The organism is Robiginitalea marina (assembly GCF_024006985.1).
Lineage (GTDB): Bacteria > Bacteroidota > Bacteroidia > Flavobacteriales > Flavobacteriaceae > Robiginitalea > Robiginitalea marina.
Map to the genome: position 1 here is coordinate 173015 of NZ_JAMXIB010000002.1, position 112856 is coordinate 285870.

Annotated in this window: 109 protein-coding genes, 1 tRNA gene and 1 other RNA gene (2 of these 111 running past the window's edge); 69 read left to right on the forward strand and 42 right to left on the reverse strand. The window is 56.0% G+C overall.

Features of this window, described 5'->3' with window-relative positions; translation table 11 throughout:
- The 10 genes from NG653_RS03580 to NG653_RS03625 form a co-directional block, all read left to right on the forward strand.
- Positions 1 to 993: the 3' portion of an efflux RND transporter periplasmic adaptor subunit gene (locus NG653_RS03580; RefSeq protein ID WP_252740296.1), read on the forward strand. 174 nt of this gene lie to the left of the window's left edge; 993 of the gene's 1167 nt are visible here — the last part of the coding sequence; the start codon falls outside the window, past its left edge; the stop codon is at positions 991 to 993.
- Positions 994 to 995: 2 nt separating this feature from the next.
- A complete protein-coding gene (locus NG653_RS03585; RefSeq protein WP_252740297.1) occupies positions 996 to 4190 on the forward strand; it encodes an efflux RND transporter permease subunit in 3195 nt (1064 codons plus the stop codon).
- Complete coding sequence (locus NG653_RS03590; protein ID WP_252740298.1) at positions 4187 to 5629, forward strand: efflux transporter outer membrane subunit; 1443 nt, start codon at positions 4187 to 4189, stop codon at positions 5627 to 5629. Before NG653_RS03585 ends, NG653_RS03590 begins: the two co-directional genes overlap by 4 nt.
- Before the next feature lie 68 nt (positions 5630 to 5697).
- Complete coding sequence (locus NG653_RS03595; RefSeq protein ID WP_252740299.1) at positions 5698 to 6348, forward strand: cation efflux transmembrane domain-containing protein; 651 nt, start codon at positions 5698 to 5700, stop codon at positions 6346 to 6348.
- 78 nt (positions 6349 to 6426) lie between these two features.
- Positions 6427 to 7533, forward strand: coding sequence for a Gfo/Idh/MocA family protein (locus tag NG653_RS03600; protein ID WP_252740300.1), 1107 nt, complete (start codon positions 6427 to 6429; stop codon positions 7531 to 7533).
- A 180-nt stretch (positions 7534 to 7713) separates the two neighbouring features.
- On the forward strand, positions 7714 to 9270 hold the full coding sequence (locus NG653_RS03605; RefSeq protein ID WP_252740301.1) for a serine hydrolase domain-containing protein: 1557 nt from the start codon (positions 7714 to 7716) through the stop codon (positions 9268 to 9270).
- Positions 9271 to 9273: 3 nt separating this feature from the next.
- Complete coding sequence (locus tag NG653_RS03610; protein WP_252740302.1) at positions 9274 to 10746, forward strand: flavin-containing monooxygenase; 1473 nt, start codon at positions 9274 to 9276, stop codon at positions 10744 to 10746.
- A gap of 96 nt (positions 10747 to 10842) precedes the next feature.
- Positions 10843 to 11469: a hypothetical protein gene (locus NG653_RS03615; protein ID WP_252740303.1), complete on the forward strand. Its 627-nt coding sequence runs from the start codon at positions 10843 to 10845 to the stop codon at positions 11467 to 11469.
- A 235-nt stretch (positions 11470 to 11704) separates the two neighbouring features.
- On the forward strand, positions 11705 to 12379 hold the full coding sequence (locus NG653_RS03620; protein ID WP_252740304.1) for a DUF6799 domain-containing protein: 675 nt from the start codon (positions 11705 to 11707) through the stop codon (positions 12377 to 12379).
- Positions 12380 to 12425: 46 nt separating this feature from the next.
- Positions 12426 to 13310: a hypothetical protein gene (locus NG653_RS03625; RefSeq protein WP_252740305.1), complete on the forward strand. Its 885-nt coding sequence runs from the start codon at positions 12426 to 12428 to the stop codon at positions 13308 to 13310.
- Positions 13311 to 13319: 9 nt separating this feature from the next.
- Here NG653_RS03625 and NG653_RS03630 read toward each other — a convergent pair whose 3' ends face one another.
- On the reverse strand, positions 13320 to 14246 hold the full coding sequence (locus NG653_RS03630; RefSeq protein WP_252740306.1) for a LysR family transcriptional regulator: 927 nt from the start codon (positions 14244 to 14246) through the stop codon (positions 13320 to 13322).
- Positions 14247 to 14333: 87 nt separating this feature from the next.
- Between NG653_RS03630 and NG653_RS03635 the strand changes: the two genes are divergently transcribed.
- From NG653_RS03635 to cls, 5 genes are all read left to right on the forward strand, one after another.
- Positions 14334 to 14612 (forward strand): hypothetical protein, encoded by a 279-nt coding sequence (locus tag NG653_RS03635; RefSeq protein WP_252740307.1) that lies wholly within the window; start codon positions 14334 to 14336, stop codon positions 14610 to 14612.
- Positions 14609 to 14926: a hypothetical protein gene (locus NG653_RS03640; RefSeq protein WP_252740308.1), complete on the forward strand. Its 318-nt coding sequence runs from the start codon at positions 14609 to 14611 to the stop codon at positions 14924 to 14926. Before NG653_RS03635 ends, NG653_RS03640 begins: the two co-directional genes overlap by 4 nt.
- 39 nt (positions 14927 to 14965) lie before the next feature.
- On the forward strand, positions 14966 to 15931 hold the full coding sequence (locus NG653_RS03645; RefSeq protein ID WP_252740309.1) for a sodium-dependent bicarbonate transport family permease: 966 nt from the start codon (positions 14966 to 14968) through the stop codon (positions 15929 to 15931).
- A gap of 104 nt (positions 15932 to 16035) precedes the next feature.
- A complete protein-coding gene (locus NG653_RS03650; RefSeq protein WP_252740310.1) occupies positions 16036 to 16758 on the forward strand; it encodes an energy transducer TonB in 723 nt (240 codons plus the stop codon).
- Between the two features lie 21 nt (positions 16759 to 16779).
- A complete protein-coding gene (gene cls, locus NG653_RS03655) occupies positions 16780 to 18183 on the forward strand; it encodes a cardiolipin synthase (RefSeq protein ID WP_252740311.1) in 1404 nt (467 codons plus the stop codon).
- Here cls and NG653_RS03660 read toward each other — a convergent pair.
- The 5 genes from NG653_RS03660 to NG653_RS03680 form a co-directional block, all read right to left on the reverse strand.
- Positions 18180 to 18845, reverse strand: coding sequence for a hypothetical protein (locus NG653_RS03660; protein ID WP_252740312.1), 666 nt, complete (start codon positions 18843 to 18845; stop codon positions 18180 to 18182). The genes cls and NG653_RS03660 overlap by 4 nt on opposite strands.
- An 11-nt stretch (positions 18846 to 18856) precedes the next feature.
- A complete protein-coding gene (locus NG653_RS03665; RefSeq protein WP_252740313.1) occupies positions 18857 to 19153 on the reverse strand; it encodes a hypothetical protein in 297 nt (98 codons plus the stop codon).
- 59 nt (positions 19154 to 19212) lie between these two features.
- Positions 19213 to 20592 carry an MBL fold metallo-hydrolase gene (locus tag NG653_RS03670; RefSeq protein ID WP_252740314.1) on the reverse strand — a complete coding sequence of 460 codons (1380 nt, stop codon included), beginning with the start codon at positions 20590 to 20592 and terminating at the stop codon, positions 19213 to 19215.
- The gene (locus tag NG653_RS03675) at positions 20589 to 21440 is read right to left on the reverse strand and encodes a PDDEXK family nuclease (RefSeq protein ID WP_252740315.1); all 852 of its coding nucleotides are present in this window, start codon (positions 21438 to 21440) and stop codon (positions 20589 to 20591) included. Before NG653_RS03675 ends, NG653_RS03670 begins: the two co-directional genes overlap by 4 nt.
- An 86-nt stretch (positions 21441 to 21526) precedes the next feature.
- Entirely contained in the window at positions 21527 to 22375 is an 849-nt protein-coding gene (locus NG653_RS03680; RefSeq protein ID WP_252740316.1) for a universal stress protein, read from the reverse strand.
- Positions 22376 to 22489: 114 nt separating this feature from the next.
- Here NG653_RS03680 and trxA point away from each other — a divergent pair, with 114 nt between their 5' ends.
- From trxA to NG653_RS03700, 4 genes are all read left to right on the forward strand, one after another.
- Complete coding sequence (trxA, locus tag NG653_RS03685) at positions 22490 to 22789, forward strand: thioredoxin (protein ID WP_252740317.1); 300 nt, start codon at positions 22490 to 22492, stop codon at positions 22787 to 22789.
- Between the two features lie 199 nt (positions 22790 to 22988).
- Complete coding sequence (locus tag NG653_RS03690; protein ID WP_252740318.1) at positions 22989 to 24089, forward strand: efflux RND transporter periplasmic adaptor subunit; 1101 nt, start codon at positions 22989 to 22991, stop codon at positions 24087 to 24089.
- Positions 24086 to 25348, forward strand: coding sequence for an ABC transporter permease (locus NG653_RS03695; RefSeq protein WP_252740319.1), 1263 nt, complete (start codon positions 24086 to 24088; stop codon positions 25346 to 25348). Before NG653_RS03690 ends, NG653_RS03695 begins: the two co-directional genes overlap by 4 nt.
- 9 nt (positions 25349 to 25357) lie before the next feature.
- Complete coding sequence (locus tag NG653_RS03700) at positions 25358 to 26038, forward strand: ABC transporter ATP-binding protein (RefSeq protein ID WP_252740320.1); 681 nt, start codon at positions 25358 to 25360, stop codon at positions 26036 to 26038.
- An 11-nt stretch (positions 26039 to 26049) separates the two neighbouring features.
- On the opposite strand, the gene NG653_RS03705 is transcribed toward NG653_RS03700, so the two are convergent.
- The gene (locus NG653_RS03705; protein ID WP_252740321.1) at positions 26050 to 26340 is read right to left on the reverse strand and encodes a chaperone modulator CbpM; all 291 of its coding nucleotides are present in this window, start codon (positions 26338 to 26340) and stop codon (positions 26050 to 26052) included.
- Positions 26341 to 26344: 4 nt separating this feature from the next.
- Entirely contained in the window at positions 26345 to 27235 is an 891-nt protein-coding gene (locus tag NG653_RS03710) for a DnaJ C-terminal domain-containing protein (RefSeq protein ID WP_252740322.1), read from the reverse strand.
- 325 nt (positions 27236 to 27560) lie between these two features.
- On the opposite strand from NG653_RS03710, the gene NG653_RS03715 reads away from it, so the two are divergent.
- The 8 genes from NG653_RS03715 (at position 27561) to NG653_RS03750 (ending at position 35300) form a co-directional block, all read left to right on the forward strand.
- Positions 27561 to 27643: transfer RNA gene (locus NG653_RS03715), tRNA-Leu, on the forward strand.
- 442 nt (positions 27644 to 28085) lie between these two features.
- Positions 28086 to 29336: an NAD(P)/FAD-dependent oxidoreductase gene (locus NG653_RS03720; RefSeq protein WP_252740323.1), complete on the forward strand. Its 1251-nt coding sequence runs from the start codon at positions 28086 to 28088 to the stop codon at positions 29334 to 29336.
- A gap of 148 nt (positions 29337 to 29484) precedes the next feature.
- A complete protein-coding gene (locus tag NG653_RS03725; RefSeq protein ID WP_252740324.1) occupies positions 29485 to 30384 on the forward strand; it encodes a MerR family transcriptional regulator in 900 nt (299 codons plus the stop codon).
- A gap of 20 nt (positions 30385 to 30404) precedes the next feature.
- The gene (gene crtID / locus NG653_RS03730) at positions 30405 to 31868 is read left to right on the forward strand and encodes a bifunctional phytoene desaturase/3,4-desaturase (protein ID WP_252740325.1); all 1464 of its coding nucleotides are present in this window, start codon (positions 30405 to 30407) and stop codon (positions 31866 to 31868) included.
- An 8-nt stretch (positions 31869 to 31876) separates the two neighbouring features.
- Positions 31877 to 32716, forward strand: a complete 840-nt coding sequence (locus NG653_RS03735) for a phytoene/squalene synthase family protein (protein WP_252740326.1) — start codon at positions 31877 to 31879, stop codon at positions 32714 to 32716.
- A gap of 3 nt (positions 32717 to 32719) precedes the next feature.
- Complete coding sequence (locus NG653_RS03740; RefSeq protein WP_252740327.1) at positions 32720 to 33169, forward strand: sterol desaturase family protein; 450 nt, start codon at positions 32720 to 32722, stop codon at positions 33167 to 33169.
- Between the two features lie 5 nt (positions 33170 to 33174).
- Complete coding sequence (gene crtD, locus NG653_RS03745) at positions 33175 to 34641, forward strand: 1-hydroxycarotenoid 3,4-desaturase CrtD (RefSeq protein ID WP_252740328.1); 1467 nt, start codon at positions 33175 to 33177, stop codon at positions 34639 to 34641.
- A gap of 20 nt (positions 34642 to 34661) precedes the next feature.
- Complete coding sequence (locus NG653_RS03750) at positions 34662 to 35300, forward strand: carotenoid biosynthesis protein (protein ID WP_252740329.1); 639 nt, start codon at positions 34662 to 34664, stop codon at positions 35298 to 35300.
- On the opposite strand, the gene NG653_RS03755 is transcribed toward NG653_RS03750, so the two are convergent.
- From NG653_RS03755 to NG653_RS03780, 6 genes are all read right to left on the reverse strand, one after another.
- Positions 35263 to 35997, reverse strand: a complete 735-nt coding sequence (locus NG653_RS03755; RefSeq protein ID WP_252740330.1) for a DUF3291 domain-containing protein — start codon at positions 35995 to 35997, stop codon at positions 35263 to 35265. The two genes, NG653_RS03750 and NG653_RS03755, sit on opposite strands and share 38 nt — an antisense overlap.
- A 7-nt stretch (positions 35998 to 36004) precedes the next feature.
- On the reverse strand, positions 36005 to 36568 hold the full coding sequence (locus NG653_RS03760) for a TlpA family protein disulfide reductase (RefSeq protein ID WP_252740331.1): 564 nt from the start codon (positions 36566 to 36568) through the stop codon (positions 36005 to 36007).
- Between the two features lie 61 nt (positions 36569 to 36629).
- Positions 36630 to 38900, reverse strand: a complete 2271-nt coding sequence (locus tag NG653_RS03765) for an aconitate hydratase (protein WP_252740332.1) — start codon at positions 38898 to 38900, stop codon at positions 36630 to 36632.
- A gap of 116 nt (positions 38901 to 39016) precedes the next feature.
- Entirely contained in the window at positions 39017 to 39970 is a 954-nt protein-coding gene (locus NG653_RS03770; RefSeq protein ID WP_252740333.1) for an AAA family ATPase, read from the reverse strand.
- Between the two features lies 1 nt (position 39971).
- Entirely contained in the window at positions 39972 to 41423 is a 1452-nt protein-coding gene (locus NG653_RS03775; RefSeq protein WP_252740334.1) for a peptidylprolyl isomerase, read from the reverse strand.
- Positions 41410 to 42270 carry a peptidyl-prolyl cis-trans isomerase gene (locus tag NG653_RS03780; protein ID WP_252740335.1) on the reverse strand — a complete coding sequence of 287 codons (861 nt, stop codon included), beginning with the start codon at positions 42268 to 42270 and terminating at the stop codon, positions 41410 to 41412. The genes NG653_RS03775 and NG653_RS03780 overlap by 14 nt, the downstream gene beginning before the upstream one ends.
- A 149-nt stretch (positions 42271 to 42419) precedes the next feature.
- Between NG653_RS03780 and NG653_RS03785 the strand changes: the two genes are divergently transcribed.
- Genes NG653_RS03785 through NG653_RS03795 form a run of 3 tightly spaced genes read left to right on the forward strand, consistent with a single transcriptional unit; the run spans position 42420 to position 44373 of the window.
- Positions 42420 to 42665, forward strand: a complete 246-nt coding sequence (locus NG653_RS03785) for a hypothetical protein (protein ID WP_252740336.1) — start codon at positions 42420 to 42422, stop codon at positions 42663 to 42665.
- Entirely contained in the window at positions 42665 to 43855 is a 1191-nt protein-coding gene (locus NG653_RS03790) for a serine hydrolase (protein ID WP_252740337.1), read from the forward strand. The genes NG653_RS03785 and NG653_RS03790 overlap by 1 nt, the downstream gene beginning before the upstream one ends.
- Before the next feature lie 2 nt (positions 43856 to 43857).
- Positions 43858 to 44373 (forward strand): SRPBCC family protein, encoded by a 516-nt coding sequence (locus tag NG653_RS03795; protein ID WP_252740338.1) that lies wholly within the window; start codon positions 43858 to 43860, stop codon positions 44371 to 44373.
- Positions 44374 to 44392: 19 nt separating this feature from the next.
- Here the strand turns inward: NG653_RS03795 and rny are convergent, their stop codons facing one another.
- The 4 genes from rny to NG653_RS03815 all read right to left on the reverse strand — a co-directional run bounded on the left by rny (position 44393) and on the right by NG653_RS03815 (position 46873).
- On the reverse strand, positions 44393 to 45964 hold the full coding sequence (gene rny, locus NG653_RS03800) for a ribonuclease Y (protein ID WP_252740339.1): 1572 nt from the start codon (positions 45962 to 45964) through the stop codon (positions 44393 to 44395).
- A gap of 147 nt (positions 45965 to 46111) precedes the next feature.
- A non-coding RNA gene (gene ssrS / locus NG653_RS03805) (6S RNA) lies at positions 46112 to 46218 on the reverse strand.
- Between the two features lie 54 nt (positions 46219 to 46272).
- On the reverse strand, positions 46273 to 46569 hold the full coding sequence (locus NG653_RS03810) for a cell division protein ZapA (RefSeq protein ID WP_252740340.1): 297 nt from the start codon (positions 46567 to 46569) through the stop codon (positions 46273 to 46275).
- Positions 46570 to 46582: 13 nt separating this feature from the next.
- Positions 46583 to 46873, reverse strand: a complete 291-nt coding sequence (locus NG653_RS03815; protein WP_252740341.1) for a coiled-coil domain-containing protein — start codon at positions 46871 to 46873, stop codon at positions 46583 to 46585.
- Positions 46874 to 47063: 190 nt separating this feature from the next.
- Between NG653_RS03815 and NG653_RS03820 the strand changes: the two genes are divergently transcribed.
- Both NG653_RS03820 and NG653_RS03825 read left to right on the forward strand, forming a co-directional pair.
- Complete coding sequence (locus NG653_RS03820) at positions 47064 to 48758, forward strand: M23 family metallopeptidase (RefSeq protein WP_252740342.1); 1695 nt, start codon at positions 47064 to 47066, stop codon at positions 48756 to 48758.
- A 120-nt stretch (positions 48759 to 48878) separates the two neighbouring features.
- Positions 48879 to 49526: a hypothetical protein gene (locus tag NG653_RS03825; protein ID WP_252740343.1), complete on the forward strand. Its 648-nt coding sequence runs from the start codon at positions 48879 to 48881 to the stop codon at positions 49524 to 49526.
- Positions 49527 to 49530: 4 nt separating this feature from the next.
- On the opposite strand, the gene NG653_RS03830 is transcribed toward NG653_RS03825, so the two are convergent.
- Positions 49531 to 50679: a cysteine desulfurase family protein gene (locus tag NG653_RS03830; protein WP_252740344.1), complete on the reverse strand. Its 1149-nt coding sequence runs from the start codon at positions 50677 to 50679 to the stop codon at positions 49531 to 49533.
- A 105-nt stretch (positions 50680 to 50784) separates the two neighbouring features.
- On the opposite strand from NG653_RS03830, the gene NG653_RS03835 reads away from it, so the two are divergent.
- Positions 50785 to 51291 carry a hypothetical protein gene (locus tag NG653_RS03835; RefSeq protein WP_252740345.1) on the forward strand — a complete coding sequence of 169 codons (507 nt, stop codon included), beginning with the start codon at positions 50785 to 50787 and terminating at the stop codon, positions 51289 to 51291.
- Here the strand turns inward: NG653_RS03835 and NG653_RS03840 are convergent.
- Entirely contained in the window at positions 51288 to 51836 is a 549-nt protein-coding gene (locus NG653_RS03840; protein ID WP_252740346.1) for a Smr/MutS family protein, read from the reverse strand. The two genes, NG653_RS03835 and NG653_RS03840, sit on opposite strands and share 4 nt — an antisense overlap.
- The gene (locus NG653_RS03845; protein ID WP_252740347.1) at positions 51823 to 52023 is read right to left on the reverse strand and encodes a hypothetical protein; all 201 of its coding nucleotides are present in this window, start codon (positions 52021 to 52023) and stop codon (positions 51823 to 51825) included. Before NG653_RS03845 ends, NG653_RS03840 begins: the two co-directional genes overlap by 14 nt.
- A gap of 92 nt (positions 52024 to 52115) precedes the next feature.
- On the opposite strand from NG653_RS03845, the gene NG653_RS03850 reads away from it, so the two are divergent.
- From NG653_RS03850 to NG653_RS03860, 3 genes are read left to right on the forward strand one after another with little or no spacing between them, the layout of a single operon-like run.
- Entirely contained in the window at positions 52116 to 52379 is a 264-nt protein-coding gene (locus tag NG653_RS03850) for a DUF2752 domain-containing protein (RefSeq protein ID WP_252740348.1), read from the forward strand.
- A gap of 12 nt (positions 52380 to 52391) precedes the next feature.
- Positions 52392 to 52724, forward strand: a complete 333-nt coding sequence (locus NG653_RS03855; protein ID WP_252740349.1) for a CCC motif membrane protein — start codon at positions 52392 to 52394, stop codon at positions 52722 to 52724.
- 58 nt (positions 52725 to 52782) lie between these two features.
- Positions 52783 to 53085: a CCC motif membrane protein gene (locus NG653_RS03860; protein WP_252740350.1), complete on the forward strand. Its 303-nt coding sequence runs from the start codon at positions 52783 to 52785 to the stop codon at positions 53083 to 53085.
- A 61-nt stretch (positions 53086 to 53146) separates the two neighbouring features.
- Here NG653_RS03860 and recQ read toward each other — a convergent pair whose 3' ends face one another.
- Positions 53147 to 55348, reverse strand: a complete 2202-nt coding sequence (recQ, locus tag NG653_RS03865; RefSeq protein ID WP_252740351.1) for a DNA helicase RecQ — start codon at positions 55346 to 55348, stop codon at positions 53147 to 53149.
- A gap of 235 nt (positions 55349 to 55583) precedes the next feature.
- Here recQ and NG653_RS03870 point away from each other — a divergent pair, with 235 nt between their 5' ends.
- The 4 genes from NG653_RS03870 to lptB are packed head-to-tail and all read left to right on the forward strand — an operon-like array spanning position 55584 to position 58517.
- Entirely contained in the window at positions 55584 to 56549 is a 966-nt protein-coding gene (locus NG653_RS03870) for a KpsF/GutQ family sugar-phosphate isomerase (RefSeq protein WP_252740352.1), read from the forward strand.
- Positions 56549 to 57391, forward strand: coding sequence for a twin-arginine translocase subunit TatC (gene tatC, locus NG653_RS03875; RefSeq protein ID WP_252740353.1), 843 nt, complete (start codon positions 56549 to 56551; stop codon positions 57389 to 57391). Before NG653_RS03870 ends, tatC begins: the two co-directional genes overlap by 1 nt.
- Positions 57372 to 57719 carry a carboxymuconolactone decarboxylase family protein gene (locus NG653_RS03880; protein ID WP_252740354.1) on the forward strand — a complete coding sequence of 116 codons (348 nt, stop codon included), beginning with the start codon at positions 57372 to 57374 and terminating at the stop codon, positions 57717 to 57719. The genes tatC and NG653_RS03880 overlap by 20 nt, the downstream gene beginning before the upstream one ends.
- Before the next feature lie 57 nt (positions 57720 to 57776).
- The gene (gene lptB, locus NG653_RS03885) at positions 57777 to 58517 is read left to right on the forward strand and encodes an LPS export ABC transporter ATP-binding protein (RefSeq protein WP_252740355.1); all 741 of its coding nucleotides are present in this window, start codon (positions 57777 to 57779) and stop codon (positions 58515 to 58517) included.
- Here lptB and NG653_RS03890 read toward each other — a convergent pair.
- Positions 58514 to 59272, reverse strand: a complete 759-nt coding sequence (locus tag NG653_RS03890; RefSeq protein ID WP_252740356.1) for a CDP-alcohol phosphatidyltransferase family protein — start codon at positions 59270 to 59272, stop codon at positions 58514 to 58516. The genes lptB and NG653_RS03890 overlap by 4 nt on opposite strands.
- Positions 59273 to 59419: 147 nt before the next feature.
- On the opposite strand from NG653_RS03890, the gene NG653_RS03895 reads away from it, so the two are divergent.
- The 11 genes from NG653_RS03895 to NG653_RS03945 all read left to right on the forward strand — a co-directional run bounded on the left by NG653_RS03895 (position 59420) and on the right by NG653_RS03945 (position 74591).
- A complete protein-coding gene (locus NG653_RS03895) occupies positions 59420 to 60598 on the forward strand; it encodes an Lnb N-terminal periplasmic domain-containing protein (RefSeq protein ID WP_252740357.1) in 1179 nt (392 codons plus the stop codon).
- The gene (locus tag NG653_RS03900) at positions 60595 to 62469 is read left to right on the forward strand and encodes an ABC-F family ATP-binding cassette domain-containing protein (protein ID WP_252740358.1); all 1875 of its coding nucleotides are present in this window, start codon (positions 60595 to 60597) and stop codon (positions 62467 to 62469) included. Before NG653_RS03895 ends, NG653_RS03900 begins: the two co-directional genes overlap by 4 nt.
- Positions 62470 to 62484: 15 nt before the next feature.
- Positions 62485 to 62985, forward strand: coding sequence for a hypothetical protein (locus NG653_RS03905; protein ID WP_252740359.1), 501 nt, complete (start codon positions 62485 to 62487; stop codon positions 62983 to 62985).
- Between the two features lie 20 nt (positions 62986 to 63005).
- Positions 63006 to 63161, forward strand: a complete 156-nt coding sequence (locus NG653_RS03910) for a hypothetical protein (protein WP_252740360.1) — start codon at positions 63006 to 63008, stop codon at positions 63159 to 63161.
- A 30-nt stretch (positions 63162 to 63191) separates the two neighbouring features.
- Positions 63192 to 63770 carry a cob(I)yrinic acid a,c-diamide adenosyltransferase gene (locus tag NG653_RS03915; protein WP_252740519.1) on the forward strand — a complete coding sequence of 193 codons (579 nt, stop codon included), beginning with the start codon at positions 63192 to 63194 and terminating at the stop codon, positions 63768 to 63770.
- Positions 63771 to 63902: 132 nt separating this feature from the next.
- Positions 63903 to 64127 (forward strand): DUF2795 domain-containing protein, encoded by a 225-nt coding sequence (locus NG653_RS03920; RefSeq protein WP_013551418.1) that lies wholly within the window; start codon positions 63903 to 63905, stop codon positions 64125 to 64127.
- A 202-nt stretch (positions 64128 to 64329) separates the two neighbouring features.
- Positions 64330 to 67692 carry a preprotein translocase subunit SecA gene (gene secA, locus NG653_RS03925; RefSeq protein WP_252740361.1) on the forward strand — a complete coding sequence of 1121 codons (3363 nt, stop codon included), beginning with the start codon at positions 64330 to 64332 and terminating at the stop codon, positions 67690 to 67692.
- 133 nt (positions 67693 to 67825) lie between these two features.
- Complete coding sequence (locus NG653_RS03930; protein ID WP_252740362.1) at positions 67826 to 69043, forward strand: sensor histidine kinase; 1218 nt, start codon at positions 67826 to 67828, stop codon at positions 69041 to 69043.
- Positions 69044 to 69140: 97 nt separating this feature from the next.
- A complete protein-coding gene (locus NG653_RS03935) occupies positions 69141 to 71657 on the forward strand; it encodes a M14 family zinc carboxypeptidase (RefSeq protein ID WP_252740363.1) in 2517 nt (838 codons plus the stop codon).
- A gap of 114 nt (positions 71658 to 71771) precedes the next feature.
- The gene (locus NG653_RS03940; protein WP_370281066.1) at positions 71772 to 73310 is read left to right on the forward strand and encodes an amidohydrolase family protein; all 1539 of its coding nucleotides are present in this window, start codon (positions 71772 to 71774) and stop codon (positions 73308 to 73310) included.
- A 345-nt stretch (positions 73311 to 73655) separates the two neighbouring features.
- Positions 73656 to 74591 carry a hypothetical protein gene (locus tag NG653_RS03945; RefSeq protein ID WP_252740365.1) on the forward strand — a complete coding sequence of 312 codons (936 nt, stop codon included), beginning with the start codon at positions 73656 to 73658 and terminating at the stop codon, positions 74589 to 74591.
- Between the two features lie 122 nt (positions 74592 to 74713).
- Here NG653_RS03945 and NG653_RS03950 read toward each other — a convergent pair whose 3' ends face one another.
- From NG653_RS03950 to NG653_RS03965, 4 genes are all read right to left on the reverse strand, one after another.
- The gene (locus NG653_RS03950; RefSeq protein ID WP_252740366.1) at positions 74714 to 77743 is read right to left on the reverse strand and encodes an exo-alpha-sialidase; all 3030 of its coding nucleotides are present in this window, start codon (positions 77741 to 77743) and stop codon (positions 74714 to 74716) included.
- 50 nt (positions 77744 to 77793) lie between these two features.
- Positions 77794 to 78564, reverse strand: a complete 771-nt coding sequence (locus NG653_RS03955; RefSeq protein WP_252740367.1) for an outer membrane lipoprotein-sorting protein — start codon at positions 78562 to 78564, stop codon at positions 77794 to 77796.
- Between the two features lie 99 nt (positions 78565 to 78663).
- Positions 78664 to 81222, reverse strand: coding sequence for an ABC transporter permease (locus NG653_RS03960; RefSeq protein ID WP_252740368.1), 2559 nt, complete (start codon positions 81220 to 81222; stop codon positions 78664 to 78666).
- The gene (locus NG653_RS03965) at positions 81219 to 81908 is read right to left on the reverse strand and encodes an ABC transporter ATP-binding protein (protein ID WP_252740369.1); all 690 of its coding nucleotides are present in this window, start codon (positions 81906 to 81908) and stop codon (positions 81219 to 81221) included. Before NG653_RS03965 ends, NG653_RS03960 begins: the two co-directional genes overlap by 4 nt.
- Before the next feature lie 67 nt (positions 81909 to 81975).
- On the opposite strand from NG653_RS03965, the gene NG653_RS03970 reads away from it, so the two are divergent.
- Positions 81976 to 82686, forward strand: coding sequence for an arylesterase (locus NG653_RS03970; RefSeq protein WP_252740370.1), 711 nt, complete (start codon positions 81976 to 81978; stop codon positions 82684 to 82686).
- Here the strand turns inward: NG653_RS03970 and NG653_RS03975 are convergent.
- Positions 82683 to 82922, reverse strand: coding sequence for a hypothetical protein (locus tag NG653_RS03975; protein WP_252740371.1), 240 nt, complete (start codon positions 82920 to 82922; stop codon positions 82683 to 82685). The two genes, NG653_RS03970 and NG653_RS03975, sit on opposite strands and share 4 nt — an antisense overlap.
- A 183-nt stretch (positions 82923 to 83105) precedes the next feature.
- Entirely contained in the window at positions 83106 to 83750 is a 645-nt protein-coding gene (locus tag NG653_RS03980; protein WP_252740372.1) for a peptidoglycan DD-metalloendopeptidase family protein, read from the reverse strand.
- Between the two features lie 183 nt (positions 83751 to 83933).
- On the opposite strand from NG653_RS03980, the gene msrA reads away from it, so the two are divergent.
- Complete coding sequence (gene msrA / locus NG653_RS03985) at positions 83934 to 84602, forward strand: peptide-methionine (S)-S-oxide reductase MsrA (protein ID WP_252740373.1); 669 nt, start codon at positions 83934 to 83936, stop codon at positions 84600 to 84602.
- 60 nt (positions 84603 to 84662) lie between these two features.
- Here the strand turns inward: msrA and NG653_RS03990 are convergent, their stop codons facing one another.
- From NG653_RS03990 to NG653_RS04000, 3 genes are read right to left on the reverse strand one after another with little or no spacing between them, the layout of a single operon-like run.
- Positions 84663 to 86072 carry a hypothetical protein gene (locus tag NG653_RS03990; protein WP_252740374.1) on the reverse strand — a complete coding sequence of 470 codons (1410 nt, stop codon included), beginning with the start codon at positions 86070 to 86072 and terminating at the stop codon, positions 84663 to 84665.
- On the reverse strand, positions 86044 to 86631 hold the full coding sequence (locus tag NG653_RS03995) for a hypothetical protein (RefSeq protein ID WP_252740375.1): 588 nt from the start codon (positions 86629 to 86631) through the stop codon (positions 86044 to 86046). The genes NG653_RS03990 and NG653_RS03995 overlap by 29 nt, the downstream gene beginning before the upstream one ends.
- Positions 86603 to 87160, reverse strand: coding sequence for an RNA polymerase sigma factor (locus NG653_RS04000; RefSeq protein ID WP_252740376.1), 558 nt, complete (start codon positions 87158 to 87160; stop codon positions 86603 to 86605). The genes NG653_RS03995 and NG653_RS04000 overlap by 29 nt, the downstream gene beginning before the upstream one ends.
- A 114-nt stretch (positions 87161 to 87274) precedes the next feature.
- Here NG653_RS04000 and NG653_RS04005 point away from each other — a divergent pair, with 114 nt between their 5' ends.
- The 4 genes from NG653_RS04005 to NG653_RS04020 all read left to right on the forward strand — a co-directional run bounded on the left by NG653_RS04005 (position 87275) and on the right by NG653_RS04020 (position 91237).
- Positions 87275 to 88186: an aldose epimerase family protein gene (locus NG653_RS04005; RefSeq protein ID WP_252740377.1), complete on the forward strand. Its 912-nt coding sequence runs from the start codon at positions 87275 to 87277 to the stop codon at positions 88184 to 88186.
- A gap of 129 nt (positions 88187 to 88315) precedes the next feature.
- Positions 88316 to 89356 (forward strand): methylmalonyl Co-A mutase-associated GTPase MeaB, encoded by a 1041-nt coding sequence (meaB, locus tag NG653_RS04010; protein WP_252740378.1) that lies wholly within the window; start codon positions 88316 to 88318, stop codon positions 89354 to 89356.
- 56 nt (positions 89357 to 89412) lie between these two features.
- On the forward strand, positions 89413 to 90372 hold the full coding sequence (locus NG653_RS04015) for a glycosyltransferase family 2 protein (RefSeq protein ID WP_252740379.1): 960 nt from the start codon (positions 89413 to 89415) through the stop codon (positions 90370 to 90372).
- Entirely contained in the window at positions 90356 to 91237 is an 882-nt protein-coding gene (locus tag NG653_RS04020; protein ID WP_252740380.1) for a lysylphosphatidylglycerol synthase transmembrane domain-containing protein, read from the forward strand. Before NG653_RS04015 ends, NG653_RS04020 begins: the two co-directional genes overlap by 17 nt.
- Position 91238: 1 nt before the next feature.
- Here NG653_RS04020 and NG653_RS04025 read toward each other — a convergent pair whose 3' ends face one another.
- From NG653_RS04025 to mazG, 5 genes are all read right to left on the reverse strand, one after another.
- On the reverse strand, positions 91239 to 92906 hold the full coding sequence (locus NG653_RS04025; protein WP_252740381.1) for an ArnT family glycosyltransferase: 1668 nt from the start codon (positions 92904 to 92906) through the stop codon (positions 91239 to 91241).
- Positions 92903 to 93472, reverse strand: a complete 570-nt coding sequence (locus tag NG653_RS04030) for a phosphatase PAP2 family protein (RefSeq protein ID WP_252740382.1) — start codon at positions 93470 to 93472, stop codon at positions 92903 to 92905. Before NG653_RS04030 ends, NG653_RS04025 begins: the two co-directional genes overlap by 4 nt.
- Before the next feature lies 1 nt (position 93473).
- Positions 93474 to 93701, reverse strand: coding sequence for a DUF8828 family protein (locus NG653_RS04035; protein ID WP_252740383.1), 228 nt, complete (start codon positions 93699 to 93701; stop codon positions 93474 to 93476).
- A gap of 52 nt (positions 93702 to 93753) precedes the next feature.
- The gene (locus tag NG653_RS04040) at positions 93754 to 95124 is read right to left on the reverse strand and encodes an MATE family efflux transporter (protein WP_252740384.1); all 1371 of its coding nucleotides are present in this window, start codon (positions 95122 to 95124) and stop codon (positions 93754 to 93756) included.
- Between the two features lie 77 nt (positions 95125 to 95201).
- Positions 95202 to 95978, reverse strand: a complete 777-nt coding sequence (gene mazG / locus NG653_RS04045) for a nucleoside triphosphate pyrophosphohydrolase (protein WP_252740385.1) — start codon at positions 95976 to 95978, stop codon at positions 95202 to 95204.
- 96 nt (positions 95979 to 96074) lie between these two features.
- Between mazG and NG653_RS04050 the strand changes: the two genes are divergently transcribed.
- The 3 genes from NG653_RS04050 (at position 96075) to NG653_RS04060 (ending at position 100549) form a co-directional block, all read left to right on the forward strand.
- Positions 96075 to 97715 carry an N-acyl-D-amino-acid deacylase family protein gene (locus tag NG653_RS04050; protein WP_252740386.1) on the forward strand — a complete coding sequence of 547 codons (1641 nt, stop codon included), beginning with the start codon at positions 96075 to 96077 and terminating at the stop codon, positions 97713 to 97715.
- Between the two features lie 573 nt (positions 97716 to 98288).
- Entirely contained in the window at positions 98289 to 98927 is a 639-nt protein-coding gene (locus NG653_RS04055) for an SGNH/GDSL hydrolase family protein (protein WP_252740387.1), read from the forward strand.
- On the forward strand, positions 98924 to 100549 hold the full coding sequence (locus NG653_RS04060) for a beta-N-acetylhexosaminidase (protein WP_252740388.1): 1626 nt from the start codon (positions 98924 to 98926) through the stop codon (positions 100547 to 100549). Before NG653_RS04055 ends, NG653_RS04060 begins: the two co-directional genes overlap by 4 nt.
- A gap of 87 nt (positions 100550 to 100636) precedes the next feature.
- Here NG653_RS04060 and NG653_RS04065 read toward each other — a convergent pair whose 3' ends face one another.
- The 3 genes from NG653_RS04065 to ruvX all read right to left on the reverse strand — a co-directional run bounded on the left by NG653_RS04065 (position 100637) and on the right by ruvX (position 102172).
- Entirely contained in the window at positions 100637 to 101065 is a 429-nt protein-coding gene (locus NG653_RS04065) for a DUF5606 family protein (RefSeq protein WP_252740389.1), read from the reverse strand.
- 103 nt (positions 101066 to 101168) lie between these two features.
- Positions 101169 to 101759, reverse strand: coding sequence for a peptide deformylase (gene def, locus NG653_RS04070; protein ID WP_252740390.1), 591 nt, complete (start codon positions 101757 to 101759; stop codon positions 101169 to 101171).
- Complete coding sequence (gene ruvX / locus NG653_RS04075; protein ID WP_252740391.1) at positions 101756 to 102172, reverse strand: Holliday junction resolvase RuvX; 417 nt, start codon at positions 102170 to 102172, stop codon at positions 101756 to 101758. Before ruvX ends, def begins: the two co-directional genes overlap by 4 nt.
- Positions 102173 to 102266: 94 nt before the next feature.
- On the opposite strand from ruvX, the gene NG653_RS04080 reads away from it, so the two are divergent.
- Positions 102267 to 103082, forward strand: a complete 816-nt coding sequence (locus tag NG653_RS04080; RefSeq protein ID WP_252740392.1) for a 2,3,4,5-tetrahydropyridine-2,6-dicarboxylate N-succinyltransferase — start codon at positions 102267 to 102269, stop codon at positions 103080 to 103082.
- A 138-nt stretch (positions 103083 to 103220) separates the two neighbouring features.
- Complete coding sequence (locus NG653_RS04085; RefSeq protein WP_252740393.1) at positions 103221 to 104018, forward strand: glycosyltransferase family 2 protein; 798 nt, start codon at positions 103221 to 103223, stop codon at positions 104016 to 104018.
- On the opposite strand, the gene NG653_RS04090 is transcribed toward NG653_RS04085, so the two are convergent.
- Complete coding sequence (locus NG653_RS04090; RefSeq protein WP_252740394.1) at positions 104000 to 104830, reverse strand: glycosyltransferase family 2 protein; 831 nt, start codon at positions 104828 to 104830, stop codon at positions 104000 to 104002. The two genes, NG653_RS04085 and NG653_RS04090, sit on opposite strands and share 19 nt — an antisense overlap.
- Positions 104831 to 104906: 76 nt before the next feature.
- Between NG653_RS04090 and NG653_RS04095 the strand changes: the two genes are divergently transcribed.
- The 6 genes from NG653_RS04095 (at position 104907) to NG653_RS04120 (ending at position 111256) form a co-directional block, all read left to right on the forward strand.
- On the forward strand, positions 104907 to 105779 hold the full coding sequence (locus tag NG653_RS04095) for an ATP-grasp fold amidoligase family protein (protein ID WP_252740395.1): 873 nt from the start codon (positions 104907 to 104909) through the stop codon (positions 105777 to 105779).
- Between the two features lie 244 nt (positions 105780 to 106023).
- On the forward strand, positions 106024 to 107475 hold the full coding sequence (locus tag NG653_RS04100) for a CCA tRNA nucleotidyltransferase (protein ID WP_252740396.1): 1452 nt from the start codon (positions 106024 to 106026) through the stop codon (positions 107473 to 107475).
- Entirely contained in the window at positions 107472 to 108518 is a 1047-nt protein-coding gene (locus NG653_RS04105; protein ID WP_252740397.1) for a COX15/CtaA family protein, read from the forward strand. Before NG653_RS04100 ends, NG653_RS04105 begins: the two co-directional genes overlap by 4 nt.
- Before the next feature lie 32 nt (positions 108519 to 108550).
- A complete protein-coding gene (locus tag NG653_RS04110) occupies positions 108551 to 109045 on the forward strand; it encodes an IS1096 element passenger TnpR family protein (RefSeq protein WP_252740398.1) in 495 nt (164 codons plus the stop codon).
- Between the two features lie 37 nt (positions 109046 to 109082).
- Complete coding sequence (locus NG653_RS04115; protein WP_252740399.1) at positions 109083 to 110141, forward strand: nucleoid-associated protein; 1059 nt, start codon at positions 109083 to 109085, stop codon at positions 110139 to 110141.
- 209 nt (positions 110142 to 110350) lie between these two features.
- On the forward strand, positions 110351 to 111256 hold the full coding sequence (locus NG653_RS04120) for an alpha/beta hydrolase (protein ID WP_252740400.1): 906 nt from the start codon (positions 110351 to 110353) through the stop codon (positions 111254 to 111256).
- Between the two features lie 240 nt (positions 111257 to 111496).
- Here the strand turns inward: NG653_RS04120 and NG653_RS04125 are convergent, their stop codons facing one another.
- Positions 111497 to 112579 (reverse strand): hypothetical protein, encoded by a 1083-nt coding sequence (locus NG653_RS04125; RefSeq protein ID WP_252740401.1) that lies wholly within the window; start codon positions 112577 to 112579, stop codon positions 111497 to 111499.
- Between the two features lie 75 nt (positions 112580 to 112654).
- Between NG653_RS04125 and NG653_RS04130 the strand changes: the two genes are divergently transcribed.
- Positions 112655 to 112856 carry the 5' end (the start) of an ABC transporter ATP-binding protein gene (locus tag NG653_RS04130; RefSeq protein ID WP_252740402.1) on the forward strand. It continues 704 nt past the right edge of the window, so 202 of the gene's 906 nt are visible here — the first part of the coding sequence; the start codon lies at positions 112655 to 112657; its stop codon lies beyond the right edge, outside the window.

The following is a 112856-nucleotide window of genomic DNA, read 5'->3' on the forward strand; positions in this document are numbered from 1 at the left end:
GATATCCCCATCCGGGCCAGAGTCGACGGCTTCCTGCAAAAGATTTCCTTCGAAGAGGGCTCCCGGGTGAAAAAAGGGCAACTCCTCTATTCCATTGACCCCGATCCCTTCCTGGCTGAAGTAGCGGCCATGGAAAGCCAGGTCACCGAAGCCAGGACCCTTATGGTCAATTCCAAAAATGAACTGGACCGGTATGTCCCCCTGGCCGCGATGAATGCCGTAAGCCAGAGCGACCTGGATGCCGCAAGGGCCACCTATGAAGCCGCGAGGGCGAATGTAGACGCCGCAAGGGCCAACCTGGAACAGGCGCGCATCCGCCTGGGGTACTGTTCCATCAAATCCCCTATTGACGGGCTCATTGGGGCCACCCAGGCCCGGGAGGGGGAATACGTCGGCCGGAGCCCGAACCCGGTCATCCTGAATACCGTCTCGCGCATCGATACGGCCCGGGTACAATTTTCCATTGCCGAGGCGAAATACCTCGAACTCTTCAGGGCCTATACAGCCAATCGCACTCCGGAAGAAACCCGAAGGGAAGTCCGGGAGGGAAAAATGGAACCCAATGTGCAATTGATCCTGGCGGACGGGTCCCTTTTCGAGGAAAAAGGCAGGGTGGACTTTGTGAACAGCCAGATCAACGCCTCCACAGGTTCCCTGCTGATCCAGGCGAGTTTCCCAAATCCCAACGGGATGTTGCGCCCCGGGCTCTATGCCCTGGTCCGCCTGCAACTTGGCCTTGCCGAAGACGCCATCCTGATCCCCCAGCGCTGCCTGGTCGAATTGCAGGGGCAGTATTCGGTACTGGTGGTGGACAGCACTAATACGGTCGTTTCCCGCCCGGTGGAAACAGGGCAAAAAATAGGCGACATGGTGATTGTTGAAAATGGCCTGTCAGCCGGCGATAAAGTGGTCATCGATGCCCTTCAGAAGGTCAGAAGCGGCATGCAGGTGCAGCCTGTTCCCTCGGAATTCCAAAGTAAAAACCCCCTTTAGGCATGTCGGTGGAAAAAGGAAATTTCTTTGTGCGCAGGCCCATAGTGGCCATGGTGATTGCCATCGTGATCCTGATTGCAGGGGGGGTGTCCGTCGTCGGGCTGGCCATTGAGCAGTACCCCAACCTCACCCCACCTGTGGTGGAAATCAGGGGTACCTACGTGGGAGCCAATGCCCTGAACGTGGAAGAATCCGTGGCGGCCCCCATTGAACAGGAGATGAACGGGGTAGACAACATGATCTACATGAAGTCGACCAACGCCAACGACGGCAGCATGACCATTCAGGTGTCCTTCGAGGTGGGTACGAACCCCGACATGAATACCGTTCTGGCGCAAAACCGGGTTTCAGCCGCTTCTTCGAAGCTCCCGGCAGCCGTTACCAAAAACGGGGTAACGACCAAGAAATCGCTGCCAAACTCTCTAATGCTGGTATCCCTGACCACGGACAACCCGTCGCACAACAACCAGGAATTCCTGGGCAACTATGCCCTGATCAACATCAAGGACCAACTCTCAAGGATCCCGGGTATCGGCCGGGTAGACGTGATGGGGGCCTCCAATTATTCCATGCGCATCTGGATCCGGCCCGACCGCCTTTCATTACTGGGCATAAGCGTGCCGGAAATCGCAAGTGCCATCAACGAGCAAAACGTCATCGTGCCTGGCGGAAAATTCGGGGCGGAACCGGCGCCTCCCGGAACGGAATTCACCTACACGGTGCGCCTCCCTGAGCGGTTCAATTCCCCGGAGGCCTTTGAGGAGATTGTGGTGCGTACCCTGCCTGACGGTTCCCAGGTGAGGATTAAAGACATTGCGCGGGTGGAACTCGGGGTGGAAACCTACAGCATGATCCCGCGGTTGGGGATCAACAGGGAAAACAGGGAACCCGACCCAAAAGCGGCTGCCATCGTCGCCATCTACCAGGCCCCGGGATCCAATGCCGTGGAACTGGCTGAGAATATCATTTCCGAAATGGAGGTGATAAAACCCTCCTTCCCGGAAGGGATGACGTACGACGTTTCCCTGGATGCCACCCAGCCCATCACCGCGGGCATACGGGATATTGTCATCACCCTGGTGGTCGCGCTCCTGCTCGTAATTTTGGTGGTCTTCCTTTTCATCCAGGACTGGCGCGCCACCCTCATCCCCACCCTTGCGATCCCCGTCTCCCTGATCGGGGCGTTTATCTTCTTCCCGGCCCTCGGGTTTACCATCAATGTACTTTCCCTTCTCGGGCTGGTCCTGGCCATCGGGATTGTGGTGGACGATGCCATCGTGGTCGTGGAAGCCGTGCAGGTCAACATCGAAAAAGGCATGACGGCCCGGGAGGCGACCAATGAGGCCATGAAAAAAGTTTCGGGCCCCATTGTGGCCACCACCCTTGTGCTGGTGGCGGTATTTATCCCTGTGGCAGCAATGGCCGGCATTACCGGCATCCTGTACCAGCAATTTGCCATTACTATTGTGGTTTCCGTCCTGGTTTCCTCCGTGAACGCCCTGACCCTGAGCCCGGCCCTTTGCGCCCTTTTACTTAAGGAACCTAAACCCTACAGGGGTTTACTCGGCAAGTTCTTCAGCGGTTTTAACCGGTGGATGGGAAAGACCACGGAAGGCTACATGTCCTATACCCGGGTCGTCACCGGGAAACTAAAGCGCGGTGTGGTCTTCCTGCTGGTACTGACCATTGGGGCAGGGGTTTTCGGAACCCTGGTCCCGGGTGGTTTTATCCCCGAGGAAGACATGGGGTACCTCTTTATCAACATGCAGTTGCCCAATGCGGCTTCCCTGCAGCGTACCGACGAGATTGGACGGCAAGTGGAAGAAATCGTGTTGCAGTACCCTGAAGTGGAATACCTTACCAATGCCACCGGGTTCAGCCTGCTTTCCGGGGCCATGGCCACCAACAACGGGTTTATGTTTGCCTCCCTGAAAAACTGGGGGGAGCGCGAAGCGACGGCAAAGGAAATGATCAATCGGTTAAACCGGGAATTTGCCATGAAAATCAAAGGCGCCCAGGTATTTGCCTTCGGGCCCCCGGCCCTCCCGGGCCTTGGAAGCGGTTCCGGGTTTAGCATCGTGCTGCAGGACCGGGGCGGCAACAGCCCGGAATACCTTGCACAGAACGCGGCAAAATTCATAGAGGCAGCGAACCGGAGACCGGAAATCGGCAGTGCCTTTACCACCTTCCAGAGCAATGTCCCGCAGCGCTACATGGATATCGACAAGGAAAAGGCCCTGAAACTCGGGCTTTCCCTCAATGACCTCTATACCACTATCGGTGCCTTTATGGGGGGGGCCTATGTGAATGATTTCACCCGTTTTGGCCGGCTGTACCGCACCTACATCCAGGCGGAAAACGAATACCGGGCAGATGAGTCCCAGATCGACAAATTCTTTATCCGAAACAAGGATGGGGAGATGGTTCCGCTCTCGACCGTGGCCCGGGTAGTGCCCATTTCCGGACCCGACTTTACAAACCGTTTTAACCTGTACCGTTCCGCGGAAGTGACGGGCGGGCCAGCCCCGGGCTATACCTCCGCCCAGGCGATGGCAGCCCTGGAGGAAGTCGCCGGCGAAGTGTTGCCCCCGGATATGGGGACGGCCTGGAACGGCATGTCTTACCAGGAAAATAAGGCCTCCGGTTCCCTAGGGATAATCCTTACCTTTTCTCTGGTCTTTGTCTTCCTCATCCTGGCGGCACAGTACGAGAGCTGGAGCCTCCCCTTTTCCATCCTGCTCGGCACCCCTTTTGCAATTTTCGGGGCCCTGTTCTTCCTCTGGGTCGCGCGGTTTTTCAGCCTCAGTTTCGAGAACAACATCTTCGCCCAGGTATCTTTTGTGATGCTGATCGGGATGGCGGCCAAGAACGCCATCCTGATCGTGGAATTTGCCAATGAGGAATTCAAAAAGGGGCTTTCCCTATTCGACGCTGCCATGGCGGCGGCTAAATCGCGCTTCCGCCCCATCCTGATGACGGCCTTTTCCTTCATTATCGGGGTCCTTCCCCTGGTGGTGGCGTCCGGTACCGGGGCAGAAGCCCGGAAGGTCATGGGGATGGCGCTTTTGGGAGGGATGAGCATTGCCACCCTGCTCGGCGTCTTTTTCTACCCCATGCTGTTCCTGCTGGTGGGAAAAATCGCAGGATATGAGAAAAAACGGGAGGCCTTAACCCCACAAACCGCACTGGAGGAATGAAACGAATACTGCTCATAGCACTGCTTGCCCTCCTTTCCCAAAGCTGCAAGATCGGGAAGAATTACCAGGGTACGGAATTTGTCCAACCGGGTTCCTATAGCCAGGAAGACCCGGCCCGGAGCGTGGGACTGGACAGCGTCAAGACCGATAGCCTGAAACTGACTACATCCGACCTGAAGTGGTGGGCCCTGTTTGACGATCCGGTACTGGACAGCCTCATTGGGCTGGCCATGGAAAACAATCGGGATGCCCTTATCGCCGCTGAAAATGTGCTGCAGGGGCGCCTTGCCCTGAAAAACCAGAATGCGGAACTCCTTCCGAAATTCGATGCCAGCGGAGAAGCCCAGAGGGGAAACTTCCTGCTCAACAACGTCGGGGATGCGCAGAACCAGGTCCTGGGGCTGGCATCCGCCAACTGGGAACTCGACCTGTGGGGAAGGCTCCGCCGGCGTTCCGAAGCTGCCAGGGCTTCCCTGGTCGCTTCTGAGTACGGATACCGGGGGGTGATGCTCTCCCTGATCAGCGAGGTAGCCACCACCTATTTTGCTTTGCTGCGGGCCAAGTCGCAATACGAGATATCCCGAAGCAATGCAACCTCGAGGGATAGCATGCTCAGGCTGATCCAGTTGCGGTACGACAAGGGCATCGTCCCCATAATCGATGTGGACCAGGCTACCATCCAGTATACCATCGCCGCCGGGGCAGTGCCCCAGTACGAAAGGCAGATAGTGCAATTGCAGAATACCCTGAGCATCCTGCTCGGGCAGAATCCCGGTCCCCTGGCTACCGGAAAACCACTCAAAGACCAGCGCTACGAGATCGACCTGCCCCTGGCACGGCCGGTGGACCTGCTTTCGCGCAGGCCCGATGTGATCGCAGCCGAATATCAGCTGATTGCCCAGAATGCCCGGGTAGGCGCCGCCCAGGGGGACCGGCTCCCCGGCCTGAGCGTCTCCGCCCTGGTCGGGATTTCGGCGAACAGCTTTGGGAACCTCAGTTTCGAAAACCCCCTCTGGACGCTGTCCGGACAATTGGCGGGCCCGCTTTTCTACTGGGGGCAGCTTAAACGACAGGTGGGGATAGAAGACAGCCGCCGCTTCCAGGCCCTTTACCAGTATCAGAATACGATATTCTTCGCCCTGAAGGAAGTGGAAGACGTCCTCGCTGAAATACGCACCACCCAAAATGAAATCGACATTGCGGAACGCCGGAAAGAGGCCGCCCTGCGGGCCCAGTTCCTTTCGCGGGAACGCTATAACATGGGGGTAACCAGTTACCTGGAATTCCTGGAGCAGCAGCGGCAGGCTTTCGATGCAGAACTGTTGCTGGAAAGCCTCAGGGCAAACCTGCTGTCGGCACACGTGAAGCTTTATAAAGCGCTTGGCGGAGGTTGGCTGACAAGGGAAGCGCAACAGGAAGAAGCCACTGGAAAACAATAGGGTTTTCCCCGGACACCTGCCGGACGTTTTCTTTTTAATTCCCTGGATTAGTCGTTACTTTAGCGGTAATGAAAACGTCCCCGATAGCGGATAAAAATCCCGTCAGCCTATATCAAACGGCCTTTGGCCTGGCCGTATTTACTATTGTTTACAACCTTCTCGAAGGCCTGGTCTCCACGTATTTCGGGGTACAGGATGAAAGCCTGGCCCTTTTCGGTTTCGGGGCCGACAGTTTTATAGAGGTGATCTCCGGCCTTGGTATTGCACACATGGTTCTTCGGATTAGGAGGAACCCCCAAAGCCCCCGGGATCCTTTCGAACGCACTGCCCTGAAAGTCACCGGCTTCGCCTTTTACGCCCTGGTAATCACCCTGGTGACCACAAGCCTTTATAATATCTGGACCGGCCACAGGCCCCTTACCACAGTGGTGGGCATTGTGATTTCCGTCATTTCCATAGCGGTTATGTGGGCCCTGGTGGCCTGGAAACGCCGGGTGGGCCGCAGGCTCGATTCAGAGCCGATCCTGGCAGACGCCAACTGTACCCTGGTCTGTATTTATATGTCTGTAATCCTGTTGGCGAGCAGCGGGATCTTCGAGCTCACGGGATTTGCCTACGCAGACAGTATCGGCAGCCTGGGCCTGGCGTATTTTGCCTTTCGGGAAGGCAGGGAGTGCTTTGAAAAAGCGAATAGCGAAAAATACTGCGGGTGTGACTGACCCCGCTCAACCCTCAGATAAACGAAGCCTCCCGGAACTGCCCGGAAAAAGAATGGAGCTAACCCACAGGTCACATCCATGAAACAATTTTTATACCTCCCGGTTTTGATGGCGATCACGCACCTGCCCCTGGCGGCCCAGGACGACCCCCTGAGGATTGCTGTAATCGGCCTGACCCACACCCATGTCCACTGGATCTTTGAAAGCGAAAAAAGGGGGGAAATACAGATCATCGGCATTGTGGAGCCCAACTGGGACCTGGCGGGTCGCTATGCGGCCCAACACGGGTTTTCCCCGGAGAAGGTTTACAACAGCGCGGAGGACCTCCTCGCAGCACAAAAGCCCGAGGCGGTGGCCGCCTTTGGGACGATATACGCCCACCTGGAGGTGGTGGAAACCTTTGCGCCCCTGGGCATCCACGTCATGGTGGAAAAACCCCTGGCCGTTAGCCTGGACCATGCCCGCCGCATGGCGGAACTGGCCCGGGAACACGGCATCCACCTGCTCACGAATTACGAGACTACCTGGTACCCGACAAACCACCGGGTTTTCCAAATGGCCAAAGAGGAAGATGCCATCGGCCCGCTGCGAAAGGTCGTGGTACGGGACGGGCATAAGGGGCCCAAACAGATAAGCGTAAACAGCGAATTCCTCGAATGGCTTACCGACCCGGACCTCAATGGGGGTGGTGCACTGATGGATTTTGGTTGTTACGGGGCGAACCTGGTGACCTGGCTTATGGAGGGTGAAAAGCCCAGGCGGGTGATGGCGCTCACCGCCCAGTTGCAACCGGAGAATAACCCGAAGGTAGAGGACGAAGCAGTCATTTTGCTGGAATACGACACGGCCGTGGCCGTGATCCACGGCTCCTGGAACTGGCCCATTGGCAGGAAGGACATAGAAGTATACGGTACGCGGGGCGCCCTTTTTGCCGACAACCGACATGCCCTTCGCCTCAGGGTGGCCACCGGGTACGACACCTTCCGGGAGGAAGCCCTGGTGTTGCCGGAACGTCCGGCGCCTCTGGATGATCCCTTTGCGTACTTCAGGGCGGTGGTACGCGGCGAGATCACCCCCGGACCATACGCCCTGTCCTCCCTGGAAAACAACCTGATGGTCATGGAATTGCTGGACGCTGCGCAGCGGAGCGCCTCCACGGGTAGGGCCATTGACCTCAGGGAATAGAAAATGGGGGGGCACCCATCAGCGGTTCACCTCCCCCGTCACCCTTTATGCCCCGGCGGTGACTTCCCTGAGAAAAAACGACGGCATCACCCTCCCCCCATTCGTTTGGGGACTTCCCCGAATTGGGTGCAAGGGTAAAAAGGCGTAACTTTCTAATCGCGAATCCCTAAAACCCTCCTCATGAAAATCATTGGTGCCCTGTCCATCTCCGCCCTCTTGCTTTTTGGGTGCAAAAACGACCCGGAAATGCCTCTTGTACCCACTGCTCCGATGGCAATTTCGGGCAATTTCGCAACCGATTCCTTTGACGGGGATGACCGGGCGGCACAAATCCGCTCCCTTGCCCCGAGGCTGCACGAATTATTTGAAACGTACGCCAGGGAAAAGAACATCCCGGGTATCGCCTATGGCATAGTGGTGGACGGCCAGCTGGTTGTCGATTCAGCCTTGGGGGTGATCGACCGCGAAGCAGGGATCGCCGCCACCACAACATCGGCTTTCCGCATCGCTTCCATGACCAAAAGCTTTACGGCCATGGGGATTATGAAACTGGTGGAGGACGGGAAACTCTCCCTGCACGACCCCGCGGCCGACCATATCCCTGAGATGGCCGGGATCCCCTACCCGACCAGCGATTCCCCGCCGATTACCGTGGAACATTTGCTCACCATGACTGCCGGCTTCCCGGAGGACAACCCCTGGGGCGACCGCCAACTGGACGAGTCGGTGGAAATGCTCAAAACCCTGATGCGGGAAGGGCCCAGTTTTTCCAACCCGCCGGCCCACACCTTCGAATACAGCAATACGGGGTATGCGCTCCTGGGGCTTATTATCTCAAATGTGTCCGGACGGCCCTACCAGGAATACATCACCCGGGAAATCCTCCAACCCCTTGGCATGCAGGAAACCTATTGGGAGTTCGAAGAAGTCCCCGAAGGCCGCCTTGCCCTCGGTTATGCCCCGGACAGCCTGACCCGGGCCCCCATACTCCACGACGGCAGCTTTGGCGCTATGGGAGGGCTGATCACCACTATTGAGGACTTCAGCAGGTACGTCAGCTTCCACCTCTCTGCATGGCCGCCCCGCAGCGACCCTGAATCGGGCCCGGTGAAGCGGAGTACCCTCAGGAAAATGCACCAACCCCAATATGCCGGACTCGCGGCCAACGCCAAAGACTGGAATAATGAACCGTGCCCCGTAGTCGGGGGGTATGGCTACGGGCTGGGGATCTCGGAAAATTGCCACGGGACCCGGCGGGTCTCCCACGGGGGGGCGCTGCCGGGGTTTGGCAGCAATTACGTTTTCTATCCGGACCTGGGCATTGGCCTGATGGCCTTCTGTAACGTTACCTATACCTCCCCCTGGCCCTACCGTGAAATCGAAAAACTCCTATTCGGGGAGCTGGACCTGCAACCCCGGCAAACCGGGGTTTCGGAAATCCTGGAAACAAGACAGGCCCAGGCCGTGGAATGGATTCTGGAGGGCGATGCCTCCCTTGCTAATGAAATCATGGCGGAGAATTTCTTCCCCGACGAAGACCGGGAGCGGCGGATGGAACGGATCCGTCCCCTGCTGGAAGCGGCCGGGCCCATCCTGGGGACGGGCCGGATGGAGCCCCGCAACCAGTTGCGTGGGGGCTTTGACCTGTATGGGGCCAGGGATACCCTTCGGGTGTTTATTACCCTCAGCCCTGAGCCGGATCCAAAAATACAATACCTTGAAGTGTCCAATGAATAGCAGATGAAGCAGACCGATAGCACCCTATACGATGTCATCATCATCGGAGCCGGCATCTCGGGCATTGGAACGGCCTACTGGTTACAACGAAAATGCCCGGGCAGGCAGTATGCCATCCTGGAGGCCCGGGAGCGGCTCGGGGGCACCTGGGACCTCTTCCGATACCCTGGGATCCGGTCCGATTCAGATATGTTTACTTTCGGGTATCGCTTCAGGCCCTGGGAAAACCCCAAATCCCTATCGGACGGGGAGTCCATCCGGAAGTACCTGAAGGAAACCGCAGCAGAAAACGGGATTGAAGCCCATATCCGGTTTGGGCATAAAGTTCTTGCGGCCAACTGGTCGTCGGAAGACCGGCAATGGACGCTGGAGGTGTCCCATCAGGAGCATACCACTACCCTGAAAACCAGGTTTCTGTATATGTGCGCCGGCTATTACAGCTATGAAGAAGGCTACCGGCCGGGCTTCCCAGGGGAGGAAACCTTTGGCGGAACCCTGGTACATCCGCAGTTCTGGCCACAGGACCTGGACTATACCGGAAAAAGGGTGGCCGTAATCGGGAGCGGGGCCACGGCGGTAACCCTGGTTCCTTCCATGGCGGAAAAAGCGGCCCATGTAACCATGGTACAGCGTTCGCCAACCTATATCATGAAACTCCCCAACCGAAGCGGCCTGTATACCGCCTTGAAAAAATGGCTTCCGGGGCACCTGGCCTACCGGTTGACCCGATGGCGGAACCTGGCGATGGCCATGGGGCTTTACGGGTTTTCAAGGGCATTTCCCGGCAAAATGAAAAGCCTCCTCATGAAGGGAGCTGCCAGGGAGCTTCCCAGGGGCTACCCGGTCGAGAAGCACTTCAACCCCACCTACAAACCCTGGGACCAGCGGCTTTGCGTAATCCCTGACGGGGACCTCTTTAAAGCCATCCGCAGCGGGAAAGCCGATATCGTCACCGCGGAAATCGCCCATTTCACCCCTGAAGGCCTTGCCCTGAAGTCGGGCGAGGTCCTGGATGCGGATATCATCGTGACCGCGACCGGCCTGAAGATGAAACTGCTTGGGGGTGCCCGGGTAACCCTGGACGGCAGGCCCCTGCACACCCATGAGGTCCTGGTCTACAAGGGCATGATGATGAGCGGGGTGCCGAACTTCGCCCTTGCCTTCGGCTATACCAACAATTCGTGGACCCTGAAAACGGACCTGACCGCCAACCTGGTTTGCAGGATCCTCAACTATATGGACCGGAAGGGCTATGAGGTGGTGGTCCCGCAGGTTCCGGAGGATATAGAGGAAGAAGAATTCCTGCCCCTGGATTCCGGGTATATGAAACGGGCAAAACACCTGCTCCCCAAGAATGGTTCCAGGCGACCCTGGCGGGTGTATCAGAACTATTTCATGGATATGCTCCTTACGCGGTTCGGGCGGGTAAAAGACCGACACCTTTCCTTTGACCCGGGGAGGGATCCCCACAGCTGAGCCCCTGGCCCTTTGCGGTTCACCCCCATTTCAGGCCCCCTGTCGAACCGCAAGGGCTTTGGCAATATTCTTGAGGTTTCTTAAAAAAATGTCGCCATGGAAAAAACCCTGACCCGGATGTTGCCGTTTGCCCTTATGCTGATGGTGCTTCCTTTAATGGCCCAGAAAAAAGGATACCTTCCCGGGTATGTCATTACCCTGGAGAGGGACACGGTTCCCGGATGGGTAAAAGACCGCTCCCCGGAACCCTTTGCTGCGCTCTTTACCCGCATTCGCTTCAGGCCTGAGGGTAAAACCCTGAGGCGGAAATACCGTCCAAAGGACATTCTGGGATATTGCACCGGGGACTTTGTGTTTGAATCGTTCCCGCTTCGGGAGGAAACGGATTTCTTTACCTTCCGTTATGCCCTCGATGACACAGCTGAGGCCATCTTCCTCCGGGTGGTAAGGCGCGAGGGGCGGTTGACCTGGTACGAAAGGGAATTCATCCATGATGACAATAGCTATGTGGATTCCTACCCCCTGTTCCACCGGGAGGGATCGCGCGAGATGGTCCGGGTCACCCAGGGCATCCTGGGGCTTAAAAAAAAGCGCCTGAGCGAATACTTCCGGGAATGCCCCGGCCTGTCGGAAGCCCTTGAAAAAAAAGAGCTGACCACCTTGGGGCAGGTATATACCTTCCTTTTGGATTCCTGTGCCTACCGCGACCAGACCGGACATTAGGAGGATTCCGTTATCCACAGGCAAATCGCATAAGGGAAGTCCCCAGCCGCCTGGTGCTTTAAGGTCGTGGAAGAGGCTGCCACTTCCCGGCGCAGCCTGGGGTAGCCCGGATGCGCCTATGTGACTAAAGTTACTTTAACATCCTGTTTTTAAAATACTTATAACTGATACAGGTCATTGCCTCCCGGTGTGATCAGGAATACCTTAGCGGCATAACTTCAAAAATCTTACCGTCATGAAAAAGAGAATTTTCGGGTTGGCTGCGTTGGTCCTGATGACCATGCCGCTGGCCGCACAGGAACGTGATCAGGACAGGATCCAGGACCAGGACCGCACCAAACTGGTGGCCGTAAAAGGGGAAATGCTGCAACTCAGGGAACGGGCCGAGCAACGCCTGCAGGAAAAACAGACCCTGGCCGACGGTACCGTACTGGCACCGGACGGCTCATATGTTACCCCGGACGGACAACGGTACAAACTGAAAAACGGGGAATCCCTCGATGGGGACGGGGCCCTCTACCGCAATGAATACCAGTATCGGCACAAACTGATGCAGGAGAACAAGGGCCTTACCCAGGATCAGGTTCGCGAGCGCAACCAAAACCGGTGGCAATATACCCTGGTGGAAGGGAATGTCTACCAGGTGCGCACCGAAGCCCAGATGCGCCTGAACGACCCAATGGAACTGGCCAATGGGGTAACCGCCTACCCTGACGGGACCTACCAGATGCAAAACCAGCAGCGCCTGCGCCTGAAAGATGGCGAATGCCTGGACGGCTCCGGGGAACTCTTCCGGAATATGTACCAGATGCGCAAGCGGATGATCCATCAAAAACAGGTGCCAGCCAAAAAAATGCTTAAAAAGGGTGCCCCCAAACCCAATGTAAACGCCGGCAAAAAAGGGAGTTGATCTGCCGCCGGGGTTTATGGCCCCGGTGTCTTAAAACCACACAGGGATGAATGCAATGCAACGTATCGGATACCTATTGCTATTCTCCATGGCCTTTACCGCCTGGTCCCAGGACCGAAAGGACCCGGGGGCCAGGCCGCAGGAGGCCTTTTCCTACCTGATGCCCGGCCTCGCCTACGTAAGCGATGCCGTTTTCATGGGTCGGCGTGATTCCGTGGCCGCCCCCTACCTGATGCCCTCCCTGGGCTATTATCACCGTTCGGGCCTGTACGGGGAGGCTTCCCTTTCATACCTTCTCGCCTCCGGAGAAGGCCGGGTAGACCTATATCTGCTCACCGGCGGGTACGCTTTTGAAAAGGGTAAGCTAAGCGGGAATTTCTCAGGAACCGCCTACTTTTTCAACGAATCCAGTTACAATGTGAAATCCCAAACCTCCGGAGATGTGACCGCACAGCTTGCGTATGATTTGGGGTGGTTTGAAACCAGCCTGGGACTTAGCAGTTATTTCAACCAGGAAGGCGGGCCGGACTTCTTCCTCGGAGGCTTCGTCCGACGCACCCTTTCGACCCTCGATGGCCGCCTGGTCCTGCAGCCCGGGGTATCGGCCTATGCCGGCACCCAGCGCTTTTACCAGGCCTATTACAGCAACAACCGCCTCGGTAACCGAAAGAGCGGTGGCCAGGGCGGCGGGGGCAACGCCCCATCAGACCCTGTGGAGGTCACCCTGCAGGAAGTGGAAGCGTTCCGGATGCTGAATGTGGAGCTCGACCTGCCCATCCATTTTTTCCAAGGACACTTCATTTTCTCGCTATACCCGTCATTGGCCCTACCCCAGAGCCCATCCACCATTACCACCGATACGGGGACCTTTGTGGAAGAGTTGGATCCTGCCTTTTACCTGATCGCCGGGATCAGCTTCTGGATCAATTAAGCCAGGGGGTTACCCATAACGCTCAAACCAGTCAAACCGTTCCCGGATGATGCGGTCCTTTTCCTCGAGGACATAATCGAGGAAGGCCTGGGCGGTGGGCGAAAGCTTCTTCGATTGCTGCCAGATCAGGTTCCAGTGGGTAATTATGGGCAGCCCCTTTAACGGAATAATTTCGAGATCCTCATTTTTAAGCTCGTTTTTCAGCCCGATCAGCGGCATAATGGAATACCCGAGGCCCGCTATAAGGGCCTGTTTGAGGGCTTCATTGCTCATCAGCTCCAGTTTCCTTGGGTTTTTGATACCCTTTCCCTCAAGGAACCCCTCCATGGCCTTCCGGGTGGCGGAACCCGATTCCCGGAAGATCAGGGGCTCTTCCCTCAGGATTCGGATGGCCGGGCGGCGACCGGGCAATTTCCGGGCAGTACCCCCGACCAGGAAGAGCTTGTTTTGCATGAGCTCAACCCGGTTGATTTTGAGGTGGTCGGGCAAGACGGAAACCAGGGCGAAATCGACTTCATTCTGTTCAAGGCTTTGGATTACCCGGGCCTTGTTGGTCACATCCATCACAAGGTCCACCCCGGGATTGGCGTCCATGAAATCGGTCATAAAATATGGCATTACGTACTTGGCTGTGGAAACCGTGCTCATCCGCAGCCTGCCGGCTATCTTCCCCTCATACGCATGGGTCTTGTAATTGATGGCCTGCACCTGATGGAGGATTTGCTCTGCGGCCTCCGCGATCTCCCGCCCAAAATCCGTGATGTAGAGTTTGCGGCCGACCACTTCGGTAAGGGGGATGGAGAATTGGTCCTGAAAATTTTTTAACTGGATAGATACCGCCGGTTGGGTTAGATGCAATTCTTCTGCCGCCTTTGTAATACTCTGGTTTTGAGCGATCTTGTAGAAGATATTTAGTTGGTTCAGGGTATAGTTCATAAAATATATTAATGTTTAATATCATAAATATAAATAAAAATATATAAAAAACATCCAGCACCTTTGTCCTAGAAATAGAACCACCTTATGGAGTATTCCTACGATTACAGACAGGCCGGGGATCTGGACAGGGGCCAGCACGCAAACCTCCGGGAAACCTCACGAATCCCCCGGGCAGCCGCATTGATCAGGCTGCAGGCGCTGGCGGGAGCCATTTTTTTTGGGGCCCTGCTGTTGCTGTCCTGGAACCTCAAGGGCCTTTTTATGACGGAAATTGCCGCCGTAACGTTTATATGCGGGCTGGTTTTCCTGATCCGATACCAGAATGCCGCATCTTCTAACGATACCCAGAAAATCAACCCATGAAAAAAGATCCAAACTTTTCGGAAGCACAAACCATTACCCACCAGGACGTACAACTGGTCAGGGGGACCTTTACCCCTTCTGAAGCCGCAGATGTGATCCTGTCGCTGCTCGACGAAAAAATCAATTTCCATAAATTGCAGCGCCTGCGCTGGTGTGAAGGGTATTTCAAGGCAGACACCTCTTACGCCGACCAGCGGATTGCCGAGCTGGAGGCCGAGAAGGTGCTGGCGCGGAATTTTATCCGGCAGGCCCGGGAGCAGGGAAAATGCCTGAATATCAAAGGTACCCTGGAAATCACCATGGAAAACGAGTAAGCGCATAGCAGCACCCGAAAGAGGCTTTCCTCCGCCCCTATGGATTTACACCTGCTCGTCGACAATCTGACGAATCCTGCCCTCCTGTTTTTTTTTCTGGGGATCCTGGCCGTCCAGCTTAAGAGCGATCTGGAAATTCCGGCCAATTCCTCCAAGTTTATTTCTCTTTATTTATTATTTTCTATTGGCTTCAAGGGAGGGCAGGAATTATCGCATAGTCCTTATGACATAGAAATTTTATGGTCCCTGTTACTGGGGATTTTCCTGGCGGTTTTCGTCCCCCTGTATTCCTACTTTATTCTCAGGAGGCGCTTCAACGTGGCCAACGCCGGTGCCATTGCGGCCTCGTACGGGTCGGTAAGCGCCGTGACCTTCGTTACGGCTATTTCTTTCCTGGAACTGGAACAGATTTCGTACGGGGGGCATATGGTGGCCGTTATGGCGCTCATGGAAGCCCCCTCCATCGTGGTCGGGGTGTTGCTGATTGCCATTTTTGACAAAAAGAACGGCAGCGCCATAAGCCTGCCGGGCGTATTGAGGCACTCCATGACCAACGGGAGCGTGTTGCTCATCCTCGGTAGCCTGGTGATCGGGTTTTTGGCCAGCGACCACCAGGCCCAGGGAATTGAACCCTTTACCACCGATATCTTCAAGGGGTTCCTGGCGGTATTCCTCCTCGACATGGGGATTACCAGCGGGGCCAAAATTTCTGCCCTGGTCAAAAAGGGTTGGTTCGCCCTGGTTTTTGCCCTGGTTGTTCCCCTCATCAATGGCTGCCTCACCGCTGTATTGACAGCCTCTTTCATATCCGAACCGGGCAACCGCTTCCTCTTTGCCATCCTGGCTGCCAGTGCTTCCTATATCGCAGTGCCCGCAGCCATGCGCCTTGCGGTGCCCCAGGCGAATCCGAGCCTGTACCTGCCCATGGCCCTGGCGATCACGTTCCCATTTAACATCACCCTAGGGATGCCCCTTTACCTTTATCTCATCCAGACCTTAGGCTGAGCATTCCTCAATAATTCAGCGTAAATATGATCAAAATCATATTTACACCCCGGGAATTGAGGTAACTTGTTAATAGTTTATTAACAGCCAAAAATGCAACAGCCATGCAAGTCAAGAAAAATCCCAACGCCGATTTAAACCGAAACAGCGGGCTTTATTTCGTAATAGGCCTGACTATCGTGCTCTTTGCTACCTGGAGGGCCCTGGAGTACAAATCCTACGACGAGGTCCAACATGAGATTGCCCTGCTCGTAAATGCAGACAACCTCGATGAAGAGGTACCCAAAACCGAGATCATCCGCACTACACCGCCCCCGCCGCCCCCGGCCGCCCCGGAAGTTATTGAGGTGATTGAGGACACGGAGGATGTGGAGGAAACCATTATCGAAAGTACCGAAATCAGCCAGGAAACCGTAATTGCTGACGTAGACCTGGATGCTTCAGACATCGATGTGGAAGAAGCCGAGGAAGACATCCATGTCCCCTTTGCGGTCATTGAAGAAGTTCCCGTATTCCCCGGGTGTGAGGGCCTTAGCGCCGCAGAGACCCGGGAATGCTTCAACCAGAAGATCCAGGAACACATCCAGAAGCACTTTTCCTATCCGAAAACTGCCGAAGAACTGGGGATCCAGGGCCGGGTTTTCGTACAATTCGTTATCGGCCGCGACGGCCATGTAAACCAGATCAAGACCCGGGGACCGGACCACCTCCTGGAACAGGAAGCCAGGCGCATCATCGCCTCCCTCCCGCCAATGACCCCCGGGAAACAGCGCAACCGCACCGTAAGCGTGCCCTATAGTATCCCGATCAATTTCAAATTGATGTAACTTTGGGGCAAAGCCTTTAACGTGGAATGGACGGGGATCCTGGTCGCGGTATACGTACTGATTGCCCTATCGATTATTGTAAGCCTCCTGCTGAATGGTGTTCGACCCTCGAAGACATTGGCTTGGCTGTTAGCCATTTTCACCATTCCGGTAGGAGGCATACTGTTATACCTGCTCCTGGGCCGCAACCGCCGAAAGCTAAAACTATACACCCGAAAAATCCGGAAACCCCTCCCCGAAACCCCGGGGGATGTTGAAGCCTGCCCACCGCTTACCCGAAGGATGGACCAGATGCGGACCCTTGTCGAGACCCAGGCGGGATTCCCCTTAAGTTGCGACAACGAGGTTGAACTGCTCAAAGACGGGGAAAAGACCTTTACCCACATCTTCAGGGCCCTGGAATCGGCCCGGGAAAGCATCCATGTACAATATTATATCTTCGAGGAAGGGGAACTGGCAGACCGCCTGCTGGAGCTCTTCGCCGCCAAAGAGGCATCGGGGGTGGAGGTACGCCTTATTTACGACAATATCGGCAGCCTGTCCCTGAGCAGGTCCTACCTCAGGCGCCTGCGGGATGCGGGGATCGAAGTGCATAACTTCCTGCCCTACCGGTTTGGGAAATTCCTGACCTCCCTAAACTACCGAAACCACCGGAAAATCATTGTGGTGGACGGAAAAATTGCCTTTACCGGTGGGATCAACATTTCGGACAAATACCTGAAAGGCGATAAAAACCTTGGCAAGTGGCACGACATGCACCTTATGGTCAGGGGAAGTGCGGCCCACCACCTCGATACCGTATTCCTGAACGACTGGGAAATGGTCAGTGGGCATCGACTCCCCTTCGATCCGCCCGCCTTCCCCTCCCGCCCCGGGATGAACCGGGTACAGATCCTCGCCACAGGGCCCGACGACGATTTCGCCCTGATGGAAAAACTCTATTTTTCCCTGATCAACGGGGCGCGTAAGCACGTGTACATCACGAACCCCTACATCATCCCCAGCCATGCCATCCTGACGGCCCTGCATACAGCCGCCCTTGGAGGGGTCGACGTGCGCCTGCTACTGTCAGCCAAGGCCGACAATGCGTTGGTCTCGTGGTGCGTTCAGTCTTATTTTCAGCGTTTCCTCAAGGCAGGGGTACGGATCTTCCTATATCCCGAAGGCTTTCTCCACAGCAAGATCATCACCATAGACGACGAGGTATCCACCATCGGAACCGCCAATGTGGACGACCGGAGCTTCCAGCACAACTATGAGGTCAATGCCGTGGTTTACGAACGGGGGCCGGCCCTGGAACTTAGGCGATATTTTGAGGAAGACAGCGCCAAAAGCATAGAACTCGATTACGAGACCTTCAGCCGGCGGCCCTGGCTCCATAAGCTGGCCGAAGGGGCGGCAAGGGTCCTGAGTCCGCTCCTTTAGCCGCCATGGGCTGGCAGGCCCAGGATGAGCTGCTCCCGTTTCAGGGTCGCAATTAGCCAGTCTACATAGCCGGCAATGGAACTGTCGGCCCTCCGCGGGTGGCGCAGGCGCACCCTGGAACGCCAAAGCAGGTCGCGCTCCTTCCCCACACAAATACAGTAAAGTGAGGTTTCCACGAAATATATTTTTTTCTCTTGTGGGGCCTCCTGATCGTAAAAAATACCCTGGTGGACCAGGTAATCGTCCCTAAACCGGTCATAGGTCTTCCCCAGTTCCTGTATGGTTCCCTTCAGCGAAGCGAATCCCTCCTCCTGAGGGATCAGTTTGGTCAGCAGGATGGCGTCGAAATCCCGGTCGAGCAATTGCCCTTCCACCCGATCCAGGTCGGCTTCAGACTGCTCCGCAGCGGAAAAAGAAAGGTCAAAAAGGTCGATGCTGCGGAAGGCATCCACACCTTTGGAATGGAGGGCATCCCTTAAGGCGGTTTCATATTGGATTCGGTAATCGGCCTGTTGTGTCATCCCCAGGACCAGGACCCTGTTGGCGTGAAAAAGGACTACGTCCGGGCTCCTGTAGGAGGCCTCAGGACGCACAGACGCACAACTTCCCAATAAGAACAATACCGGGAGGAACAACAGGGAAATGGGTCTTAAGGGGTTCATCGCACAGGTTCTTAACCGGGTTGCAGCTGACTTTGCAGATACTCAAAGACCTCGGACTTCCACCCCCAAAACCGGGACTGAAAGCGCGAAAGATCGGCTTCTCGTGTTGGGTCAAGCTGCTGCAATTCAGATTGCCATTCACCAGCCTGTCGGACATACTGCCGAAGGCGTTCGAAAAGATTGGGGCTTTTGCCCTGGTAAATCGGGGTCTCCAGCAGGAAACGGATAAACCTCAGGTCTGTTTCCATGGCCCGGAGGCTTCCTGTGCCCGGATCAGGGGGCGTGTTTTGGGCAGCTTGGGGTTCCATATCGATACTCATTTGATTTACAAGATACGCGTTTTATCACGTTCGGGGCATGATACCGGTCATCCCTGTTCGAGAGGGATGACCACCTGATCATATAGGCGGGGGAGGCGGGCATTCCACCCCCTTTGCTCTAGAAGCTTCACCCGGAAGGCGTCCCTGGCGGTGTCTTCCCCGTGGACCAGGAAGACATACCCGGGTTCCTTCTCCAGGAGGGCAAGCCAGTGCAGGAGTTCCCCCTGGTCGGCATGGGCAGAAAGGGTCTCGAGCAAATACACCCGGGCAGCCACGGGGACGAATTTGCCAAAGATCTTGAGCTCATGGGCCCCTTCCAGCAGGTTTCGCCCTCGGGTCCCCTCGGCCTGGAACCCCACCAAAAGGATGCGGGTGGTCTCCCGGTCGAGCAACTGGCTGAGGTAGGTCAGGACGCGCCCCCCGCTGAGCATGCCGCTTCCTGCCACCACTACCCGGGGTCGTGGGTCGTCAATGGCCTTCCAGGTATCGGCATATTCGGTAATTATGGTCATTTGGTTTCGCATGGCGCGGTATTCCTCCATCTCCAGGTGGTGCCAGTGCGGGAAGCGCTCAAAGAGGTCCAGGACGTTTTCACCCATGGGGCTGTCGATGTAAATCGGCATCGGTGGGATCCGGTTGGAACGGAGGAGCTTCCATATCAGGTACATAACGGTCTGCAAACGCTCCACTGCGAAACTTGGTATGATACAGGCCCCCCGATCGTGGATCGCCCCTTTGATGTGCTGTTCCAGCAAGACCTCCATATCCTCGCGGGGGTGGAGTTTGTTGCCATAGGTGCTCTCGAGCAATAGCACATCGGCCTTCCCGGGCCGTAACGGAGGGTCCAGGAGCTGGTCATCGGGCCTCCCGACATCCCCTGAGAAGACAAAACGCTTCCCTCCCGTTTCCAACTCCACGAAACAGGCGCCTAAAATATGCCCGTTGTAACGTAGGCGAAACCGGATGCCCGGAGCAGGGGTTTCCCATTCTTCGCGGGGAACCGGCTGGAACAGGGCGATGCAGGCCCTGGCATCATCGAGGGTGTACAGGGGCTCGGGGACCTCGTGTTTGCTATACCCTTCCTCCAGGGCTTTTTCAGCCTCCTCCATATGGATCCGGGCGCTGTCTTCCAATACGATGCGCGCCACTTCCAGGGAAGGGGCTGTTCCGTAGACAGGTCCCTTGAACCCGTCCCGCACCAGCCGTGGAAGGAGGCCCACATGGTCGAGGTGGCCATGGGTGATCACCACCAGGTCAATGGTTGAAGGGGGTACGGGCCATGGGTTTCGGTTCAGCTCCCGCTGGCGCTTCAGCCCCTGGAACATGCCGCAATCGACCAGCATCCGCGTCCCCGGGAGTTCCAGCAGGTATTTGGAACCGGTAACGCCTCCCGAGGCCCCCCAAAAATGTAGTGTTCCAGTCTTCATGGTTCGGAAAACACATTGCACAATTGCTCCACCTCCGATAGGATCCGCTTTTTCCGGCTATCCTTAATCCCTATATGATCCAGCAGATACGGGGCTTCCAACAATTGCCTGCACAGGACGATGCCCCGGTCGAGCAGGAATTCCCTTTCCCTGGAACTAAGCAGCATGCTCACGGTAATGGGATAAAGCCCCGAACGGTCGATCCTCCGTTTCAGGCTCTCCCCCGCCGGATAGTTCCAACTCAGCAGGTACAGCCCTGCACACGCCCCGTACTTCTGGGCATCTGCAGTGAAGCGGGTGTTGGTGACCACCCAGGCCGGGTTCAGCCGGAGGGCAGGGGTCTTTCCTGACTCGTTCCACCGTTGGATATCGCGAAACCGGGAATGGATATACAGGGGCACCTTTACATCGCATTTTTTTCCTTCATCGGAATGGAATTTGCATTCAATCAGGGTCACCCCTTCCCCGTTTTCCGCAACCACATCGATTTCGTGGGCCACGCAATACCCCTGAAACACCTCATTGGTCCGGGTCCTGTGCCCGGAATGGTCCAAAATGGCGCTGACGAATTTCTCAAAGGGAAAGCCTGTAGGGCCGAGTTCGTAGATGGCTTTTTTCAGTTTATAGCGCGAGGCGCAGGATTTCCGGTAATTTTTCAACAAGGCAAAGGCCCTGTTGTACACTTCCCGGGTAGTCATCCCCTCATAGTGCTCCCCGGAAACCTTTTCCACAATGGCCTCCACCACCCCGGGCGGTGCCCCGCTGCGCTCAAGGGAAAGGCCCAGCTTATCCGGTTCGAAGCGGACAGTGTCTCCGGAAGATTTAATGATGGTCCTCTGGTTTTTCATCGGGGCATCTTTACCCCGTCTGCCGGGCTTCCCGCCCTTTTCTTGTTTCCCCATATCCGTTTGTTAGCGGTCCATAGCCCTTACCCTCAGCCTTCAGGGCGTGGGATAACCATAAAGGGGATCTTACTGTGGAACCCGATCAGGTCGATCACCGGGGTTACCAGCAAGTTCTCCAGGAAGGTGTGCTGGTTGCGCACCATGACCAGGAGTTGGACAGGCACGCGGCCGGCATACCGGTTTATCGCCCCAACAAGGTCTTCCTCCCCGGTTTCAGTGATCTCCGCCCGGTATGGGGCCAGGAGCTCTTCGAGCTGTTCCCTGGATCGCTGCCTGCCGGGGCGGGAATCGGCTTCGGTGTAGGCGTGCAGCACATGAAGGCTCACGCCGGGCCTACCCAGGATCTGCAGCAATACCTTCAGGGGCAGGCGGGCGTAATCAGGGGCAAAATCGGTGGGAAAGAGGATGTGCTTCAATTCCGTTACCTCTGCGCCTTCAGGAACCACCAAAACCGGGCAGGTGGCCTTGTGAAGCACCTGTACCGCATTGGTCCCGAACAATACCTCCATGGCCCCGGTCGCCCCCTGCGTACCCATGACCACAAGGTCAAGGGTTTCCTTCTCCCCCATCTGGTTCAGTTCCTCGGCCAGCGAATTAAAGGCCGCATGGCAAATAAATTCATGGTTCTTCTGGTTGGTCCGGGCCTGTAGCTTCTTCTGGAATTTGGCCAGCTTTTGCATAACCCGTTCCCGGTAAAAATCGCCAAGGCCAATCTGTCCCGGGCTGTGGAGCAGGTAATCTGCCCTGTAGAACGCCGGGGTGTAGGTATGAACAAGGAAAAAAAGGCATTTTTGCCCTGAAAACAACTCCAGGGCAAAATGGGCGGCTTTTTCGGCATTTTTCGAAAAATCAGTGGGTATGGCGATACGCAGGTCCATCTCTCAGCAGTTACGGTCTTTAAAGGTACGGGAACCGGTTCAAAACAGACATGATTTACATCATAGTTCCCCTGCCCCGGGAATCGGTATTTTTGCCCTGATCAAGCCCGTGTTATGAAAGGTTCATTCAATACCATCATCCAATCGGAAACGCCGGTCCTCATTGATTTTTATGCAGACTGGTGCGCCCCTTGCAAAATGCTCGCCCCCATCCTGAAAGATGTGAAGGAAGAACTGGGCGACCGCCTTAAGGTCCTGAAAATCGACGTAGACCGGAATAGTGCCATAGCCGGCCGCTTCCAGGTCCGGGGCGTCCCGACCATGGTGCTTTTCAAAGAGGGGAAAGCGCTCTGGAGGCAATCCGGGGTACTCCCCAAAGACGCCATCCTGGACGCTATAAACCCCTTCCTCTGAGCGCCATGCCCCAGCCCGGGGTCATCCCCGGCCCTGGGTGTTGAAATATATTCCCCAAAGAACAAAGCCCTGTCATTATTGAGCTTACGGGATGAATTCAGGTTCAGCGGCCCTGGTTTGGCAAGAAAGGGTAAAATGAGATAAATCATAGGGAAGGAAGGGATTCCGGGGTAATTTGGCTGTATCTTTAAAGATGGTTATGGACCCACTTCGACTCTCCGGGTATGCGGGGTTTCCCGCCCTGGTCTTCCTTCTGTTTGCCTGTAAGGGGGAGCCAGAAACCGTGAGGCCGGAAATCAGAGACATCACGGCTTCGGTCTATGCCTCTGCAACCGTGCAGCCCGACAGCATGTACCAGGTACATGCCGCCGTTAGCGGCATCCTCGAAAGGAACGCCGTGCAGGAAGGCGACCTGGTTGCCCCGGGGACCCTGCTGATGCACATCACCGACCGCACACCCCGGCTCAGTTCCGAAAATGCACGCCTGCAAATGGAACTGGCTACCGAGAACTACCAGGGGCCCCACAGCCCGTTGCGGGACCTCGAGACCCGCATACGAACCGCCACCCTTACTTTCAGGGACGATTCCCTGAATTACCGGCGGCAGGAAAAGCTCTGGTCAGAGAACATTGGCTCCAGGGCCACCCTTGAAAACCGAAAGCTGGCCTACGAGCGTTCACGCAACCAGCTGGAAGGCCTCAAAAGCGAATACATGCGTTTGGAAGACCAACTGCGCACCCTGATGATCCAGGCGCGGAATACCTTCCGGTCCAGCGTCGTCAATACCGAAGATTATGCCGTACGCAGCACGATCCATGGCAGGGTATATGCCCTGGAGAAAGAACCCGGAGAGCTTGTTGTCCCCGGCGAGCCCCTTGCCCTGCTGGGCAGCCCGGACACTTTCGTGGTTGAATTGCTCGTGGATGAAGTGGATGTGGTAGCCCTGGAAGTAGGGCAAACAGCCCTGGTCTTGCTGGATGCCTACCCGGAAACCCTTTTTGAAACCCGGGTTTCCAAGATCTATCCCCGAAAAGACGAACGCAACCAGACTTTTACGGTGGAATCCCGTTTTGATGCCCCCCCTGCTATCCTTTACCCGGGGATGTCAGGCGAAGCCAATATCATCATCGGGAGGAAAGAAGGGGTCCTTACCATTCCGAGGGCATACCTGGCAGGCAAGGACAGCGTTCGCACCCGGGAAGGTTACCGGGCGGTAATTACCGGGCTCCAAACCCTCGACCGGGTTGAAATCCTGTCGGGCCTGGAGGCAGGAACAGAACTGTTAAAACCAGAAGAATGAAACAGTGGAGGCTCATCCTCGGCATCGCACGGAACCACCTGCTGACCAAAATGAAGTCGACGGTTACCGCCTCCCTGGGGGTTACCTTCGGTATTGGGGCCTACATTACGCTGGTCAGTTTTATGACCGGGCTTAACCAACTGCTCGACGACCTTATCCTGAACCAGACCCCCCATATCCACCTCTACAATGAGGTGCAGCCCTCAAAGGAGCAGCCCATTGATCGCTATTTGGGAGCTTCCGGCGACCTGGCTCAAATCAGGTCCGTGAAACCAAAACCGGGGCAATTGAAAATCCACGATGCCCTGCCAATCCTCGACCACCTGAAAGCCGACCCAAGGGTGTTGGGGGCCACTCCCCAGTTGCGGGCGCAGCTGTTCTACCTTTCGGGCCCTATCGACCTTGGGGGGGTACTGCTGGGGGTGGATATCCTTGAGGAAGAAAGGCTTTCCAGCCTGGGCGATTACCTGGTTTCGGGCGGGGCCCGGGAACTGGCCCAATCCGATAACGGCGTCATCATGGGGATCGGGCTGGCCGAAAAGATGTCGCTTAAAAAGGGGGACCGGGTTCAGGTAAGCACCCCCGGAGGGGAGGCTTTCCCTTTGAAAATCGTGGGGTTTTACCAAAGTGGCATTGCGGATATCGACAACACCCAAAGCTTTGCAAACCTTGAAACCGTCCAGCGGATTTTGGGAAAGCCCTCAAACTATATTACCGACATCAATGTAAAATTGCACCATATAGCGCAGGCAGCCCCCATGGCCAGGGAACTGGAGCGCCAATTCGGCATCAGGGCCAGGGACATCGTAGAGGCCAATGCCCAGTTTGAGACCGGGACCAACATAAGGAACCTGATCACCTATGCGGTATCCATTACCCTGCTGGTCGTCGCCGGCTTTGGGATCTACAACATCCTGAACATGCTGATTTACGAGAAGATGAACGACATCGCCATTTTAAAGGCCACCGGGTTTTCAGGGGGCGACGTACAGCTGATCTTCATGAGCCAGGCCCTGTTGATCGGCCTGATCGGGGGAGTCCTGGGCCTGCTCCTTGGCTTTGGCCTCAGCCAACTCATCGATTCCCTGCCCTTTGAGACGGAAGCGCTGCCCACCATAACGACTTACCCCGTAAACCACAACCCCGGCTACTATGCCATCGGGATTTCCTTTGCCCTGGTATCGACTTTTTTTGCGGGATACCTGCCTGCCTCACGGGCGAGGAAAATAGATCCGGTGCAAATCATCCGCGGGAACTAAACAAGGCTTATGACCACCGTACTGGAAGCGCGACATATCGACAAATTCTTCCACAAGCCCGTGGAATTCCACGTGCTTAAGGATATAAGCTTTACCCTGCCCCCCGGGGAATTCACCTCCATCATGGGCAAATCGGGCTGTGGCAAATCGACCCTCCTCTATATCCTCTCCACTATGGATACCGATTATAGGGGGGAACTCTACCTTAAAGGCGAAAAGGTCACCGGCCAGTCTAATTCCCGGCTCTCCCGACTGCGCAGCCAGCATATCGGGTTTGTTTTCCAGTTCCATTACCTGCTTTCCGATTTTAGCGTCCTGGATAATGTTATGCTCCCTGCCCAGAAGCTTGCAATGAAAAGCCGGGAAGAAATCGAACACGATGCCATGGAAAAGCTCAGGACACTGAATATCGAGCAACTGGCCCTCAAAAAGGCTTCCCAGATCTCAGGCGGGGAAAAGCAGCGGGTGGCCATCGCCCGCGCCCTGATCAACAGCCCTTCCATCCTGATGGGAGATGAGCCCACGGGCAACCTCGACAGTTATAACTCCGAAAATGTCTTCCAGATTTTCAAAAGGCTCAGGGAAGAGCAGGGCCTGTCCCTATTGGTAGTGACCCACGACGAAGATTTTGCCCGACGCACCGACCGCATCCTGGAGATGGAAGACGGGCGGATTATCCGGGGCAATTAAGCCCGGGGGGGTCATTCCCAGCGGTCGAGCCGGCGGCGGAGTTCAAGGACTTCCTCCTGCAGGCGTTCCACCCGGCCCAGCAAATGATCTACCGCCATCAACCCCTGGGGGCTCAGGCCAAAGTCGTTGTAGAGGCGTACCAGGCGTTCCAGGCGATGCAATTCCCTTCGGTGGATTACCGGCTGGCCGGACACCTGTTGGACCTCAATCAATTCGAATTCTTGCAGGCTAAACACAAAGTTTTCTTCCAGGGAATGGCCCCTGCAAAAGTCAGCAATGCGGATGTATTTCTCAGTTGGCATAGGTTCAGAGGTTTGTGGCTTTCAGGGATTCAAAAAGGCTTTTCTGCTCAGGGGTAAGCTTTGTGGGCAGGGCAACCTGGTAGGTAATGTAGAGGTCCCCGAAGTGTCCTTCCTTCTTGTATACGGGGAACCCTTTTCCCTTGAGTTTTACCGTGGTGGCATTCTGGGTCAGGGGCTTTACCCTGAGGTTGGCCTTGCCGTCGAAAGTGTCTACCGTAAATTCCCCGCCCAGCACGGCTGTGGTAAGGGGAAGGTCCACGGTCCGGTAGAGGTTGGCCCCTTCGCGCCGGAAGCCTGTGGCATTGTGCAACTCAAAAGTGAGGTAAAGGTCGCCCGCGGGCCCGCCATTGATCCCCGGCCCCCCGTAGCCCCTGATCCGGATGGTCTGGCCGTTTTCAATTCCTGCGGGGATGGTGATCCGGATATTCCTGTCCCCCAGGGTAAGGGTCCGTTTATGGGTTTTGAAGGCTTCCCGCAGGTCAAGTTCCAGGGTGGCATTGAAATCCTGTCCTTTGAACCCACGGCTTCTTCCTCCCTGACGGGATCCGAAACCCCCGAACATGGATTCAAAAAAATCCGAAAAGTCGCTCCCCTCACCAGAGGAATAGGTGTATTGCCCGTAATCCGAAGACTGAGGGCCGGCCTTCCGCGCCTTTTCAAACGCTTCTGCATGCTGCCAATCCTTTCCGTACTGGTCGTATTTTTTGCGCTTCTCGGGGTCGCTGAGCACTTCGTGGGCCTCATTGACCTGTTTGAACTTCTGCTCCGCCCCGGCATCCCCAGGGTTCAGGTCGGGGTGGTATTTTCTGGCCAGCTTGCGATACGCACTTTTGATCTCCTTTTCGGTAGCTTTCTCAGACACCCCAAGCACTTTGTAATAATCTATGAATTCCATAAGTCGTGAACCTGGTTAAATTGGAAATTTAAACATAATATTCCCTCCGTTCCAAAAACCCGGGCTGCTGCTCCCCGCTACCCCGATAAGGCGCCGGAAGGCTGCAGGTCCAAAAGGTGGATTCCCAGGGTAATCGCCCCTATCAGGAGCAACATCCAGCACAGCAACAGGGCACAGGCACTGCTTCAAAGGTACGGGCCCCGGGGGTGTCTTTGCCCTGATATTCGTCAGTAGAGGGCGGCAAATCGGGCTTTGTTTTGATTTTTCTTCCCCAGGGGTTGTTTCTGATCCAAAAAGCGGGTTATATTTGTGCCGCTTAATTCCTGGCCACGTGGCGGAACTGGTAGACGCGCTACCTTGAGGGGGTAGTGTCCTCAGGACGTGCTGGTTCGACTCCAGTCGTGGTCACTTAAAGCGCAAACCCCTGCTCGGATGAGCAGGGGTTTTGTTTTTCGAGAATCCGCCGAAAGCTTGCTTTCTCAAGGATTCGAGGAAAACAAAACCGCACCGCCTTTGGCGGTGCAGGGTTTTCATTTTCAGGCGGGAGCACAATGGAGCACCGAGCGGAGCGAAGGTACTCCAGGCGGGGGCGCATTCCGGAGCACCGGAGGGAAGCGAAGGTACTCCAGGTGGAGCGCAAGGGAGCACCGACCCCGAAGCAGAGCGAAGCACGCTTCGGGGGAAGGTACCCCGGGCGGCACAATTCCAGGCAACCCAACTTAGGGCTGAAAAAACAGCAGTTAAAAGTTCCCGCCAACCAGGCTTCGATCGCATCCAGCAGAAGGAATCCCAAAAAAGAATTCTGAATCTCGGGGTGAATTTCTACTTTAGGTCACCGATTGCACAAACTATGGGAAAAAAAATCGTCGTGGTGGGCGGGGGCATTATGGGGCTCAGCTGTGCCTATTACCTGAGTAAAGAGGGGTATCGCGTCCAGGTACTGGACAAATCAGCGATGGATGCAGGGGCTTCCTACGTAAATGCGGGATACCTCACCCCAAGCCACATCATCCCCCTGGCGTCGCCGGGGATGATGGCCAAAGGGATTAAGTGGATGTTCAACAGCAGCAGCCCTTTTTACCTTAAGCCCAGGGCCGACCTGGAATTCCTGAAATGGGCCTGGTACTTCCACAGGTCCTCCACCTCAGGGAAGGTGGAACACTCCATCCCGATCATTGCAAAAATCAATGTCCTGAGCAAGCAGCTTTATCAGGAAATGCACGACAGCGGTGACCTGGGCGATTTCCAGCTGGAAAAAAAGGGGCTGCTCATGCTCTTCAAATCCAGAAAAGCCGGACTGCAGGAGCTGGAGGTCATGAAGCGGGTACAGGACCTCGGCCTGGAAGCACGGGAACTGACCCCCGGCGAGCTTTCGGCCATGCAGCCCGGGCTCAGCCCTGACATCGAAGGGGCCATCCACTACCTTTGCGATGCCCATACCACCCCTAACCAGGTTATGGAAAAGATGAAGTCTTACCTCCTGGCCCAGGGGGTAGAAATCCATACCGGGACGGAAGTAACCGGTTTTTCCGGCACCGGGGACACCCTTTCGGGGGTAAAGACTTCGGTGGGCGACTTCCCCGCCGATGAAGTGGTCCTTGCCTCCGGTTCCTGGAGCCCAAAATTGGTCCGCAGCCTCGGGCTGAAACTTTCGCTCCAGGCCGGGAAAGGCTATCGGATTGACATGCATCGCCCTACCCCGGTGCAGTACCCGGCCATCCTGATGGAGGCGAAAGTAGCTGTGACCCCTATGGAAGGGTTTACCCGCTTTGCAGGGACCATGGAGTTGTCGGGCGTGAACCACAATATCCTTAAAAACCGGGTTGCGGCCATTGCTGCGATGGGCAGCGACTATTACCCCGGGCTCGACTTTACCCCTGCAGAACTGGAAGGAGCTGCCTGCGGGCTCAGGCCGGTTACCCCTGATGGCCTCCCCTACATCGGTCGGGTCAGGCCCTGGAAAAACCTGTGCGTGGCCACGGGTCACGCCATGATGGGATGGAGCCTGGGGCCCGCTACCGGAAAGCTGGTTACTGAAATCATTGCCGGACGACCGACCTCCATGCGGCTGGACGGCCTGGGACCGGACCGCCGTTTTTGACCCGGGAACCCCTGTCCAGACCTGTCGGGGGAAGCCGGGACGAACCTTCCAATATCAACAAAATCGGCTGGAAGGGGGAATTTTAACGAGAAGTAAAGAGTATTTGTGGGTAAAATTGATACTTTTGTTTAAGCTTTATTTTTAAACAATGAACAGCGTAAAAAAATCCTTTGGAATTCGGGACCTGGAAAACCTCAGTGGCATTAAGGCGCATACCATACGGATCTGGGAAAAACGCTATGGGTTGCTGAACCCCGAACGGACTGAGACCAATATCCGTACCTACAGCCTTCAAAGCCTTCAGAAATTGTTGAATATTACCCTGTTGTATAACAATGGGGTCAAGATTTCCAAAATAGCGGAAATCCCGGAAGCGGAAATCAACCAGCGGGTCAGGGAAATCGTGGCGCAGAACAGCGTGAAGAGCCACGCGATCAATGCCTTCAAGCTTTCGATGATCAATTTTGACCTCTCGCTTTTCCAAAAAACATACTCAGGCCTGTTGGCGGAAAAATCGTTCCGCGAGATCTTCTGGGAAGTGTTCATGCCCCTGCTCCACGAGCTTGGGCTGCTATGGCAGTCCGAAACCATTGGCCCGGCCCATGAGCATTTTATAACCCACCTGATTAAACAAAAAATCTACACAAGCACGGAAAAAATACAGTCGCTTGAGCCCACACGCCACGACAAGGTGTTTATCCTTTTCCTGCCGGAAAACGAAATCCATGAAATCGGGTTGTTGTTCCTGAATTACGAACTGCTGCTCAGGGGGTTCAAGACGATTTACCTCGGGCAAACAATCCCTCTGGAGAGCCTGGTGGACCTTAAGAAGTACTATTCTGACCCTTATTTTGTCTCCTATTTCACGGTAACCCCTACAAAGGACGATTTGGATTCCTACCTTGCGGACTTCCAGGAACGCCTGGCCTCGGAATTCCCCGGCAAACTGCTCATACTCGGCAGGCAAACCGAACACCTTTCCAAGGAGAAATTACCGGAACAGATACAAATTTTCCATTCCATAGAACAGCTCTTAAATACCCTCTGAGGGTGGCGCCGAAAGGTATCATGAAGAAAAAAGTTGCAATAATCGGGTCCGGTTTCGCAGGCCTTTCAGCTGCCAGCTACCTGGCAAAGGGGGGGCTCGAGGTGACGGTGTATGAAAAGAACGAACAGGTCGGGGGCCGCGCTTCGCAACTGATTAGGGATGGCTTCACCTTCGATATGGGCCCGAGCTGGTACTGGATGCCTGATATTTTCGAAAAATTCTTCGGCGATTTCGGGAAATCCGCATCCGACTATTACGAGCTGGAGCGGTTGTCGCCTGCCTACCGGATCTTTTTCGAAGACCAGGTCGTGACTATAGGGGATTCCATGGAACAAATCTGCGAGGAATTTGAACGCATTGAGGCAGGCAGCTCCGTCCCCCTGAAAAAATTCATCGCCAAAGCGGAAAAAAATTACGACATCGCCATTAACAAAATGGTGTATAAGCCGGGGAAATCGCCCATGGAACTGGTTTCGCCGGAAACCATCCGGCGGGTCGGGCAATTCTTCAGCACCATCAGCCGCGATGTGCGACGGGACTTTAAAAATCCGAAACTCATATCCATCCTGGAATTCCCGGTATTGTTCCTGGGGGCCAAACCCTCCAAAACGCCTTCCTTTTACAGCTTTATGAATTATGCAGACTTCGGGCTGGGGACCTGGCATCCCAAAGGGGGCATGTACCGCATCGTGGAAGGGATGCACGACCTGGCTACCTCCCTGGGCGTATCCTTCAGGACCTCCGCCCCGGTAGAGGAAATTTTGCTGGAAAATGGGAAAGCCACAGGAATCCGGGCGGCCGGAGAAGCCATACGGGCCGATATCGTGCTGAGCGGGGCAGATTACCACCACTCCGAAACCCTCCTGCCCCCGGAGTACCGCCAGTATTCCGAGAAATACTGGGCTTCGCGCACCTTTGCCCCCTCTTCCCTCCTGTTTTATGTGGGCTTCGACAAAAAGCTGGATGGGGTGGGCCACCACAACCTCTTTTTCGATACGGATTTTGAGCGGCATGCCCGGGAGATCTACGATACGCCCAGCTGGCCGGAAGACCCGCTTTTTTATGCGAATTTCCCCTCTGTTTCCGACCCGGAAATGGCTCCGGAAGGGAAGGAAGCCGGGTTTTTCCTGATGCCCCTGGCTCCCGGAATCGAAGACAACCAGCAGCTGCGGGACTCCTATTTCGACCTGATCATCGGCAGGCTGGAGAAACGCACAGGCCAGGACGTGCGCAGTGCGATCCGCTTCAGGGAAGATTTCTGCGTCCGTGATTTCATTGAACGCTATAACTCTTATAAGGGAAATGCCTATGGTATGGCCAATACACTCCTGCAAACCGCTTTCCTCAGGCCCGGACTGGAGAGCAAAAAAGTAAAAAACCTTTATTTTACGGGGCAACTGACCGTGCCCGGCCCGGGGGTCCCCCCCTCGCTGATCTCGGGAAAACTTGTGGCAGAACTGATCCTTCAACAAAACCCCAACTGATAACCTCCATGAAAGCCCTCTTCGATTCGGTCTCTTACCGTTGCAGCCAGCTGGTGACCAGGCAGTACAGCACGTCGTTTTCCCTTGCCACCAGGATGCTGGCCGGGAGCATCCGGCAGGACATTTACAATATTTACGGGTTTGTGCGTTTTGCAGACGAAATTGTGGATTCTTTCCACGATTATGAAAAGGAGGACCTCCTGGACCGCTTTGAAGATGACCTGGAACATGCCCTTACGCATCACATCAGCCTGAATCCCATCCTGAATTCCTTCCAGCAAACCTATCATCGTTATGCCATCCCCCACCATTTGGTGGCCGCCTTCATGAAGAGTATGCGGATGGACCTCCACAAAAAGGAGTATCGGACCGAGGAGGAATACCGGGAATACATCTATGGGTCTGCAGATGTGGTGGGCCTGATGTGCCTTTGCGTCTTTGTCAATGGTGACCGGGAGCGGTATGAACAGCTTAAGGAATCGGCCATGGCCCTGGGCTCGGCCTTCCAGAAAGTCAATTTTCTCAGGGACCTCAAAGCTGATTACGACGGCCTGGAACGGACCTATTTCCCGAATACCAACCTGCTCGAACTCGACGAGATCTCCAAGGCGAAGATCGTGGCGGAAATCGAGGAAGATTTCAGAAAAGGGTATGAGGGAATCCTGGAACTTCCCGGCGAATCGAAATTCGGGGTGTATATGGCCTACCGGTATTACACCAAGCTACTGAACAAACTCCGCAGGTTACCCTCGGTGGAAATCAGGAATTCCAGGGTCAGGGTGCCCAATTACCAGAAAGTTGGGCTGTTAGCGCGGTCTTATGTGCGATATCGCTTAAATTTGGTCTGAGATATGCAAGTAGTGTACTGGATAGGGATTTTCCTGCTGGCCTTTGGCGGCATGGAGTTTATGGCGTGGTTTACGCACAAATATATCATGCACGGGTTTTTGTGGTGCCTCCACAGGGACCACCACCGCAAGGACCACGATTCCTGGTTTGAGCGGAATGACGCCTTTTTTATCTTCTACGCCGTGGTCAGCATGTCGTTTATCATGACCGCTGCAAATTCTTCCTTTTGGCAGGGTTGGCCCATAGGGTTGGGGATTTTCGCCTATGGCCTTACCTACTTCCTGGTTCACGATATTTTTATCCACCAGCGCTTCAAAATGTTCAGGAATGCCAATAACTGGTATGCCCGGGGCATCCGACGGGCCCACAAAATGCACCACAAGCACCTCGGGAAGGAAGACGGGGAATGTTTCGGCATGCTGTTCGTCCCATTCAAATATTTCAAAAAGTAGGCACCATGGCCAAAGCGTGCATAGTAGGGGCAGGGATTGCTGGCCTGGCTTCCGCTATCCGGCTGCGGAAGAAGGGCTATGAGGTGCAGGTATATGAGGCCAACCCATACCCTGGCGGAAAAATGCACGCCGCGTGGTTCAAGGGCTACCGGTTCGACCTGGGCCCGTCCCTGTTCACCCTTCCCTGGCTGGTAGATGAGCTCTTTGAACTTTGTGGAAAGACCCCGGGCGATCATTTCAGATACCTCCGCAAGGAGACGCTTTGCCACTACTTCTGGGAAGACGGCACCCGATTTTTTGCCCCTGCCTCCGGCGAGGCCTTTGCCAGGGATGCGGCACAGACGTTTGGGGAAGACGAGACCCGCATAAGCCGCTACCTCCGACGCAACGAGCGGAAATACGAACTCACCGCCCCCCTCTTCCTGGAAAAATCCCTGCACCGTCCTCAGACATATCTTTCCGTGCAGACCCTAAAAGGTATGGCCGCTGCGGGAAGCCTGGGGATTTTTGACAGCCTCGACGGGGTAAACCGTTCGGCCTTCAGGAGTCCCAAACTCGTACAGCTCTTCAACCGCTACGCCACCTACAACGGATCTAACCCCTATAAAACCCCGGGGATTATGTCGATGATCCCCCACCTGGAAATGGCCCTGGGGACCTATTACCCGGAAGGCGGAATGCACCAGATCCCCATGAGCCTTTACCACCTCGCCTGCTCAGAAGGGGTCACTTTCGAGTTCTCACATCCGGTACAGCAGATCCTCACCGACCGGGGAAGGGCAGTTGGCCTCAAAACGCAGGGGGGAACGGAATCTGCAGACCTCGTGGTGTCCAATATGGACATCTATCCGACGTACCGGAAACTGCTGCCGCAGCACAAGGCCCCGGAACGCACCCTGTCCCAGGAACGGTCCAGTTCCGCCCTCATCTTTTACTGGGGGGTACGAGGGCAATTCCCGCAACTTGACCTGCACAACATCTTTTTCAGCGAAGACTACCCGGGGGAGTTCAGAAACATCTTCGAGGACAAAACACTCGGCGATGACCCCACGGTCTATATCAACATCACCTCGAAGGAAAGCCCCGGGGATGCGCCCGAAGGCTGTGAAAACTGGTTTGTGATGATCAACGCCCCCGGGGACCATGGGCAGGACTGGGAAGCCCTGGTGGGCAGGGCCCGGGAAGCCATCCTCGACAAGTTGAGCCGCAATCTGGGGGTAGCCCTGAGGGAACGCATCGCCGTGGAAGAAATCCTGAGGCCCGGGGATATTGCCAAAAATACCAGCTCCTACAGAGGCGCCTTATATGGCGCAGCGAGCAACAACCGCTTTGCCGCTTTCCTGAGGCACCCGAATTTCAGTTCCTCCATCCGGAACCTTTACTTTGCGGGGGGCTCCGTGCATCCCGGTGGAGGGGTACCGCTTTGCCTGCTTTCGGCCAAAATCGTTGCAGAAACAGCCCCGAAACCATGAACCGGCAGCCACCCCTTCCTATGGATTTCAAAACGGCAACCGGTATCTTCCTGGTATGGCTGTTACACCTGAGCGCAATCATCGGGATACTTTTCGGGGAGGCTGCATGGTTTATCCCCAAAACCCCCTTTAACCTGCTGGTTTGCACCGGCCTGCTCCTCTGGATTTTTCCCCTGGATACCCTGAAAAAGGCAGGACTCTTCTGCTTTATCGTTATGGCAGGCATAGGGGCCGAGTGGATCGGGGTCAACACCGGGTTCCTTTTTGGAACCTATACCTATGGGGAAAACCTGGGGCCAAAACTTGGAGGCGTCCCATACCTGATCGGGGCCAATTGGGCCGTCCTTAGTTTTTGCAGCGGGGCGGTGAGCAACGCCTGGGGCCTCCCCAGGGGGTTGAGGGTGCTTTTGGCAGGCCTCCTGATGCTGGGGCTCGATTATTTTATGGAAGGGCTGGCGCCTGCATTTGATTTTTGGGAATTCCGGGGTGGGGAGCCCCCCCTGTGGAATTACATCTGCTGGTTTGGCCTGGCCCTCCTTTTCCAGGGCGCCTTCCAGGGATTGCGGCTCGATGGCAACAGAAGCTTCTCGACCAACCTGTTGGCCGCCCAGTTTGCCTTTTTTATCGTTTTGTCCGGATATCCCCCAACGCTTCCCTGAAGGCCTGCAGGCCGGGGATATCGCGCCAGCTGCCTTCAATCCGGTAGGGCTGGAAGCGCGCAAAGAGCTCTTCCCGATACCATCCCAATTCCCGGGTCCGCTTTATGGCTTCGAGGTGGGCCGGGGTACCATACGCGTACTCCTGCATGCTGCGAAGGTCATCCCACAGGCTGAATGTCGCCATGTCGACCAGGGGGGTTTCCCCGATCCCCTTGGTGTAAACCAGCCCTTTGCCATGCCTGAGCGGGTCCTGGGCCCTGGGCACGAAATTCCAGAAATTCCAGAGATGCTTTTTTCGGATGGAAGCCCGTGTGAGCACAGCCAGGGCCTGGATGCCAGCCAAAGGCTCCGCACCGTCTCCAAAGGGGTTCCGGCCGTCCCATAGCCCAACGGACCGAAGGGGATGCAGATATATCCGAAGGTTTTCATCGCACCGTTCCCGGAAGGCCTGCATCCCGGGGTGGCGGTCAAAAAAATCCGCTGCCAGGGCTTCCGATTCCCAAACCTGCAAAAGGCCATAGACCGACCAGTCAGGACGCGTGCTGAAACCCTGCCTTCCCGTTCCCAGGAGCTTGTAAAAGGTCACCCCCCGTACCCCACGCAGGCTGCGGTGGGCGAGCCCCATCTGCGAAAGGGCCCAGAATTTTGCACTAAAACCCCGGTACCGGAACAGGTTCAAGGTAGTTACTGCCTCCATCCCGGGTTTATTGTGCTTCGAGTAACTGATCAAGGAGTTTCCGCACCCTGTCGGTATCCCAGTCGGCCATGCCGTCCTGGTCCACCACCACATAACCCTTGCGGTCGATCAGGTATGACCGCGGCGGTTCAGAGGGGTCCACAGGGCTTTCCGTGCCCAGGATCAGGTAGGTTACCGGAAAGGTAAACTCGTGCTCCTCCATGAAGGCCTCTACAGGTTCCCGCTCTTCATCGGTAATCAGGTAAAAATCGACCCGGTCCCCATAGGCCTCGTACAGGCGCTGCAGGGATTTCAATTCCGGGAGGCAGGGAAGCCTCCAGGAGGCCCAGAAGTCGATCAGCACCACCTTGCCTTCTGAACGCCTGAAATTGAAAAAATCCCAGTTTTCATCCTTCAGTTCCCAGTCGTAGGAAGTGATGCGTTTCCTTTGGGAGGCTTCCACCACATCAGGGCTGAAGGAAAACAACTGCATCAGGCCAACTTTACCGTAATACCCAAGGGGGGTTACGAAAAATGCAAGGACGAACAGGATAAGCAGGATGTTGAAAAGGGTTTTTTTCTGGATTTTCATCAGGGTTCGGGTACAGGCTAAAAAAAGCCCCTGTTTCCAGGGGCCTTAATACAATGCAGGATCAGGCATTTTCCTTTTTGATCAGGTTCAGGGCAGAACCTTCGCGAAACCACTGGATCTGGGTATCGTTATAGGAATGGTTCGCCATGATGGTATCCTTGCTGCCGTCGGAGTGAACCACCTCTATGGTAAGGGGCCGGTCCGGGGCAAAAGAATCAATATCCAGGAAATTGAAGGTATCATCTTCCCTGATCAGGTCGTAGTCCTCTTCCCTGGCAAAGGTAAGCGCCAACATCCCCTGCTTTTTGAGGTTAGTTTCGTGGATGCGGGCAAATGATTTCACCAGTACGGCCGCTACGCCCAGGTGGCGGGGTTGCATGGCCGCGTGCTCCCTGGAAGAGCCCTCCCCGTAGTTGTGGTCACCCACCACCAGGGTACGGATCCCGGCCTTCTTGTAGGCCCTTTGGGTATCGGGGACTCCCCCGTATTCGCCCGTGAGCTGGTTTTTCACGAAATTCGTCTTCTTGTTGAAGGCATTTACGGCACCTATCAGGGTGTTGTTGGCAATGTTGTCGAGGTGGCCGCGGAACCGGAGCCAGGGCCCGGCCATGGAAATATGGTCTGTGGTACATTTGCCATAGGCCTTGATCAGCAACCTCATCCCAAGAAGGCTTTCGGGGCGGATCGGCTCAAAGGGGTCCAGCAGCTGCAACCTTTCGGAATCTGGGGCGACCTTAACCTCCACGCTGCTGCCGTCTTCTTTGGGGGCCACATAACCTGCGTCTTCTACGGCAAACCCTTCCGGGGGGAGTTCATAGCCCCTTGGCTCATCGAGCTTCACCTCTTCCCCATCCTCGTTGATAAGGGTGTCTGTTATGGGGTTGAAATCGAGCCGCCCGGCAATGGCAATGGCTGTCACCAATTCAGGCGACCCCACGAAGGCCAGGGTATTGGGGTTCCCGTCGGCCCGTTTGGCAAAGTTCCGGTTGAAGGAATGCACAATAGTGTTCCTGGGGCCGGTGGAGGCGTTGTCGCCATAGCGGTCCCACATCCCGATGCAGGGGCCGCAGGCATTGGCAAATACCGTAGCCCCGATATGGTTGAAGGTGTCGATAAACCCATCGCGTTCGATGGTATAACGCACCTGTTCGGATCCGGGCGTAATGGTGAAATTGGCTTTGGTCTTCAGCTTCTTATCAGCCACTTGTTTGGCCAGGGAAGCTGCCCTGGAAATGTCTTCGTAGGAGGAGTTCGTACATGACCCGATCAGGCCGTATTCCACCCGCAGGGGCCAGTCGTTCTCACGGGCAGCCTCCCGCATTTTTGAAATGGGGGTGGCCAGGTCCGGGGTAAAGGGGCCGTTCAGGTGGGGCTCCAGGGTGCTCAGGTCTATCTCGATCAGCTGGTCGAAATAGGCTTCCGGGTTGGCGTAGGCCTCCGGGTCCGCGGTCAGGTAAGGGGCGATTTTCCGGGCCTCATCGGCCACATCCGCACGGCCTGTGGCCCTGAGGTAGCGGTCCATGGAATCGTCGTATCCAAAGGTGGAGGTGGTGGCCCCTACCTCGGCGCCCATATTGCAGATGGTGCCCTTACCTGTGCAGGACATGGAGGTGGCCCCTTCCCCAAAATATTCAATAATGGCGCCCGTTCCCCCTTTTACGGTCAGGATATCGGCTACCTTCAGGATGACGTCTTTGGGGGCAGTCCACCCGCTGAGCTTTCCTGTAAGCCGGACCCCAATCAGTTTGGGGAATTTAAGTTCCCAGGCCATGCCGGCCATGACGTCCACCGCATCGGCACCGCCGACCCCGATGGCCACCATCCCGAGGCCCCCGGCATTCACCGTATGGGAATCGGTCCCGATCATCATCCCGCCGGGGAAGGCGTAATTCTCAAGCACCACCTGATGGATAATCCCTGCCCCGGGCTTCCAGAAACCGATGCCATATTTGTTGGAAACAGATTCCAGGAAATCAAAAACCTCGTTGCTGGTCTGGTTGGCGCGTTTAAGGTCCGCTTCGGCCCCAACTTTGGCCTGGATCAGGTGGTCGCAGTGCACGGTGGTGGGCACAGCAACGGTCGGCTTGCCTGCATGCATGAACTGCAGCAGGGCCATCTGGGCGGTGGCATCCTGGCAGGCGACCCGGTCGGGTGCGAAGTCCACGTAATCCCTGCCCCGGGCGTATACCTTTTCAGGCATGCCGTCCCACAGGTGGGAATACAGTATTTTCTCTGCCAGTGTAAGCGGCCTGCCAACCAGTTCCCGGGCTTTGTCGACACGTCCGGGGATATTGGCATAGACCTTTTTGATCATGTCTATATCAAATGCCATCGTATATTTAGGTTTCTTGGTTTGTTTGCCCCCAAAAGTACTAAAAGGAAAGGGGATTTGAAACTATTTGGAAGCCCGGGTGCCCAATTTGCAGCCCTCCTGACGCCCGGCAGCAATCAGAGTAGCTGACGGATGATCTCCTCATCGGTGACCCCCTCTGCCTCTGCCTTGTAATTCTTCAGGATGCGGTGCCTGAGGATTCCCGGAGCCACCGCCTGAACATCGGCAATGTCAGGAGAAAAACGCCCGTCTACCGCGGCATGTGCCTTGGCGGCCAGGACCAGGTTCTGCGAAGCCCTGGGGCCTGCACCCCAGTCGAGGTACTGGGTTACCAGTTCAGGGGTTCCTGGCTGGCCGGGCCGGGTCCGCTGCGCCAACCCCACGGCATAGCGCACCACATTGTCCGGGACCGGGATCCTTCGGATCAGGTGCTGGACCTCTAGGATTTCCGCTGCCGTAAACAGAGACCTCACCGAGGTTTTCCGGTCATCCGTGGTGGTTTTTACCACCCTGACCTCTTCTTCCAGGCTGGGGTATTCCAGCCGGATGGCAAACATAAACCGGTCGAGCTGGGCTTCCGGGAGGGGATAGGTCCCCTCCTGTTCGATCGGGTTCTGCGTGGCCAGCACAAAATAGGGCTCCGGCAGCGAATACTGCTTCCCGGTTATGGTTACGGCCCGCTCCTGCATGGCTTCCAGGAGTGCGGCCTGTGTTTTGGGCGGGGTCCGGTTGATTTCGTCTGCCAGGATGATATTGGCAAATACGGGCCCCTTCACGAAAACGAACTTGCGGTCCTGGTCGAGCACCTCGCTGCCCAAAATATCGCTGGGCATCAGGTCGGGGGTAAACTGAATGCGTTTGAAGTCCAGGCCAAGGGTCCTGGCGATGGTATTCACCATTAGGGTCTTGGCCAGCCCCGGCACCCCGATCAACAGGGAATGGCCCCCCGTGTAAATCGACCAGAGCACCTGGTCGACCACCTCATCCTGCCCTATGATTACCTTCCCAATTTCCTCCTTGAGGGCCCGGTGTTTTTCAACCAGGCGGCCTATCGCTTCTACATCAGACATACTACTCTTTTAACCAGTTATTGGCAAAATCACATCCCCGGTGTTCGCTATCCACGCTGATATAGGTGTCTTCGATGTGTTCGCCCATCCATTCCTTGATGGCCTTGTACTGCTTATCCCTGAGTGCCAGTTCCTGGATTTTGAGGTAGTCCCTGGCAAAATCGGCCTGGTGCTCGTCATAGCGGTTGGTCACCATGAGGATTTTATAGGAGGGGGGGCCTCCCCTGGGGTCGGGCTCCAGGATGGGGTTGGAGATTTCATTATCCTTCAGGTTGCGCACCTGGTTATAGAGGTTGGGGTCCATCTTGGTCAGTTCAAAACGGGACCCGAAATCGCTGGGGTTCCTTAACACCCCGCCGTCGAATTTGGTTTCCTTCTCGTCAGAGAAATTCCTGGCGGCCTCGGTAAAGGTATACTTCCCTTCCATAACCTGCTGGCGGATACTGTCCAGTTCTTTCCGCGCATTGTCCAGGGCCGCCTGGGGCACTTCGGGCTGGATGAGGATGTGCCTCAAATCGAGTTCCTGCCCCCTGATTTTTTCGGCCAGGATGATGTGGAACCCAAAATTGGTTTCAAAAGGCTCGGAAATCTCGCCTTCCCTCAAACTGAAGGCGACATCTTTGAATTCCTTCACAAAAGGGGTCTGCCGGGTAATGGAATAAAACCCTCCTTTGGATTTGGACCCCGGGTCCTGACTGTACAGGATGGCCTTTACCCGGAAGCTGGCCCCATTGTCCTCCACATCGGCCTTGATTTCCTTCAGCAGGTCAATGGCCTTCTGTTTTTCTTCCTGGGGGATTTCGGGTTTTTTTACGATCTGGGCAATTTCGAGTTCTGCCCCGAATACGGGCCGCTCGTCCTCGGGAATGCTGCCGAAAAACTGCCGTACCTCCTCCGGGGTTACTTCGATCTCCCCTACGATTTTTTGCCGCATCCGCTGGGAGAGCATCTGCAATTTGTTGATCTTGAAAAGTTCATCCCTGAGGTCTTCCACCGTTTCCTTCTGGTAGAATTCCAGGACCTTTTCCATGGAACCCAGCCGCTGTACAAATTCCTGCAGGTACTGGTCATTGGTGCTGTTGACCTCATCGTCGGAGATCAGGATACTGTCCTGTACCGCCTGGTGGGCGTAGAGCCGGTCTTCCATGAGTTTGCCCAAAAGGCTGCAGCGGTTGACTTCTTCCTCGGTAGCTCCCTGGTTCCTCAGGTCGATCAGGGTTTTCTCCACGTCGGAATCCAGGATTACGTAATCCCCGACAACCGCGGCGATGCCATCGAGCTTTATCCGCTGCTTCGGGGCCTGGCTTTCCTGAGTGGCCGTATAATCTCCGGTCGCCACGCCTTCGGGGGGTTCCACCTGGGTGTCGGGGACGGAGTCCCTTACCTGCGCCTGAAGGGAACAAAGCCCCCCAAGAAAAAGCGCTGCAAAAAGCGCCAAACTATTCTTTTTCATATATTTCCAGTTCTTTTTGTCCGAGTGCCTCATTGATCAGGTCTGTTTCTAGGGATTTCAAATACTTCATCTTTCGCCGGTTCAGCAATACCTGGCGGATAGTGGGTTCAATATAGCTCTGGGGTGCCATTTCCCCGGCATCCATAACATCGACCACCCGGGAAAGGTACACCCCTGTGGAATCTTCCAGTTCAAAAAAATGGTCCTTTTTCAGGTATTCGGCCTCGTTGTCGTAGGTAAGCGGCTTGATCTCGCGGATTACCCTGGACACAGGCACCCAGAGGGAGTCGTTGAAATGGAGCTTTTTGAACTGCACCCCCACAGAATCAAGGAATTTAAGGTCTTCTTCCCGGAACCGCTTCAAGCGTTCCGTGACCTCTTCCCGGTTCAGGAATTGCCGGGGCAGTTCAATGAAACGCAATTGGAGGATTTTCTCCTGGAGCCGGAAATTATCCTTCTCGCTCTCGTAAAATTCCTCCAGGTCTTCGGCCCCTACCAGGGTATCCTCCATCTGTGCCACCAGGGCCTCCTTGTAAGCCCGGGTGTAGAGTTCGGCCCGGTAGTCGGAAACCAGGGACTCGAACTCCCGAATTTTCTCCTCCGGGAGGTTGATCTGGGCGCGGGAAAACAGGAGCTGGCGTACCGCCCAGGTAGTAATCAGGTTACTCACAAAAGCAGCGCTGTCCCCAGGGCTGAGTTCCGCACCGGTAAGGCCTTCCACGTCCTCCAGGTAAAGGTAGTTCTCCCCCACCCGGGCCAGGGGGGCCTTTTCGGGCTCCTTACGCCAAAGGGAATCGCAAGCGGCAAGCATAAAAAATAGCGGCAGCACCAGGGGGGCTACCAGCAAAAATCGGCTACATGCCCTGCAGAGGTTCATCTTCCAAAAATAAGCCTTTCAACGGCCCCGGCAAGCAGGGCATAGCCGGATTAACACATTTTTAGTAGGGGGGCTCTCCCGATTTTTAATATCTTGGGGATACCTATAACCTGTTCCGGATGGAAAAAAAGATCAGGCTGATCTGGGATTTCAGGGGTCCGGCAGCGGCCCGGACAGCAGCGCATTTTGCCGAACACCTGCGGGAATCGCCCCTCTACACCCCGGGGCTGGAAGCCGGGGTTGAACACCGGGGAGAACTGCACAGCCTGGCCTACCTAATTGTGGAGGCCGCGGAAATGCCGCGTTTCCGCGATGCCCTGAAGCCCCACCGGGGCGAATATGCAACCCCGCAAACCCCTGATTGATGATAGCCTCCCCTCCTGTTTCCATTCGACTGGCCCTTACCGGCCCCAAACGGGCAAGGACCCTGTGGGCGGCCGGGGCACTGCTGCTCCTTTCCCTGGGATCCTGCCAAAAAGCCAACCCTCCGGAAGACCCCCTGGCCGGTATCCTGGCTTCTGAAAACCCTGCCATAGCCCGGGTGATGAAGGATCCCGGCGCCTACGAGGTGCAAGTGGTTTACAGCCGGATCCGGCGCGAGAGCGATTCCGTTCGCTTCACCGACTATACCTTCAGGGCAGACCCCAACCAGTATTTCTACCCGGCCAGCACAGCAAAATTCCCCGTGGCCCTGGCAGCCCTGGAAAAACTGAATGAAATCGACAGCCTGGACCGAAATACCCGGTATTATATCGAAGGGGACAGCGTGGAGAAGACCTTTGCCCGCGACATCATCGAAATCTTTGCCGTGAGCGACAACCACGCCAACAACCGACTTTTTGAATTCCTGGGCCAGGACGACATCAACCGCCGGATAGCCGGCAAGGGTGCCGGGAAAGCAGCAATACGGCACCGGCTGGGCTTTCACCGCGACGACCTGTTCACCCAACCGCTGGTCTTCTACCTGAACGACAGCCTGACCACGCCTTCCCCCCCGATAGGGAACAGCCCCCCTAAACCCCTTGAAATCAAAGGGGTTCTCAAGGGCAGGGGGTGGATGGACAGGGATTCCCTGATCCCGGAGCCCTTCGATTTCAGCCTGAAGAACTATATACCCGTGACCACCCTCCACGGCCTTATGAAACGGGTTATTTTCCCGGGGAATTTCCCCAGGGAGCAGCGTTTCCACCTAAGCAGGGAGCAGTACGACTTCCTGCTGGGGAGCATGAAGTTAATCCCCAGGGAGGCGGGGTACGACCCGGAGCTCTACCCGGACGGGTACTGCAAGTTTTTCCTGTACGGGGACACCGAAGACCCCATCCCGGAACATATTGAAATCTACAACAAAGTGGGGTTCGCCTATGGCACCCTGACCGATTGCGCCTACATAAAAGACACCAGATCGGGGGTGGAATTCATCTTAACGGCTACGATTCTGGTCAATGAAAATGGCATCTTCAATGATGACCAGTACGAATACGACGAAATCGGCCTGCCCTTTCTGGCCGCCCTGGGTCGGGAGGTGTATGCTTTTGAACTGGAAAACAAGGATTGACCATGGAAGGCCTGACCTTTTCTGAATTCACCAAAAGAATCTACATTAAAGCCCCATTGGGAAGGGTCTATCGGAGTTGGGCCACAGGCCGGGATATCTGCACCTGGTTCCTAAGGGAAGCCAGGTATTCGGATAGCCTGGGCCGGTTGAGGGATCCGGATGAACCCCTGCAAACCGGGGACCGGTATACCTGGAAGTGGCATAACTGGGATCCGGAGGAGACCGGGTTTGTGGCCCATGCAAACGGCCGTGACGCCGTTGAGTTCTCCTTCGCCGGGGTCAGCCAGGTTCAGGTGCAGATGCAGGAGGAGGAAAAAGGAACCCTGCTTACCCTAAGACAGTATGGCATCCCTACGGATGAGGAAAGCAAACTCACCCTCCATTACGGCTGCAGCAACGGGTGGACTTTCTGGCTGGCAAACCTGAAGGCCTACCTGGAACACGGGGTCCTGTTGCACGACACTGATATCGACATGGGCCGTTTCCCCCTGGCCGGCTTTGAATTCGTGAATATGTAAATTCCCTTCCGGGGATTTGCTACTTGGCCACGTGGACCGACCGGGTTTCCCGGATTACGGTCACCTTCACCTGCCCCGGGTAGGTCATATCGGTCTGGATCTTCTGGGAGATCTCAAAGGACAACTGGGCAGCCTTCTCGTCGCTTACTTTTTCGCTCTCCACCATCACCCGGAGCTCCCGGCCCGCCTGTATGGCGTAAGCCTTCTGGACGCCCCCGAAACCAAAGGCGATATCTTCCAGGTCCTTAAGGCGCTGGATGTAGGAATCCAGTACCTGACGCCGGGCGCCCGGCCGGGCACCGCTAATGGCGTCGCATACCTGCACGATGGGCGCGATAAGGGTCTTCATTTCCACCTCATCGTGGTGTGCGCCTATGGCATTGCACACTTCCGGTTTTTCGCCAAATTTCTCCGCCCACTGCATCCCCAAAATGGCATGGGGGGTTTCCAGTTCTGTTTCTGAGTTGGGTACCTTCCCGATGTCGTGCAGCAGGCCGGCCCTTTTGGCCAGTTTGGGGTTCAACCCGAGTTCCGCAGCCATTACCCCGCAAAGCTTGGCCACCTCCCGCGAATGCTGCAGGAGGTTCTGTCCGTAAGAGGACCGGTATTTCATGCGGCCCACAATCCGGATCAGCTCGGGATGCAACCCGTGGATGCCCAGGTCGATGACCGTGCGCTTGCCCACTTCCAGGATTTCCTGTTCAATTTGCTTCTCGGTTTTGCGCACAATCTCCTCGATACGGGCCGGGTGGATCCTTCCGTCGGTGACCAGTTTATGCAGCGACAGGCGGGCGACTTCCCTCCTCACGGAATCGAAACACGACAGGATGATCGCCTCGGGGGTATCGTCCACGATGATCTCCACCCCGGTAGCGGCCTCCAGGGCCCTGATGTTCCTTCCTTCCCTGCCGATGATCCTTCCCTTTACGTCATCGGACTCCAGGTTAAAGACGGAAACGCAATTTTCGACGGCCTCTTCCGTGCCGATGCGCTGAATGGTATTGACGATGATCTTTTTGGCTTCCTGCTGGGCGGTCATTTTGGCCTCTTCGAGGGAGGTCTGGAGGAAGGCCATGGCATCTGCCCTGGCTGATTCCTTCAGGGACTCCAGCAACTGCCCCTTGGCTTCCTCTGCAGAGAGGCCGGAAATAACTTCCAGCTGCTGGACCTGGCTTTGGTGGAGTTTCTCGAGCTCGCCCTGTTTGCGTTCATAAAATTCCCTACGCTTCTCCAGTTCCTCCACTTTGACGTCGAGTTGTTCCGTCAATTTTTTATTGCGGGCCAGTTCACTGCTCACCTGGGATTCCTTATCGCGGATCCGCTTTTCGGCCTCTGCAATTTTTTTGTCCTTGCCCATGATGACCTTCTCATGCTCCGCCTTTAATTCCAGGAATTTCTCCTTGGCCTGGTAAATTTTCTCCTTCTTGAGATTTTCCCCTTCTGCCCTGGCATCCTTGAGGATGGCTGCCGCTTCCTTCTTTGCTGCTTCCACAGTCCGGGACGCTTTGCCCTTTTCCATTAGCCTGGAAATCAGAAACCCCAGCGCAAGGCCGGCGACCAGGGCAACAATGCCTGTTGTGATAATGTCCATGATCTTTTACAATTTAAATTGGGTTATGGCAGTTCCCCAATAAGGGCCTGGGCGATAAGGGATTCCCGGAGGCCCTGCCTGACGGGAAAGCAAACCCCCGGAAGTGACACCGGAATAAAAAAAGCCCACATTGATGAAGTTTTGTACAAACTCCGAAAAACAGGTTTAGGGCTAACAGGCTGCTCAAGGATCCTTTCAGGAAGGCTTGCTTTTACAACCTAAACTCACCCTTTTCAAACAAATTAATGTTGAGTTTGTCAAAAAAATAAATACCAATGTGGGCAGTAAGGTTTGCTATGTAAAAGAACTTATCGCACGCTCATTTTGGAAGCTACCAGGTCATCCAGGGCCTTGAGCCGCCGGGTAACCTCCTGGGTGTCTTCCATCCGCTCAATCCCGCGTTGCTCTACCTTGGATGCGAATTGCAGGGCACACATGGCCAGCACATCCTGTTTGTCGCGGACGGCGTAATTCTGTTCAAATTTCTTGGCCAGTTGGTCTATGCTCTTGGCCGCCTTCCTCAGCCCTTCCTCCTGGGACGGGTCGATGGTCAGCGGGTAGACGCGGTCTGCAATCGACAACTTTATCTTGAGCTTTTCCGACATGGTTGAACAGGCATCATTCAGCCAGCTGGACGATACACTGGTCCAACTCCCTGATCAATGCATTTATTTTGAGCTTGGCTTCTGTTTTATTGGTTTCACTGCCCAACATCGAAGTAGCCATCTTCAGGGAGTTATACCTCTCCTCCCATTCTTCCACAGTTCTTTGGGCGGCCTCGTAATCGCCTCTCAGCGAATGCAATTCCCGCTCCAGGTCCAGCCGGCTTTGCTGCAGGAGTTCCATCTTGTGCAGCAGCTTACTGATCTTGTTCTCGAGGGAATCCACGATTTCGACCAATTCACTCATGGGCAACCTTCAATGCTTTACACAAAGGTAACATTTCCACCCGGGACTTCACAATATTTTTTTGGGGTTTCCCGCATGGCCCTGCCCCCCCTGTGGCCAGGGACCGCACGAGCAGGGGCCCTTTCCCAAATGCGACAACTGTTTTCCAATTGCGCGGCGAATCCGTATTTTCGCACCCAGAGCCAGCAGTATGAAAAAAGGGATTTTCCTCCTTCTCGGGATGTGTTACAGCCTTCTAACCCAGGGCCAGGCCAGTGGCCCGGAGACAGATTTCCGGCCCCCGCTGGACATCCCCCTTATCCTCTCGGGTACTTTTGGGGAACTCCGCTCCAACCATTTCCATTCCGGGATCGACATCAAAACCCAGCAAAGGGAAGGGTTGCCGGTACTGGCCGCGGCAGATGGCACGATCAGCCGGATCAAAATCAGCCACTGGGGCTACGGCAAGGTGCTCTATGTCTCCCATCCCTCCGGGCATACCACCGTGTATGCCCACCTGCAAAAATTCGGGCCCGGCATCGAAGAATATGTAAAAGCCCTGCAGTATCAGAAACAAAGTTATGAGCTGGAAGTTTTTCCCGACTATGGAGACCTAAAGGTTTCGCGGGGGGATACCATTGCCTTTTCCGGGAACACCGGGGGTTCTTCGGGTCCCCACCTGCATTTCGAAATCCGCAACAGCGTGGATGAAAGGCCTGCTAACCCCCTGAGTTTCGGGATGCCCGTGAGGGATGCCACCAACCCGACCGTTACAGGCCTCTATGCCTATCCCCTATCAGACAGCGCCCAGGTGAACCGGCAACGGGAGCGCACGGAAATCCGCTTCAGCCAACAGCCGGACGGGAGCCTCCTGGCGGAGCCTGTTTTGGCCTCGGGGCGTATCGGGTTTGGGATAGCAGCCTACGACCGACAGGATATGGCTGCCAACAAAAACGGGGTCTACCAGGTCAGGCAGACAGTGAATGGGCAAACCTATTCCCAACTCCAGTTTGACGCCTTTTCCTTCGGGGAAACCCGCTATATCAACACCCTGATCGACTATGGCTATTTCGCCAGGTACCGCAACCGGATTCAGAAATGCTTCCGCAGCCCGGGGAATTACCTGAGTATCTTCCAAACCCTCCAAAACGAGGGCAGGATAGACATCAGGGAAGGCCAGAGCTACCAGGTGGAGATTACCGTGGCTGACCTGGCAGGAAACCAAACCCTGCTCAGGATCCCGGTGGAAGGCAAAACACTTCCGGTTGACGGCCCACCCAAAACGCTTAAGACCCCGTATTTTGTGTATGCGGACAAACCCGCCAGTTTCCGTGTGGGTCCCGCCCAGGTGTATTTCCCCGCCCAAACCTTTTACGAAAACACCTACCTGGACCTTGATGCCGATTCCCTTTTGGTGCGACTCCACGAACCTTCGATCGCCCTGCACCGCAATTTTACCCTTACCTTCGATGTAGCCCACCTGTCCGCGGAAGAACGGAAGCAATCCTTTATCGCCCTGTTGGATGAAAAAGGCAGCCCCCAGTTCCAACGGACCTACAGGAGGGGTGATACCTTCACAGCCCGCAGCCGCTCCCTTGGTCGGTATACCCTGGCCAGGGATACCGTAGCCCCAAAGATCACGCCGCGCAACTTCAAAGAGCGCCAATGGCTGACCAACTACCGCTATCTCAGCCTGCAAATCACGGATGACCTCAGCGGCATAGCGACTTACTCAGCCCGCCTTAACGGGCAGTGGATCCTGATGGAGTATGAGCCCAAGAACAACACCCTCACCTATACCTTTGATGACCGGATAGAAAACCAGCAGCAATGCGAGTTGGAAGTGGAAGTGACCGACAATGTTGGCAACACCCGTCGCGAAGTGCTCACCTTTTTCAGGAGCTAACCGGGGCCAGCCCCTTTTTTGGGATTTTTTTAGCGCCTCTCCCGGAGGGATTTCTTTATTTTTGCAACGCCGTTCCGGGGCCCTGCCCCCTTCCTGCACCTAATGATCCTGGAGCCTGCCATGAAGAAACTACTGTTATTTTGCTGCCTGCTCTCCCTTTTGGGGGCCTATGGCCAAAAGAACATTTACCAGAGTCCCCAGTTCGAAACCCTGAGCCAGGACCACCGGGTGTTAGCCATTCTACCCTTTCTAACCCGCCTGGACCTTGGGGAGAAGCTGACGCCTCCGGAAAAAGACCGCCTGGAGCAGAAGGAGGGCTATGCCGTACAGGATGCCCTTCAATCCTATTTTGGGAGGGGGACGAAAAGCAGAAAGTTTACCGTGGAATTTCAGGACAGCGGCAAAACGAATGCCCTCCTGGCCCAAAACGGGATTTCCTATGGGAACATCGACCGCCATACCGTTGCGGAACTGGCGCGCCTCCTGGAGGTGGACGGGGTCGTCAGCGGGAATATGGACGTGAACATCCTCCTTTCCAATGGGGTCCCCCAGGAAATGAGCCTGCTGGATTATTTTCTTGGGGAAGCAGACTACGGGCGCATCGGAATCAAGATCAGCGATGGGGACACCGGAAAACTCCTTTGGAAATACGAGCATGAAATCAACCGAAAAAGCGGGAAAAACACAGAGGACCTGATCGACAAAATGATGAAGAAGGCTGCACGCAAGTTCCCGTACGACAAAGAAAACCGGAAGAGGGCCCAGTAACGGCCTAAGATTTCGAAAATTCCCCCAACACCCCGATCACATAATCCAGTTCTTCCAGGGTATTGTATTTGGAAAATGAAAAACGCAGGGAAGGCTGTTTCAGGGCCTCCCCATCGAGGATTTCCGCCAACACGTGAGACCCGGCATCGCTCCCTGACTGGCAGGCGCTGCCCCTGGAGCAGGCGATCCCCTTAAGGTCGAGGTGGAACAGGAGCATCTGGCTTTTGGAGGCGTCAAAGGGAAGCCGCACATTGACCAGGGTATAGGTGCTGCGTTCCATGTCTGCCGAAAGCCCGTTGAAAACAACCCCGGGAACCGCTTTTTTCAGGCCTTCCACAAAGTGTCGTTTAAGTCCCTCGATGTAACGGCGCTCTTCCTCCAGGTGCTCATAGGCGGTGGTAAATGCCGTTTCCAGCCCAACGATATTGTGGTAGGCCTCCGTGCCTGCCCGAAAGCCCCTTTCCTGGGCCCCTCCGACAATCAGGGGTTTCAACCCGGTGTTTTTCCGGACATAGGCAAAGCCGACCCCTTTGGGGCCATGGAACTTATGCGCAGCAGCCGTGAGGAAATCCACAGGCGTGCGCTGCACATCCCATCGGAAATGCCCGATGGACTGTACCGAATCGGAGTGCAAAAGGGCCTCATGCCGCCGGCAAAGCGCGCCGAGGGCATCCATATCGACCAGGTTGCCGATCTCGTTGTTGACATGCATCAGGCTGACCAATTTTTTGGATGTATCAGCGCTTAGCAGGGCTTCAAGGGCTTCCATGTCGGGATTCCCCTCTGCCGTAAGCGGAACGTATTCAAGGCGGATGCCATATTCCCGGAGCAGGCACTCGGCCGTATGCAAAACGGCATGGTGCTCCACCCTGGAGGTGATGAGGGTTTCCACCCCCAGGTCGCGCACGGCACAGCGAAGGATCATATTATCTGCCTCGGTGCCACCTGAGGTAAAAATTATCTCCCCGGGCTGGGCATTCAGCTCCCGGGCTATGGTCTTGCGGGCCTGTTCGATCCCTGTTTTGGCTGTCCGCCCAAAAGCATGGGTGGATGAGGGGTTTCCATAGCAGGTGCCCAGGGCCTCGTGCATGCGCTCGATCACTTCTTCCCTGAGCGGGGTGGTAGCAGCATTGTCAAGGTAAATTTGTTGCATCGCGTTTGAATCGTAGGGCCAAAAATAACCGTTTCCTTCGAAAATCATCTAAAAACAGGCAAAAGGTTTGGGCGGAAACGGGGGCTTTCCCCTACCTTTGCTCCTGTGAAAAAAAGGTTTTTCTTACTGCTTCTTCCCGGCCTGTGGGCCTGTTCCGCCGGGGTGTTGGAAATCGATACCATCGATTTCAACCAGGAATCGATTCAGGTTTGCGGCAACCCCTCAACGGCTACTGAAGTGCTATTCAAACTCAAGGGGCCTGAAACCCTCATCCTCGAGTTGCAGCCGGGCCTGTTGCTAAACGAAGCCTCTTCGGATACCCTTACCAGTGCGGTGCCCGGCCAATCCCAGCTCATCTACCGGCTGTTGTCTGACCAGGCGACCACCGGGTATTTCTGCGATCCCATCCCGCCGGTTTCACCCACAGTAGTGGAAGAGATCCTGGCGGCTGACGGGACGGTACAGGTCTTCACCACCCGCAACCCTTCGGACACCACCCAATTCGAACACACCATAAGGCTTAAGGGCATCTCCTTTGTAAACGATTCCGGGGAACGGCTGACCAACCTGGAGGTGGACGAATTCGGCACCCTGGTCACCACCGCCAACTAAAGGCGGGCTTCCTGCGTGATGTAGACTTCGGTGGCCCCCATCCCATAAGTCCGGTAATCGGCATCCTGATACCGCAACCCCGGGTACCTGCGGATCAGGGTATACAATTCTTCCCGCAAGACCCCTTCCCCCACCCCGTGGATAAACACCAGGCGTTGCAGCCTCTTACGGATGGCAAATTCAAGTTGCCCCCGGGCCGTGCGGAGCTGGTAATCCAAAATGTCGTGGGCCGACATGGCCCGGGTATCATCCAGGAGCTTGTCGATGTGCAAATCGACCTCCATGGGTGGGACCGTGCGCCCGCGCCGTGGGCTTTGTGGTTTTTTTGTGGGCTGGTGCTCCGCTGCCAGGGCCGCAGCCAGGGCAGCCTGGTCGAGGGGAATCTCCCCTGCCCCGGGCTGTGCGACCACGGCATCCGAATCCACTTCCAGTTCAAACCCTTCTGCGGTAAGGATGCGCACTTTCCCCGGCCATACCCTGAGGACCACCCCCTGGGTCAGTTCATCGAGCAACTGAACCCGATCCCCCACTTTAAAGCCTCTCATCCCCGTCGGTATTGGATGGCTCCCGGTCAGCCGGAAGGTTCCGCCTTGAAAGACCGTACAGGCCCAGCATCAACAGGCTGAACCCAAGGGCGAGGCCCAGTTCCTTAACCCTGAAGGTATTGGAAAGGAAAAGGAAGGCCGCCCCGGCCAGGGCGAACACAAAATAAATGGCGTGTTTTATTTTCATTGCTCAAAAATAATAGTATTTTTCGTGGTACGAACCGAAATGGTAACGGCGTGCACTACCCCTGGATGTTCATATTCCTGTCTGAAAGGCATATGCTGCCTTGCTTCAGCAAGCAGGTTTTCGGCCTGGACTGCCCGGGCTGCGGCTTGCAACGTTCTATTGTACTCCTGCTAAAGGGGGATTTCGCCGATTCCTTTTTTATGTATCCCGGCCTGTTGCCGATGGTGGCCCTTTTCGGCTTCCTCGCGCTGAACCGGTTTATACCCGTCAGAAAGGCCGGCACTATCACCTCCATCCTGGCGGGGACCACTGTTTTTGCTATCCTAACCAATTTTATAATCAAGATCGCCAACTAATTGACCCTCTTTATGGAACAACAAAAACTACCCAATGTAACCCTTGCCCTGGTACTGGGCATCCTTTCCTTCCTCTGCTGCTGTTTTGCCGGTTTACCCGGGGCACTGGTGGCCGCTATTGCCTTTTTCATCCTCAGGAACGATGAGAAGACCTACCGGGCCAACCCAGAGAACTACTCGAACTACAGCCAGCTGAAAACCGCAAAGATCATCGCCATTGTGGGGATGGTAATCGGGGTGTTGTATTTCCTTTGGAGCGTCTTCCAGATCTACCAAATTGGCGGATGGGATGCTTACATGGAAAAAGTACAGGAAATGAGCGAACAATGGGGAGGCCAGAATTAAGGACCTGCCCGGAGCGGATTCCTCAAGTCGTAAACCCCCTAAAATTAAAACAGATACTATGAGCCAGGAACCTCTGCCCGGTGCCAGTACAGCCATGACCATGGGAATCCTCTCCATTGTGGGAGCCGTGGTCTGCTGCGGGCCATTTGCAGCTATCTTCAGCATCATTGGCCTCAGCAGTGCCAAAAAAGCGGAAACGACCTACCAGCAGGACCCGGACCGGTATTCAGGATATGAAAATGTCAGGACTTCCCGGGTACTCTCGTACATCGGCCTGGCCCTTTCCCTGATCATGTTGGTGGTGGTTATCCTGTACTTCGGGGTCATCATCGCCCTGGTCACCAGCGGAGAGTTGCACTAAGTCCTGCAAGGCCCAAACAAAAAAACCGGCGCTTGCCGGTTTTTTTGTTGGCCTTTGATAATCAGTTCGCCACCTCGCTCATGAACTTCAGCCGGTACAGGCGAAGTTCCTCGTCCTCATACTCTCCATCGAATTCCTTTAGGGCCTCCTCGATATTGTCGGTTTCGGCTTCCAGGAAATACTCGTGGATTTCTTCCTGCTGGTCCTCATCAAGGATCTCATCGATGTAATAGCCGAGGTCGAGCCGGGTGCCGCTGAATACGATCTGCTCCATTTCCTTGACCAGATCAGAGAGCTGGAGCCCCTTGGCCGCCGCAATATCATCGAGGGGCAGTTTGCGGTCCACATTCTGGATGATGTAGAGCTTCAGGCCGGAATTGGCCCCGGTGGTGCGGACCACCAGGTCTTCGGGACGGGTAATGTCGTTCTCCTCCACGTAGCGGGAAATCAATTCCATAAAGGGGCGTCCGTACTTCCGGGCCTTCCCTTCCCCCACCCCGTGCACATTGGTTAGCTCCTCAAGGGTGATCGGATATTTCAGGGCCATATCTTCCAGGGAAGGGTCCTGGAAAATCACATATGGGGGCACATCCTGTTTTTGGGCCTCCTTGCGACGGAGGTCTTTCAGCATCTTCAGCAGGGTTTCGTCGGCCACGGCATCCCGGGAACCGGCCTGGGGGGTTCCCCTGCCTTCTTCCTCTTCCGGGTATACATGGTCCTTGGTCATCATGAACGAAGACGGGGAATGCAGATAAGCCTCCCCGGCTTCCGTGAGGTGGAGGATCCCGTATTGCTCGATTTCCTTGCGGAGCAGGCCCGCCACCAGCACCTGCCGTATCAGGGCCATCCAGTAATGCTTTTCATGGTCTTTCCCAATGCCAAAAAACGGCTTCTCATCGGTTTTATGGGAGGCAATGAGCGCATTGGTGCCCCCGGTAAGCACCTTGACGATTTCCCTCGCCTTGAACTTCTGGTTGGTTCCCTGTACTACCTGCAAAAGCTTTACCACGCTCTCCTGGGCTTCTTCCTTTTCCTTGGGGTTCCGGGCGTTGTCGTCCATGTCGGCCCCTTCCCCATGGACCTCGTCGAACTCCTCCCCAAAATAATGTAGGATGAATTTCCTTCGCGACATGGAGGTCTCGGCATAGGCCACGATTTCCTGAAGGAGGGCATTCCCGATCTCCTGCTCGGCCACCGGTTTGCCCGACATGAATTTTTCCAGTTTCTCCACGTCCTTATACGCATAGAAGGCGAGGCAGTGGCCTTCCCCCCCATCCCTTCCGGCCCTGCCGGTTTCCTGGTAATAGCTTTCGATGCTCTTGGGGATGTCGTGGTGGATCACGTAGCGCACATCGGGCTTGTCGATACCCATGCCGAAGGCAATGGTGGCCACCACCACATCCACTTCTTCCATCAGGAACATATCCTGGTACCTGGCGCGTGTTTTTGCATCAAAGCCGGCGTGATAGGGCACGGCGGAAATCCCGTTCACCTGTAGCACCTGGGCCAGTTCTTCTACCCGCTTGCGGCTTAGGCAATAGATAATCCCCGATTTCCCCGCATTTTTTTTGACAAAACGGATAATGTCCCCATCCACGTTCCGGGTTTTGGGGCGCACTTCATAGAAGAGGTTCGGGCGGTTAAAGGAGGCTTTGAAGACCTCGGCATCGGGGATGCCAAGGTTCTTGAGGATGTCTTCCTGCACCTTGGGGGTCGCGGTGGCCGTCAGGGCAATCAGGGGGATCCCCTCCCCGAGGCGATTGATGATCGCCCGCAGGTTGCGGTATTCCGGACGAAAATCGTGACCCCACTCAGAGATGCAGTGGGCCTCGTCTATCGCCACGAAAGAGAGGGTGACCCCCTGCAGGAAATCCACATATTCCTCTTTGGTGAGCGATTCCGGGGCCACGTACAGAAGCTTGGTCACCCCGGTGGTAATATCCTTCTTGACCTTCCGGATTTCGCTTTTGGTCAGGGAACTGTTCAGCACGTGGGCCACCCCTTCGTGGTCCGAAACCCCCCTGAGGGCATCCACCTGGTTTTTCATCAGGGCGATCAGGGGAGAAACCACAATGGCCGTCCCCTCCTTGATCAGGGCGGGCAACTGGTAGCAAAGGGATTTCCCTCCCCCGGTGGGCATAATGACAAAAGCGTTTCGACCCTCCATGATGGTGTTGATCACATCCTCCTGAAGGCCCTTGAATTGAGAAAAACCAAAATATTTTTTTAGGGAAGCCTTTAAATCAAGTTCATTCATTATCATTCTTCAGAACCATTTATGGAAAATTTCCTTTTCCGGGAAAAATATTCAACACGCCAGCCAGGGGACTTTCGGAAGAAATTTCATGCCCGGGCGCGAAAAGGGTGCAGTTTGGAATTCTTTCGAATTAGATTGATTAATTTTGTTGTATTAAAGATAGCACATTCTTTTAGATTGCCGCCTAATTTTAAGGGGAATTTAAGGAATCTGCCACCCGTTGAAAATTTAATGCAAAACCTTGAAGGACAGTAAAGCTATACTCGATCTGGCCCGGAAAACCATTGCTTCGGAAGCCCGGGCGATCAGCTATCTGGGCAGCCTGCTGGACGAGGATTTCGCCCTTGCCGTGCAGTGTATCCTGAAGTCGGAAGGCAGGGTGGTGGTCAGCGGTATCGGAAAGAGCGCCATCATTGCCTCGAAGATCGTGGCCACCCTCAATTCCACGGGTACCCCGGCTATTTTCATGCACGCCGCAGACGCCATCCATGGCGACCTTGGCACCATCCAAAAGAACGATGTGGTGATCTGCATCTCCAAAAGCGGGAATACCCCTGAAATAAAAATGCTGGTGCCCCTGATCAAACAGGGTGCCAACACCCTGATCGGCATGACCGGGAATACCGACTCCTTCCTGGCCCAGAAAGCCGATTACGTGCTCAACACCTACGTGGAAAAGGAGGCCTGCCCGAACAACCTGGCCCCGACCACCAGTACCACGGCCCAGATGGTGGTCGGGGATGCCCTGGCCATTTGCCTGCTGGAACTCAGGGGGTTCAGCAGCCGCGATTTTGCCCGGTACCACCCGGGGGGCACCCTGGGCAAAAAACTCTACCTGAGGGTCGGGGACATTACCTCACAAAACCTGATCCCGCAGGTAAGCCCGGATACCCCCGTAAAACACGCCATCGTGGAGATCTCCGAAAAAATGCTGGGGGTTACCGCAGTGCTTGACGGTGAAACCATTGTGGGCATCATCACCGATGGGGACATCAGGCGGATGCTGAATAAATACGACAATATCAGCGGTCTCCGGGCCCGGGATGTCATGACCTCCAACCCGAAAACCATCGGCACCGACGTCCTGGCCGTAAAAGCGCTGAAAACCATGCAGGACAACGACATCTCCCAACTCCTTGCCGTGGAGGGGACAAAGTACCGGGGGGTGGTCCACCTACATAACCTCTTAAAGGAAGGAATACTCTAATGGCTAAAGTGAGAAAGGACCCAAATGAAATGTCCTTCCTGGACCATTTGGAAGAGCTCCGCTGGCACCTGATCCGGTCCACCGTGGCAATTGTGATCATCGGCATTGCCGCCTTCCTGATGAAGGATTTTATCTTCGACACCGTCATTTTCGGGCCCAAGAAGATGAGTTTTCCCACCTACCGCCTCTTTTGCGACATCGCCACCCGCCTGGGGCTGAATTCGGCCTTTTGCGCCGATGAGCTGCCTTTTACCATCCAGAACCGGACCATGGCCGGGCAATTTTCCGCCCACATTTGGACCTCCATCTGGGCGGGTTTCATCGTGGGGTTTCCTTACGTGCTCTACGAAATGTGGAAGTTCATCAGCCCGGGGCTCTATGAAAACGAACGGAAAAACTCCAGGGGCTTCATCCTGGTCGCTTCCCTGCTGTTTTTCATGGGGGTACTGTTCGGCTACTATGTAGTAGCCCCCCTTTCGATCAATTTCCTGGGGACCTACCAGGTCAGCAAAGAAGTGTCTAACGAGATCGATATTGCCTCCTTCATCTCCACGGTAAGGGCTTCGGTAATTGCGTGCGGTCTGATGTTCGAACTGCCCATCATCATCTACTTCCTTACCCGGGTGGGCCTGGTGACGCCGGAGTTCCTCAAGAAGTATCGAAAGATTGCACTGGTGATCGTGCTGATCGTCTCTGCCGTGATCACCCCCCCGGACGTGGCCAGCCAGATCATTGTCTCCATCCCCGTCCTGGTGCTGTATCAGGTTAGTATCTATATTTCCGGAATCGTCCTGAAACGGGACGCCAAAAAAGCCAAGACCAATGCCGAATCCCGTCGATGACTTCAACGCCTACCGCGAACGGATGAACGAAAAGCTGCTGGGCTCCGACAGCAAGCTCATCAAGCGGATTTTCAACCTCGACACCAACGCCTACCTGCCGGGGTCCCTGGATGTAAAAACCAAGGAGCTCCTGGGGCTGGTAGCCTCCGCGGTCCTCCGCTGCGACGACTGCATCCGCTATCACCTGCAAACCCTGCATGAACAGGGCGCCACCAAAGAAGAAGTCATGGAAACCCTGGGGATAGCCACCCTGGTGGGCGGCACCATTGTAATCCCCCACCTGAGGCGGGCCTATGAATTCTGGGAGGCCCTTGAAGGGCAGGGTTAAAAAATCCCCAATTCCTTTTCGACCAAGCCCTAAAAGCCTTAGTTTTGGGGCCTGCCTATGAAGCTGAGCGCCGAGAATATCATGAAATCGTACCGGGGCCGCCAGGTGGTCCGGGGGATTTCCCTTGAAGTCAACCAGGGGGAAATCGTCGGCCTTTTGGGGCCGAATGGGGCCGGAAAAACAACTTCTTTCTACATGATCGTGGGGCTGATCAGGCCCAACGGGGGGCAGATCTTCCTCGACGATACCGAAATCACCCAGTTCCCCATGTATAAGCGCGCCCAACACGGGATCGGATACCTCGCCCAGGAGGCTTCGGTATTCCGGAAGCTGAGCGTGGAGAAAAACATCCTCAGCGTATTGCAGCTGACCTCCCTGAGCAAAAAAGAACAGCACCTGCGCCTGGAAAGCCTGCTGGAGGAGTTCGGCATTGGCCATATCCGCAAAAACCGCGGGGACCTCCTGTCAGGGGGGGAGCGCCGCCGCACCGAAATAGCCCGGGCGCTGGCAACCGACCCCAAATTCATCCTCCTGGACGAGCCCTTTGCCGGGGTTGACCCTGTTGCCGTAGAAGATATCCAGCGGATCGTCGCCCAGTTGAAAGAACGGAATATCGGGATCCTGATCACAGACCACAATGTGCAGGAGACCCTTGCGATAACCGAACGGTCGTACCTGATGTTCGAAGGTGGCATCCTGAAGTCAGGGGTGCCGGAAGACCTCGCAGCGGATGAGATGGTCAGGAAGGTATACCTGGGGCAGAATTTCGAGCTGCGGAAGAAAAAACTTTCCTTTTAAAGGCCCGCAGCGGGCGGGTCCGTTTTCTTTCCAAACAGGGAAGTTCCCACATAGAACAAGATGATCAGGGGCACGGCCAGGAATTGAAGGGTAAGCAGCAGTACCAGGCTCACCACCAGGAAAATATACTTCAGGCCATTGTCTTTGAAGGAGTAATTGTCGAATTTCAGGGCGAACAGCGCTATCGGGGCATTCAAAAGGTACGCGCTGAGCAGGGTCAGGGCCACCAGGACCCATGGATTAAGGATGAGGGCATTGGTAAAATCGCTGCCGTTATACATCAGGATCAGGGGAAGGGAAAGCACCAGCAACGCATTGGCAGGGGTGGGCAACCCGGTAAAGGAACTCACCTGGTTTTCGTCTATGTTAAACCGCGCCAGCCGGAGCCCGGAGGCAAGGGTAATCAAGAGGCCCAGGAACGGAAACCAGGCTGATGCCCAACCGTCTCGGCTGAGGGCCTCAGCGAAAAAATTCCCGGAATTCCAGCCACCGCTCTGCGACATGCCCAGCAACTGGCACATGACCAGGCCGGGGACCAGGCCACTGGTGATCATATCGGCAAGGGAATCGAGCTGGATGCCGAGTTCGGACTGCACCCCCAGTTTTCGGGCCACCAACCCGTCCGCAAAATCACAGGTTACCCCAAGGGCAAAAAACAGGGCCGCCCATTCCATGCGGTGGAGCACCGCAAAAACCGCGGCGATGGAACCAAAGAGGATATTCAAAAGGGTGATGGCGTTGGGTAGATGTTTCATGGCCGGGTCGGTTTTCGTAAAAATAGCACAAATCCCAAACATAACAGGGTCCAAAAACAGGCCGGGCGAGGCCGGGCCCCGGGTTGTACATTCTTAAAATAGTCGGATATTTGTGAGGGGAAACCCAATTCCCGCCTCAAGCCCGCAATGATCAAACACACCCTTCTGCTTTGGCTGGCATGCCTGTTTGCCGCCTCCCCTTCCCCGGCCCAGTCCGGGGCACTCAGCCCACAGGCACAGTTCAGCGTGGTTACCTGCGGCCCGGGCAGGGACCTCTATGCCACCTTCGGCCACAGTGCCTTCCGGCTCAGGGATCCCCAAAAAGGGATCGACTGGGTCTACAACTATGGTACCTTTGACTTCAATACCCCCAACTTCTATGCAAAATTCGCCCGGGGCAGGTTGCCTTACGCCCTGAGCAAGCAGCGATTTGAAGACTTCCTCTATACCTACCAGTACGAAAACCGCTGGGTAAGGGAACAACTCCTGGACCTGGATGCCAGCGAGGCCACGGCCCTCTTCGACTTCCTCGAAGAAAACCACCGGCCCGAAAACCGCTTTTACCGGTACGATTTCCTCTTTGAAAACTGCGCCACCAAGATTCCCGAAATCCTCGCCAGGGTCCTGAATCCGGCCCTGGAGTATTCGTACGGGCATTTGCAGGAATCCCTTACCTTCAGGGAACTGATCCATAAAAACCTGTACTGGAACAGCTGGTCGGCCCTGGGCATAGACCTGGCCCTGGGCTCCGTAATCGACCGGGAGGCCCGTGGGCCGGAATTTTCCTTTTTGCCGGAATATGTGGAACTGCAAATGCAGCACGCCGCCATGGGCAATACGCCCCTGGTTAAAAAGGAACGTACCATCCTGGACCTCACTTTGCCCCCCCTGCCTTCCTATTTCACGGCAACCCCCCTGTTCTGGATGCTCCTCCTGCTCCTGGCCACCGGAACCATTACCTGGATCGATTACCGCAACCAGGCGAGAAGCCGCGTCCTTGATTTCCTCCTGTTCTTCCTTACCGGGGCCAGCGGGGTACTCATCGCTTTCCTCTGGTTTTTCACCGACCACCAGGCGACCCAGTGGAATGCCAACCTGCTTTGGGCCGTTCCGATGAACTTAATCCTGGCCTTCCCTTTGGGCTTTGCCCGCAAGCAGCCCGCCTGGATCGCCGCCTACCTTCTGGCCCTGGCGGTGCTAATCATAGCAGGCCTGCTCCTCTGGCTGGGACAGATACAGTCCTTTTCACCCCACCTCCTGCCGGTTTGGGCAGCCCTTTTGCTGCGGTATGCCTACCTTTACGCCTACTTCAAAAATCATCCGTGAACCTGCTCAGCGCTGAAAACCTGTCCCGGTCCTATGGGGAACGCCTGCTGTTCTCAGGACTCTCCTTTGGCATTAACGAGGGGCAGAAAATAGCCCTGGTCGCCCGCAATGGCACCGGAAAAACCACCCTTATGGACATCCTGGCCGGAAAACACCCGCCTGACCAGGGGCAGGTAACCTGCAGGAAGGGCCTTAGAATCGGGTATTTGGAGCAGGAACCAGCGCTCGACCCCAACCTTACAGTCGCCGACACCCTTTTTGCCTCCGACAACGAAACCGTACAGATTATTGCCCGGTATGAGAAAGCCCTGGCCAACCCGGAAGACCAGAAAGGGTACCAGCGGGCCTTTGAAGCCATGGAACGGGCCGGGGCCTGGGACCTGGAAACACGCTTCAACCAGATCCTCTCAAAACTGGACCTCCACCAGCCGGACGCCGGGGTCGGGACGCTTTCCGGAGGGCAGCGTCGCAGGCTGGCCCTGGCGCATATCCTGATCGACCCCCCGGAACTGCTGATCCTGGACGAGCCCACCAACCACCTCGACCTGGAGATGATCGAATGGCTCGAGGAATACTTCAAACAGCACATCCAAACCCTCTTTATGGTCACCCACGACCGGTATTTCCTGGACAGGGTGTGCAACCAGATCCTGGAGCTCGACCAGGGGGAATTGCATACGTACAAGGGAAACTACGCCTATTACCTCCGTGAAAAGGAGGCCCGGGAAGCCCTGCAGGAGGTTACCCAGCAGAAGACGCAGGGGTTATACCGGAAAGAGCTGGAGTGGATGCGGCGCCAGCCGAAGGCGAGGACGACCAAATCCAAAGCCCGGATAGACGACTTCGAAGCCCTTAAGAAGCAGGCCTTCCAGCGCCGCCAGGAGCACCAGGTGGAGCTGGAGATCAACATGGAGCGTCTGGGGACCAAGGTGGTGGAACTGCACCGCGTTTCCAAGGCATTTGGGGACCGCGTCCTGTTCAGGGATTTCAGCTATCACTTCAAGCGGGGCGAACGCATTGGGCTGGTCGGGAGGAACGGCAGCGGGAAATCGACCTTTTTGGAACTGGTATGCGGGAACCTGCAGCCCGATACCGGGAAGGTGGTGCACGGGGAAACCCTGAGTATCGGCTACTACACCCAGGCCGGGCTGCCCCCGGAGCCCGGACGGAAGGTGATTGACATTATCCGGGATTTCGGCGAATACATCCCCCTTAAAAAAGGACGGCAGCTCAGTGCCCAGCAACTGCTGGAGCGGTTCCTCTTTGACCGCAAGCAGCAATACGATTATGTCGATAAGCTGAGCGGGGGTGAAAAGAAGCGGCTTTTCCTTTGCACCGTGCTGATCGGGAACCCCAATTTCCTGATCCTCGACGAGCCCACCAATGACCTGGACATCCTCACCCTGAATGTACTGGAAAACTTCCTGCTCGATTACCCGGGTACCGTGCTGATCGTCTCCCACGACCGGTATTTTATGGATAAAATTACAGACCACCTCTTTATTTTTGACGGGGAAGGCCATATTACCGACTTCCCCGGGAATTATTCGGAGTACCGCACCCACCTGCTGCACAAAGAAACCCGTTCAGGTGCGGCAACCGCACAGCCAACCCCCGCGGAGAAAAAAGGGGCGGCCCCGGAGGGGCGGAGAGGGAAGCTGAGTTACACCCAACAGCGCGAACTGAAGGAACTCGAAGCCGACATCGCCCGCCTCGAAGGGAGGAAGGCCGAGTTGGAGGAACTGTTTATAAACCCCGAATTGCCCGGGGAGGAACTGAACGAACTTTCCAGGGAGCTTTCCGGGGTTGTGGGGCTCCTGGAAGAGAAAACCGAACGCTGGTTCGAACTCTCCGCCATTGAGGAGAGGTAAAAAACGCGCTGCGATTTGGAGACCTTGCTGCATCGATGGTTGTTCTGGCTGCGGGCGAAATCCCGTCACGGGATACATTCCCCCTTCGTCTACCGCTTCCTGGACGAGGGACTTTACAGCAGGGACCTGAGGCAATTCCCCCCTGACCAACGCCTGCTGCTGGCTGCTGCCGACCATTTTGGGCCCGTTTGTATCGGGGCCGCCCCCCCGGACCACCCCCTGGCCTCGTGGCTGGAAAAGCAGAGGCCGGGCCTCTCCCGGGGTCAGGCCCCTTTTGACCTGTTTATTTTTGAGTCCCCAGAGCAGGGGCTGGCCGAAGCCCTGGGGAGAGCAGGCCAGTGGCATAACGACAGCGTGGTTTTTGTTGGGAAGCTCCGCATGCACGGGGGTTCCCATAAAAAATGGTTGGAGGCTACCCGCCTGCCCCAGGTGAACGTAGTTTTGGAAACCTACGACTGCGGCCTCCTTTTTTTCCGCCGCCAGCAGGCCCGGCAACATTTTAGAATCCGGAATTAATGGCCTAATTTTGACAGGCGATGACTAACGAAATCTTTTACGCCCTTGGGGGGTTGCTCGTGGTGTACCTGCTGATCGCCTCCATTAACAAACGCCATTCCAAAAAGCGGAAATCGCGGTCCTTTATGGAGGGCCGTCGATTGAGGGATCGTCGCGGAAAATCGGAAAGAAACTAAGGCGTCCGCATCAAAAACGCCGACATGGCTATGAAAATCTACACCAAAACCGGGGATGGGGGTACCACCGCCCTATTCGGGGGGACCCGGGTCCCCAAACACCATATCCGCATCCAGAGCTATGGCACCCTGGACGAACTGAATTCCTGGCTCGGCATGCTCCGGGACCAGGGCCTGGCCCCAAGGCACGGCGACTTCCTGCTGCAGATCCAGGAACGCCTGTTTACCGCCGGGGCCATGCTGGCCACGGAACCGGAAAAGGCCAAAACCAAAAGCGGGAAGGAACGCCTGCAAATCCCAAAATTATCACCTGCTGACGTGGAAGCCCTGGAAGGGGAAATCGACGCCCTGAACGATGCCCTTCCGCCCATGACCCACTTCATCCTGCCCGGCGGGCACCCCACTGTGTCAACCTGTCACGTGGCCAGGACGGTTTGCCGAAGGGCCGAGCGAATGACCACTCTGCTGGCGGAGCACAGCGAGGTGTCGGAGGTCGTTTTGGCCTACCTCAACCGGCTTTCCGATTACCTGTTCGTACTGGCACGGAAATTGTCATCGGAAGTACAGGCAAAGGAAATCAGGTGGATTCCCGGAAAATCGGCGGAATAAATCCGCATTTTGCAGCTTTCGCTTTTGAAGATTCCGCAAAATTGCTTGATGGTTAGGAAATAAGCACTTATTTGCTTTGCCATTTTGGGATAAAATATATTTTTGCAAAAATTTTAAAACAGTCACCCTGCTATGTACTGGACACTAGAATTGGCATCCTACCTGAGCGACGCCCCCTGGCCCGCCACAAAGGATGAGTTGATCGACTATGCGATCCGTACCGGAGCCCCCCTGGAAGTTGTGGAAAACCTGCAATCCATGGAGGAAGAAGGCGGTGAAATCTACGAATCTATAGAGGAAATCTGGCCTGACTACCCTACGGAAGAAGACTACCTCTGGAACGAGGACGAGTATTGACAATCCCCATAACAATCGCAAAAAGTCTCTTCGGAGGCTTTTTTTTTATGTAATTTTGGCAGGCCGGAAGGAATCTTTCCCGATATCCATAAATCTGGAACGCCTTTTGTACGGAACCTATGGCCCGAACCTTCCGGGAGCGGCCTGCCTATCCGGTTGCCCCGGACGCACTTCCCGGACTGGCAAAAAAACAAGCACTACTATGAGTATCATCAACTCGATCTTAAAGACCTTCGTAGGGGACAAAGCCAAGAAAGACGTCAGGGCGCTTCAGCCCACCATCGAGAAAATAAAATCCCACGAAGCGGCACTGAAATCGCTGAGCCATGACGAACTCCGCCAGAAAACGGCGGACTTTAAAAAGGCGATCCGGGAAAACACCCGGGAGCTTCAGGACCAGATCGAAGCCCTGAGGGAACAAGCCAGGACTTCGGAGGATATAGACCTCAACGAAAGCCTGTATGCCCAGATAGACCAACTTTCGGACCAGGTATATGCCCAGACCGAAAAAACACTCGAAGAACTCCTGCCCGAGGCGTTTGCGGTGATGAAAGAAACCGCGAGAAGGTTTACGGAAAACCCTACACTTACCGTAAAGGCCTCTGAGTTTGACCGCCTGCTTTCTGCCCGGGCCGACTATGTAAAACTGGATGGGGACCACGCCACCTGGAGCAATTCATGGGATGCTGCCGGAAAGCCCGTAACCTGGGATATGGTCCACTACGATGTACAGCTCATCGGGGGGATTGTACTCCACCAGGGGAAAATCGCGGAAATGCAGACCGGAGAAGGGAAAACCCTGGTGGCGACCCTGCCCGTCTACCTGAATGCCCTTGCCGGCAAGGGGGTGCACCTGGTTACCGTAAACGACTACCTGGCCAAGCGCGACAGCGCGTGGATGGGGCCCCTCTTCGAGTTTCACGGGCTCTCGGTAGACTGCATCGACAAGCACCAGCCCAATTCCGAGGGACGGCGGAACGCCTACAATGCCGATATCACCTACGGGACCAACAATGAGTTCGGTTTCGATTACCTGCGCGACAACATGGCCCACACCCCCGCGGACCTGGTGCAGCGCCCCCACCATTACGCCATTGTGGATGAGGTGGACTCGGTACTGGTCGACGACGCCCGTACCCCCCTGATCATTTCCGGACCTGTACCGGAAGGGGACCGGCACGAATTCAATGAGTTGCGGCCAAAGGTTTCCGAGTTGGTACAGCAGCAACAGCGCTACCTCACCGGGGTGCTGGCTGAGGCCAAAAAGAAAATCGCCGAGGGCGACCTGAAGGAAGGGGGCTTCCTCCTGCTCAGGGTCCACCGGGGGCTGCCGAAGAACAAGGCCCTGATCAAATTCCTGAGCGAGGAAGGGATCAAGCAACTGCTGCAGAAGACCGAAAACTTCTACATGCAGGACAACAACCGGGAGATGCCCAAAGTAGACGAGGAACTCCTTTTTGTGATCGATGAGAAAAACAACCAGATCGAGTTGACCGACCGGGGCATTTCGCACATTTCCTCGGACCAGGACAGGGATTTCTTCGTGATGCCCGACATCGGCAGCGAGATTGCCCTGATCGAAAACCAGAATCTCGAAATTGAAGAAGAGGCCAGGCTGAAGGACGAACTCTTCAAGGATTTTGCCGTGAAAAGCGAGCGCATCCACACCCTGACCCAGTTGCTGAAGGCGTACACCCTGTTTGAAAAAGACGTGGAATACGTGGTGATGGAGAACAAGGTGATGATCGTGGACGAACAGACGGGCCGGATCATGGAAGGCCGCAGGTACTCCGACGGGCTCCACCAGGCGATCGAAGCGAAGGAGAACGTCCGGATCGAGGCGATGACCCAGACCTTTGCCACCATCACCCTGCAGAACTATTTCCGCATGTACCGGAAGCTGGCGGGGATGACGGGGACAGCCGTCACCGAGGCGGGGGAATTCTGGGAGATCTACAAGCTGGATGTCGTGGAAATCCCAACCAACCGCCCGGTGGTACGGGATGACCGCAATGATTTGATTTACAAGACCAAAAGGGAGAAATACAACGCCATCATCGAGGAGGTCACCCAGCTTTCCGGGGCAGGCAGGCCCGTGCTGATCGGAACCACCTCCGTAGAGGTTTCAGAATTGCTCTCGCGGATGCTGGGGCTGAGGAAGATCCCTCACAATGTCCTGAACGCGAAATTGCATAAAAAGGAAGCCGATATCGTTGCTGAGGCCGGGAAACCCGGGGTCGTTACCATCGCCACGAACATGGCCGGGCGCGGGACCGACATCAAGCTTACCGACGAGGTTAAAAAGGCCGGAGGGTTGGCCATCGTGGGGACCGAACGGCACGATTCCCGAAGGGTGGACCGCCAGCTTCGGGGCCGCTCCGGGCGGCAGGGGGATCCCGGGAGCTCCCAGTTTTACGTTTCCCTTGAAGACAATTTAATGCGCCTTTTCGGCTCCGACCGGGTAGCCAAGATGATGGACCGCATGGGGTTGAAGGAAGGGGAGGTAATCCAGCACAGCATGATGACCCGCTCCATCGAACGGGCCCAGAAGAAGGTGGAAGAAAATAACTTCGGCATCCGCAAGCGCCTGCTGGAGTACGACGATGTGATGAACGCCCAAAGGGAGGTGGTTTACAAGCGCAGGCGGCACGCCCTGCAGGGCGACCGGCTGAAAGTGGACATCGCAAATATGATCTACGATACCTGCGAGGTGGTCGCGGAAACCAACAAAATGGCCTCAGACTATAAAAATTTCGAGTTTGAGCTCATTAAATATTTCTCCATTACCTCCCCCATCTCCGAAGAGGAGTTTGGGAAACTGCCGTTCCAGGAAATCGCCCAGAAAGTCTATCGGGCCGCCTATGCACATTACCACGACAAAATGGACCGCTCCGCGGCGGCAGCCTATCCGGTCATCCGAAAGGTCTATGAAGACAACGCCAACAAGTTTGAGCGTATCGTTGTGCCCTTTACCGACGGGATCAAGACGCTTAACGTGGTTACCGACCTTAAGGACGCCTATGAAAGCCAGGGGAAACAACTGGTTGCAGACTTTGAGAAAAATATTGCCCTGGCCATCATCGATGACGCGTGGAAAACCCACCTGCGCAAGATGGATGAGCTCAAACAGTCGGTCCAGTTGGCCGTACACGAACAAAAAGACCCGCTGCTGATCTATAAGTTCGAGGCCTTTGAGCTGTTTAAGGGGATGATCGAAAAAGTCAATAAGGAGGTGGTCTCCTTCCTCTTCAAAGGGGAGCTTCCCTCTGCCACTACCCAGCAGATCCATGAAGCGCGGCAGGTGCGCCGGCCAAAGGAAAGCCTGAAGACCTCCAAGGAGGAAATCCCCAGCAGCGAAGAACTGGCCGCCCAGAGCAGGGCCGTTGGGCAGCAACAGGGCGGGCGTCAGCCGATCACGGAAACCATTACCCGGGAAAAACCAAAAATCGGCCGCAATGAACGCGTCACCATCAAAAACGTGCTTTCCGGGGAAAATAAATCCATGAAATTCAAACAGGCAGAACCCCTGCTGGCCAAAGGGGAATGGGTGCTGGTGGAAGATTGATGCCTGGGGTCCACTCCCGGAGATTGCCGCTTGCCTTTTGATTATATGGCAAATTAGGAGTAGCTTTACTTTCGAAAACGCCCCCAGGGGACAAGCCACCGGAACAATGCCTCAAAAGCCGTTTTTCATCAGGATGAAGAAAAAACGGAAGCACCAGCAAAGGCTTCAGGATGCGGCCGGGCTCTTCTTCAGGGCCAGTGCGGTTGCCGGCCTGGGTTCCCTCCTGCTGGGCCTGGCCAGCGGGTTCCTGTTGGGCGCTTCACCCCCCCTCCCGCTTATCCTTATCGGCTTTGGGACCTTTTCGCTCCTGAATGCCATCCTGCTGCGGTTTCATGAACACCTAACCCTTTCCTATCACCTGGGCTCCCTGGTGGCCTTGCTGGCCATCATGGCCGGCAGCCTCTACAGCGGGGGGCTTCAAAGCCCCATTATTGTGATGCTCGGGTTACTGGTGTTGTCGGGGTATGTTACCCACCGCCGCCTGGGACACGGCTACCTGGCGGTTTCCCTGGCGTCCCTGGCCCTATTGCTGGCCCAGGACCAAAGGGCTGTCCTTCCGGTCTACAACGCGTTGCCTGAAGGTTCGAGGGCAATCTTTTCGTTCCTGGTGCTCCTGCTTTTTGTGGGCCTCCTGGGCGGGGTATTCGGGCATTCCCTCCTGAAAAGCCTCCATGGGCTCTACCAGAGCAAGGAAGACCTGGAGCAACGGGTCGAAGAAAAGGAACTTTTGCTCAAGGAGGTGCACCACCGGGTGAAGAACAACCTGCAGACGGTCTCCAGCCTGCTGCGCATGCAGGGAAGGACCATAGAGGATGACCAGACCCTGCGCCAGATCCGCAGCAGCCAGAACCGGGTGGTTTGCATGGCCATGGTGCACGAAATGCTGTACATGCGCGAGGATCTATCCCGTATCGAATACAGTTCCTATGTGCAACAACTGGGAGAATACCTGGTCAAATCGATCAAGGGACCCGAAAGCAAGATCCGCCTGAAGATAGACATCCCCGAAATAGAATTGGGGATTGATACGGCCATCCCCCTCGGGCTACTGATCAATGAAGCGGTTACCAATGCCCTGAAATACGGTTTCGAAGGCCAGGAAGAAGGGGAAATCAGCATTTCCCTCGAGAAAGAGGACCGTCAGGAATACATCCTGCGCATTGGCGACAATGGGGTAGGCTTCCCCGAAGACATCGACTACCAGACCAGCAAATCCCTGGGGCTGAAGCTGATCCACAACCTAACCCGCCAGCTGAAGGGCAGTGTGATCCGCGATCTTTCCAGGCGGGGCACCTATTATATCATCCGCTTCCAGGAAGTGGGGCAGGACCCGTTCCATTCCCTGGCCTGAACCCTTCCCCGGATAGAAGCCTCTCCTTTTCCCCCCTGCCTTCGCAAAATGGCAAATATTCCTATCTTTAGCAGAAGAACCCATCCGACACATCCCTATGCGAAAATTCTGCTTTTCCCTCCTCTTCCTGGGCAGCCTTTGCCTGCAGGCCCAGGAGTATTTCCTGAAGCAATACGAACCTTACAAAGCGGGCATCCCCTCCCCCGAAGCCTTCCTCGGTTACGGCATTGGGGAATACCATACCCGCCATGACCGCATTGTCCACTACCTCGAAACCCTGGCCGAAACATCGGAAAACGCCGAGATCGAAACCTACGGGCAAACCCACGAAAAACGCAGGTTGGTCATGCTGCGGATCAGCCGGCCCGAAAACCTTAAAAACCTGCCGGAGTTTCGCCAGCGGCACCTGGCCTACACGGACCCCAACACCGCCGTGAAGGCGGGCAATGACCTGCCGGTCTTTGTCCAACTCGGGTACAATGTGCATGGGAATGAACCCTCGAGTTCGGAAGCGGCCCTGCTGAGTGCCTACATCCTGGTGGCTTCCGAGCACCCAATGATCGAACGCTTCCGGAGGGAAGCCGTGGTCTTTGTAGACCCCACTATCAACCCCGACGGCCGGGACCGCCATACGCAATGGGCCAATTCGTACCGGGGGGACCCCCTTGTCACCGATCCGCAGGATGCCGAACACAACGAATACTTCCCCGGGGGGAGGACCAACCATTACTGGTTTGACCTGAACCGCGACTGGCTGCTGGCCATTAACCCCGAAAGCCGGGGCAAGCTGGACTGGTACCACCAGTGGTACCCCAACGTGGTTACCGATTTCCATGAAATGGGCTCCCAGAGCACCTACTTCTTCGAACCCATGAAGGACAACGGGTCGCTGAACCCCATCATGCCCAGGGAAAACTATGAAGACCTCAATTCCCTGTTTGGGGCGTATTTCGCAAAATCCCTTGACAGCATTGGTTCCCTGTACTTCACCAAAGAAGTCTTCGACGGCACGTACCCGGGCTATGGCTCCTCGTATCCCGACCTGCAGGGGGGGCTTGGTCTCCTCTTCGAACAGGCGAGTTCCAGGGGGCACGCCCAGAAAACAGCCTACGGGGAAATCACTTTTCCCTTCACGATCCGCAACCAACTGGTATCGAGCATAACTACGGTTAAAGCCGCCGTGGAAAACAAAGACCTGCTGAGGAAGTACCAGAAGGAGTTCTTCAACACCGCCCTCCGCAATGCCGCAGCCTCCCGGGTCAAGGGGTACCGGGTAGTGGAGAAGTACGATAAAAACCGCCTCAAGGCGTTTATAGACAAGTTACTCCTGCACCGGGTAAAGGTATACCGCGATGGGGAAGACGCCATTGTGGTGCCGGCCAGCCAGCCCCAGTACCGCATGGTGCAGACCTTCTTCGAAACCTATGAACGCTATCGCGATTCCGTCTTTTACGATGCGTCTGCCTGGTCCGTCGCCAATTTCTACAACATGGATTACCGCCCTTTGCGGGGTGTCCCCGCCGGGAAGGAAATCACCAGCCTGGAGGGCCTGTATCCTGTGGCCCCTGTTGAATCGTCTTCTTACGCCTACCTAATCGACTGGGACGACTACAATGCCCCTGCCCTGCTGTACCGGCTGCAGTCGGAAGGGTTGGTCCTGGCCAGCGCCTTCAAGCCCTTCACCACCCAGGTGGGCGGGCGTGAAAAGGCCTTCTCCTACGGGGCCCTGGTATTGCCCGTGTCCCTTCAGAAAAAGTCCCCGGAAGCGGTCCATAAGATACTGCTTGAGGCCCAGGAGGAATTCCAGGTTCCTGCCTATGCCGTGCCCACCGGCTACCACCTGAAAGGCGTGGACCTGGGAAGCCGGTATGTCGCCCCCCTGGAAAAACCCAAAGCCGCCATGCTTATCGGGGATGGGGTGCGTTCCTATGAAGCAGGGGAAGTCTGGCACCTGCTCGATACCCGGGTACACATGCCTATTACCAAGATACCCGTGCGGAACTTCTCCCGGGCCGACCTGGACCAGTATAATACCCTGGTGATGGTCAGCGGCCGGTATACCCTCAGTGACAAGGAACAACAACGCATCCGGGACTGGGTATCGAAAGGAAATACCCTGGTGACCATTGCCGGGGCTTCCCGCTATGCCATTGAGAACAAATGGGTAAAGGAGTCCCTTATCGAAGAAAAAAAGGATTCCGCAAAAGTGGTGGAACGCCTGCCCTACGCGGATGCCTCTGAACACCTGGGCAAGGAAAGCGTGGGCGGGGTAATCCTCAGGGCAGATCTCGACCTGACCCACCCGCTGGCCTTTGGATACCGGAAGGCCGACATCCCGGTATACAAAAACAACGAGGTTTGGCTGAAACCCAGCCAGAACCCGTATGCCACCGTGGCTAAATATTCCAAAAACGCCCATATTGACGGCTTTTTGACCAAAAAAAACCGGGAAGAATTCCTCAATAAATCGGCTTCCCTGCTGGTGAGTCCCCTGGGGCGCGGCAGGGTGGTGCTGTTTGCGGACAACCCCAATTTCCGGGGGTCCTGGTACGGGACCAACCGGCTGTTTTTAAACGCACTGTTTTTGGGGAACCATATCGAAGTCCCCCAATAGAAATTCCAGGTCCCCTCCCGATTTAGGGTGGGTGCCCATTGTTAATCCGCGTCCCGCGTTCCGGTAGGCCGGGAGCCAAACCCACTGCGTATGCCACGACATTTGAGCCTGTTCATGATCCTGCTGTTACTGGGCCTTCCCGGCCTGGCACAATCCGGCCTCTCTGAAGGCCCGTTCAACCAGCTCATTATCAGGGGGGCGACCCTGATCGATGGGAATGGCGCCCCGCCCCAGGGCCCGGTGGATATCGTCATCGAACAAAACCGCATTACCCGGGTACAGGTAGTGGGGTACCCGGGGGTTGCCATCGATCCGGAAGACCGTCCGGCCCTTAGCGCCGGGGGAAAGGAAATCGACGCAGAAGGGATGTACGTGCTGCCGGGGTTCGTGGATATGCACGGGCACATCGGGGGGGTAGCCCAGGGGGCCGAACCCGATTATGTCTTTAAGCTCTGGATGGGCCATGGCATCACCTCGGTGCGGGAACCCAGTGGGCGAGGGGTTGACTTTGCCATGGACCTGAAGCGGAAGAGTGCGGCCAACCAGATCATCGCCCCCAGGGTCTTCGTATATACCGGTTTCGGACAGGGGAGCAAAGACCAGATTACCACCCCGGAACAGGCGAGGGCCTGGGTGCGCGCCAATGCAAAAAAAGGGGCCGACGGGATCAAGTTTTTCGGGGCAGAACCGGAAATCATGGCCGCTGCCCTGGATGAAAACAAGCAGCTGGGGCTTCGCTCAGCCTGCCACCATGCCCAACTCAGCGTTGCCCGGTGGAACGTATTGCACTCGGCCCGGGCCGGGCTCACCAGCATGGAGCACTGGTACGGGCTGCCGGAGGCCCTGTTTGAAGACCGGACCGTGCAGGATTACCCCCTCGACTTCAACTACAACAACGAACAACACCGGTTCGAAGCGGCGGGAAACCTATGGAAGCAAGCTGCTGCGCCTTATTCCCCGCACTGGAACGCCGTAATGGAAGAACTTCTGTCCCTGGATTTCACCATAGACCCGACCTTTAATATTTACGAAGCCAGCCGGGACCTTCACCGGGCCCGGAGGGCGGAATGGCACGAGCAATACACCCTGCCCTCCTTGTGGCGGTTTTATGCCCCGAGCAAGGTTTCCCACGGGTCGTACTGGCATTTCTGGGGCACGGAACAGGAAGTGGCCTGGAAGGAAAACTATCGCCTTTGGATGACTTTTGTGAATGAATACAAAAACCGTGGCGGCAGGGTAACCGTTGGGTCGGACTCCGGCTTCATCTACCAGCTGTACGGGTTCGCCTATATCCGGGAAATGGAATTGCTCAGGGAAGCCGGCTTCCACCCCCTGGAAATCATCCGGGCGGCCACCCTTAGCGGGGCGGAGGCCCTTGGGTTCGACCGGGAAATCGGGACGGTTGCCCCGGGGAAACTGGCCGATCTGGTGGTCGTGGAGGAAAATCCGTTGGAAAACTTCAAAGTGCTGTACGGCACAGGGGCAATCAAGCTTACAGAAGACAATGAGGTAGTCAGGGTCGGCGGGGTCAAATATACCGTCAAGGATGGGATTGTGTACGATGCCAAAGCGCTGCTCGAAGACGTGAAAAAACAGGTGGAAGCCGCCAAAAAAACTGAAAATTTCGAGATCAGGCAACCCGGGATGGAATAGGCCCGGGACCGCCGAACGCCAGTTCGGCAAAAAAAAAGGGGACTTTCCTTCAGGGTTTGGCTGTATTTAAGGGCCGCGGTTAACCTCTGCGCACGGATGGAGCCGTCTCCCGGGGGAAACCGGGGATAGGGAAACCCCTCCCCCACCCTCGGCAAAGTTACACCTGCCCCCTGCATCCCAAAATCACCGGGGAATGTAAATGGTCCCTCCCTGCCTCATGGCAGCCCCCCGGTCCGGGAAAAAGGCCTGCCCGAGGTCAGGGCCGGCTGGGATACCCGTCGAAAGAATCGGGGGTTTGAACGGCTCCCCTGGGCCCCGGCACTAAAAATCCGTATCTTTTACCCTATGGAATACCTGTTAACTACCCGCCCCTTTTGGCGGGCCAAAAAGGCCTTCGCGGCCGTCGGGCTTTTGTTGGCTCCATACTTTTCCTATGGGCAAACTACCCGGGTTGAAGAAGGCCTGTTCCAATGTATCCGCAATGCGTTTACAGATGGCGGACAGTCCCTGGAAGGACTGATGGCCTCGTTTGAGGCCGAACTGATGGCGGAGGGCCTGTTAGAGAGCCCCGAAGGGGCAGACTACCGGGGGTTGTTGCAGCGCATCGCTTCCGGTCAGGGGGTTATCAGGCCTGCAGACCGGTATTTCGGTCCCCGTTATCGCGGGCTGGAACGGGACACCGCCGCCCTGAAATCGTGTTGGCTATCCCTTCCGGTGCCCACCCGTCCTGTGGACTCCGTGCTGTTGCGGTTCGAAGCATTCAGGGAGCGCCTGCTCCACGAAGCCATAGACCCTCCCCAGGAGGCGGCATCGTACCTTGACCTGCTTTCGGAAGCGGATTTTGAATTGCCCTACTACCGGCTTTTCACCTATGAGCTCATCGACCGGCAGGCCTACAGCACCGAATTCGCCCCGGCCCCCTTCACCAGCCTGGAAGCCCTGGGGGCGCTGAATTCCAGCGGGGCCAATGTTTTCCGGGTCTACCTCAACGAGGAAGACCAGCTCATCGTTGCCGACCAGGTGGTTACTCCCCAGCAGATGGGCGCCCTGGTAGCGGGCCATGCCCAGACCTTTGAGCAAAGCGCCCTTTACGTACTGCAGGTGGAAGCCGATGTGAAATACGGGAGCTTTGTGGGCCTGAAAGACCAGATTGCACTGGCCATAAGCCAGGTAAGGGATACCTATGCCCGGCGCAATTTGGGAAAAACCCTGACGGAACTAGACCCGCAGGAACGGGAAGCCGTTTACGAAAAATATCCTATCCGGATCGTCAGCCCCTGAGGGCTTCCCTGACCGGATTCCCGGAAATCAGTGGACAACGGCATCCGCACCCCACCCGAAAACCGGCCAAAAAAACCACCGCTATCTGGCGGTGGTTTTCAGTTGGGGTTAAAAAGGCCGGATCAATCCATCTCCAAAAATTCCTCAAAAGAGGCCAGTTGGAGCGCATTGCCCCCTTTTACCCGGGGCCTGATGCCCTCAAAGTCGGCTTTGGCCTTTTCAAACCGGGCGCTGATCAGGGCCAGGTTGTCAAGGTCGGCCGCAGAAGGGACGTCGTAATCGCCGGCTACCTTGCTGTAGAGGTCGGCCATCTTCTCGCGCAGCTGGGGGGTTGCAGCGCCTACATAGTTGTCGCCCGTGGTAATGACCAGGGTTTCCTTAAGATCCTGCAGCTTTTTCTGGTTGCGCTTGTCGCCGGCCTTCTCCGCCTGCTCCAGGAAGCCATCGACCTGGTAGACCAGGTAGGCCAGCTCCTGGGTCATGTCGTAGAGCTCCATGGTGGTGCGGTATTTTTGCTCCCTTTGGGCCGCAGTCAGGCCGCTCCGGTCGTCATATACCAGCTCGAAGGGGTGTTCGAAGGTTTCACGGCCTTTGGTGATCACTGCCGTATAGGTGCCTGCGGGCACCGTGGGTGCCGTAAAAGCCCCGAAGGAAAAGGTTTTTCCTTTGGCCACTTTGGGCGGTTTGCGGCGATATCCCCATTCCACCACATTCAGGCCTTTCTGTTTTCCCGGTTCCAGGGTGGTAATAATATTCCCTTCGGCATCGCGGATCTCCATGGTCATTTTCCCGAAGGTATGACGGCTTTTGAGGAAATACCGTATCTGCGCCCGGGTACTCCGGTTGGCCCCGACAAATTCCGTGGACACCGTGGAACTGCCGAAGTTGCTGGTCTCGTCCATGACCGTTGGGGGCGTTCTGAAAAAATGTAGGGTAGATTCCATAACCTCCCGGCTCAGTTCCCGCAAGGGGGAAATATCATCCAAAATGATCACCCCGCGCCCATGCGTACCCATCACCAGGTCGTTGGTCCCTTTATGGAGTTCCAAATAGTGTACGGCCACAGGGGGCATGTTGTTGCGGAAGGGGGTCCAGCTCAGGCCGCCGTCGAGGGTAATGAACAGGCCGAATTCCGTACCGAGGAAAAGCAGGTCCGGGTTTTCATAATCTTCCTGCAGCGCGCGGGCGAACCCTTCCACTTCCCCGGTGGTAATGGAAGTCCAACTCGCGCCGTAATCGGTGGTCCGGTAGGCATAGGGGGTCATATCCCCGCGGGTGTGGCCGTCAAAAACGGCATAAGCCGTGGCCTTGTCGTGAACGCTGGGTTCAATGTGGTATACCCAGGTGTTTGCCGGCAACCCCGGGATGTTCCCTGAGGTATTGGTCCAGGTGTTTCCCCCGTCGCGCGTAATCTGCACGTTTCCATCGTCGGTGCCCACCCAGATCACCTGCTCATCCAGGGGGGACTCTGCAATGGTAAAGATGGTGGTATGGTTTTCTGCCCCGGAATTGTCCATGGACAGCCCTCCGGAATCTTCCTGCCCCTGTTTTGCAGGGTCATTGGTCGTAAGGTCCGGGCTGATTACCTCCCAGGTATCCCCCATGTCCTCGGAGCGGTGCAGGTACTGGCTCCCCATGTAGAAGCGATCTGGCTGGTGGGGGCTTAGCGCCATGGGGGCATTCCAGTTAAATCGCAGGTCGGCCACCCCGGCGGTGGGCTGGGGCTGGATGGTTTTCAGGAGTTGTTTTTCGGTGTCGTACCTCCAAACGTTCTCGGCCCCCTGCATTTCGGAATAGATTACGGGTTTGGTGGGGTGCTTCAGCACCCGGAAACCGTCCCCGCCGCCCACGGAGTTCCAGTCCCGGGCTGTAATGCCGCCAGGGGAAGAAGAGGGTCCGTACCAGGAACCATTATCCTGCAAGCCCCCATAAACATTGTAGGGGGTGGCATCGTCCACGCTAATGTGATAGAACTGCGACAGCGGAAGGTCTTCGTTGATCTCCAGGGTGTTGCCCCCATCCCAGCTGCGGTATAACCCCCCATCGGTAGCCACATACATGATATCGGAATCCACAATGCTGAACGCAATATCGTGGATGTCGCTGTGCATGTTTCCGAGGTTTTTAAACGTCTTTCCCCCGTCGCGGGAAATCGACCCGCTAAGGCCGGCCTTGACCACCACTTCGGGGTTGCGGGGATCCGTTACAATCCGGGAAAAATAAAAGGGCCGCACGGTGATCTCAAAATCGTTGTTCAGCTGTTTCCAGTTCTGGCCGCCATCGTCACTGCGATACAACCCTTTGCGTTCCGGTTTTTCGGCTTCAATGACCGTATACAGCACATTCGGGGAAGTGGGTGCCACAGCAATGGCCAGGCGGCCCAACTGCCCTTCGGGAAAGCCGTTGTGGATTTTGTTCCAGGTCCGTCCCCCGTCGGTGGTCTTGTACAGGGCACTGCTGCCGCCCCCGGACTCGAACGACCAGGCAGTACGGCGAAACTCCCACATGGAGGCGTAGAGGACGTCCGGGTTGGTGGGGTCCATGGCCATATCGGCCAGGCCATTGCGCGGGTTTACATAAAGGATCCGCTCCCAGGTTTCCCCCCCATCGGTGGATTTGTACACCCCGCGTTCCTCGCTATCGCTCCACAGGGCCCCCAGGACCCCAACATAGATCACTTCGGGGTTTTCAGGGTGCACGATCACGCTCGCAATGCGCTCGCTGTTCTCAAAGCCAAGGGATTCCCAGGTACTGCCGGCATCGCGGGAACGGAACAGGCCGCAGCCCACGGAAACACTATTGCGCGTCCAGGTCTCCCCCGTTCCCACATAAATGGTGTTGTCGGGGTCCGACGGGTCGAGGGTGACCACCCCTATAGACTGACAATAGTCGTCAAAAACAGGGGCAAAGGTAGTACCTGCATCCCCGGATTTCCATACCCCTCCCCCGGCAGAACCCACATAGAGGATCCGCGGGTTGGCGGGATGCACTTCAAGGTCATTGATCCGCCCGCTCATCAGGGCAGGGCCGATGTGCCGGGCCTTCATATCCCCGAACAGGTTTGCTGCCCTCAGGGTGTCCTTTTGCTGCCCCATTGCCGGCCAGGCAATGCCCAGTCCGGCCAGGACCATCCAGGCCATTAACTTTCTCATGTGTTTATCGTTTTTTTGGAGTTCTTAATTCCCGGTATCCTGCGGAAAGCCTATTGTTTATTCTCCCCGTCCGTCTGCGCGGGAAAGGCAAAGGCTGCTGTATCAACCTCGGGGTTCAGTTCAATTTGCTCCATGGTAATCGGCTGGGAAGCCCCGCCTTTGATCCCCTGCGACATGGAAAAAGGGAAATACAGCCCCCCTACCTCCTGGTAGTCGCTGAACGTAATCAGCTGGGTCTGTCCCTTCATGGGCCCGGAATGGATTTCGGATTCCACGGCAATGGGTACGTAGTTTTCGGCGTCAAAATAATAATACGATACATCTTCCCTGGTTTGCCCGTCTACCGTGATGGGTTCCTTGACCAGCTTTATCTTGAAGGTCTCTGCGCCTTCCATGGTTTCGGTGCCGACCAGTTCCACGGTATAGCCCTTCTCCTTATAATCCAGGAAGGGATCGGGGAAATCGTTGGAATTGAGCTTCAGGTTGGCGAGGGTCTCGGCATCCCCTTTTTCGGGCTGCATGGTCATGAAGTTGGTGCTCCAGAGGGTCTCCCCGTCAAAAACGCCCTGTTTGATCTCCTTTCCCTGGAATTTGACCACGGTCATCTGGCGGCCGTCTTTCAGCTGATAGATCTCCAGGGGGATTTCCATGCCCTGCTGGTTAACCTTGGCATTCATTTTCATGCCGGAAAGGGCCCTCCATTGCTGTTCACCCCCGGTGTTTTCAAAATAGGTGGCCAGGATTTCATCGGCCGATTGTGCCTGAGTAGTAACCCCGGTAAAAAGGGCCACCGCCAAAAATGCGTAAGCGAATGTTTTCATGTTTTTTACGTTTATAGTTGCTGATGTTTTTGCATGAGTCTGAAAGGTAGGGCATTTGTTACAGATCACCACATCCGGATGGAAAAAACAGGCCATTCCCTAGACGCCTTCGCGCCTCAGCACTTCCAGGGGCGGGCTCCGCAGTACGGCCCGGCTGTTGAGCAGGCCAATGCCGAGCACGGCCAGGCTGATCAGGGGGAATACCACCAGGAAAGGAATTGCCGAAGGCACAAAGCTCACTTCAAACAGGCCGTAAGCCAATAGCTGTGTGCCCGCAAGGGCGAGCAAAACGCCCATCAGGCTGCCAATGGCCCCCAGAAAACAATACTCCAGGGCCGTGATTTTAAGGAGCTGGCGACTGCTGGCCCCCAGGGTGCGCAGCAACACGCTTTCCCGGATCCGCTGGAAGCGGGAAGTGCGCACGGCCCCAAGGAGGACGATAAACCCGGTCAGGATACTGAAAAAAGCCATAAACCGGATGACCCAGGAGAGTTTTTGGAGGAGATCGCCCACCACCCCAAGCAGTTGCCTGATATCCAGGACTGACACGTTGGGGTAGGCGCGTACCAGTTCCTGCTGGAAGCGGGCTGAAACCGCCTCCTCAGGGGCATCGGTGGTCATGACGTGGAACCTCGGAGCCGCTTCCAGCACCCCGGTTGGAAAAACCACGGAAAAATTCAATTGCAGGCGGCCCCAATCCACCTCCCGGATGCTGGCCACCCGGGTGTCCATCAGCACCCCCTGCACATTGAAAACCAGGGTATCGCCCACCCCGACCTGGGCGTCGCGGGCCACGTTGTCGGAAAGGGAAATTGGGATGGGGCCCGTGGTTTCAACAAACCGCGGCACCCACTCCCCTGCCACAAGGCGCTCGGAGGCGATCAGCGTATCGCGGTAGGTGACCCTGAATTCGTGGTTGAGGATCCAGCCGTTGATGGTGGAAGTGCTGTCGCGCCGAAGGTCGTCCACGTTCCGCCCGCTGATCTGGTGGAGCCGCATGGTCACGATGGGGATGTTTTCCACCAGGGGTAGCCCCATGGGGCGCATGATGCCGGCCACGCCTTCCTGTTGCCCAGCCTGAACATCGAGCAGGATCAGGTTGGCCGAAGGGGTATTGTCTTCCAGCCGGGCCCTGGCCAGGAGCATGTCCTGGGTAAAATACAGGGTACTGATCAGAAAGGTACCGATCCCGATCGCCACGACCAGCACCAAAGTCTGGTTGTTGGGCCGGAAGAGGTTCAGCAGGGCCTGCCGGGCCTCATAGCCCCAGGAATGGGGGAAGTAACGGCGGATCAGGCGCATGCCCCCCCAGGCCATACCCCCGAGCACCAGGAAAGCCGCCATGGTGGCGGCCACAAACCACAGGGCCCTCAGGGGGTCCTGCAAAAGGCCTGCTGCCACTGCCCAAATCCCGGCTGCCACAACCACCAGGACTGCCCCGGTGAGCCACCGGGAGAGGACAGGGTCGGGCTGCCCGATGCGCAGTACGGAGAGCGGGCTCACCAGCCAACTGGACAGCAGGGGCAGCAACCCGAACAAAACAGCCATGACCACCCCAAGGCCCATACCGGTTAGCACTGGGCCCCAATGGATGGCCCAGGCGAGTTCCACCGGGAGGAAATCGGCTGCCACGCCGGAAAACACTTCTTGCAGCAACAACCCCAGGACCGAGCCCAGAATGCCCCCCGCCAGGCCGATGGCGGTTACCTGGATCAGGAAAATAAAAAAAGTTTGACGTCGTGAGGCCCCCAGGCATTTGAGGATGGCGACAAAGGCACGTTTCTCCTTCATGTAGAGTTGGACGGAGCTGGCGATCCCCAGACACCCAAGGAGGAGGGCGATAAAGGCGACCAGTTTCAGGAAGCGGCCCACATTCTCAAAGCGCCTCCCCAGTCGCTGGCTGGTATCGGTATGCAGGTCCATATCCGCTTCTTCTGCATCCAGAAGGGGGTCGAGTTGATCGTAAAGGCGTTCCAAATCCTGCCCTTCACGGGCCCTGAAATAATAGGCATATTCAAGGCGGCTCCCGGTTTGAACCAGGCCGGTGGCCTCCAGGTCCCGCAAAGGGATCCATACGGCCGGGGCCACGGACGTCGACACCACCGTATTCCCCGGGGCTTCCAGCAGGCTGCCCCCGACGGGGAACACCTTGTTCCCTATTTTTATGGAATCGCCGGGCTGCAGGCCGAATTGAACCATGAGGGTAGCATCCACAAGGGCCCTTCCTTCCCCCTGATAGGCTGCCGAAGCGGCAAGGGGGCGGCTAACCAGTTTCCCGTACAGGGGGTACTCCCCCTCCAGGGCCCTCACGCGGATCAGCTTGCTGCCTTCCTTGCCGGGAAATAAAGCCATCGAGAGGAAGCTCACCTCCCTTGAAGCTGGGCCCCCGAGGGAATCCATCAGCTGCTGCACCACCTCATTGGCCGGGCGGTCGCTGTCAATCAGGAAATCGGCCCCCATCAGTTCCCTGGATTGCCCGGCAATAGTGTCTTCCAGGGTATTCCCAAAGTTTTGGATCGAAACGAGGGCCCCTATGCCCAGCACGATGGAGCTCATAAAAAGCGCCAGGCGCCTGAGGCCAGCACGGCCATCCCTCCAGGCCATCCGGAAAAGCCAGGAAATCCCGGCCCGTTTGCCATTAACGGAGTTTTGCTTCATGGTTTGGAGGGTTCTTCCGGTTCCAGCATCCGCCCGCCCTGCAAGCGCAGGATGCGGTCGCACCGCCGGGCGAGTTCCATATCGTGGGTGACGATGACCAGCGTGGTCCCCGCTTCCTGGTTCAGGTCAAAGAGCAGGTCCACTACCCGCTGGCCGGTGTGTCCATCGAGGTTCCCCGTGGGCTCATCGGCAAAGAGGATCTCGGGCCGGTTGGCAAACGCCCTGGCCAGGGCGACCCGCTGCTGTTCCCCCCCCGAGAGCTGGCTGGGGTAGTGATGGGTGCGGTCAGCCAGGCCAACCTTTTGCAACAGGGTACGGGCGGTTTCCCCGGCCCCGCGGAAGCCCTGCAGTTCCAGGGGCACGCTCACGTTTTCCAGGGCCGTCAGGGTCGGAAGCAATTGGAAATTCTGGAAAATAAACCCCACTTTCTCGTTGCGAAGGGCTGCCCGCTGGTCCTCTGTAAGGCTGCCAAGGTCCTGCCCGCAAACCTCCACAGTCCCGGAGTCCGGGGTGTCGAGGCCGGCACACAAACCCAAAAGGGTGGTCTTTCCACTACCCGAGGGGCCGACGATCGCAAAGGTTGTGCCCGAAGGGACCGCAAATGAAATGCCTTCGAGTACCGTGAGGTCGTTGCCCCCGCTGGAATAGCTCTTCCGAAGACGGTCTACGTTTAATATCTTTGACATGGATACGGCTGGTGGGTTAACAAGCTGCAAAAATTACGCATTACAACCTAAAAACGAAGGAATTGCCATGGTAAGACTCTTAAAGTTTCGTTATATTTTTTTGATGATGGCCATTCTCGGTTGCCGGGACAGCAGTAAGAAATCCGCGCCTGAAGGGGCTGAAACCGGATTGCCTGCGGAAGAAACCCCCGCGGTTACCCAAAACACAAAAACAATTTTATTCTTCGGGGATTCCCTCACGGCCGGCCTTGGGCTGGACCCGAACCAGGCCTTCCCGGCCCTGATCCAGAAGCGCCTCGATTCCCTGGGCTATTCCTACCAGGTGGTTAATGCCGGGCTGAGCGGCGAAACCACGGCCAGCGGAAGGAACCGGCTCGACTGGGTGCTACGGCAGCCTGTGGGGGTTTTTGTCCTGGAACTGGGGGCCAATGATGGCTTACGGGGCATCCCCCTGTCGGAAACGCGGAAAAACCTGGAAGAGATGATCGTAAAGGTGCGCGAAAAATACCCCGGGGCCCGTATTGTGCTGGCAGGAATGCAACTTCCACCCAACATGGGCCCGGAATACACGGGCGAATTCCAGGACCTCTTCCCGGAGCTCGCCCAAAAACACCAGGTGATGCTGATCCCATTCCTCCTCAAAGGCGTTGGGGGGGTACCTGAAATGAACCAGGCTGACGGCATTCACCCTACTGCCGAAGGCCATGCGGTGGTGGCGGAGAATGTCTGGGAAGTACTGGGTCCGGTCCTGGTGGAATATGCGGGTTCCCGTCCTTAGGCGTACTGCGGCCGGTTCCTTGCCGTGGTAAAGCTCAAAGCCATTTTAACCCGGGCATTGGGACGGCGGTACAGCCGCGCCACCTGCCGGTTTTCCCCTTTCATTACAAGGGAGTCGGTGGTCAGGAGGACTACCTCCATGGTAATGGGGGTAACTTTGGCCTGGGCAGGCTTTTGTTGTCCGTAAGAGGAGAGGGCTAAAACCAGTGTAAAAACAACAGTAAAAATAGCTTTCATGGCTCGCGTTATTCTTTACAAAAGTAACGCGAGCCCCGTGTGTGGAGGGGGGGTGAAATCGCTGAAAAGCCCCTGTTTCCCGGTATCCTGAAAAAACATCGGCAAGGGGTCCAAAAGACCCGTTAAACGGATTTGCCCTCCCGTTCCGCTTATCGGGATTATCGGCAATTCAACGGGTGGGTTTCAAAAATATCCGAGGTATGCGAGGGGGTCCGGGCAATTTTTGCGATAGTACTCCAGGGAAGCACGGGCGCATACCCCGGGGTAATCCCCCTGGTACCCTTCCGGGTCGCGGATAAGCTGGAAATGCAGGTGGGGGGCATACCCCCCGTTCTCTGCCGGCCCTCCCAGGCTGGCAAGTGCCTCCCCCTGCCTGAATTCCTTTCCCGGGTAGAGGCCGATGAGGCTTCCTTCCGATAAATGGCCATAAAGGCTGAACAGGCCTTGGCCTGCCAGGGTATGTTCAAGCAGGATGACCGGGCCGTAATCGCCCGGTTCCGTCCGGTTGGCCCAGCTATGGACCTTCCCGTCCCAGGGGGCATATACCACAGTCCCCTCAGGGGCCCAGAAATCCACCCCGAGGTGGAATTCCCTGGAGGCTTCCCCTTCCGGGTTGAAATGGGAAAACCCCTGGTAGAGGGCGCGCCGTTCGAGGTAGCCCCCATAAGCCACCCTGCCCCCGGAACCCGCGAGAAACCCGTCCAGGTATCGCTGGCAGCTGGCAGGGTCCCTTAGGGCATCCCCCAGGGCTTTGTTGGCTATGGAAAGGTCGACCTCCCGGAAGGTGTCGGGCGGGAGCCCGGGGCCAAACAAGGGATAGGCTTTCATGGAAATGGGTTCAGGCATTTGCCCGCAAAATAAAAAAATCCCGGGTGTTCACAACCCGGTGAACGTCCATGTTTTTTTAACCCCGGCGGACCCCGGACACGGGGCTTCTGCGGGAGAATTAACATTTTTTAGGCCTTCTTTGCGCCTGGCCGGTTGTATTTTAGGGGCCAAAAACGCTGCATTATGAAAATCAGGATGATTGCGCTGCTCACCCTGGCATTTTGGGTAACTTCCTGCCAGGGCCGGGAGAAAAAACCGGGCCCTGTGGCTGAAAAGCAAACAGAACTGACGCCCCCCCAGGACCTCTCAGCCTACAAACGGGCGTATTTTGCCAGTGGTTGCTTCTGGTGTGTGGAAGCGATCTTCGAAAGCGTCAAAGGGGTGGAGGAAGTCATATCAGGGTATGCCGGGGGCACCGAAACCAACCCCACCTACGAGCAGGTCAGCTACGGCCGTACCGGGCATGCGGAAGCCGTGGAGGTCTATTACAACCCTGAAGTAATCAGCTATTTTGAGCTGGTGCAGGTCTTTTTCGGCTCCCACGACCCGACTACCCCCAACCAGCAGGGGCCTGACCGGGGACGGCAATACCGGTCCATCGCCTTTTACCAAACTGAAGAAGAGCAGAAAACCATACGGGCCTATATGGATGCCCTGGAGGAAAATAAGGTTTATGACCGGCCGCTGGTCACCGAAATCACCCCCCTGGAAACCTTCTGGCCCGCGGAGGATTACCACCAGGATTACGAGCGGAAACACCCGGAAAACCCCTACATACAGAACGTTTCCATCCCCCGCCTGAAGCGCTTCCAGAAGAATTTTCCGGAGTACCTGAAGGAAAAAGCGCATTAGGCCACGGGACCGGGGGACGCAGGGCTGATTGGGCATTGGAAAGGCATGCCCCTGCACCGGTTATTGCCTGAGGTTGACGTCGCTGTACGCAGCCTGGATGAAGATGGACCGGTCGCTGTCCTTATGCTGGCTGAACCCTTTGCGGATGCCGGGTTTTTGGCCACTTTCCGGCGCCCAGGTGATAAAGTCGGGATAGTCGATCCCCGAATGGTTATTGGCCACCTCCACCTGGTACCCCCCCCTGGGCAGGGGCATCGCCAGCTCCCCATTCTCCACGGATACCACCAACTTCCTGAAATTGTCCCCCACAGCCCCGATGCGAAGGGAGCCGAGCCGGTTTTGCAGGGAGGCCTCCCGCAGGAGCTGCTTGATTGTTACCTCGGAGGAGTTTGAAGTGAGGTTCAGTTGGCCCACTTCATCCAGGGTCACTTTTTCCGAAAAATCGGCCCGCAGGTCCCCCCCTTTCCACCGGTGCACTTCTACAGGGGAATACCGGGCTTCAATCCGGGTATCCCTGCCCTCGATATCAGCAGCTATAAAACGGGCATAAGAGAGGGTAGCCCGGGCATTCAGGGTATTCCCGGCCAGTTTCACCTCCCCGTGGCGGACATCCAGCTTCAGGCGGGCCCCTTTGGGCATTTTGATCCGGATGGTTTTGCGCACGGTAAACCTCTTGCCAGCCACTTCTTTAGGGCTGGAGTGAAAAGGGTTCTTACGGACTTCTTCCCGGGCTTGCCTGGCCTGTTCCCGGGCCTGCAGGGCCTGGCTTTGGGCCTGCTCCCGCTGCCGGGCCATGTCTTCCCGCTGTTTTTCGAGGGTTTCCCGCATTTTGGCATGTTCTTCAGCCCTGGCCTCCATGCGCGCCTTCATCGCAGCGGCTCGGGCCTCCCATTCCTTCGACCAGGCTTCAAAGCGCTCGCGGTATTCCTGGTCGAACTCCTTTTCGAAATCCTTTTTCCACTCCTTAAGGTAGCGCTCCCCATCCTTTTCATAGGCTTTATAGTCAAAATCGCGGAACGGGACGGGCGGCATGGGGGGCAACTCTGACATTTCAGGCAGTCCGATGGCGAACTGTTCCATAATGGGCCCTAGCCTTTCGGCAAACTCACCCGCGAAAACACCGCTGTCAAAAGCCCCTGAAAAATCACGGTTCCACGATTGGCCGGGCCCGGTACTCACCTTTACAAGGGACTTACTGCCCAGGATCTCCACCCCAGCCCGTTCAAAATAGTTCCCGGCATCCTCCGGGGATGCCCCCTCCAGGGCAATCGTGGCCTCCACTACTACCTCGTTGCGGTCCCAGGTCTCAAATTCCAGGTCGGCATGGGTGGTGGACAGTTCCACCACTACATCCGGATTGACTTTGAACTCCTCCCGGTAGGTTTTACTTTCCTGGGCCGCCAGGGGAGACACCCCCAGGGCACACCCTATAAAAAGGGCTTTAAATACTTTGGAGCTGTATGCTTTCATTTTTTGATGATTTTAATTCGTTCAACTTTTCTTTTAACTTCAATAACAGGTTCAGACGGTACTCCAGGTTCCGGATCATGGCCCCTATGGTTTGCTCATTCGGACCGATTTCGTTCAATTCACGGTTCAGCCGGAGGTACTCCGCATCCAGGTCCCCCAACCGGGCGATGTAACCATCGGCCATGGTTTTGTGTTCCCCGGAAATATCGAGGCTGGCCAGTTCCAACTGGATGTTGGCCGTATAGTACTGTTCCAGGCTGCGCAGGTCCGGCGACAGGTCCCCCAGGGAAAGGGTGCCGGAAGGCCCGGTGGAATCGGATTCCTGTACCAGGGGTTGTCCTTTTTCCGGGAGGGCGGGGTTTTGCCCCCGCTGCCAGAAAACCAACCCGAGAAGGACCAGAAGGCAAGCGGCAACAGCCAGGCGGTAAACCGGCCAAAGTCGCCTGTGCCGGCCGAAGGACTGGTCGAGGCGGGCCTCAAACCGCTTTTCATGCCCCTGTGGCATTTGGCTTTCCTTTTCCCGCTCGTTTTCAAATACGGTTCTGAGATCTTTCGACATAGTTCGCGGTCTTTAATTGTTCCTTAAGCAGGGTTTTTCCCCTCATCAGGCGGGTACGGCAGGTGGTTTCCTTCAACCCCAGGATTTCGGAAATTTCCCGGTGGTCATACCCTTCCACCAAATACAACTGTACAATCCACCGGTAGTGGTCGGGCAGGGTTTCGATGGCCCCCAAAACCTGTTCGGCCCCTACCTCCCGGTCGACGTCCCAACCCCCGTCGTCCTCATCCGCCACAGAGAGCCATTGTTCTTCCAGGGGCTCAAAAACGGGTTCGCGCACCTTCAGGAAATCGAGGCAGCGGTTTACCACAATGCGCTTCAACCAGGCCCCGAAAGCCACATTCCCCTCAAACTGGTCCATTTTCCGGAACGCCCTGATAAAGGCCTCCTGGGTCATGTCTTCCGCATCGGCCTCATTGCGGAGCATGCGCAGGGCCACGCTAAACATGCCCCGCGCGTATTTGCGGTACAGGGCCAATTGCGCCCTCCGGTCTTGCCTGCGGCATCCCTCGATCAGTTCGTCGAGCATTGGAGTGCTGGGTTTAAGGGGTTGCTCATTGTTGGTTTCCACCTTAAGTGACGATTCAAAAATGGCAGTGTTTCAAAAAAGGCTACTTTTAGGATTATTTTAGCGTTTTTTTATTTGCGACACGTCAGCATAAAAAACCGGTGGCTCTCCCTGCAGGTCCTCGATTACGGGGCCGTTATCCAGAAACTGCGGTTTCGCACCGCCCCGGATACCTGGATGGATATGGTCGTGGGCCACGAGGATCCCCGGGCCTACCTGCAGGATCCCTTTTCCATGGGGGCATGCGTGGGCAGGTTTGCCGGACGCCTTTCCGGCGGGTCGCTCGACCTCGGGGGGAAATCGTTTCCCCTTTCCCACCGCGAAGGCATCACCCTGCATGGCGGGACAGGTGGTTTTGGAAAGCGGTACTGGACCATCGAAGCGGTGGAGGAAGGTACAGACCAGCCCGAAATCAGGCTCAGCTATTTCAGCCCGCACCTGGAAGAGGGTTTCCCCGGCAACCTCAGGGTCACCCTGAGCTACCAACTACAGGAAAATGCCCTGGCCATCAGGCATGAAGCCGTAACGGACCGTCCAACTGCGGTAAACCTGACCAACCATTCCTATTTCAAAATCGACCGGCAACCCCTGATATCACACTACCGGCTGCGCTTGCAATGCAGCCGTCGCCTGGAAACCGATGCCAGCCTGCTTCCCACGGGCCGCCTGCTGGAAGTCGCAGGAACGCCCTTCGATTTCCGGAAGGAAAAAAGCCTGGATGACATAGCCCTGGACACCCCCTTTGTGGTGGACCCCGGGGCAAACCCGGCTGCAGAGTTGTATTCCCCGGTATCCGGCGTGCGCATGCGCGTGCATACGGACCAGAAGGCATTGGTGCTGTTCAACCCGGCCGGGATGCCCTCCCTGTGTTTCGAGGCGCAAAATTTCCCGGATGCGCCCCGCTTTTCCCATTTTCCATCCGCCGTACTGCACCCCTGGGAAACCTATCTGAACGAAACCCGGTTTGTATTCGAAAAACAAGGGTAACGGGGCCTGCGCTACCCGGCCCCTTTCGCAAATGCCCCCTGCGGGGATTCCTGACTATTTAGTACCTTGGGATCTGAAATGACGGGTCGATGAAACCCATGCGCAACCTCCCTATTAACCGTTGATCACTTGGAAAATCCCGCTTCCAAAGCCCGTAAACAGGCTGCAGCCCGCCTGAAATCGAAAAAAGGCACCCCGGATTCCCGGGAACTGGTGCAACAGATTTCCCGGGGGGATACCCCCGCCCTTGCCAGGGCCATTACCCTGGTGGAGAGCACCCGGCCGGAAGATGCAGCCCTCTCGGGGGAGATCGTGGATGCCTGCCTGGAAAAAGCAGGAAGCAGCATCAGGGTGGGGATTACCGGGGTACCCGGGGTTGGGAAAAGCACCTTTATCGAAACCCTGGGGCTGCAGTTGGTCGGCCTTGGGAAAAAGGTAGCCGTACTGGCCGTGGATCCGAGTAGCAGCCTGAGCAGGGGCAGCATCCTGGGCGACAAGACCCGGATGCAGGAACTGGGCCGCTCCCCGGGGGCCTTTATCAGGCCTTCCCCCGCCGGGGATTCCCTGGGCGGGGTGGCCCGGAAGACGCGCGAAACCATTACCCTGTGTGAGGCCGCAGGCTTTGACGTGGTGCTGGTGGAAACCGTTGGGGTCGGGCAAAGCGAGATTGCCGTCCACGGCATGGTCGATTTCTTCCTGTTGCTGAAAATTGCCGGGGCCGGGGACGAGTTGCAGGGCATCAAAAGGGGGGTTATGGAAATGGCCGACGCCGTGGTGATCAACAAGGCAGACGGCCCCAACCTGCCCGCTGCCCGGCGCGCCCAGAGCACCTTCTCCCAGGCACTGCACCTGTTTCCCCCCAAAGAAAACGGATGGGTACCCAGGGTGTTGCTCTGCTCCTCCACCGAGGGTACAGGCGTAAGGGAAATCTGGGAGCTCATCGATTCCTTCGCCACCGGGGCCCGGGCCGACGGAAGCTTCGAAATGCGGCGCAGCGCGCAAAACCTGCACTGGCTCAAACAACGCCTGGAGCACCTGCTTACCTCCGGCTTTTACCAGGACCCCGCCATGCAAAAGGCCTATGAGGAGATGAAGCTCCGGGTCACCCGGCAGGAGATCAGCCCCTTCCGCGCCGCCGATGAACTCCTCTCGGCCTACCGCGGACGATAAAGCCTTCGGGGGAGTGCCAAAAAAAAGTACCTTTGGTTCCAAACAAATTCCCTGCCATGGAAGTCCTGACCGATGCCCTCCTTTCCATAGTGGTTCCCCTGTACAACGAGGAAGAAAATGTGGCCCTGCTCACCAAAAAAATCCACAAAAGCCTGGAAGGTTACCATTACCAGATTGTTTATGTGGATGATTTTTCGACGGACCGAACCCGGCGGGTGGTACAGGAACTGCAGGACCCGAAGGTACACCTGATTTGCCTGAAAAAGAATTACGGACAGAGCCTTGCCCTGGCCGCCGGACTCGACTACGCGCAAGGGGAATACATCATCACCATGGACGGCGACCTGCAGAACGACCCCGAAGACATCCCCGGAATGCTGCCCTATGTGCTAAGCGGGGAATTTGACGTGGTTACCGGCATCCGCCAGAAACGAAAGGATTCGCTGGTAAAAAAAATCCCTTCGAAAATCGCTAACTTCCTGGTCCGCAGGGTCACCAAACTCGACATAAAAGACAACGGTTGTGCCCTGAAGGTTTTTACCAGGGATATCGCGAAGGACCTCAACCTCTATGGGGAAATGCACCGGTTTATCACGCTGCTGGCCTTCCTTGAAGGGGCGCAGCTCAAACAGGTGCCGGTACGCCACCACGCCCGCCACGGCGGGGTATCCAAATACGGGCTGGAACGGGTCTTTAAGGTGGTGGCCGATATGATGCTGCTGCTCTTCATCCGCAAATATTTCCAGCGGCCGATCCACCTTTTCGGGATCCTGGGGGTGGTGCTGATCCTGATCGGGGCCGCCATGAATGCATATCTTTTACTGGTGAAATTCGGTTTTGGGGAAGATATCGGCAACCGGCCCATGCTGATTTTCGGGATGATGTTTATCCTGGGGGGCATACAACTCTTTACGATTGGGATCGTCATGGAATTGCTCATCCGCACCTACTATGAATCCCAGAACAAAAGGCCCTACCGGATCAAAAACGTCATCATCGGTGGGCAGGCTTCGTAAAAAAGGGATTGTCCTGCTGAAAATCGCATTCAGCGGGCTCCTCCTGTACCTTGTGTTCACCCGCATCCCCTTTGCAGAGGTCTGGAAAGTCCTCCTGGGGGCCAGGCCCGGATACCTGCTTGGGGCGTTGATTTTTTTCGCGCTTTCCAAAGGGGTGGCGGCCGAACGCCTGAACCTGTATTTCCATTCCATAGGGATACCGCTTTCCCGCGGCAGCAACCTGAGGCTCTACCTCCTCGGGATGTTCTACAACCTGTTCCTTCCCGGCGGGATCGGGGGGGATGCCTATAAGGGGTTCCTCCTCCACCGGACCTTTGGGGCCAGCGGGCGGAAACTGGCATCTGTCCTGCTGCTGGACCGGGTAAGCGGGCTGTTCCTGCTCTATTTGCTAAGCCTCTTCTTCCTGCTCTGGCTCCCCCTGGAACCCCTGGCTTCCTATCGCCTGCTGGCGCTGCCCCTGGCCGGCCTCAGCCTGGCCGTATTCTGGATGGCCCACCGCAAAGGATTTTCTTACCTGATGCCGATTTTCTGGCCCTCCCTGGGCTATTCTGCCCTGGTCCAAATCGCCCAGCTCGCATGCGTGGCCCTCATCCTCGGGGCCCTGGGGGTGACCGAAATGCAGGTGTCTTACCTGCTGGTATTCCTGGTCAGCAGCATCGTGGCCGTCCTGCCGATCACGATCGGGGGGGTCGGCAGCCGGGAACTGGTGTTTTTTTACGGGGCAAAATGGCTGGCCCTGGACGATGGCACTTCCATTGGGGTAAGCATGGCCTTCTTCCTGATTACCGCCCTGGTTTCACTCTTTGGAATGGCCTACCATTTCCGCAAGCCAGGGCTGACCCTGAGCGGGGCTCCCGCGGACTGATTCAGGGTTTGGTGGGGAGGACCCTCAGCAGGTACCTTTTCCGGAGCACCTGGGGACGGGTTTCGGGGTTCAGGAAGCGGGCCTGCAGGCGGGAGATCCGGAACTGGTCCACGGCGTACTCCCGGTCCCAGGCATACCCGGCTTCCTGCAACTGACTGCGCTCTTTTTCATCGGCATAAACCCAGGCGGCCTCCCCGGGAAGTTGTTCCGGGCTGACTTGCTGTACCGGTTTCCCGAAATAAAAATCCAGGGCCCAGGTATGCTGATTCGAGATTTTATAAATCTGCGTGACGGGCACGGATTCCCTTTCGATCAGGGCTGCCATCTCCGAACCGCCCTGGTAGCGGAGCAGGGAAGGGTAGAAATGGGCATTCATCACCAGGTTGACCAGGATACTGGCCCATACACTGATCCAGAAGGTACGCTGCAACGGGCTCAGCGGCCGGAAAAACAGGAGGCCACCCAGGCCAATCCCCAAAAAGAGCAAAACATAGCCCAGGGGCTGGCCCAGTGGGAAGACCCATACACAAAGGAGCAGGGATGCAATGGCCAGGAGGGTGTAGATCCCGAACTGTACCCGGGACACCCTTACCAGCGCTTTTAGCCGGCCTTCCATTTCCCAGCGTTCCAGCATAGCCGCGGTCAGCACCGCAAAGAGGGGGATGGTTATATTCAGGTAATGCGGCAGTTTGAACTGGGCAAAGCTGATGATGGCAAAAATAAGGGTGATACCCCCCAGGGTCAGGACTTCCCCCTTGCGGGTGCCCGACCTGAAGGCCTTCCAGAAATCGAGGGCCTTATCGCGGAAAGCCAGGATGCCGAGGACGGTCCAGGGCAGGAAGACCCACAGGAAGGTGTGGAAGAAAAAGGTGTAGTCACTGGAATTTTTTCCCACGCCTTCCCCGCTGAGGCGTTCGAAACTCTGTTCCCAGAAAATAAAGAAAATCCCGCTGCGGTGGTCCCGGCCACGGATCACTTTTTCCGGGTGGAGGTCAAACTGCTGGTAATACGCATAGAGCATGGGGGAAATCACCAGGACAAAAATCAAAAGGCCCCACAGGAGCCGGGGGTTCCACAGCCGCTCCCACTTGCGGGTATATACCAGCTGGCAGGCCAGGGGCAGGGCGATAACCAGCAGGGCGATCTGCCCCTTGGTGGAAAAGGCGAGCCCGGCCCCGGCGGCGCCCCATAGCAGTGGCGCAAGCCGTCCATCCCTCAGGTACAGGTAGAGTTGCCACATGGAAAAAACGGCAAAGCCCGTCAGGACCGCATCGGTACGGACATCGATCACGGAGAGCACAATGGTCTGGGCGCTCATAAAAATCAGGGCGGCCATGCGTCCAGTTCGTTCGGAATACAGAGCGCTTCCCAGGCCGTAGCAGCTATAGCCCCCCAGGAAGGTGGCCAGCACCGCAGGAATGCGGTATGCCCAGTCGTGAATCCCGAAAAGGGTATAGGAAAATGCGGCCAGCCAGTAATGCAGGTGGGGTTTGTCGAGGTATTCCTCAGTGCCCTTCCAGAGGTTCAGGAAATCCTGTTCCTGTACCATGCGCAGGGCCATGACGGCAAACTGGGCGCTGTCGTTCTCCATCAGGCGGGCGAAAAGCCCTGCCAGGTACACCACGACCAGGCCTGCAATCCCTATCCAAAAAAACCTGCCCCTGATCATGCCATCCACTTTTGGTCGGCCCGGGCGAATAACCGGGCAAAAAGCCATCCAAAAATCCCACCGGCCAGGGCGCCGCTGAGCACATCGAGCGGGTAGTGGACCCCCAGGTAAATCCGGCTATAGGCCACAAGGCAAGCCCAGGCAAGCACCAGGGCAGCCCAACCGCCCCCGCGCCTTCCCCAAAAAGCGGTAAAAAACACCGCAACCCCGAAGGCGTTGGCCGAATGGGCCGAGAAATACCCGAAGCGGCCCCCACAACTACTTTTGGCCAGGCGTACCAGGCCCTCCAGGGAGGGCTCATGGCAGGGGCGAAGGCGTTGCACGCCATACTTGAAAAAATTGGAAAGCTGGTCGGTACAGGTGATTAACAGGGCCACAAAAACCAGGAGCAGGCCGGTTCGTTTCCACCCCAACTGCCGCACCGACAGAAAGAACAGCAAGCCATAGAGCGGCAGGGCCACCCATTTGTCGGAAACTGCCCTCCAGAAGGGGTCCCAGGCCGGGTCCCCCAACCCGTTTAGGCAGAGGAACCATTGCCGGTCCATTTCCATCAAGGCTTCCCACATATCAGGCCTCATAGCGGGAAACCTCCCGATCGTAAAAGTTCGTGGCTTCCTCCAGCAGGCGGCCGGCTTCCATCTCAAGTTCCTCCCGGTCCTCGGGCGAAAATTCCTCAAGCCACTCTACCTCATCGTTTTCCAGGTTAAGGATAAAACGGGGGTACTCGGTGTGTACGATAAAAATCGATTCGGGGTAATCCGTATTGTCCCCCAGCAGGAATTTAGGCAGTTCCATAACACGTATTATTTAGCCCGGGCACCCGGCGGCTTTCTCCTTGAAAATAAATTCAGGAAGGTTGGAGCACCAACCTCCCCGTCAGGTGCCTGAAGCGAAGATACAACATAATTGAGGAGGCGGTCAGCCCCAGGAGCAACCCGATCCAGATCCCCGTGCTTTCCAGTTCCGTAAACAATCCCAGGTAATACGACACAGGGAAGCCGATCAGCCAGTATGCCACAAAGGTGATCAGGGTGGGGATTCGCACATCCTGCAGCCCCCTTAAGGCGCCGAGCACGACCACCTGAATCCCGTCGGAGATCTGGAAAAAAGCTGCGACCAGCAGCAATTGGGCCGCGATGGAGATCACTTCCAGGTTATCGGCCTGGTTGGCCGGGTCGCCCACATCGAGATAAATGGTCGGCAACAGGTTCCTGCCAAAAAGGAAAACTGCGGCAAAAAACAGTTCCAAAATCAGGGTCATCAGGAAAATGGACGTGGCCACCCGCCTCAGGTTTGGGTAATCGCCCAGTCCCTTCTGGTTTCCCACCCTGATCATGGCGGCTACCCCCAGCCCCATCCCAAACATAAAGGTCATGCTGCTTAGGTTCAGGGCGATTTGGTTGGCGGCCTGGGGGTTTTTCCCCAGGACCCCGCTCATCCACACCGCGGCGGTAAAAATGGCTACCTCAAAAAACATCTGCAGGGCCGATGGAAAGCCCAGGTTCATAATTTTTCGCAACATGGGCTTTTCGGTGCGCCGGAATCCAAGGCCTTCCACGAACCCTTTGAATACCGGCCGCTTGTGGAGGATCACCCACATGAAGACCACCATGCCGATCCGCGCCACCAGCGTGCCGATGGCTGCCCCCACAACCCCCAGTTCGGGAAAACCCAGAGAACCAAAAATGAGCAGGTAATTCAGTACAATGTTAATTACGTTGGCCAGGATGGTGGCATACATGGGGTACCGGGTACGGGAAAGGCCTTCGGAGAACTGTTTGAACGCCTGGAAGATGATGAGCGGGATAAGGGAGAATGCCACCAGGTCGAGGTAAGGGATGGCCAGGGCCACCACCTCCTCCGGTTGGTCCATATGGTGCATCAGCGGCTTGGCCAGCAATACCGCCCCGAACAGGGCAATGCCCAAAAGGGTACACAACACCAGCCCGTGGTGGAGCACCCGCCTTCCCTCCTGCTGGTCCCCTGCCCCGTCCGCCTCGGCTACCAGGGGGGTAATGGCCGTGGAAAACCCTATGCCCAGCGACATGGCGATAAATACAAAACTATTCCCAAGGGAAACGGCCGCGAGTTCCGCCGTCCCCAGTTGCCCCACCATGACGTTATCGGCAAAGGCCACAAAGGTGTGCCCGAGCATGCCGAGGATGACCGGGGTCGCCAGGTGCAGGTTATATCGGAACTCTCTGGTATAGGTTTTCACGTAAAACGCAGGTTTTGCAGCCCCGGGAGGGAAGCCTCCAGTTCCCCCGGGATCTACTGCCCGGGCATTGACCGGGGTTATTCCTCCTTTTTGGCTGCCTCCCAGTGCCGGTCCATTTCGGCAAGGGTCATCTCGCTGAGCTGCCGGCCCGCTTCCCTGGCGCGGGCTTCGAGGAAGGCAAACCGGCGGATAAACTTTTTGTTGGTCCGTTCCAGGGCATTTTCGGGGTTGATGCCGAGGAAGCGGGCATAATTCACCAGGGAAAAGAGCACATCCCCGAGTTCAGCCTCCACGTTTACGGCATTCCCTATCCGGACCTCCTCCTGAAGTTCCCCCAGCTCTTCCCGTACCTTTTGCAGGACCTGCCCGGGTTCTTCCCAATCGAACCCAACACCGGCGACCTTCTCCTGGATGCGGTTGGCCTTGACCAGGGCGGGCAGGCTGGCCGGAACCCCTTCCAGGACGCTTTTCTTCCCCTCGGCCAATTTGATCTTTTCCCAATTGGCCTTTACTTCGTCCTCCCCGCTCACCACCGTATCCGAATAGATGTGCGGGTGCCTGCGGATCAGTTTTTCGCAAATGCCCTCAGCCACGTCGGCAATGTCAAAATCGCCGGTTTCCGACCCGATCCTGGCATAAAAGACAATATGCAGGAGCAGGTCGCCCAGTTCCTTTTTTACCTCCGCCAGGTCACCCTCCAAAATGGCGTCGCCAAGTTCGTAGGTTTCCTCGATAGTCAGGTGGCGGAGCGATTCCATGGTTTGCTTCCTGTCCCAGGGGCACTGCGCCCGAAGTTCATCCATAATCGTAAGCAGGCGGTCAAAGGCAGCCAACTGGGTAGCTCTGGAATTCATGGTCCTGAAATTTGGGCAAAGGTACGAATCCCCATTTTTGGCCGACAAGGGAATTTAACGTAATTTAAGGAAGTTAAATCCGCTATTCCCCTTGCCATGGTGCTCAGATCCCTCCTCGTCCTCGGACTCCTGTTGATTTCCTGCCAGACCCCTCTCGCATTCGACGCCATCATCCGAAACGGAACCCTCTTGGACGGGAGCGGCGGCGCGCCTTACCGGGCCGATGTGGGTATCCGGGCCGATACTATTGCCGCCATCGGTGACCTTTCCGCCAGCACCGCCCCGGTGGAAGTGGACGCCACAGGGATGCACGTGGCCCCGGGGTTTATAAACATGCTCAGTTGGGCAAATGTTTTTTTGCTGGTCGATGGGCGTTCCCAGAGCGACCTGCGGCAGGGGGTGACCCTGGAGGTCCTTGGGGAGGGCCGTTCCATGGGGCCGCTCAATGTGCAGATGAAAAAGGAAATGGCCGAAGACCAGGGCGACTTTCCTTTCGAAGTTTCCTGGACCACTTTGGGGGAATACCTGGAACACCTGGAAAACAAAGGCGTTTCCACCAACGTCACCTCATTTGTGGGCAACGGTACCCTCAGGGAATATGTAATGGGGTATGAAAACCGGCCGCCCACCCCCCAGGAAATGGAACAGATGAAAAACCTCCTGCGCCAGGGAATGGAAGAAGGGGCGGTTGGCCTTTCCACCTCCCTGCTTTACGTCCCCAGCGGGCATGCCTCCACGGGGGAAATTGCGGAATTGGCCAGGGTGGCCGCGGATTACGGGGGGATGTACATCTCTCATATCCGTAACGAGGAAGACAGCCTGCTTCTTTCGGTGCGGGAATTGATACAGATTGCCGAACAGGCCGGCATCCGCTCGGAAATATACCATTTCAAAGCCTCAGGACAGGATAATTGGGACCTGATGGACAGTGCCATTGCCCTGATTGGCCAGGCCAGGGATAGGGGGCTGGAAATCACCACGGACATGTATATGTACAACGCCAGCTCCACCGGGTTGAACGTCCTGCTGCCCGCCTGGGCGCGGGAAGGAGGCCACAGCCGGACCATGGCCCTTATCGAAGACCCGGAAAAGAAAAAGAAAATGGCCCGGGAAGCGACATTCCACGTGCCGGCGGAGAATATCCTCTTTGTGGGGTTTCGCAACCCGGACCTGCAACACCTGATCGGAAAAACCCTGGCAGAAGTGGCGGCAAGCCGCGGAATCAGCCCGGCTGAGGCCATCCCGGAACTGATTTATGAAGATGACAGCCGCATACAGGTGGTTTACTTTTCCATGAGCGGGGAAAACCTGAAAAAGAAGCTTGCCCTGCCCTATATGTCGGTGTGTTCAGATGCCGGGTCCTATTCCATTGAGGGCGGCTTCCACCCGAAAAGCACCCACCCCCGTGCCTATGGTTCCTTTGCCCGCCTGCTCGGACATTATGTGCGGGAGGAAAAGGTCATCCCCCTGCAGGAGGCCGTCCGCAGGCTTACCTCCCTCCCGGCAAACAACCTCCGCCTGCAGGGCCGCGGCCTGCTCAGGGAAGGTTATTTCGCCGATGTGGTGGTCTTTGACGCCGGAAAAATACAGGACCTTGCGACCTTTGAGCAGCCGCACCAGTACGCCACAGGCGTTTCCGAGGTCTTTGTGAATGGGGAACAGGTCATCGCCTCAGGGGAACATACCGGGGCCACCCCGGGAAGGTTTGTCCGGGGACCTGGATACGTTCCCAAATAAGACAAAAAAGCTGCCCTGGCAAGGCCGCTCTGATTTTATCACCTGTTGCCGGGCTCAGCTCAGCTCGTCCTGCAATAGGTAGTAGAAGGCCGGACGGCTTTTCTGCTGAATGCCGGACATTTTTTTCGGCCATCGCGTGGATGGCGGCCTTGCCGCGACCCTTGCAGGTTACGCCTGATTTTTTCTCGATAAAATTTTTGCGAACGGGTTCCGGCTCTTACGCGTCGAAGGCAGAAACCAGGGTAGCATCCAGATTGTTCCCCATGGAATCCAGGCGGCCAGTTTTCAGGCAGTATCACTCATGCCTATAAAAGTTCCAGGACTTTCGAAAACGGGTTTGTTCAAAAATGTCGGGGTACTGAAAAGGTCCCTGTCCCAAGTAATTATTTAGAAAAAAATGCCCTAAATTGGCATGGATTTGCAGGAATAACCCATAAAGAACCGGCCTTTGCCAAAAGAAGCACTTCCATGTTGAATTCTCCCGTACCGGGGCCCGGAAGCGGTCGCGGCAAGGGGTGGTTTCCCCTCTTCCCGGCCTGGCTGGGGGCCGGGGTCTGTTTATTAATCCTTGTATTGCCTACCCATATATGGGCTCAGGATCCGTTGGAATTCGAACAGGAAATCAGATCCCTTGAGCGAAAATATGACAGCCTGTGGAATCCTGGACGGCCAGCCCTGGTGTTTACCGGGAGTTCCAGTATCCGGATGTGGGACGCCCTGCAGGATACTTTTCCGGACCACCAAATCCTGAATATGGGCTTTGGGGGATCACAGGCTTCGGACCTTTTGCATTACCTGGATGTCCTGGTACTGAAGTACCGGCCCGAAAAGGTCTTTATTTACGAAGGGGACAACGACCTTGCCGAAGGCAAACGGCCCCGCCGGGTTCTGAAGGACCTGCAGGAGGTTGCCACCCTCATCCGGAAAAACGCCCCCCGGACCCCTATCATTTTTATCTCGGCCAAACCCAGCCTCAGCCGGTGGCACCTTCGGGGGAAATACCGGCGGTTCAACCGAAAACTGGAGCGATGGGCCGGGAAGGGCGACGCCCTAATATATGCCGATGTCTGGTACCCTATGTTGCGGGGCCGTAAAGTAGATGCATCCCTTTTTATCGAAGACGGCCTGCACCTTAATGAATTGGGGTATGAAATCTGGAAACAGGTCCTCAGGCCCCTGATAGAAACCCCTTCAAAAATTAGTCACCCATGAAAGACTCTTTTAAAAAAGCAACCTCTTTTGCGATTGCCCTGCTGGGTATCCTGTTGGTCCTGGCCTGCGGGCAGACGCAGCAGAAACCCGAAATTGCCATGCCTCGGACCGACCTGGGTGTCGAACCCCTGATCCCCAAACCGGTTGTGGTCGAACCCAGCCACCTGGCCTTCGGGCTAAGCGAAAACTCGGGCATATTCATCCCTGCCGGGGATAGGGGCTTTGACGGGGTAGGACTGTTCCTGGGGGAAAAAATCGCTGAAAAAACCGGGCTGAAGCTTCCCGTGAACCCGGGAAGCCCGGAGAAGGGCTCCCCTGCAATCTATTTGATCCAAAATCCCAGCTGGGCCAGGGAAGCCTATACCCTTTCCATCGGGCCCGACAGCGTCCGGCTAGTGGCCGGGTCTGCCGAAGGGGCTTTCAGGGGCGTACAGACCCTCAGGCAGCTGATCCCGGAAACCCCCAACGATACCCTGGCGGACTACCCCATATGGCCCATTCCCGGGGGCTTCATTGCCGACGCCCCGCGGTTCGCCTACCGGGGCGCCATGCTCGACGTGGCCCGACATTTCTTTTCGGTGGAGGAAGTCAAGAAATACCTCGAGGTCCTGGCCTATTACAAAATCAACGTCCTGCACCTGCACCTGACCGATGACCAGGGCTGGCGCATCGAAATCAAGTCATGGCCAAGGCTAACCGAAGTTGGGGGCCTTACGGAAGTAGGCGGGGGTGAAGGAGGGTTCTATACCCAGGAGCAGTACCGCGACCTGGTGGCCTTTGCCGAAGATCGTTTTATCACCATTGTGCCCGAGGTGGACATGCCCGGGCATACCAATGCCGCCTATGTGGCCTACCCTATCCTCAACGGCACCGGGAAAACCCCTGAACCCTATACGGGCACGCGGGTCGGCTTCAGTACCCTGGATACCCGGAAGGATACGGTATACAGTTTTATCGATGACGTGGTCCGGGAGATCACCGGGATGACCCCAGGACCCTATTTCCATATCGGGGGCGATGAGAGCCATTCCACCAAACCCCGCGATTATCAGTATTTTATAGAGAAAGTGGTCCCCATCGTCCGCAAATACGGGAAAATCCCGATTGGCTGGGATGAAGTAGCCACTGCAAACCTCGACAGCAACACAGTGGCCCAGTTCTGGGACAATGAGGAAAACGCCTCCAAAGCCATTGCCAAGGGCATGAAAGTCCTGATGTCGCCAGCCCGCAAGGCCTACCTCGACATGCAGTACGACAGCCTTTCCCGACACGGCCTGCACTGGGCCGCCTACATTCCTGTCGACAGTGCCTATACCTGGGACCCGGCTACCTATGCCCCGGGGATCACCGAGGCAGATATCCTGGGCCTCGAAGCCCCCCTCTGGTCTGAAACCATCAGCAATAGTGCAGAGTTGGAATACCTGGCATTCCCCAGGCTGCCGGGGTATGCCGAAATCGGATGGAGCCCGGCCGAAGGGCGGTCATGGGAGGAGTACCGCAGGCGCCTGGCGCGGCAGCTGCCCTACTTCCGCCGGATGGATATCCGGTTTTATCCCTCAGCGAGGGTTCCCTGGGGCGTTGCGGATTCCCTGTTACCCTGGTATACTGCTGATCAAAAGTAGGGGGTAAAGATCCCCCGGGGACCGGGTGATGGCCAGAAATGCGCCCGCGCGCCCGGGAAGGGCTTTAAAGCTCGATTAGAAAAGGGCTCAGGCCTCCTCCGATTCTGGCCCGGTTTCGGATTTCGGGTCGGAAAAATCGGTAAGCCCCCGGTCTACCAGGAGGTTATACCATTGGATCACCTTCCTGATGTCGCTGGCGTATACCCGGTCTTCATCGTAATCGGGAAGGACCTCAAAAAAGTAGGCTTCCAGGTCCGTTTTATCGCCTTTTGGGTTTACCGTGGCCTTGCTGCCGTTTTCCCGGGCCTGAATCTTCTCAAATACCGCGCGAAGGGGAAGTTCCTCCTGCAGGGTGTAGATGGCAATTTCGGAAAGGATGCTGACATTACCGGCCATCCCCACCGAAATTTTTTTGCCGTCCAGGAGCGACTCTGCCACAAAACCCGAGCGGGTTTGCGTGACCAGTTTAAAGAGTCCCGGTTTCCCGGCAATGGATAAAATCTTGTCTAAACTCATAAGCCCGATTCAAATTTTTGGCTGCAAATATTAAAAATTATAGGATATGCGCGCCCCGCCGACAGGAAATTCGCCATACACGGGCTGGTCCCGATCCCCTGCTTTAGCGGACCCGCTTAAGTTCCGGGAACCGCATCTTATAATCTGCCTGTACCTTGCCTTTGGATATATTCCCCAGCTTGCCCTTAAGCAGCCGCCGCTTCAGGGGGGAGAGGTGGTCGGTAAACAGGATGCCCTCTATGTGGTCGTACTCGTGCTGGATGACCCTGGCCAACAAGCCGTCAAAGGTGGCTTTGCAGGGGTTGAAGCCTTCATCGAGGTAAGACAGGCTAATGGTATCCTGGCGGGAAACGTCTTCGCGAATATCCGGGATGCTCAGGCACCCCTCGTTAAAGGCCCACTTCTCCCCTCGTTGCTCCTCCATCCGGGCATTGATGAATACCTTTTTGAAATCCTTAAGTTGGGCCTGTTCTTCCGGGCTCAACTCCTCATCTTCAGCAAAAGGCCCCGTATCGACCAGAAACAGGCGGATTGGAACCCCGACCTGAGGGGCGGCAAGGCCAACCCCGTTGGCCTGGTACATGGTTTCCCACATATTGGCAATGAGTTCCTGAAGGCCGGGGTACCCGGCATCGATATCCGTACATTTCTTGCGGAGGACAGGGTCCCCGTAGGCGACTATTGGTAAAATCATGCGTTTCTACTGCTTAAAAACGACTGCAGGATCAGGGTGGCGCTCACTTCATCGAGCAAGGCCTTCTCCTGCCTTTTTTTCTTTTTCATCCCCCCTTCCAGCAGGCTTTGTGCGGCCATGCGGGAAGTAAAGCGTTCATCCTGCCGCGATACCGGGATTTCGGGGAGCTGATTGTGGAGGGCTTTGAGGAATTTCCCGATTGCCCCTTCCACTTCAGAAGGGCTGCCATCCATTTGGCGGGGGTCCCCAACCACGATCCGCTCCACCGCTTCCCTCCTGACATAGTCCTCAAGGAAAGCCAACAACTCCTGGGTGGGGACCGTGGCCAGGCCGGAAGCAATGAGTTGCAAAGGGTCTGTTACCGCAATCCCTGTCCGCTTTACGCCATAATCCAATGCGAGTATCCGGGCCACAGGAAATTTCTTGCAAAAATAACGTATAAATCCCGAAGCCCCCAAAATTCGGACAGATTTGAAAGGGGTCCCTTATCTTTGCCAAAAATCTGCCATGGACCACTTAGCCCCTATCATCGAAGCCGCCTGGGACAACCGGGAACTCCTCAGGGAGGATAAAACCAAAGCAGCCATCCGCGAGGTGGTGGGCCTGGCAGACGCCGGAAGGCTCCGGTGCGCAAGCCCGGGCCCCGACGGGTGGACGATCAACACCTGGGTGAAAAAAGCCATAGTGCTCTACTTCCCCATCCAGAAAATGCAGACCATGGAGGCCGGCATCTTCGAATACCACGACAAGATTCCCCTGAAAAGCGGGTATGAAGCGAAAGGCATCAGGGTGGTCCCCCATGCCGTGGCCCGGTACGGGGCCTATATTGCCCCGGGCACCATCCTGATGCCCAGCTATGTAAATATCGGGGCCTATGTGGATGAGGGCACTATGGTGGATACCTGGGCCACGGTGGGTAGCTGTGCCCAAATCGGAAAGCACGTCCACCTGAGCGGGGGGGTTGGGATTGGAGGGGTGCTGGAGCCCCTGCAGGCCTCCCCTGTGATCGTTGAGGACAATGCATTTATCGGAAGCCGGTGCATTGTAGTGGAAGGGGTTTTGGTGGAAAAAGAAGCCGTACTTGGGGCCAATGTGGTCCTCACCGCCTCTACCCGGATCATCGATGTGACCGGGAATTCCCCCAGGGAATACGTCGGACGGGTCCCGGCCCGCTCCGTGGTTATCCCCGGGAGCTATACCAAATCGTTCCCTGCCGGGGACTACCAGGTACCCTGTGCCCTGATCATAGGGCAGCGAAAGGAAAGCACGGACAAAAAAACTTCCCTGAACAACGCCCTCCGGGAATATGATGTAGCCGTGTGAGCCCTCGTGGAGCCAGGGAAGGCGATGTGATTTTTCCGCATCAGAGGGGAAGAAAAGGAGGCTTTGTGTACATAAAATGCAATTTTTTTGGCGTTTCTTTGTTATAGAAACAGAAAAACCGAGGTAAGACCACACGCCATGGAGGCTTTAAAGCCAGAAAAGCTGACTGCCCTGATCATTACCTACAACGAAGTGGGGTATATCGAACGCTGTATCGAATCGGTGAGGTTTGCCGATGAGATCATTGTAGTGGATTCCTACAGTTCGGACGGGACTTACGAATACCTCCTGAACCATCCCCAGGTAAAGGCGATGCAGCACCCTTTCGAGAATTTCACCCAACAAAAAACCTACGCGCTGCAACAGGCTTCAAATGACTGGATCCTCTTCGTGGATGCGGATGAGGTAGTCCCGGAAGCGCTCAGGCAGGAAATCGTTCAGACCATAGGTTCCAATACCCCCCATGCCGCCTTCTGGTTTTACCGCAAATTCATGTTTGGAAAAAAACCCCTGAATTTCAGCGGCTGGCAAACCGATAAGAATTACCGGCTATTCCGGAAGAGCAAGGCGCGGTTTTCAGACCGAAAACTCGTGCACGAAACCCTTGAAGTAAACGGGACTTCAGGAATCCTGGAAAACCGGCTGATCCATTATTGCTATAAGAACTATGAGGATTACCGGGAAAAGATGCTGCATTACGGCAGGCTGAAAGCCCGGGAGGACTTCTATCGGGAAAAACCCTTCAATTACTTCATGATGGTCGCCAAGCCGGCCTGGAAATTCCTGCATCATTACCTGCTAAGGCTCGGGGTGCTCGACGGTAAACGGGGGGTCACCATCTGCTACCTGAATGCGCTGGGCGACCTGGAACGGTTCCGGGAACTCAGGAAACTGGAATCCAAAAATAAACTGGCTTACTACTTACTGATGCCGTAATGGGTCCACACCCGCTTCTCCTTGCGGGTTTTCCTTCGGATATTGGCATTTTTTTCGAGCGATTCCGGGGTTTTATATCCCCTCTTATGGTCGAGGTGCACACAGACCGCACTATAGCGGAGCTGTTTGGATTTAATGCCGAAATTAAACAACCGTTCTCCCAGTTCCCGGTCCTGCCCCCCGTATTGCATGCGTTCATCGAAGCCGTTGACATTCAGGATGTCTTTTTTCCAGCCTGAACTGTTGTGTCCGTTCCAGCTCGCGTTGGTTGGGGTAAGGGTATTAAAAATTCGCGCGACCAGCCCACGGGCGGTCAGCTTGTTGTTCTTGAAGGTTTTCGGGATGCCTTTTTCGGTAAGCCAGTGGATATCGAAACACCGCTGCTGTTCAATATCTTCCCGGGTAATCATCAGGGAAATATTCATGGGCAGCATGTAGTAGCCCCCGGAAATGAAATACCCTTCTTCCTTGTTGATGTAATGTACCTGCACAAAGTCTTCCCGGGGGATGCAATCCCCATCGGTCATAATGATATAGTCTGCATTGCAGGCCAGGATAGCCTTATTAAGGATGCGGGACTTCTGGAAGCCATCGTCTTCCTGCCACACGTGTACCATCGGGTAGAACACCTCCCGCTGCATCCGCTGCAGAAGCTCGCGGGTGGCAGGCCCGGAACCGTCGTCGGCAATGACGACCTCAAAATCTCGGAAGGTCTGGCAGTTAAACCCCCAGAGGACCTTCTCCAGCCAGGCCTCCGCGTTATAGGTGCTGACCACCACGGAGATTTTAGGCTTATCTGGAGCTCTCTTCATGGCACAAAAATAGAAAAGTCTTCTTGCTTATCTTTGTCCTTATCCAACAAATGCATCTGCCCTAAAATCCATCCCTTTGAAACGTCTCCTCCTCGGCCTGCTGAAAAAGCTGAAATTCCTCCCGCCCCCCTTCTATGTAAAGGTGTATTACGAATACTATACCGGAAAAAAACTGGACCTGGATGCGCCCCGGGAGTTCAACGAAAAGATCCAGTGGCTGAAAGTCTATTACAGGAATCCGATCCTAACCCAACTGGTAGACAAATACGCCGTACGCGATTATGTAAAGGAGAAAGTGGGCGACAAATACCTGAATGAACTCCTTGGGGTGTATAACCGGGCGAAAGATGTGGATTTCGACGCCCTCCCCGACCGCTTCGTGATCAAAGGGGTACATGGGTACCACTTCAACCTGATCGTCCCCGACAAATCGGCCCTGAACCCATGGAAGGCCCGATGGCTGATGCGCAAGTGGATGTCTAAGAACCAGTATTACCGGGGGGGGCTGGAATGGGCTTATAAAAACGTACCCCCCAGGCTGGTGGCTGAAGCCTTTCTGGAAGAGCCCGGGCAGGAAAGCATTAACGATTACAAATTTTTCTGTTTCGGGGGCATTCCGAACTTTGTCCAAATTGACCACGACAGGACAGCAACTCATTCCCGCTGTTTCTATGATATGGATTGGAACAGAATGCCCTTCCTTACCAAAGGGCACCGCCTCTATGAAAAGGAGCTTAAAAAACCCCGGAATTTTGACGAAATGATTGGGGTCGTCACCAAACTGGCTGAGGGTTTTCCTTTTGTTCGGGTGGACCTGTACAATATTGACGGGCGTATCCTGTTTGGCGAAATGACTTTCTACCCGGCGGATGGTAGGAGGGAATTCGTGCCTGAGGAATATAACACTATCATTGGCGATTACCTGAAACTCCCGGCGCCTGTGGGATAAGCCCAGGAGAGGGGTTTTCTGACCTGAGACCGATTTGGGAGCCGGGTATTTTCGAGGGGGGGTGCCCCCCACCCCTAGGGCAAGGTATCCACCCCCCCTGCACCCGCCTTTCATTTTGCCTGAAAATATCCCTTCCATTTTAACAGCTCTAAAGGATATGGTACCTTTGTACCTCCGGTTTTGAGTCCTGTGTGGGAAGGCAACCGGACGAGGGCCCACTGGTTGGCCACGGGCAAGAGGAACTATGGAGGAAACACATTTTCCGGAGGCGTTAACGGATCCGATTTTCGGACTGATCGGCAGGGCAGCGGAATCCCTTTCGGTGGAATCGTATGTGATCGGAGGCTATGTCCGGGATTTTTTCCTGGGCAGGGGCCAGCAGAAGGATATTGACATCGTGGCTGTGGGCAGTGGCATTGAACTGGCGCGAAAAGTAGCGGCCCTGATGCCCGATAACCCCCGGGTCCACGTCTTCAAGAACTTTGGGACCGCGATGATCCGGCAGGGAGAGATGCAGCTGGAGTTCGTCGGGGCCCGGAAGGAGAGTTACCGGGCCGACAGCCGCAAGCCCATTGTGGAAAACGGCACCCTTGAAGACGACCAGAAGCGGCGCGACTTTACCATCAACGCCCTGGCCCTTTCCCTGAAGCCTGAGGATTTTGGGACCCTCCTGGATCCGTTCGGCGGCCTCGACGACCTGGGGAACAGGATCATACGGACCCCCCTGGAACCCGGTATCACCTTCTCAGACGATCCCCTGCGGATGATCCGGGCCATCCGGTTTGCCACCCAGCTGGACTTTGAGATCAGCCCGGAATCCCTGGAGGCCATAAGGGAACAACGCGACCGGATCCGGATTGTCTCCCGGGAACGGATCGTGGAGGAACTCCATAAAATAATGGGTGCCGAAACCCCGTCCCGGGGGCTGGCCCTGCTTCACCAGACCGGCCTGCTGGACCTCATCCTTCCTGAACTCACAGCCCTACGGGGGATTGAGGAAATTGAAGGCCAGCGCCACAAGGATAATTTCTGGCATACCCTGGAGGTGGTGGACAATATCGCCCGGAATACCGAAAAACTCTGGCTGCGGTGGGCTGCCCTGCTGCACGATATTGGGAAAGCCCCTACCAAACGATTTGACAAGAAAACGGGATGGACCTTCCACGGCCATGAATTCGTGGGGTCCAAAATGGTAACCCGGCTCTTCAAACGCCTGCGCATGCCCCTGAACGAACACCTGAAATACGTACAAAAACTGGTGCGGATGAGTTCCCGGCCCATTGCCCTTTCCTCCGATGACGTCACCGATTCGGCGGTGCGCCGCCTGGTTTTTGACGCCGGGGAGGATGTGGACGACCTGATGACCCTCTGCGAAGCCGATATCACGACCAAAAACCCGAAAAAGCAGCAGCGTTACCTGAAGAATTTTCAACTGGTACGGGAAAAGATAAAAGAGGTGGAAGAACGGGACCGCGTCCGAAATTTCCAACCCCCGGTGAGCGGGGAGGAGATCATGGAGGCCTTCAACCTGAAACCCTCCCGGGAAATCGGGATTATCAAGGAAGCCATAAAGGAAGCCATCCTTGAAGGGGAAATCCCCAACGAGCACGGGCCTGCCTGGGATTTCATGATCCGGAAGGGACGGGAAATGGGGCTCCGCCTGGCCTCCGAAACACCTAAAGATGAGGGCTCATGAAAAAATGGATGCAATCGAAATACCGCCTGCTGGCCACGACTTCCGTGGTGCTGGTATACCTGGTCATCGTGGCCGGGGCAGTGGTCCGGATGACGGGAAGCGGGATGGGTTGTCCCGACTGGCCCAAGTGCTTTGGCTACCTGATACCCCCCACTGAGGAAGCTACCCTCCGCTGGGCCCCGGGCCGGGCCTTTGAAAAAGGGCAGGTGATTATCCGGGGGGAACAATTGCTGCTGGCCCGGGAAGACTTCACTACCGGCACGGCATTCAGCGAGGAAAACTGGAGCGTGTACACCCGGCACGATTACGCCGAGTTCAACGCTGTCCACACCTGGATCGAATACCTGAACCGCCTGCTGGGGGCCCTGGCAGGGCTTGCCATGTTCCTACTGGCCCTGGCTTCCATTGGGTGGTGGAAAGAAAAAAGGTACCGGGTGGTGCTGGCCTGGATAGGTGTGGTGGCCATAGGGTTTCAGGCTTGGCTTGGGGCCACGGTGGTCTATTCCGTGCTGGAACCGGTCAAGATCACCTTGCATATGTTCATGGCACTCCTGATCGCCGGGTTGTTGCTATGGATGGTGTATGATGCCCGGAGGGGTTCGGAGCCTAGGGCATACGACCCCCGGCTGACAAGGCTTTGGTGGGTCCTGTTCCCGTTGAGCTTCCTCCAAATCCTGATGGGGACCCAGGTACGCCAGTTCATCGACCACCAGGCGGAGGCCCTCGGCATGGAAGCAAAAGCGCTTTGGCTCCAGGAGGCGAATGCCCTGTTTTACGTACACCGATCCTTCTCCATTATCCTGCTATTGCTCCACCTGTGGGCCGCCTACCGGGTATCCTCCCTGGGGTTGGGCCTTAAAAAAGTGTATGTGACCCTGTGGGTGCTCCTGGGCATCATCGCCTCAGGCACGGCCATGAATTACCTGGGGTTCCCCTGGGGCAGCCAGGCGCTTCACCTGGTGCTGGCCTCCATATTGTTTGGGTTGCAATGGTATGTCCTGCTGGAAATGCAGGGTGCCCGAAGAACGCGTATTTCTTCGTAAATTTGCCGGACGACCTAAAAACCCCACCCCTGATGATTTATAAAATCCGAGTCATTCTGGATGCAGAGGAAGATGTTTTCCGGGACCTCGAAGTGGAACGCGACTGTTCCCTCGAAGAGCTCCATAATGTCATCAGCCAGTCCTTTGGGTTCCTGGGGAATGAAATGGCTTCTTTCTTCACCGCCGATGAAGCCTGGAACCAGGAAGAAGAGATCCCCCTCTTTGACATGAGGGAAGGACAGGAAGGGGCCCGGCTGATGCGCGATACCCCCCTGGGGGCCGTAATGGATGAGGGATCCCCCAAACTGCTGTATGTCTATGATTTCCTCAGCATGTGGACCTTCTTTGTGGAACTGGCCGATGTGGCCGAAAAAGAAGTGGGGAAATCCTACCCCAACCTGCTGTTCAGTTTCGGGGAATTGCCCGATTCACCCCCGGAAAAACAATTTGAAGCCGACCCCGGGATGGACTTCGAGGAACCCCTGGACCACTATGACGACCTTGATTTTGACGAGAACTGGAACTGAAAATCCCGGGAAACTACCCTAACCCCTACCCTATACCATGCTGAACCTCTTCGCTACCCAACTTGAAACAGTTTCCCTGCACCGCGTTGGCAATAAACACCGGGGGGAACCCATGTTCCTCACCGAGGCCCCCTATCCGCTGAACGATGAACTCAGGGGGCTGTTGAAGGAATATTTCTTTAAACCCTTCCGCGAGAAGGAAGAGAATTACTTCTGTTTCCGGCACGAAGCCGGCCTGGAATTCCATCCCATCCATGAGGCTGCCTCCAAAATATTCCAGGATCCCTCCAGCCTGCACCGGGTTTCCAGGGAAATTGCGAACCACCTTTACGAGCAATCCAAACATCCGCACATCAAAAACGGGGAATGCTATATCGTCTATATGACCGATGTGCTGCTCGATAACGAACGGGTAGACGCCCTGGGGATTTTCAAAAGCGAGGTCAAGCAGGATTTCCTGCAGTTCCGGGAAAAAGGGGCCCTGCTCGATGTCCTCATCCAGCAGGGGGTAAACCTGCAGCGCCTCGATAAAGGATGCCTGATTTTCAACCGGGGGGCCGAACAGGGGTACAAGGTCCTCTCCGTCGACAGCAACCGGTACGACGCCAGGTACTGGCTGGAGGAATTCCTGGGCCTGGCCCCCCTGACCGATGAGACCTTCTACACGAAAAATTACCTGAAATTCTGCCAGCATTTCGCCAAAGATGTGGTCCTGCCCGCCGAGGACAAGCAACAGGAGGTGCTGTTTATGAACCGGGCCGTGAACCATTTCGCCAAAAACGATACGTTTGAGGAAACCCGTTTCCTCAATGAGGTGATGGACAACCCCGAGCTGATCCCCGAATTCCGCCACTACAAGACGGAAAAGGGGCCCAAATACAGCATTGAGGATGTTTCTAATTTTCAGATCGCAAACAAGGCTGTATCCGATAGCCGGAAAAAGCTCAGCAACGTGATCCAGCTAGACACCAACATCCAGATAAAACTCAATTTCATCAACCCGGAATCCGCCGAAAAATTCGTGGAAAAAGGATGGGACGAAGAACGCCAGATGTATTACTACCTGGTCTATTTCAACCGGGAACAGAAATCCTGACGACCTCCCGGATCCGTTCGACATGACACAGGAAAGAGCAAGCGTAACCCATGGGGTAACCTAACCCATGGTTTATGCGGCCCTGACCAGGGGTTCTTAAACGGGGAGGTTGCCGGATTTACCGATATTGACAAAGCAGTAGGCATAGGTGTGGCGGAAGGGGGCGCAAGTCTGCCACGGAAATCATACATTTATCAAAATCATTCCCGATGAAAAATAGTACGTTGCGGATAGGGTTTATTTTATCCCTGTTGTTCTCCCTGACCGCCTGGGGACAGGCGTACGAGCCCCTGCCGGAATCCATTGAGAAACGGACCCTGCCTTTCGCAGAGCGCGACTCCACCCTTTCCCTGGATTTTTACCAGATGGTTGGGGACACCGAAGTAAGGCCCTGCGTCATTTTCGTGTTCGGGGGCAGTTTTGTCACCGGCCGTCGCGATGCCCCGGTTTATAACGCTTACATCAACAGCCTTGTGCGCAACGGGTGGAAAGTCGCCTCCATCGACTACCGCCTGGGGCTTAGGGGGAAATACGACCAGGTGGGGATCTTCAATACGGAGCCCCTGGAAAACGCCATAGACCTGGCGGTGGAAGACCTTTTTTCAGCTACCGCTTTTTTGGTCTCCCGGGCAGGGGAACTTCAGATTGATCCTGCCAACATTATCCTTTCCGGCTCAAGCGCCGGGGCCATCACGAGCCTCCACGGCGATTTATATGAAAAAAACAACCATGCCCTGCGGGCGGTCCTGCCGGAAGGATTCAGTTTTAAAGGGGTGATCGCCTTTGCCGGGGCCATTTTCAGCACCACCGGGAAACCGGAATACGTCCGGCAGCCGAGCCCCACCCTGCTCTTCCATGGCTCCGAAGACAAGGTTGTCCCCTTCACTAAGAGACGCCTGCTGAATAAAGGTTTTTTTGGGTCAGACTTCCTTGCCAGGGTGTTTGCCAAAAACAATTACCCCTATTACTACTACAGGGAAATCGGGGCAGGGCACGAAGTGGCGACCGCCGCCATGATGCAGCGGCTTGGGGAAGTCCACCATTTCCTCAGGACCGCGGTCCTTGCGAAAAGCCCTTATCAGTTGGAGGCCACCCTGGTACCCCTGAAAAAATAGGGGCGTTTCGCAGGCAAACGCATTGGGCAAAAAAAATGCATTCGCTGTTTTGGCTTTGCAGGGGTATGCGGTATCTTCTTGCATGGGGAGGGGGGGGCTCCCCCACAGCTAAAGGGCACCGGGGTCTCAAACCCTTGGCGGGCAAAGAAGGCTAACCGGAAATAGCGGACGCTTAAGGCTCAGCCGTGCAACTGGTCATCTCACACAAGCCCGGGGGTCACCACTCCTGCAATCAAGGATTCAAATCCGGATCCGCTTTTCGATGATTTGCCGCATGCTGACATCCTCGTAATTCCGCCTTACAAAGTCGAGGGCCAGGGCGAGGATATCCCCCATGGTCTCGCATTTCCTGAAGTTCACGTCAAGGGTAAGATCATAAATATCGCTCTTAAGGCGTTCAATATGCTCCGGAAGCGAAATAGGATCCTTCCTGGCAATGTCGACCAGTTTGCGGATGCGGTCGCCGGAACTCAGGATACGCTTCGCCACGATGGACCGTTCCTCCACTTTGTACTGATCCACGGAATCCGGGAGGAGTTTTTTCCTGACCAGCTCCACCATGGTGAAATTCTCCTTGAAGAATTGGGGGCGGTAGATCTTCAGCTTCCCCTCAAAACACTGCTGGTCAAAATCGATGGCGCGGATGCGGTAGACCACATGGTCAAAATCGTGGACCGGAATAATCACATAGTTGTACGAGCGCATATCGCCGAGCAAGCGGATCATACAGCGTTCATTGAACTTGACGAATTCCTTGGCCAGCTGTGCCTTCTCCGATTCCGAGCAGGACGGCAACATGTCGCGGATAAACACGTCTCCCGGTATTCCCGCAATATGTTCTTCAATGAGCGTATTGCCGCATACCAGGAAGTTCAGGTTATAGGGCGAAAGCATATGCTCCAGCTCCAGGCCATAGATGCGGGAGGCGTCCGTTTTTTTGACGTAGAAATAGGTGAAGTTGTCGTTCAGGATGTTTCTCACCTTGATCCGGAACGGTTTTGAATTCCCGAAGGTGCAGTAATCCACGGCATCGACGTTGAGGTACTGGAAGATCCGGTCGCTGCCGTCTGAATGAAGGATGGAATAGACCCGTTTGAGGCTCAGGTCGATTTCCTGCCGCTCCGAATCGGAATAATAGACCCGCACCCAGAGCGTATCCTCCCCGAGGGAATCATATACCACAACCGCTCCGGCGAACCGCAGCAGGTCCTCGTAACTGATCGGGATTTCGATTTTTCGGCTGAATTCCTCCAGGTAGGCTTCCAACTCCGGACAAACCGGAAAGGCAGGTTTTTTTCTGGACATCAGGCGCTCTTCTGTCATGAAGTCGGCTTTTCCATGTAACAAATTACGCATAATCTCGTCAACTAAGGAAACCCCCATCAAAAAAGATTCCCTTTGGAAACCATACTGACCGTTAACCACCTTACCAAAAAGTTCGGGCCCCTGGTTGCCGTTAAAGACCTGTCCTTTACCATTGAAAAAGGAAATGTTTACGGCCTCCTCGGGCCGAACGGAAGCGGGAAATCCACCACCCTGGGGATTGTGCTCAACGTGGTAAACAAAACCTCAGGGTCCTTCAGCTGGTTTGACGGCAATA

What these genes read in the sequence shown, in the direction of transcription:
- NG653_RS03585 (WP_252740297.1), top strand. Translation starts at nt 996, where the DNA reads ATGTCGGTGGAAAAAGGAAATTTCTTTGTGCGCAGGCCCATAGTGGCC.
- NG653_RS03590 (WP_252740298.1), top strand. Translation starts at nt 4,187, where the DNA reads ATGAAACGAATACTGCTCATAGCACTGCTTGCCCTCCTTTCCCAAAGC.
- NG653_RS03595 (WP_252740299.1), top strand. Translation starts at nt 5,698, where the DNA reads ATGAAAACGTCCCCGATAGCGGATAAAAATCCCGTCAGCCTATATCAA.
- NG653_RS03600 (WP_252740300.1), top strand. Translation starts at nt 6,427, where the DNA reads ATGAAACAATTTTTATACCTCCCGGTTTTGATGGCGATCACGCACCTG.
- NG653_RS03605 (WP_252740301.1), top strand. Translation starts at nt 7,714, where the DNA reads ATGAAAATCATTGGTGCCCTGTCCATCTCCGCCCTCTTGCTTTTTGGG.
- NG653_RS03610 (WP_252740302.1), top strand. Translation starts at nt 9,274, where the DNA reads ATGAAGCAGACCGATAGCACCCTATACGATGTCATCATCATCGGAGCC.
- NG653_RS03615 (WP_252740303.1), top strand. Translation starts at nt 10,843, where the DNA reads ATGGAAAAAACCCTGACCCGGATGTTGCCGTTTGCCCTTATGCTGATG.
- NG653_RS03620 (WP_252740304.1), top strand. Translation starts at nt 11,705, where the DNA reads ATGAAAAAGAGAATTTTCGGGTTGGCTGCGTTGGTCCTGATGACCATG.
- NG653_RS03625 (WP_252740305.1), top strand. Translation starts at nt 12,426, where the DNA reads ATGAATGCAATGCAACGTATCGGATACCTATTGCTATTCTCCATGGCC.
- NG653_RS03630 (WP_252740306.1), bottom strand. Translation starts at nt 14,246, where the DNA reads ATGAACTATACCCTGAACCAACTAAATATCTTCTACAAGATCGCTCAA.
- NG653_RS03635 (WP_252740307.1), top strand. Translation starts at nt 14,334, where the DNA reads ATGGAGTATTCCTACGATTACAGACAGGCCGGGGATCTGGACAGGGGC.
- NG653_RS03640 (WP_252740308.1), top strand. Translation starts at nt 14,609, where the DNA reads ATGAAAAAAGATCCAAACTTTTCGGAAGCACAAACCATTACCCACCAG.
- NG653_RS03645 (WP_252740309.1), top strand. Translation starts at nt 14,966, where the DNA reads ATGGATTTACACCTGCTCGTCGACAATCTGACGAATCCTGCCCTCCTG.
- NG653_RS03650 (WP_252740310.1), top strand. Translation starts at nt 16,036, where the DNA reads ATGCAAGTCAAGAAAAATCCCAACGCCGATTTAAACCGAAACAGCGGG.
- NG653_RS03660 (WP_252740312.1), bottom strand. Translation starts at nt 18,845, where the DNA reads ATGAACCCCTTAAGACCCATTTCCCTGTTGTTCCTCCCGGTATTGTTC.
- NG653_RS03665 (WP_252740313.1), bottom strand. Translation starts at nt 19,153, where the DNA reads ATGGAACCCCAAGCTGCCCAAAACACGCCCCCTGATCCGGGCACAGGA.
- NG653_RS03670 (WP_252740314.1), bottom strand. Translation starts at nt 20,592, where the DNA reads ATGAAGACTGGAACACTACATTTTTGGGGGGCCTCGGGAGGCGTTACC.
- NG653_RS03675 (WP_252740315.1), bottom strand. Translation starts at nt 21,440, where the DNA reads ATGAAAAACCAGAGGACCATCATTAAATCTTCCGGAGACACTGTCCGC.
- NG653_RS03680 (WP_252740316.1), bottom strand. Translation starts at nt 22,375, where the DNA reads ATGGACCTGCGTATCGCCATACCCACTGATTTTTCGAAAAATGCCGAA.
- trxA (WP_252740317.1), top strand. Translation starts at nt 22,490, where the DNA reads ATGAAAGGTTCATTCAATACCATCATCCAATCGGAAACGCCGGTCCTC.
- NG653_RS03690 (WP_252740318.1), top strand. Translation starts at nt 22,989, where the DNA reads ATGGACCCACTTCGACTCTCCGGGTATGCGGGGTTTCCCGCCCTGGTC.
- NG653_RS03695 (WP_252740319.1), top strand. Translation starts at nt 24,086, where the DNA reads ATGAAACAGTGGAGGCTCATCCTCGGCATCGCACGGAACCACCTGCTG.
- NG653_RS03700 (WP_252740320.1), top strand. Translation starts at nt 25,358, where the DNA reads ATGACCACCGTACTGGAAGCGCGACATATCGACAAATTCTTCCACAAG.
- NG653_RS03705 (WP_252740321.1), bottom strand. Translation starts at nt 26,340, where the DNA reads ATGCCAACTGAGAAATACATCCGCATTGCTGACTTTTGCAGGGGCCAT.
- NG653_RS03710 (WP_252740322.1), bottom strand. Translation starts at nt 27,235, where the DNA reads ATGGAATTCATAGATTATTACAAAGTGCTTGGGGTGTCTGAGAAAGCT.
- NG653_RS03720 (WP_252740323.1), top strand. Translation starts at nt 28,086, where the DNA reads ATGGGAAAAAAAATCGTCGTGGTGGGCGGGGGCATTATGGGGCTCAGC.
- NG653_RS03725 (WP_252740324.1), top strand. Translation starts at nt 29,485, where the DNA reads ATGAACAGCGTAAAAAAATCCTTTGGAATTCGGGACCTGGAAAACCTC.
- crtID (WP_252740325.1), top strand. Translation starts at nt 30,405, where the DNA reads ATGAAGAAAAAAGTTGCAATAATCGGGTCCGGTTTCGCAGGCCTTTCA.
- NG653_RS03735 (WP_252740326.1), top strand. Translation starts at nt 31,877, where the DNA reads ATGAAAGCCCTCTTCGATTCGGTCTCTTACCGTTGCAGCCAGCTGGTG.
- NG653_RS03740 (WP_252740327.1), top strand. Translation starts at nt 32,720, where the DNA reads ATGCAAGTAGTGTACTGGATAGGGATTTTCCTGCTGGCCTTTGGCGGC.
- crtD (WP_252740328.1), top strand. Translation starts at nt 33,175, where the DNA reads ATGGCCAAAGCGTGCATAGTAGGGGCAGGGATTGCTGGCCTGGCTTCC.
- NG653_RS03750 (WP_252740329.1), top strand. Translation starts at nt 34,662, where the DNA reads ATGGATTTCAAAACGGCAACCGGTATCTTCCTGGTATGGCTGTTACAC.
- NG653_RS03755 (WP_252740330.1), bottom strand. Translation starts at nt 35,997, where the DNA reads ATGGAGGCAGTAACTACCTTGAACCTGTTCCGGTACCGGGGTTTTAGT.
- NG653_RS03760 (WP_252740331.1), bottom strand. Translation starts at nt 36,568, where the DNA reads ATGAAAATCCAGAAAAAAACCCTTTTCAACATCCTGCTTATCCTGTTC.
- NG653_RS03765 (WP_252740332.1), bottom strand. Translation starts at nt 38,900, where the DNA reads ATGGCATTTGATATAGACATGATCAAAAAGGTCTATGCCAATATCCCC.
- NG653_RS03770 (WP_252740333.1), bottom strand. Translation starts at nt 39,970, where the DNA reads ATGTCTGATGTAGAAGCGATAGGCCGCCTGGTTGAAAAACACCGGGCC.
- NG653_RS03775 (WP_252740334.1), bottom strand. Translation starts at nt 41,423, where the DNA reads ATGAAAAAGAATAGTTTGGCGCTTTTTGCAGCGCTTTTTCTTGGGGGG.
- NG653_RS03785 (WP_252740336.1), top strand. Translation starts at nt 42,420, where the DNA reads ATGGAAAAAAAGATCAGGCTGATCTGGGATTTCAGGGGTCCGGCAGCG.
- NG653_RS03790 (WP_252740337.1), top strand. Translation starts at nt 42,665, where the DNA reads ATGATAGCCTCCCCTCCTGTTTCCATTCGACTGGCCCTTACCGGCCCC.
- NG653_RS03795 (WP_252740338.1), top strand. Translation starts at nt 43,858, where the DNA reads ATGGAAGGCCTGACCTTTTCTGAATTCACCAAAAGAATCTACATTAAA.
- rny (WP_252740339.1), bottom strand. Translation starts at nt 45,964, where the DNA reads ATGGACATTATCACAACAGGCATTGTTGCCCTGGTCGCCGGCCTTGCG.
- NG653_RS03810 (WP_252740340.1), bottom strand. Translation starts at nt 46,569, where the DNA reads ATGTCGGAAAAGCTCAAGATAAAGTTGTCGATTGCAGACCGCGTCTAC.
- NG653_RS03815 (WP_252740341.1), bottom strand. Translation starts at nt 46,873, where the DNA reads ATGAGTGAATTGGTCGAAATCGTGGATTCCCTCGAGAACAAGATCAGT.
- NG653_RS03820 (WP_252740342.1), top strand. Translation starts at nt 47,064, where the DNA reads ATGAAAAAAGGGATTTTCCTCCTTCTCGGGATGTGTTACAGCCTTCTA.
- NG653_RS03825 (WP_252740343.1), top strand. Translation starts at nt 48,879, where the DNA reads ATGAAGAAACTACTGTTATTTTGCTGCCTGCTCTCCCTTTTGGGGGCC.
- NG653_RS03830 (WP_252740344.1), bottom strand. Translation starts at nt 50,679, where the DNA reads ATGCAACAAATTTACCTTGACAATGCTGCTACCACCCCGCTCAGGGAA.
- NG653_RS03840 (WP_252740346.1), bottom strand. Translation starts at nt 51,836, where the DNA reads ATGAGAGGCTTTAAAGTGGGGGATCGGGTTCAGTTGCTCGATGAACTG.
- NG653_RS03845 (WP_252740347.1), bottom strand. Translation starts at nt 52,023, where the DNA reads ATGAAAATAAAACACGCCATTTATTTTGTGTTCGCCCTGGCCGGGGCG.
- NG653_RS03850 (WP_252740348.1), top strand. Translation starts at nt 52,116, where the DNA reads ATGCTGCCTTGCTTCAGCAAGCAGGTTTTCGGCCTGGACTGCCCGGGC.
- NG653_RS03855 (WP_252740349.1), top strand. Translation starts at nt 52,392, where the DNA reads ATGGAACAACAAAAACTACCCAATGTAACCCTTGCCCTGGTACTGGGC.
- NG653_RS03860 (WP_252740350.1), top strand. Translation starts at nt 52,783, where the DNA reads ATGAGCCAGGAACCTCTGCCCGGTGCCAGTACAGCCATGACCATGGGA.
- recQ (WP_252740351.1), bottom strand. Translation starts at nt 55,348, where the DNA reads ATGATAATGAATGAACTTGATTTAAAGGCTTCCCTAAAAAAATATTTT.
- tatC (WP_252740353.1), top strand. Translation starts at nt 56,549, where the DNA reads ATGGCTAAAGTGAGAAAGGACCCAAATGAAATGTCCTTCCTGGACCAT.
- NG653_RS03880 (WP_252740354.1), top strand. Translation starts at nt 57,372, where the DNA reads ATGCCGAATCCCGTCGATGACTTCAACGCCTACCGCGAACGGATGAAC.
- lptB (WP_252740355.1), top strand. Translation starts at nt 57,777, where the DNA reads ATGAAGCTGAGCGCCGAGAATATCATGAAATCGTACCGGGGCCGCCAG.
- NG653_RS03890 (WP_252740356.1), bottom strand. Translation starts at nt 59,272, where the DNA reads ATGAAACATCTACCCAACGCCATCACCCTTTTGAATATCCTCTTTGGT.
- NG653_RS03895 (WP_252740357.1), top strand. Translation starts at nt 59,420, where the DNA reads ATGATCAAACACACCCTTCTGCTTTGGCTGGCATGCCTGTTTGCCGCC.
- NG653_RS03910 (WP_252740360.1), top strand. Translation starts at nt 63,006, where the DNA reads ATGACTAACGAAATCTTTTACGCCCTTGGGGGGTTGCTCGTGGTGTAC.
- NG653_RS03915 (WP_252740519.1), top strand. Translation starts at nt 63,192, where the DNA reads ATGAAAATCTACACCAAAACCGGGGATGGGGGTACCACCGCCCTATTC.
- NG653_RS03920 (WP_013551418.1), top strand. Translation starts at nt 63,903, where the DNA reads ATGTACTGGACACTAGAATTGGCATCCTACCTGAGCGACGCCCCCTGG.
- secA (WP_252740361.1), top strand. Translation starts at nt 64,330, where the DNA reads ATGAGTATCATCAACTCGATCTTAAAGACCTTCGTAGGGGACAAAGCC.
- NG653_RS03930 (WP_252740362.1), top strand. Translation starts at nt 67,826, where the DNA reads ATGAAGAAAAAACGGAAGCACCAGCAAAGGCTTCAGGATGCGGCCGGG.
- NG653_RS03935 (WP_252740363.1), top strand. Translation starts at nt 69,141, where the DNA reads ATGCGAAAATTCTGCTTTTCCCTCCTCTTCCTGGGCAGCCTTTGCCTG.
- NG653_RS03940 (WP_370281066.1), top strand. Translation starts at nt 71,772, where the DNA reads ATGATCCTGCTGTTACTGGGCCTTCCCGGCCTGGCACAATCCGGCCTC.
- NG653_RS03945 (WP_252740365.1), top strand. Translation starts at nt 73,656, where the DNA reads ATGGAATACCTGTTAACTACCCGCCCCTTTTGGCGGGCCAAAAAGGCC.
- NG653_RS03950 (WP_252740366.1), bottom strand. Translation starts at nt 77,743, where the DNA reads ATGAGAAAGTTAATGGCCTGGATGGTCCTGGCCGGACTGGGCATTGCC.
- NG653_RS03955 (WP_252740367.1), bottom strand. Translation starts at nt 78,564, where the DNA reads ATGAAAACATTCGCTTACGCATTTTTGGCGGTGGCCCTTTTTACCGGG.
- NG653_RS03960 (WP_252740368.1), bottom strand. Translation starts at nt 81,222, where the DNA reads ATGAAGCAAAACTCCGTTAATGGCAAACGGGCCGGGATTTCCTGGCTT.
- NG653_RS03965 (WP_252740369.1), bottom strand. Translation starts at nt 81,908, where the DNA reads ATGTCAAAGATATTAAACGTAGACCGTCTTCGGAAGAGCTATTCCAGC.
- NG653_RS03970 (WP_252740370.1), top strand. Translation starts at nt 81,976, where the DNA reads ATGGTAAGACTCTTAAAGTTTCGTTATATTTTTTTGATGATGGCCATT.
- NG653_RS03975 (WP_252740371.1), bottom strand. Translation starts at nt 82,922, where the DNA reads ATGAAAGCTATTTTTACTGTTGTTTTTACACTGGTTTTAGCCCTCTCC.
- NG653_RS03980 (WP_252740372.1), bottom strand. Translation starts at nt 83,750, where the DNA reads ATGAAAGCCTATCCCTTGTTTGGCCCCGGGCTCCCGCCCGACACCTTC.
- msrA (WP_252740373.1), top strand. Translation starts at nt 83,934, where the DNA reads ATGAAAATCAGGATGATTGCGCTGCTCACCCTGGCATTTTGGGTAACT.
- NG653_RS03990 (WP_252740374.1), bottom strand. Translation starts at nt 86,072, where the DNA reads ATGAAAGCATACAGCTCCAAAGTATTTAAAGCCCTTTTTATAGGGTGT.
- NG653_RS03995 (WP_252740375.1), bottom strand. Translation starts at nt 86,631, where the DNA reads ATGTCGAAAGATCTCAGAACCGTATTTGAAAACGAGCGGGAAAAGGAA.
- NG653_RS04000 (WP_252740376.1), bottom strand. Translation starts at nt 87,160, where the DNA reads ATGCTCGACGAACTGATCGAGGGATGCCGCAGGCAAGACCGGAGGGCG.
- NG653_RS04015 (WP_252740379.1), top strand. Translation starts at nt 89,413, where the DNA reads ATGGAAGTCCTGACCGATGCCCTCCTTTCCATAGTGGTTCCCCTGTAC.
- NG653_RS04025 (WP_252740381.1), bottom strand. Translation starts at nt 92,906, where the DNA reads ATGATCAGGGGCAGGTTTTTTTGGATAGGGATTGCAGGCCTGGTCGTG.
- NG653_RS04030 (WP_252740382.1), bottom strand. Translation starts at nt 93,472, where the DNA reads ATGTGGGAAGCCTTGATGGAAATGGACCGGCAATGGTTCCTCTGCCTA.
- NG653_RS04035 (WP_252740383.1), bottom strand. Translation starts at nt 93,701, where the DNA reads ATGGAACTGCCTAAATTCCTGCTGGGGGACAATACGGATTACCCCGAA.
- mazG (WP_252740385.1), bottom strand. Translation starts at nt 95,978, where the DNA reads ATGAATTCCAGAGCTACCCAGTTGGCTGCCTTTGACCGCCTGCTTACG.
- NG653_RS04050 (WP_252740386.1), top strand. Translation starts at nt 96,075, where the DNA reads ATGGTGCTCAGATCCCTCCTCGTCCTCGGACTCCTGTTGATTTCCTGC.
- NG653_RS04060 (WP_252740388.1), top strand. Translation starts at nt 98,924, where the DNA reads ATGAAAGACTCTTTTAAAAAAGCAACCTCTTTTGCGATTGCCCTGCTG.
- NG653_RS04065 (WP_252740389.1), bottom strand. Translation starts at nt 101,065, where the DNA reads ATGAGTTTAGACAAGATTTTATCCATTGCCGGGAAACCGGGACTCTTT.
- def (WP_252740390.1), bottom strand. Translation starts at nt 101,759, where the DNA reads ATGATTTTACCAATAGTCGCCTACGGGGACCCTGTCCTCCGCAAGAAA.
- NG653_RS04080 (WP_252740392.1), top strand. Translation starts at nt 102,267, where the DNA reads ATGGACCACTTAGCCCCTATCATCGAAGCCGCCTGGGACAACCGGGAA.
- NG653_RS04085 (WP_252740393.1), top strand. Translation starts at nt 103,221, where the DNA reads ATGGAGGCTTTAAAGCCAGAAAAGCTGACTGCCCTGATCATTACCTAC.
- NG653_RS04090 (WP_252740394.1), bottom strand. Translation starts at nt 104,830, where the DNA reads ATGAAGAGAGCTCCAGATAAGCCTAAAATCTCCGTGGTGGTCAGCACC.
- NG653_RS04100 (WP_252740396.1), top strand. Translation starts at nt 106,024, where the DNA reads ATGGAGGAAACACATTTTCCGGAGGCGTTAACGGATCCGATTTTCGGA.
- NG653_RS04105 (WP_252740397.1), top strand. Translation starts at nt 107,472, where the DNA reads ATGAAAAAATGGATGCAATCGAAATACCGCCTGCTGGCCACGACTTCC.
- NG653_RS04110 (WP_252740398.1), top strand. Translation starts at nt 108,551, where the DNA reads ATGATTTATAAAATCCGAGTCATTCTGGATGCAGAGGAAGATGTTTTC.
- NG653_RS04115 (WP_252740399.1), top strand. Translation starts at nt 109,083, where the DNA reads ATGCTGAACCTCTTCGCTACCCAACTTGAAACAGTTTCCCTGCACCGC.
- NG653_RS04120 (WP_252740400.1), top strand. Translation starts at nt 110,351, where the DNA reads ATGAAAAATAGTACGTTGCGGATAGGGTTTATTTTATCCCTGTTGTTC.
- NG653_RS04125 (WP_252740401.1), bottom strand. Translation starts at nt 112,579, where the DNA reads ATGACAGAAGAGCGCCTGATGTCCAGAAAAAAACCTGCCTTTCCGGTT.